This window comes from Marinifilum breve (genome assembly GCF_003202155.1).
GTDB lineage: Bacteria > Bacteroidota > Bacteroidia > Bacteroidales > Marinifilaceae > Marinifilum > Marinifilum breve.
In genome coordinates this window covers 288,110-403,452 of the sequence record NZ_QFLI01000003.1, presented here as the reverse complement: position 1 = coordinate 403,452, position 115,343 = coordinate 288,110, and the positions used below count along the sequence as shown (strand labels likewise).

Annotated in this window: 89 protein-coding genes, 5 tRNA genes, 2 other RNA genes and 2 pseudogenes; 61 read left to right on the top strand and 37 right to left on the bottom strand. The window is 34.7% G+C overall.

Features of this window, described 5'->3' with window-relative positions; translation table 11 throughout:
• Positions 1-19 precede the first annotated feature (19 nt).
• The 17 genes from DF185_RS09380 to DF185_RS09295 all read left to right on the top strand — a co-directional run bounded on the left by DF185_RS09380 (position 20) and on the right by DF185_RS09295 (position 17,818).
• Positions 20-892 (top strand): hypothetical protein, encoded by an 873-nt coding sequence (locus DF185_RS09380; RefSeq protein WP_133250008.1) that lies wholly within the window; start codon positions 20-22, stop codon positions 890-892.
• 62 nt (positions 893-954) lie between these two features.
• Positions 955-1,827, top strand: coding sequence for a hypothetical protein (locus DF185_RS09375; protein ID WP_110360477.1), 873 nt, complete (start codon positions 955-957; stop codon positions 1,825-1,827).
• 206 nt (positions 1,828-2,033) lie between these two features.
• Positions 2,034-2,906: a hypothetical protein gene (locus DF185_RS09370; RefSeq protein ID WP_110360476.1), complete on the top strand. Its 873-nt coding sequence runs from the start codon at positions 2,034-2,036 to the stop codon at positions 2,904-2,906.
• 79 nt (positions 2,907-2,985) lie between these two features.
• Positions 2,986-4,281: a tail fiber domain-containing protein gene (locus DF185_RS09365; RefSeq protein ID WP_110360475.1), complete on the top strand. Its 1,296-nt coding sequence runs from the start codon at positions 2,986-2,988 to the stop codon at positions 4,279-4,281.
• A 75-nt stretch (positions 4,282-4,356) separates the two neighbouring features.
• On the top strand, positions 4,357-5,787 hold the full coding sequence (locus tag DF185_RS09360; protein WP_110360474.1) for a thioredoxin family protein: 1,431 nt from the start codon (positions 4,357-4,359) through the stop codon (positions 5,785-5,787).
• Positions 5,788-5,878: 91 nt separating this feature from the next.
• Positions 5,879-6,538 (top strand): hypothetical protein, encoded by a 660-nt coding sequence (locus DF185_RS09355; RefSeq protein WP_110360473.1) that lies wholly within the window; start codon positions 5,879-5,881, stop codon positions 6,536-6,538.
• Between the two features lie 988 nt (positions 6,539-7,526).
• A complete protein-coding gene (locus DF185_RS09345; RefSeq protein ID WP_133250007.1) occupies positions 7,527-9,026 on the top strand; it encodes a hypothetical protein in 1,500 nt (499 codons plus the stop codon).
• An 11-nt stretch (positions 9,027-9,037) separates the two neighbouring features.
• The gene (locus tag DF185_RS09340) at positions 9,038-9,658 is read left to right on the top strand and encodes a DUF5710 domain-containing protein (protein ID WP_110360470.1); all 621 of its coding nucleotides are present in this window, start codon (positions 9,038-9,040) and stop codon (positions 9,656-9,658) included.
• A gap of 352 nt (positions 9,659-10,010) precedes the next feature.
• Positions 10,011-10,649, top strand: a complete 639-nt coding sequence (locus tag DF185_RS09335) for a hypothetical protein (protein ID WP_133250006.1) — start codon at positions 10,011-10,013, stop codon at positions 10,647-10,649.
• Between the two features lie 21 nt (positions 10,650-10,670).
• On the top strand, positions 10,671-11,039 hold the full coding sequence (locus DF185_RS09330) for a hypothetical protein (RefSeq protein ID WP_110360468.1): 369 nt from the start codon (positions 10,671-10,673) through the stop codon (positions 11,037-11,039).
• Positions 11,040-11,127: 88 nt separating this feature from the next.
• A complete protein-coding gene (locus DF185_RS09325; protein WP_133250005.1) occupies positions 11,128-11,568 on the top strand; it encodes a hypothetical protein in 441 nt (146 codons plus the stop codon).
• Between the two features lie 321 nt (positions 11,569-11,889).
• Positions 11,890-12,432, top strand: a complete 543-nt coding sequence (locus tag DF185_RS09320) for a hypothetical protein (RefSeq protein WP_110360466.1) — start codon at positions 11,890-11,892, stop codon at positions 12,430-12,432.
• 57 nt (positions 12,433-12,489) lie between these two features.
• Positions 12,490-13,278 (top strand): COG1361 family protein, encoded by a 789-nt coding sequence (locus DF185_RS09315; RefSeq protein ID WP_110360465.1) that lies wholly within the window; start codon positions 12,490-12,492, stop codon positions 13,276-13,278.
• Positions 13,279-15,957 carry a COG1470 family protein gene (locus DF185_RS09310; protein WP_110360464.1) on the top strand — a complete coding sequence of 893 codons (2,679 nt, stop codon included), beginning with the start codon at positions 13,279-13,281 and terminating at the stop codon, positions 15,955-15,957.
• Entirely contained in the window at positions 15,954-16,487 is a 534-nt protein-coding gene (locus tag DF185_RS09305) for a hypothetical protein (protein WP_110360463.1), read from the top strand. The genes DF185_RS09310 and DF185_RS09305 overlap by 4 nt, the downstream gene beginning before the upstream one ends.
• 2 nt (positions 16,488-16,489) lie before the next feature.
• Complete coding sequence (locus tag DF185_RS09300) at positions 16,490-16,978, top strand: hypothetical protein (protein WP_110360462.1); 489 nt, start codon at positions 16,490-16,492, stop codon at positions 16,976-16,978.
• A gap of 495 nt (positions 16,979-17,473) precedes the next feature.
• A complete protein-coding gene (locus tag DF185_RS09295; RefSeq protein ID WP_110360461.1) occupies positions 17,474-17,818 on the top strand; it encodes a bactofilin family protein in 345 nt (114 codons plus the stop codon).
• Here the strand turns inward: DF185_RS09295 and DF185_RS23575 are convergent.
• Positions 17,808-18,305, bottom strand: a complete 498-nt coding sequence (locus DF185_RS23575; RefSeq protein ID WP_165835990.1) for a methyltransferase domain-containing protein — start codon at positions 18,303-18,305, stop codon at positions 17,808-17,810. The two genes, DF185_RS09295 and DF185_RS23575, sit on opposite strands and share 11 nt — an antisense overlap.
• 1,153 nt (positions 18,306-19,458) lie before the next feature.
• On the opposite strand from DF185_RS23575, the gene DF185_RS09285 reads away from it, so the two are divergent.
• The 4 genes from DF185_RS09285 (at position 19,459) to DF185_RS09265 (ending at position 32,091) form a co-directional block, all read left to right on the top strand.
• Positions 19,459-20,112 carry a PQLLE family protein gene (locus DF185_RS09285; RefSeq protein WP_110360459.1) on the top strand — a complete coding sequence of 218 codons (654 nt, stop codon included), beginning with the start codon at positions 19,459-19,461 and terminating at the stop codon, positions 20,110-20,112.
• A 1,293-nt stretch (positions 20,113-21,405) separates the two neighbouring features.
• Positions 21,406-21,762: a transposase gene (locus DF185_RS24205; RefSeq protein ID WP_207784619.1), complete on the top strand. Its 357-nt coding sequence runs from the start codon at positions 21,406-21,408 to the stop codon at positions 21,760-21,762.
• 252 nt (positions 21,763-22,014) lie between these two features.
• A complete protein-coding gene (locus tag DF185_RS09270) occupies positions 22,015-31,611 on the top strand; it encodes a LamG-like jellyroll fold domain-containing protein (RefSeq protein ID WP_110360458.1) in 9,597 nt (3,198 codons plus the stop codon).
• 36 nt (positions 31,612-31,647) lie between these two features.
• Positions 31,648-32,091: a hypothetical protein gene (locus tag DF185_RS09265; RefSeq protein ID WP_110360457.1), complete on the top strand. Its 444-nt coding sequence runs from the start codon at positions 31,648-31,650 to the stop codon at positions 32,089-32,091.
• Between the two features lie 184 nt (positions 32,092-32,275).
• Here DF185_RS09265 and DF185_RS24515 read toward each other — a convergent pair whose 3' ends face one another.
• The 3 genes and pseudogenes from DF185_RS24515 to DF185_RS24200 form a co-directional block, all read right to left on the bottom strand.
• Entirely contained in the window at positions 32,276-32,422 is a 147-nt protein-coding gene (locus tag DF185_RS24515) for a transposase domain-containing protein (RefSeq protein ID WP_438830234.1), read from the bottom strand.
• A 33-nt stretch (positions 32,423-32,455) separates the two neighbouring features.
• Positions 32,456-32,737, bottom strand: a pseudogene (locus tag DF185_RS24510) (IS66 family transposase); the annotation flags it as partial.
• Positions 32,738-33,242: 505 nt separating this feature from the next.
• Positions 33,243-33,497: pseudogene (locus tag DF185_RS24200) on the bottom strand (integrase core domain-containing protein); the annotation flags it as partial.
• A gap of 610 nt (positions 33,498-34,107) precedes the next feature.
• Here DF185_RS24200 and DF185_RS09245 point away from each other — a divergent pair.
• The 12 genes from DF185_RS09245 (at position 34,108) to DF185_RS09190 (ending at position 48,924) form a co-directional block, all read left to right on the top strand.
• On the top strand, positions 34,108-34,401 hold the full coding sequence (locus DF185_RS09245) for a helix-turn-helix domain-containing protein (protein WP_110360453.1): 294 nt from the start codon (positions 34,108-34,110) through the stop codon (positions 34,399-34,401).
• A gap of 22 nt (positions 34,402-34,423) precedes the next feature.
• Complete coding sequence (locus DF185_RS09240; RefSeq protein ID WP_110360452.1) at positions 34,424-34,756, top strand: plasmid mobilization protein; 333 nt, start codon at positions 34,424-34,426, stop codon at positions 34,754-34,756.
• Positions 34,757-34,821: 65 nt separating this feature from the next.
• Positions 34,822-37,248 carry a DUF3987 domain-containing protein gene (locus DF185_RS09235; protein ID WP_110360451.1) on the top strand — a complete coding sequence of 809 codons (2,427 nt, stop codon included), beginning with the start codon at positions 34,822-34,824 and terminating at the stop codon, positions 37,246-37,248.
• Between the two features lie 188 nt (positions 37,249-37,436).
• Complete coding sequence (locus DF185_RS09230) at positions 37,437-38,186, top strand: ParA family protein (RefSeq protein WP_110360450.1); 750 nt, start codon at positions 37,437-37,439, stop codon at positions 38,184-38,186.
• Between the two features lie 39 nt (positions 38,187-38,225).
• On the top strand, positions 38,226-38,480 hold the full coding sequence (locus tag DF185_RS09225; protein WP_110360449.1) for a hypothetical protein: 255 nt from the start codon (positions 38,226-38,228) through the stop codon (positions 38,478-38,480).
• 449 nt (positions 38,481-38,929) lie between these two features.
• Positions 38,930-40,450 carry a relaxase/mobilization nuclease domain-containing protein gene (locus DF185_RS09220; RefSeq protein ID WP_110360448.1) on the top strand — a complete coding sequence of 507 codons (1,521 nt, stop codon included), beginning with the start codon at positions 38,930-38,932 and terminating at the stop codon, positions 40,448-40,450.
• Between the two features lie 31 nt (positions 40,451-40,481).
• A complete protein-coding gene (locus DF185_RS09215; protein WP_110360447.1) occupies positions 40,482-40,790 on the top strand; it encodes a hypothetical protein in 309 nt (102 codons plus the stop codon).
• An 88-nt stretch (positions 40,791-40,878) separates the two neighbouring features.
• A complete protein-coding gene (locus tag DF185_RS09210; RefSeq protein WP_110360446.1) occupies positions 40,879-41,298 on the top strand; it encodes a DUF6557 family protein in 420 nt (139 codons plus the stop codon).
• A gap of 593 nt (positions 41,299-41,891) precedes the next feature.
• The gene (locus DF185_RS09205) at positions 41,892-43,439 is read left to right on the top strand and encodes a type I restriction-modification system subunit M (protein WP_110360445.1); all 1,548 of its coding nucleotides are present in this window, start codon (positions 41,892-41,894) and stop codon (positions 43,437-43,439) included.
• Positions 43,436-44,644 (top strand): restriction endonuclease subunit S, encoded by a 1,209-nt coding sequence (locus DF185_RS09200; RefSeq protein WP_207784611.1) that lies wholly within the window; start codon positions 43,436-43,438, stop codon positions 44,642-44,644. The genes DF185_RS09205 and DF185_RS09200 overlap by 4 nt, the downstream gene beginning before the upstream one ends.
• A gap of 1 nt (position 44,645) precedes the next feature.
• Complete coding sequence (locus DF185_RS09195) at positions 44,646-45,797, top strand: AAA family ATPase (protein ID WP_110360444.1); 1,152 nt, start codon at positions 44,646-44,648, stop codon at positions 45,795-45,797.
• Between the two features lie 16 nt (positions 45,798-45,813).
• Complete coding sequence (locus DF185_RS09190) at positions 45,814-48,924, top strand: type I restriction endonuclease subunit R (protein ID WP_110360443.1); 3,111 nt, start codon at positions 45,814-45,816, stop codon at positions 48,922-48,924.
• Positions 48,925-49,047: 123 nt separating this feature from the next.
• Here DF185_RS09190 and DF185_RS09185 read toward each other — a convergent pair whose 3' ends face one another.
• Positions 49,048-49,353: a hypothetical protein gene (locus DF185_RS09185; protein WP_110360442.1), complete on the bottom strand. Its 306-nt coding sequence runs from the start codon at positions 49,351-49,353 to the stop codon at positions 49,048-49,050.
• A gap of 424 nt (positions 49,354-49,777) precedes the next feature.
• Between DF185_RS09185 and DF185_RS09180 the strand changes: the two genes are divergently transcribed.
• Together DF185_RS09180 and DF185_RS09175 are read left to right on the top strand one after the other, a co-directional pair.
• A complete protein-coding gene (locus tag DF185_RS09180) occupies positions 49,778-50,647 on the top strand; it encodes a hypothetical protein (protein ID WP_110360441.1) in 870 nt (289 codons plus the stop codon).
• Between the two features lie 22 nt (positions 50,648-50,669).
• Positions 50,670-51,410, top strand: coding sequence for a hypothetical protein (locus DF185_RS09175; RefSeq protein ID WP_110360440.1), 741 nt, complete (start codon positions 50,670-50,672; stop codon positions 51,408-51,410).
• Positions 51,411-51,892: 482 nt separating this feature from the next.
• On the opposite strand, the gene DF185_RS09170 is transcribed toward DF185_RS09175, so the two are convergent.
• The 3 genes from DF185_RS09170 to ssrA all read right to left on the bottom strand — a co-directional run bounded on the left by DF185_RS09170 (position 51,893) and on the right by ssrA (position 54,725).
• Positions 51,893-52,924, bottom strand: coding sequence for a hypothetical protein (locus tag DF185_RS09170; protein ID WP_110360439.1), 1,032 nt, complete (start codon positions 52,922-52,924; stop codon positions 51,893-51,895).
• A gap of 8 nt (positions 52,925-52,932) precedes the next feature.
• Positions 52,933-54,153 (bottom strand): site-specific integrase, encoded by a 1,221-nt coding sequence (locus DF185_RS09165; RefSeq protein WP_110360438.1) that lies wholly within the window; start codon positions 54,151-54,153, stop codon positions 52,933-52,935.
• A gap of 168 nt (positions 54,154-54,321) precedes the next feature.
• Positions 54,322-54,725: a transfer-messenger RNA gene (ssrA, locus tag DF185_RS09160) on the bottom strand.
• Positions 54,726-54,982: 257 nt separating this feature from the next.
• On the opposite strand from ssrA, the gene DF185_RS09155 reads away from it, so the two are divergent.
• Positions 54,983-56,215 carry an NAD(P)-dependent oxidoreductase gene (locus DF185_RS09155; RefSeq protein WP_110360437.1) on the top strand — a complete coding sequence of 411 codons (1,233 nt, stop codon included), beginning with the start codon at positions 54,983-54,985 and terminating at the stop codon, positions 56,213-56,215.
• Positions 56,216-56,256: 41 nt separating this feature from the next.
• On the opposite strand, the gene rpe is transcribed toward DF185_RS09155, so the two are convergent.
• Entirely contained in the window at positions 56,257-56,907 is a 651-nt protein-coding gene (rpe, locus tag DF185_RS09150; RefSeq protein ID WP_110360436.1) for a ribulose-phosphate 3-epimerase, read from the bottom strand.
• 116 nt (positions 56,908-57,023) lie between these two features.
• The gene (locus DF185_RS09145) at positions 57,024-57,890 is read right to left on the bottom strand and encodes a sigma-70 family RNA polymerase sigma factor (protein ID WP_110360607.1); all 867 of its coding nucleotides are present in this window, start codon (positions 57,888-57,890) and stop codon (positions 57,024-57,026) included.
• Positions 57,891-58,196: 306 nt separating this feature from the next.
• Between DF185_RS09145 and rho the strand changes: the two genes are divergently transcribed.
• The 7 genes from rho to DF185_RS09105 all read left to right on the top strand — a co-directional run bounded on the left by rho (position 58,197) and on the right by DF185_RS09105 (position 71,864).
• Complete coding sequence (gene rho, locus DF185_RS09140; protein WP_110360435.1) at positions 58,197-59,942, top strand: transcription termination factor Rho; 1,746 nt, start codon at positions 58,197-58,199, stop codon at positions 59,940-59,942.
• Positions 59,943-60,158: 216 nt separating this feature from the next.
• Positions 60,159-61,346: an ATP-binding protein gene (locus tag DF185_RS09135; protein ID WP_110360434.1), complete on the top strand. Its 1,188-nt coding sequence runs from the start codon at positions 60,159-60,161 to the stop codon at positions 61,344-61,346.
• Positions 61,347-61,406: 60 nt separating this feature from the next.
• On the top strand, positions 61,407-64,961 hold the full coding sequence (gene nifJ, locus DF185_RS09130; protein WP_110360433.1) for a pyruvate:ferredoxin (flavodoxin) oxidoreductase: 3,555 nt from the start codon (positions 61,407-61,409) through the stop codon (positions 64,959-64,961).
• Between the two features lie 431 nt (positions 64,962-65,392).
• Positions 65,393-66,406 carry a dihydroorotate dehydrogenase-like protein gene (locus tag DF185_RS09125; RefSeq protein ID WP_110360432.1) on the top strand — a complete coding sequence of 338 codons (1,014 nt, stop codon included), beginning with the start codon at positions 65,393-65,395 and terminating at the stop codon, positions 66,404-66,406.
• Between the two features lie 334 nt (positions 66,407-66,740).
• On the top strand, positions 66,741-69,455 hold the full coding sequence (gene ppdK, locus DF185_RS09120) for a pyruvate, phosphate dikinase (protein ID WP_110360431.1): 2,715 nt from the start codon (positions 66,741-66,743) through the stop codon (positions 69,453-69,455).
• A 1,025-nt stretch (positions 69,456-70,480) separates the two neighbouring features.
• Positions 70,481-71,029: a PepSY-associated TM helix domain-containing protein gene (locus tag DF185_RS09110; protein WP_110360429.1), complete on the top strand. Its 549-nt coding sequence runs from the start codon at positions 70,481-70,483 to the stop codon at positions 71,027-71,029.
• Positions 71,030-71,555: 526 nt separating this feature from the next.
• Positions 71,556-71,864, top strand: a complete 309-nt coding sequence (locus tag DF185_RS09105) for a hypothetical protein (RefSeq protein ID WP_110360428.1) — start codon at positions 71,556-71,558, stop codon at positions 71,862-71,864.
• A gap of 230 nt (positions 71,865-72,094) precedes the next feature.
• Here the strand turns inward: DF185_RS09105 and DF185_RS09100 are convergent, their stop codons facing one another.
• Positions 72,095-73,363 carry an LVIVD repeat-containing protein gene (locus tag DF185_RS09100; protein ID WP_110360427.1) on the bottom strand — a complete coding sequence of 423 codons (1,269 nt, stop codon included), beginning with the start codon at positions 73,361-73,363 and terminating at the stop codon, positions 72,095-72,097.
• A gap of 156 nt (positions 73,364-73,519) precedes the next feature.
• On the opposite strand from DF185_RS09100, the gene DF185_RS09095 reads away from it, so the two are divergent.
• The 9 genes from DF185_RS09095 (at position 73,520) to DF185_RS09055 (ending at position 83,879) form a co-directional block, all read left to right on the top strand.
• On the top strand, positions 73,520-74,290 hold the full coding sequence (locus DF185_RS09095; RefSeq protein ID WP_110360426.1) for a hypothetical protein: 771 nt from the start codon (positions 73,520-73,522) through the stop codon (positions 74,288-74,290).
• Positions 74,291-74,383: 93 nt separating this feature from the next.
• A complete protein-coding gene (locus DF185_RS09090) occupies positions 74,384-74,677 on the top strand; it encodes a hypothetical protein (protein ID WP_110360425.1) in 294 nt (97 codons plus the stop codon).
• A 258-nt stretch (positions 74,678-74,935) separates the two neighbouring features.
• The gene (gene ruvX / locus DF185_RS09085) at positions 74,936-75,358 is read left to right on the top strand and encodes a Holliday junction resolvase RuvX (RefSeq protein ID WP_110360424.1); all 423 of its coding nucleotides are present in this window, start codon (positions 74,936-74,938) and stop codon (positions 75,356-75,358) included.
• A 30-nt stretch (positions 75,359-75,388) separates the two neighbouring features.
• Positions 75,389-75,943: a peptide deformylase gene (def, locus tag DF185_RS09080; RefSeq protein ID WP_110360423.1), complete on the top strand. Its 555-nt coding sequence runs from the start codon at positions 75,389-75,391 to the stop codon at positions 75,941-75,943.
• A 175-nt stretch (positions 75,944-76,118) separates the two neighbouring features.
• The gene (locus DF185_RS09075) at positions 76,119-77,138 is read left to right on the top strand and encodes a DUF6588 family protein (protein WP_110360422.1); all 1,020 of its coding nucleotides are present in this window, start codon (positions 76,119-76,121) and stop codon (positions 77,136-77,138) included.
• 118 nt (positions 77,139-77,256) lie between these two features.
• A complete protein-coding gene (locus DF185_RS09070) occupies positions 77,257-79,329 on the top strand; it encodes a ComEC/Rec2 family competence protein (protein WP_110360421.1) in 2,073 nt (690 codons plus the stop codon).
• Positions 79,330-79,506: 177 nt separating this feature from the next.
• Positions 79,507-80,847: a Trk system potassium transporter TrkA gene (gene trkA / locus DF185_RS09065; RefSeq protein ID WP_110360420.1), complete on the top strand. Its 1,341-nt coding sequence runs from the start codon at positions 79,507-79,509 to the stop codon at positions 80,845-80,847.
• A gap of 137 nt (positions 80,848-80,984) precedes the next feature.
• On the top strand, positions 80,985-82,370 hold the full coding sequence (locus DF185_RS09060) for a TrkH family potassium uptake protein (RefSeq protein ID WP_207784610.1): 1,386 nt from the start codon (positions 80,985-80,987) through the stop codon (positions 82,368-82,370).
• 60 nt (positions 82,371-82,430) lie between these two features.
• Entirely contained in the window at positions 82,431-83,879 is a 1,449-nt protein-coding gene (locus DF185_RS09055; RefSeq protein ID WP_110360418.1) for a TrkH family potassium uptake protein, read from the top strand.
• Here the strand turns inward: DF185_RS09055 and DF185_RS09050 are convergent.
• Genes DF185_RS09050 through DF185_RS09010 form a run of 9 tightly spaced genes read right to left on the bottom strand, consistent with a single transcriptional unit; the run spans position 83,836 to position 91,063 of the window.
• On the bottom strand, positions 83,836-84,330 hold the full coding sequence (locus DF185_RS09050; protein ID WP_110360417.1) for an SRPBCC family protein: 495 nt from the start codon (positions 84,328-84,330) through the stop codon (positions 83,836-83,838). The genes DF185_RS09055 and DF185_RS09050 overlap by 44 nt on opposite strands.
• 3 nt (positions 84,331-84,333) lie before the next feature.
• Complete coding sequence (locus DF185_RS09045) at positions 84,334-84,504, bottom strand: Lacal_2735 family protein (RefSeq protein WP_110360416.1); 171 nt, start codon at positions 84,502-84,504, stop codon at positions 84,334-84,336.
• Between the two features lie 11 nt (positions 84,505-84,515).
• Positions 84,516-85,214 (bottom strand): SDR family NAD(P)-dependent oxidoreductase, encoded by a 699-nt coding sequence (locus DF185_RS09040; protein ID WP_110360415.1) that lies wholly within the window; start codon positions 85,212-85,214, stop codon positions 84,516-84,518.
• A gap of 1 nt (position 85,215) precedes the next feature.
• The gene (locus tag DF185_RS09035; protein ID WP_110360414.1) at positions 85,216-86,454 is read right to left on the bottom strand and encodes an SAM-dependent methyltransferase; all 1,239 of its coding nucleotides are present in this window, start codon (positions 86,452-86,454) and stop codon (positions 85,216-85,218) included.
• Entirely contained in the window at positions 86,414-87,289 is an 876-nt protein-coding gene (locus DF185_RS09030; RefSeq protein WP_110360413.1) for a DUF1365 domain-containing protein, read from the bottom strand. The genes DF185_RS09035 and DF185_RS09030 overlap by 41 nt, the downstream gene beginning before the upstream one ends.
• Positions 87,286-88,563 carry an NAD(P)/FAD-dependent oxidoreductase gene (locus tag DF185_RS09025; RefSeq protein WP_110360412.1) on the bottom strand — a complete coding sequence of 426 codons (1,278 nt, stop codon included), beginning with the start codon at positions 88,561-88,563 and terminating at the stop codon, positions 87,286-87,288. The genes DF185_RS09030 and DF185_RS09025 overlap by 4 nt, the downstream gene beginning before the upstream one ends.
• Before the next feature lie 12 nt (positions 88,564-88,575).
• The gene (locus tag DF185_RS09020) at positions 88,576-89,289 is read right to left on the bottom strand and encodes a hypothetical protein (RefSeq protein WP_110360411.1); all 714 of its coding nucleotides are present in this window, start codon (positions 89,287-89,289) and stop codon (positions 88,576-88,578) included.
• An 11-nt stretch (positions 89,290-89,300) separates the two neighbouring features.
• Positions 89,301-90,320 carry an SAM-dependent methyltransferase gene (locus DF185_RS09015; protein WP_110360410.1) on the bottom strand — a complete coding sequence of 340 codons (1,020 nt, stop codon included), beginning with the start codon at positions 90,318-90,320 and terminating at the stop codon, positions 89,301-89,303.
• 5 nt (positions 90,321-90,325) lie between these two features.
• Positions 90,326-91,063 carry an acyl-CoA desaturase gene (locus DF185_RS09010; protein WP_110360409.1) on the bottom strand — a complete coding sequence of 246 codons (738 nt, stop codon included), beginning with the start codon at positions 91,061-91,063 and terminating at the stop codon, positions 90,326-90,328.
• Between the two features lie 364 nt (positions 91,064-91,427).
• Between DF185_RS09010 and DF185_RS09005 the strand changes: the two genes are divergently transcribed.
• Positions 91,428-91,703 (top strand): hypothetical protein, encoded by a 276-nt coding sequence (locus tag DF185_RS09005; protein WP_110360408.1) that lies wholly within the window; start codon positions 91,428-91,430, stop codon positions 91,701-91,703.
• A gap of 66 nt (positions 91,704-91,769) precedes the next feature.
• Here the strand turns inward: DF185_RS09005 and DF185_RS09000 are convergent, their stop codons facing one another.
• From DF185_RS09000 to ffs, 8 genes are all read right to left on the bottom strand, one after another.
• Positions 91,770-92,381, bottom strand: coding sequence for an L-threonylcarbamoyladenylate synthase (locus DF185_RS09000; RefSeq protein ID WP_110360407.1), 612 nt, complete (start codon positions 92,379-92,381; stop codon positions 91,770-91,772).
• A 165-nt stretch (positions 92,382-92,546) separates the two neighbouring features.
• Positions 92,547-93,203: a fructose-6-phosphate aldolase gene (gene fsa, locus DF185_RS08995; protein WP_110360406.1), complete on the bottom strand. Its 657-nt coding sequence runs from the start codon at positions 93,201-93,203 to the stop codon at positions 92,547-92,549.
• Between the two features lie 162 nt (positions 93,204-93,365).
• A tRNA-Thr gene (locus tag DF185_RS08990) sits at positions 93,366-93,439 on the bottom strand.
• A gap of 67 nt (positions 93,440-93,506) precedes the next feature.
• Positions 93,507-93,580 (bottom strand) — tRNA-Thr (locus DF185_RS08985).
• Positions 93,581-93,590: 10 nt separating this feature from the next.
• Positions 93,591-93,662: transfer RNA gene (locus tag DF185_RS08980), tRNA-Thr, on the bottom strand.
• A gap of 35 nt (positions 93,663-93,697) precedes the next feature.
• A tRNA-Thr gene (locus tag DF185_RS08975) sits at positions 93,698-93,774 on the bottom strand.
• A gap of 63 nt (positions 93,775-93,837) precedes the next feature.
• Positions 93,838-93,914: transfer RNA gene (locus tag DF185_RS08970), tRNA-Thr, on the bottom strand.
• 27 nt (positions 93,915-93,941) lie between these two features.
• Positions 93,942-94,040, bottom strand: an RNA gene (gene ffs / locus DF185_RS08965) — signal recognition particle sRNA small type.
• A gap of 252 nt (positions 94,041-94,292) precedes the next feature.
• On the opposite strand from ffs, the gene DF185_RS08960 reads away from it, so the two are divergent.
• The 4 genes from DF185_RS08960 (at position 94,293) to DF185_RS08945 (ending at position 97,673) form a co-directional block, all read left to right on the top strand.
• Entirely contained in the window at positions 94,293-94,850 is a 558-nt protein-coding gene (locus tag DF185_RS08960) for a DUF4199 domain-containing protein (protein ID WP_110360405.1), read from the top strand.
• 9 nt (positions 94,851-94,859) lie between these two features.
• Positions 94,860-95,807 (top strand): glycosyltransferase family 2 protein, encoded by a 948-nt coding sequence (locus tag DF185_RS08955; protein WP_110360404.1) that lies wholly within the window; start codon positions 94,860-94,862, stop codon positions 95,805-95,807.
• An 80-nt stretch (positions 95,808-95,887) separates the two neighbouring features.
• Positions 95,888-96,664 (top strand): class I SAM-dependent methyltransferase, encoded by a 777-nt coding sequence (locus tag DF185_RS08950; RefSeq protein ID WP_243421763.1) that lies wholly within the window; start codon positions 95,888-95,890, stop codon positions 96,662-96,664.
• 1 nt (position 96,665) lies between these two features.
• Positions 96,666-97,673, top strand: coding sequence for a glycosyltransferase family 2 protein (locus DF185_RS08945; RefSeq protein WP_207784609.1), 1,008 nt, complete (start codon positions 96,666-96,668; stop codon positions 97,671-97,673).
• Positions 97,674-98,001: 328 nt separating this feature from the next.
• Here the strand turns inward: DF185_RS08945 and miaA are convergent, their stop codons facing one another.
• From miaA to DF185_RS24065, 7 genes are all read right to left on the bottom strand, one after another.
• Positions 98,002-98,901, bottom strand: coding sequence for a tRNA (adenosine(37)-N6)-dimethylallyltransferase MiaA (gene miaA, locus DF185_RS08940; protein ID WP_110360403.1), 900 nt, complete (start codon positions 98,899-98,901; stop codon positions 98,002-98,004).
• 116 nt (positions 98,902-99,017) lie between these two features.
• Positions 99,018-99,593: an IS1096 element passenger TnpR family protein gene (locus DF185_RS08935; protein ID WP_110360402.1), complete on the bottom strand. Its 576-nt coding sequence runs from the start codon at positions 99,591-99,593 to the stop codon at positions 99,018-99,020.
• A gap of 13 nt (positions 99,594-99,606) precedes the next feature.
• Complete coding sequence (locus DF185_RS08930) at positions 99,607-100,671, bottom strand: acyl-CoA reductase (RefSeq protein WP_110360401.1); 1,065 nt, start codon at positions 100,669-100,671, stop codon at positions 99,607-99,609.
• Between the two features lie 284 nt (positions 100,672-100,955).
• Positions 100,956-101,258 carry a DUF2752 domain-containing protein gene (locus DF185_RS24195; RefSeq protein WP_110360400.1) on the bottom strand — a complete coding sequence of 101 codons (303 nt, stop codon included), beginning with the start codon at positions 101,256-101,258 and terminating at the stop codon, positions 100,956-100,958.
• A 130-nt stretch (positions 101,259-101,388) separates the two neighbouring features.
• The gene (locus tag DF185_RS08920) at positions 101,389-103,941 is read right to left on the bottom strand and encodes a bifunctional aconitate hydratase 2/2-methylisocitrate dehydratase (protein ID WP_110360399.1); all 2,553 of its coding nucleotides are present in this window, start codon (positions 103,939-103,941) and stop codon (positions 101,389-101,391) included.
• Positions 103,942-104,128: 187 nt separating this feature from the next.
• Complete coding sequence (gene gap, locus DF185_RS08915) at positions 104,129-105,136, bottom strand: type I glyceraldehyde-3-phosphate dehydrogenase (RefSeq protein WP_110360398.1); 1,008 nt, start codon at positions 105,134-105,136, stop codon at positions 104,129-104,131.
• Between the two features lie 221 nt (positions 105,137-105,357).
• Positions 105,358-105,486 carry a hypothetical protein gene (locus DF185_RS24065; RefSeq protein WP_262509979.1) on the bottom strand — a complete coding sequence of 43 codons (129 nt, stop codon included), beginning with the start codon at positions 105,484-105,486 and terminating at the stop codon, positions 105,358-105,360.
• A gap of 159 nt (positions 105,487-105,645) precedes the next feature.
• On the opposite strand from DF185_RS24065, the gene DF185_RS08910 reads away from it, so the two are divergent.
• Positions 105,646-107,379, top strand: a complete 1,734-nt coding sequence (locus tag DF185_RS08910) for a BamA/TamA family outer membrane protein (RefSeq protein ID WP_110360397.1) — start codon at positions 105,646-105,648, stop codon at positions 107,377-107,379.
• A gap of 263 nt (positions 107,380-107,642) precedes the next feature.
• Here the strand turns inward: DF185_RS08910 and DF185_RS08905 are convergent, their stop codons facing one another.
• Positions 107,643-108,203, bottom strand: coding sequence for a hypothetical protein (locus DF185_RS08905; protein ID WP_110360396.1), 561 nt, complete (start codon positions 108,201-108,203; stop codon positions 107,643-107,645).
• A gap of 309 nt (positions 108,204-108,512) precedes the next feature.
• On the opposite strand from DF185_RS08905, the gene DF185_RS08900 reads away from it, so the two are divergent.
• On the top strand, positions 108,513-111,404 hold the full coding sequence (locus tag DF185_RS08900; protein WP_165835987.1) for a PAS domain S-box protein: 2,892 nt from the start codon (positions 108,513-108,515) through the stop codon (positions 111,402-111,404).
• A 125-nt stretch (positions 111,405-111,529) separates the two neighbouring features.
• Positions 111,530-112,180: an NAD(P)H-binding protein gene (locus DF185_RS08895; protein WP_110360394.1), complete on the top strand. Its 651-nt coding sequence runs from the start codon at positions 111,530-111,532 to the stop codon at positions 112,178-112,180.
• Here the strand turns inward: DF185_RS08895 and DF185_RS08890 are convergent.
• Positions 112,177-112,935, bottom strand: a complete 759-nt coding sequence (locus DF185_RS08890) for an SDR family NAD(P)-dependent oxidoreductase (RefSeq protein ID WP_110360393.1) — start codon at positions 112,933-112,935, stop codon at positions 112,177-112,179. The genes DF185_RS08895 and DF185_RS08890 overlap by 4 nt on opposite strands.
• A gap of 155 nt (positions 112,936-113,090) precedes the next feature.
• On the opposite strand from DF185_RS08890, the gene DF185_RS08885 reads away from it, so the two are divergent.
• A complete protein-coding gene (locus DF185_RS08885) occupies positions 113,091-115,247 on the top strand; it encodes an AIR synthase related protein (protein WP_110360392.1) in 2,157 nt (718 codons plus the stop codon).
• Positions 115,248-115,343: the final 96 nt, after the last annotated feature.

The following is a 115,343-nucleotide window of genomic DNA, read 5'->3' as shown; positions in this document are numbered from 1 at the left end:
CGCATAAATATAATAAAAAATGAAAAAAACTCTATTTCTACTAGTCGGATGTTTTATGCTTTCAATGGCTGTTAACGCACAGCAGAAAGTAACAAAGAAAATTGAGATGTTAAAATGGATCAACGAAGCCGTTGTGGATGCCAACAATGTGGGTGGTGGTGTTCATCTTTATGCTACCTGGACCGAATTAGAAACTGCAGCCAAGAACAATAAAAAGTTCGGTGGTGGTATGATTGTTTCTGTGGCTGGTGATTTGTACAAATTAGCAGGTGCTGAAAATGCTGAAATTGCAGAAGCTGATTTAAAGAAAAAAGACCAGTGGTCTTATATTGGCCCAATGAAAAAGGTAGCAGATACTGGTGCACGTTTGGCTTTAATTAATGCTGATGGTGCTAGTGATTTACCGTTGTTAAGCCCGGGTACTGTTGTTAAGGTAGCGGATGCTGACGGTTCAGGTAACCCTGCAACTTATGTATTCAACGGAACTGCTAACGGGAAATATGCTGTTGGAGATACTGATAATGAAAAGAAAGAAGTGTACTGGACCAACATTACTGCAACTGGTGTTGAAGGTTATTTTTACCAAAAAGGTGACTTGGCAGCGGCAGCTACAGCTGTAGCCGATTTGGATAAAGGTACCGACAAGCTTGAGGTATTACCGGCTAAAACTACTATAGATATAACCAAAGGTAAATTTGTAGCTGTAGCTTTTCCTAAAGCATGGAGAGCGCCTCAGTTCATGATCGATATTGATGGTACTGAATATGTTTTAACTGACTGTTGGACAGTGACAGAAGTTGTTGTGACAGGTGTGAAATACCAGGTGTGGTCATCTGATGTGGCAATTGGAGATGCTGCAGATACCGAAACTTATAAAATTGTGGTAAGATAAGACAATCAAATTTGATTAGGAGTTTCTTAACAGTTAATAAATAAATTGATAAAAATAAGGATATGAAAAAGATAGTATTGTTAGCAATGGGCTTTATGATGACTTTGTCGGTAGTAAATGCTCAAAATAAAGTGACCAAACGCATCGATATGGCCGACTGGGTAAACCAAGCCGTTGTGGATGCCAACAATGTGGGTGGTGGTGTTCATCTTTATGCTACCTGGACTGCCTTAGAAACAGCTGCCAAGAACAATAAAAAGTTCGGTGGTGGTATGGTAGTTTCTGTGGCTGGTGATTTGTACAAATTGGGTGGCGCTGAAAATGCTGAAATTACAGAAACTGATTTAAAGAAAAAAGACCAGTGGTCTTATATTGGCCCAATGAAAAAGGTAGCAGATACTGGTGCACGTTTGGCTTTAATTAATGCTGATGGTGCTAGTGATTTACCATTGTTAAGCCCGGGTACTGTTGTTAAGGTAGAGGATGCTGATGGTTCGGGTAACCCTGCAACTTATGTATTCAACGGAACTGCTAACGGGAAATATGCTGTTGGAGATACTGATAACGAAAAGAAAGAAGTGTACTGGACCAACATTACTGCATCTGGTGTTGAAGGTTATTTTTACCAAAAAGGGGAATTGGCAGCAGCAGCAACAGCTGTAACCGATTTGGATAAAGGTACCGACAAGCTTGTAGTTTTGCCGGCGTCAACTGAAATTACTGTAACCAATGGTAAATTTGTTGCCATAGCTTTTCCTAAAGCATGGAGAGCCCCTAACTTCACCCTTGATGTTGATGGAACTAAATACGTGTTTAACGATTGCTGGACAGTAACTGAGGTAGTTGAAGCTGGTGTAAAATACCAGGTATGGTCGTCTGATATCGAAATTGGAGCTACTGGCGATGGTAAAGTTTACAAAATCATTGTAAAATAATAAATAGTCCTCTTTAAAAAAAACTGGCTCTTCATCCGTAGTCTGAAGGGCCGGCTTTTTAAAGATTCTTGATTGGGGTGCTTTTGAATTCTGGCTAAACCAATAGGATGTCTAAAATGGTGATTTTTTCCATGCTAGTTTGTAATAATTTTTTTCTGAATCAGAATTAAAATCAAGCATCACTAAATACTTAATAATAGAAGCAAATGAAAAAAACTTTTTTACTACTGATAAGTTTTGTGGCGGTTTTTGGGGCAGTGAATGCTCAGAATAAAATCACTAAGAAATTGGAAATGTCAGACTGGGTAAACGAAGCCGTTGTTGATGCCAACGATGTGGCTGGAGGTGTACATACCTATGCTAACTGGACTGATTTGAATGCCGAGAATAAATACAAGAAGTTTAGAGGGGGCATGATTATTTCTGTAGCGGGCGATTTATATAAATTGGCAGGAACAGCAACCAATGTAACTGCTGCAAACAAAGATGCTATTGCAGGCGGGCAATGGACCTATATTGGCCCGATGAAAACAGTGGCTTCTACAGCAGCTCGATTGGCCCTTGTACCTGGCAGTGGTGATACCGACACCCCAATGTTAGCGGCAGGTACCGTGGTAAGAGTTGAAACGGCTGATGGAGCAACAAACTATGTGTTCAACGGTACAAGTACTGGGAAGTATGATGCCGGCGATACCACTGATGAACTGAAAGAAGTCTATTGGAGCAACTTAAGCTCGCCTGAGGTGGAAGGTTATATTTATACGAGCGGTGCTTTGGCAGCAAAAGCAAGCAGTATAAGCGATTTAACCAAAGGGGAGAAAAATACAAAAATTCCAGCAACTGAAATCACGCTTACCGATGAAAAATTTGTTGCTGTAGCTTTCCCAAAAGCTTGGGGTACACCTAGTATTAAGATTGCAATAGGTACAAAAATGTACAATCTGGATGATTGTTGGACAGTATCTCATGAAACACATGAGGGGGTCGAATACGTGATTTGGGCATCCGACGTAAAAATTAAAAAAGAAGTTGCAAGTGACGAGTATAAAATTTTAGTAAATAAAGTTTTGGTATTCTAAATCAGTTTTTTGATAAAATAAATTAAACCAAAGAGTTTTTTTTAGTTCCATCTAACCTTAACTAGAAAATTACAAACAGATGAAAAATATAGTTTTACTACTGATGATTTTGTTTGCAGCTCATATAAGTACGCAGGCGCAAACAAAAGTTACAAAAACCATAAGTCCGATTAACTCGGATTTGCCTGTGGTTTTCCAAAAAAATATCAAGGGAGGTGTGCACCAAATCGACGACCTTAAAATTAATGCTGCCGATGCTTCAGGCGAAGATATTGCTGCCGATTTAAAAGAAATGGGCATGTTGGTGTGGGATAATGCTTCCGCTGCGCACTACCAGTGGAATGGAGCATGGTTAAAAGTAAATGTAATTTACGATTGGACCGATGCTGTTACGGCCAAAACAGGACAAATATTCTTAAAAGAGGGAATGCTTTTTAAGGCATTGGCCGATGTGCTAATTGATGCAAATGGCCTGGACGATAACGATACCGATCCGGCTAAAGATGATACAAACTGGAAATCTGTTGGTGATGGCATGGGCGACCACGTTGCTACAAAAACAATTACTGCAAAAGATGCAGACATTCCTGTTCTTGATATGAAGGATGTAAAGGGAGGATACCACGTAGTTGCCGACGATGCCGAATTAACTGCATTAACTGGTAATCATAGAAAAATTGGAATGATTATTTGGCATGAGGCTAATGGAAACCATTTTCAATATGCTGCAAATGGCTGGAACAGAGTGTTTGTGTTGAACTTAAGAAATAATGGTACCGTAGCACATATGCATGATTTGTTTCTCGATTACGAAAACTCTAAAATTTACCGTTGTATTACATCACACACCATTACCCAGGCGCAGATAGATTCGGGAGTGTTCGACGAAGTAAATTGGGAAATCGTGGGCGATGGTTTCGGCAAACACATTGCTGAAAAGAATATTACAATGGGCGATAAAGGAATCTCCAACGACGGACCTACCGATAAATTGGTGACCGATGCCGAAGCCGAAGGTTTGTTTTTCGATACCGATGGAAATGCAACCTTTAAACAAAATGTAACCATTCGTGGCGATCTGGCAATCCCTTCCGATGGACGCCTAAAAAATCATGTAGAAACAATTCATGGTGCATTAAACAAAATTCAGCAATTGCGCGGTGTTACCTTCCAATACAATAACCAGAAAAAATATGCCAACGGAACGCAGTATGGCTTAATTGCTCAGGAGTTACAAAAACAATTCCCAACAATGGTGAAAATGGGACCCGATGGGTACTACAAGGTAAACTACCTGCAATTAACTGCGGTCTTGTTACAAGCAATTAACGAACAGCAGCAAATGATTAATCGCCTGGTGGAAGAAAGCAAGTAAATGTGGTGTTTGCTATTACAGCATGAATGTAAAATCAGAAATAAAATATAAAACCTGTACATAAATTATAAAAGAATGAGAGCTAATTTTATAAAAATATTGTACCTAATCATGTTGACATTGCCACTGGGAGGCTTTGCACAACAACAGGTAAAAGTGAAACTGAAAGGGGTGTACGATTCCAGAATTACACTAAGCCCCCAAAACGGGATGGATTTTTCTCGTCCCATAAAGGAATACGAAGGAGTGAAAAAAGGACAGCAAGTCCTGTTTACAGTTCCCGATTCTCTTTTGCCGGGTGAGTTCAACCTCGAATTTCGTTCCAGGCTAACATCCAAAGATAATCCTTATCCCTCGCGATTAAGCTTGTTTTTAAACAAAAAAGACTCCATAAGAGTACTTGCAAATCCCCTGTTCTTACAAGGCGATAGCTTATTAATTGAAAATGGCCGCGAAAATAATTTGTGGGACAATTTTATGCAAGAAGCACAGGAAAAAAAACAGCAAATAGGCCTTTTGCAACAATTGCTCGAATATTACAGCGAAAAAAATAGCCCGGTATGGAAAACTTGCCATAAAACCTATAACAAAAAAGTGGCAGAATACAACCAATGGGTCGATCAGCTGGCCGAAGAAAATAAAGATTTATTTGTGGCCGGACTCTTAAAATTTCAGAGCTTACCAAAGCTCGATTATAAAAAATCGAAAGAAAAACAATTGGAAGAATTAAAAGCCGATTATTTTAATGATTTCGATTTTTCCGATACACTGCAATTGCGTAGCAAACAGGTAAAAAACTTTTTGGCAGGCTATGTAAACCTACATGGCGGGCAAGCAAAAACAATGCAACAGGCCGATAGCATTATGGCACAGGTTGCACAAAAAGCGCTTACAATGGCTGCAAAAGGCAACCCGCAGGTATACGGTTTTTTTGCCGATTACTTTTTTACAGGTTTTGAAACCTATGGTTTTACCAAGGGCATTGAGGTGGTAAACTACCACAGCGACCAGGATAATTGTTTTACCAATAAAAAGAAAGAAATATTGCGACGCGTGGCTGGCATGAAAAACATGAAAGTAGGCATAACAGCACCACCCGCACAAATATATACCATTAACCAAACCGAAGAGGAATACCTAAAATGGGATGCTAACGACAGCGAGTACCAATTGCTGGTATTTTACGACCATGAGTGTTCGCACTGCGAAATGCTAATGGATGAACTAAAAAGCTGGATTGCCAAGCCCGAAAACAACGAGTGGGTAAACATTGTGAGCATTGGGCTCGATAAAACTCACCAGCAATGGTTAAATGCTGCAAAAATGGCCAAACTGCCCTGGACAGATACCTATGCCCGCGGCGGCATAAACTCACAGGTGGCCGAAAACTATTACATACTTAGCAGCCCTACACTAGTTGTGGTAAACAAAAACGGAAAAATTAGTGCCCTGCCTAAAAATATGAAGGAATTGAACCAATTCCTGAACAAGGTAAAGGGAATATAATATACAGTTATCAGTTATCAGTTATCAGTTATCAGTTGTCAGGAACTGACAACCGATAACAAAAATATAAGCGAATTAAAAATACAGAACCATGAAAAAAATACTTTTTCTTTTTGCCATGCTGGCAATTGTTGCTACTACAAAAGCTCAGGAGTGCGACCCTGTTTGTCCGAAATCTATAACTGTGCAACATGTTAAGGGGGACATATCTGCAGAAACAGTGAAGATAACTTATGAAACTGCAGAATACCAGGGACAATGTTTTTTGACTAAAAATTTAGGAGCGAAAAATTCTCCAACAAGCTTGGGAAATTATGGACCAGATGTAGATGGTTGGTATTTTAGATGGCACGAGTTACAAGGATATGTAGTAGGTGATGCTAAATGGGCAGACGTGAACAATCGTTATACCGACGCTGTTACAGACGCTACCGACCCGTGTACTCAACTTCTAGGGGCGCCATGGGCAATGATCCCTTTTAGTGTGTGGGAGTCTTTTAGGATGCAAAACATAACCTCGTCAGTACTGCAAACAAAAATAAAGGTAAACGGTGCGTCAGGACTGCTAGACCCGTTAGGCAATGTTATAAACCGCTCACAAGGTTATTATCTCACTCGCGACATATATAGTTTATCATCACCCTCATACCAAGGCGACTGTTATTTAGTGTTTAGTAGCGGAAGTGCCGTGGCTCCTAATTATTATGGTCAAAATTATGGCTTATCTGTTCGATGTAGTAGAAGTTTGTAAATTAGGAATACTGTGTCACCAAGCGTTTATTTAAACGAGGCTAAAGCTTAGGCACCAATGGGGAAATAAAATCAAGAATTTTTATTGTAAATTATTGTTTTGTAGGTATTTATTTGCTTGGTGAAAGCAGGTGACAAAAGGAAGGTAAAGCTTGGTTTGTTTGGTGGTGTTTGCAAGGCTGAGAAAAACCAAGCTGCAAAGCAATAGCCTTTTAGGGCTTGGATTAAAATAAATGAAAATCAAAACAATGGTAAAAACATTTAAAAACGATGCTTTTTTGCCTCCCAATTAAGAAATAAAAAGTTTTAGGGATCATTGCTTTTGTGAAATGTCAGGCAGGGCTGCTCTGGCTTTGGGTAGAAACTCAGAGTAGCACAGAGGCTGTCCAAAAAGTAAGTTTAATTCATGTAGTGTCATGTTGAACAAAGTGAAACATCTGATAATTAAATAAACAGATTCTTCTCCTGAACCTTCGGGATCAGAATGACAATGATTTTGTACAGCCTCCCTGGCATTTCTTATTTTCAGGAATAGGTAAAAAAAAGAGAAACGAAACAAAAAAAGCAGAGGGGCTTTGTGGCCATCGCAAGCACTAATGACTAATATGAAAATCATGAAAAAAATACTATATTCTATTTTAGCCTTGGGCATATTGGTCCTGCTCTTAGCCGGACAGGCCAAGGCGCAGAAAGATTATTTTAGGGTGAAAAAAGTGGGCGATTTTAACCTGACCCACCTGCCGGTTATCGATGGTTTATCCAGCATAGAAACGCCACTGCCCGGCATGATGATTTACGAAAAAAACATGAAAGCCGTACTCTACCGTACCGATGGGGGCTGGGTAGACATGTGCAGCACCGAGGCCAGTCTAAGTGTCGAAAATGAGTTCAAGGTAATTCAAGGCATTCCCTGCTTTTTTGTGCGTTCAACGCCATCGGCCTCTCCCGGGCAGGGCGAATTTTATATCGATATTGAAGACAAAAAAATAATGTACTACACCGGTACCTCTTGGGTTTCATTAGACGAACTCCCGGCCTATATTACGGCAAATGGTTCTTTTGCAGTAAACAAATCTTCCGAAGTAAAAGCCTACGGAACCTGTCGTATAACTTTAACGGATACAGAAATAACAGATGCCGCATTAGAAGAAGGTGCCGTGTACATTAACCGATCAACCGGTATTGCCTATGTGTTCGATGGAACAAACTGGAACGAAATTTCCTGCAATTTAACTTGTCGTCCGCTTGCCAATGCTGCCATAAGTGGCGACAATTACCTGGAAAAAAACTCGGCCGATAATGGAAAAATGTTTGCAGAATTCGCTTATTGGGATGGTGAAACCACAGCTGTAAATCCCGAAAATTCGGGATTGGGTTCGGTCGATGTCAATTGGTATCTGTCCAAAACTGCCGACCATGCCGATAAGCTGCTCAAAAAAAATACTTCGGTAGAAGCCACTGCTGGCAATGCTACTATCGAGGAGGCACACAGCTATACAATTACCGACCAAATGTTGGTAGATGGCTACCTTTATGTAGGCGTGGGCATTGTACCCTATGCCACCGAGGCTGCCAGCTTGGGCGAGGAAAGCATTGCCTGGCTGCCCATTGAAAACTGTGCGCCCATTTTAGGGCCTGTAGCCGTGCAAGGCGATGTTACCGGTGCCGATGATTCTGTTATCCAGGCCGAATATGCTTACTACGACAAGGAGAACAACGAGGAAGGTACTCACCAATACCAATGGGAAAGTGCCAGCGATGCCTCGGGAATGGGTGCCAGCGATGCAGGTTCCGCCCAAACTTATACGGTGCGCGACGAGGATTGGGGAAAGTATTACCGATGCACCATTACGCCCAAGGCAAAATATGGTAAAATAATTGGCGATCCTAAAACTACGGCCTGGCGTAGGGTAGAAAACTGCGGCCCCTTTACCCATGTAAACATCAGTGGCGATTTTAATAGCGGGCTGTTGGTTGGCGAATATGCCATGCGAGACAAGGAAGACAATCCTTACGCTTTACAAAATATAAAATGGTATCGAAACAGCAGCGAAAGCACTTCGGGTGCCACGGTAATTAGCAGCGGTACAAGCAACTTTACCTATACTCTGCAAAATTCCGATGTCGACCAATACATAGGTTATTCTGTTACTGGTGTAGCTACCAAGGGAAAACTACAGGGCGACGAGTATGTGGTGTGGAAACTGATGAGCAACTGTGCTCCGCATATCGGAAATGCAAGAATTCAGCGCGATGGCAATACACTTCGAGGCGAGTGGTCGGCTTACGATGCCGAGAACAATACCATTGACGAACCTGAATACTCTTGGTTAAGAAATGGAACGGTGGTGTCGAGTGCACAAAGCTATACCCTTACGGCTGCCGATGTGGGTACCAGCATAACTTTGAAAATCACGCCGAAAGCAACGGTAGGAAAATTGCAGGGTGATGTATTCACAACTGCTGCTATCAACATTAGTTCACTTTAATTTAGCCTGAAATGAGCATACAAATCGAGATTTCTGGCAACAATAAGGAAGAGGCCATAAGAAGAGGGGCCTGTTGGGATACCGAAAACAAATTGTGGTACATCCCCGACAATAAGCGTTTGCATCTGTTTGAACAATGGCTGCCCTTTAATGCGCTTATTGTAAAATCGCCCCTCTTTTTTGTGGTGAAGCAAATGACATGCCCGCACTGTAAGCAGGAAACACCATATATCATTATGGGGGCAAAAAATATAATGTTGCCATTAAAAAGTGGGGAATACACACAATGGGTCGAAACAAAAAAAGGATGTTTGTTTTCAAATGTGGAATATATACCTCATGCAGTGCAAAATTTGGTGAATCTGAATTTTCCCTTTTTCAAGTCGATGAATTCAAACGAGCTTAAGGGAGAATTCATGATAAATGAGTGTATTCATTGCAATACCCCTTTAATTAACTATTACGATTTCTTTAATACCAAAGAAATTATCAATTTTTTGTTAAACGAAAAAAACTTTACAAAATCGAATTACCAGTTAAATTATTTGTATGATATTCCCTTGGTGGGCTTATATACTTTTAATCAACTAAACGAATTGGAAATGAATGTGGAAGATCTGATTATTTATTAAGCTTTATGGCAAATGAAAGTACATGATAATATTCTTTTTAAAGAATGCTGAGAGCAATTAATTTTCAACTACAATTATAACACTACTACTACTATGTTTTAGTTAACACTTTCGTCAGGCTTTACTTGCTCTCAAATCTTGGCGAAATCAGAGAAAGGAGGATGACCTCCTCCTTTCTTCATTTTTACGAAAACCAAATAATTAAAAATACAAGAATGTTTAACACAAAGTACTCACAATCAAAATCAGATTCAGGAACTGTTAAGCATCAATTGCCTCCAACTTTATGGAGGATAAGAAAAAAAAACTTAGCGTTTAAAGAAATAGCGCCTTAGCATTAAAAAAATTACAGGTGAATCGGAAAATCAGTAAAATAGTACTAATGGTGTTTTTTGCACTTTACACAAGTTCTTTGTGTGCACAAATGCTATCTGTAAATTCCGAAAAACCTCAAATCAATATGTTTTATGCTTTGCCTTTAAAAAATAATTCGTCGGTGGTTCAATTAAAAGTATTTGCTACCGACAATAAGGGAGTAATGGGCTTCTTGTTAAAAGATGAAAACACAACTACAAATATAACTGAGAAGGGATGGAGCAAGAATCGACCAGTATCCTATCAACTTAAGGAGTATGGCATTTATAATTTGTATTTATGGGTAAAAGATACCGATGGCAATATAACGGGCCCGGCAAGCTGTAAGGTAAATTATGACCCAAAGGATAGCATAAAACCGGTAATTGAAAAATTTGAATGTCGCTGGTCTGCAAATAACGAAATTACTTTCGATATCAAATGTAAGGATAATATAGGGGTAGATAAATATTTGATTAAATACAATTGTTCAGATGGAAATACCTGGACCAGCCAAAAACCATCTAAGATGTACCTAAAAAACAAACAGGAGTACACATTTTATTTATGGGTGAAAGACATTGCTGGTAATTTAAGTACAGTGTGCAAGTGCAAGTGCAAGTGCACCAACAAATAATAAAAATTTAAAGAAGAATAAATGAATGTTGTTGTAACCATCGAAAAAGCAGAAAACGGATTTATAGCTTATTGCGATATGGATGTAATGTTGATTGATGAGGATAAAAACTTAGAGAGAGTAAAATTAAAACTCGAAAGACAGATCTACAAGTACATAAGCAAGGATAATGTGAAAATTGATATCGAATACCGCTATAATGCCAAGAAACTGCTAAACGATGTAAGACCATTTATTTCCAGTGTAAAACTTTCAGAATATTCCGGACTTACACCGGTATCTATGTGCTATTACAAGAGTGGGACAAGAAATATTACTGAGAAAAATTTTTTGAGATTGATAGAAGGGGTCCGCACAATAGCAAAAGAGTTATATCTATTATCAAACTGATGATCTTTTGGCATTCAATAGGAGCGGAAATGAAAATTTGAAACGGATGGTATTTGTTTAATAGTGAGTCTAATTAAAAATGCTTTAGATGATGATGTATTACAATAGTTTTCTGAAAGATAATGATTGTGAAAATTCGAGAAGTAGTATTGATGTTATATTTCGAATCAGAAAAACAGTACAAACTCGTGGACATAATAAAATGTCAGAATCGGAGCGTTATGAATTAAAATTAAACAACATAACCCAAGTTTTGTTGCACGAGAAATCATCAATGTTTAGCTACTTGAAAAAAATTAACTACCCATATGCTTACGAATGCCAGGAAGTGTATATGGATTATATTTTGAGAGTGTCTTATCTAAATTTTTCTTTTACCAACGGATTAGATTTTAAAAAGATTGATCATTTTCAAAACTGCCTGGATAAATGGTTGGAGGAACAAGAAGGAAAAATTCTCAAATACATAAAGGACAAAGACAAGAAAAAATCGAGCTTAAAATGGTTCGATAACATATTAGTAAAATAGTGCTGTATGATTTAATAAAGGGTAATTCTAAAGAAGTGCCTAAAGTACTTCGAATACTTAGAGTACTTAAAGTATTAGTACGATAATATTTTTGTTTTAATCAGGTTATTAAATAAAATGTTAAATGAGTGATTGCGATATTTATAACATAAGTTTTAATTTTAAGTACTTTAGGCACATTAAGTACTATTTAGTAACTCACCCACTAAAAATCATATAGAACCAGTAAAGTGAATCTTCTTTTAACATGAATATATTTTAAAGAACAACATAGAGTTGTATTAATCATTTGTTTAATTATTAATTTAAAAAGTAAATTTTATGAAAAGAAAAATTGTAACTCTAGCAATGATGGTGTTTGCCAGTTATTTTGGTTTTGCACAAGACAGTGGTACAGCAAGTCACACTTTATCGGTAACGGTGCCCGAAGTAGCCATTCTTGATTTGGAATCACCGGGAACTACAGCCATTGCTTTATCTTTTACAGCCCCTACCGAAGCGGGTATGGGAGTCGAAGGATCATCAAACTCCGATTTGTGGTTGAACTACTCTTCTATCAAGTCAACAGTGAATCCAACAAGAACTGTAAACGTACAGATGAGTAAAATTATTCCTGGTGCCGATATTAAGGTAGCTGCTGCTGCTCATGCTGGTACTGGCGAAGGTGCCGTGGGTACTCCTGCTGGCGAGTTAACCTTAACAACTTCGGCTCAAACTCTTGTTAATGGTATTGGTAGCTGTTATACTGGCGACGGTGTTAGCAACGGCCATAACCTTACTTATAGTCTTGTTGTGGGATCGGATTATTCTGCTCTTGAAAAAACAAACGAGCCTGTAACAATTACTTACACAATTTCCAACTAAATTAATGCTCAATCATCTGCACCAAGGTGCAGATGATTGTTTCAAAATCAAAACTCTATGCTTAGAAGTATATTTATTTTTATTCTACTATTAGTATTTTGTAATGGCCTGTTTGCAAACATTAGTGTTGTAAATGGGCTTTCTCATACTCATAAGGTCAATGGGGGTGAAACATTGCGTGGAACAATTGAACTAATCAATCAGGGAACAAAAACAGAGAATTTAAAGATTTACTTGAATGATTATCGCTACAACGAAATGGGAGAATCTTTCTTTGAAGTGGGCGGTAACAAGCGTACCAATCTATCCTGGATTGAATTGGGAACAGAAGAAATTAGCTTGGAAGCAGGTAAGTCATTTGTGTTGCCATATGAAGTAAGGGTTCCCAAAAATCTTGAGTTTAATGGAAGTTATTGGAGTGTTGTAATGATTGAACCAGTCGATTTGCTTGAGGATCCTATGGATTTGGAAATGGCCGTTGGGGTGAAATCAAAAATTCGTTACGCAGTACAAATTATTTGTAACAAAGGGGATGATGCGCAGGCAAAGATTGATTTTAAAAATGCAGAACTTCATAAAGGAGAAAGACGATTACTATTTGTCGACTTGTTGAATACAGGTGAATTGTATCATAAAATCCAGGTATTGGTAGAGTTTTACAATCCTGAAACAGGAGAGCAAACTGCCATTGTTGGATCGGTAATGCAAAGCTTACATCCCGATAATTGCAAAAGATTTGCTGTTGACGTTTCCAGTGTTCCCAAGGGCGATTATCAGGCTGTTTTACTGGCAAAGTGTGAGGATGGAAATATTTTTGGTATGCATGCTGATATTGGCGTAAAATAAATGATTCGCAAATTTGGATACATACAGTTTGTTCAAATTTTCGTACTGTTGTTCACAATTACTACGGCAGCAAATGCACAGGTAATATCGATTAATAATCTTACGGATAGTTTGTTTTGTATGCCTAATGATGCAATTTCCTTGCGATTGATTATTGAAAATAACTCCGATAATGAAATTGATTTGCAATCGGAAATTAAACTGCCCGAAGGATGGAAACTTAATTTAGGGGCAAATAACCTAAAACTGGCTGCTAATCGAAAAAGATTGGTTTTGTTCAATGTTTTTATCCCCGAAGGATGTGAAAAAGGCAGTTACGCGATTGCTGTTGTTTTTAAAAATTCTGAATTAAACATACACAATGAGGCCAACCTTAATATACAGGTTCAGGAAAGTATAAAATTAAATGTTGAGTATAATCAGCAGAATGATTATTGTTTGGCCGGAGATACGGTAGTGGGTGAGTTTTTTGTACACAATCGTAGTAATTGTGCAATGAATTTGGTCTTAAAACCTAACAATTGCATTTACACAGGAGACACCAATGTTAGTATTGGAATGGATTCGATAATGCAGGTAAAAGTTCTTGTTGCTACTTATAAAGATATAATAGAATTTAAAGAAAGAGGTTTTAGTTTGCTAATTAGTCGTAAAAATACAGAAGAACACAATTGGTATGCTTATGGTAAAATAAAGGTTTTGCCAACTGGCAATGCGAAACCCGATAAATTCAATAGAATTCCTATTGATTTTAAGTTGAATTCAATGGCCTATAAGAAATTGGGAAAATGGCAAAATGGAAGCATGGTAGAACTCTCTTCATCCAAACCTATTGTGATAAAGCCTGGTGCTTATATCGATTTTAAATTTGTTGGACCAAACAGATACGGAAAACCTGTTTTGGGCGGAGTAGACAGGTATTGGGCACGATTTGTTGACAGTACAAAAACCTTTGTGCTGGGCGATCAAACATTTACCGCCACCGAGCTTACCGAACAATCTCGTGGGGGAAGAGGTGCAAAGGTAAAGCTTAAAAAAGGAGCATTTCAGTTTTCAGCTTTCGCAAATAAACCAAGATTCATTCAAGGCCTCGAATCGGAATTTGCATTTTCTTCATCAACAAAGCTTAACGAAACTACAGAAATAGGACTTACCTACCTTAGAAAAAATGAAGAATTAAGAAAATCGAACCTATACTCTCTTACGGCAAAACGATCGATAGGTGGTTTTTTTAATCTAGATTCAGAAGTATCCTATGGTAAGAATAATATAAAAGATGGTTCCGCATTTAAAATGATTGGGGATGTAATGCTTAAGAATCTCAGTGGTGGATCTAAGTTCATTTATGCTTCAAAGGGCTACCCCGGTTATTACTCGAACTCTGTGTTTATGGCGGGAAATCTATCCTACAACATTACCGAAACTTCTTCAATAGGTGTCAATTATCGCCGCGATGATGCCAATTCGCTTAAGGATACCCTAAGTGCCATAATTCCCAAAAGTAAGAGCTTGAGTATACGGTATGGCTTTGGAATTGGAGAGCATTTCAGAATTGCATTGGAAGGAGCTAGTAGTGCTATGACAGACCGGACAAACCCGGTACGTTTCGATTATACTCAAAGAACTGGAGGAATTAGTATGATTGCTGCTTACGAAAAGTTTTCATGCGGAATTTCAGGGGCTTTGGGGAAATATGAAAACAAATTAACTTTTGTTGAAGATAAGTTATTTAATATCGAACACAATTTATCCTATAAGTTTGCCAAAATGAATGTGGGCTACTCCTTATCTTACGAAGAAAGTAACAAAACCATTGAACTTGATTCGAAAAAACTGCTGATTGGGCTTCATCTTTCAGCAAAAATCGGAGAAAAATCGAATTTGAACTTCGATTTTCGAAATACCTATAAAAAGGAAGAATATTATAAAAACAGGAGTTTGCTCGATTTTTCCTTCCAAACAAAAGTGCATAAAAACGGTACTTTGGAATGCTATGCCAATTATTCCCTCGAAAAAAATAGCCTGGGCGAAAAAGATTTGGCAGTCGGATTAAGATACAAGCAAAGAATAAACATACCAATTAGTAAAAAGAAAGATTTGTGTAATCTGTCGGGTTGTGTTAATAATTTTGGTGCCGATAATGTGGAAGGAATTCTTGTTTTTCTAAATGGACAGGTTGCAATAACCGATAAAAAGGGAAATTTTAACTTTCAAAATTTAAAGTCGGGCAACTACGATCTTTATATCGATAAAAGTGCTATGTCTATCGATGATATGGTAATTGATGAACTGCCCATTAAGATGAATGTAATTCCCGGAGACAATAAAGTTGCCCTTGGAGTTACCAAATCGTCTCAATTGCAATTAAAGTTCGATTATAAAAAGAGTTTCGACATGCAAAACCAAAGCTTTCAGGGAAAACAGTATGCTTTTTTGCTATTAAGCAAAGGAAAAATACAAATAAGTAAAAGAGTAGCTTTAGATAAGGATTTTACAGTGGCTAAACTCTTGCCCGGAGAATGGAATGTAAAGCTTTTTGTGAAGAAGAGTTCCCCGATTCAGATTTTATTTAAGGAGAAGCGAATTAATATAAAATCGGGTGAAACCCATGTCGAAAAAATTACATATAGAAATAAACGCAGAATGATCAAGTTTAATCAGGAAAGAATAAGCTTATGAGAATTTACAAGTGCATATGGGTATTGTTGATTGCTTTTTGGGCTAGTAATGCTGTAACGGCACAATGTGTCGATGACAGTTATGTGCGCCTGAAACTTAAAAATATCTCATTGGTTGATATTGAACCCAAAGGAGATGTAGAGATTATTATTAAGCCTCCGCTTAAAGCAGGAATGGATTTTCAACAATACGCAAGTTCATCAAAGTGGTTAAACTACTCTTCGAGTGTAAGAAGATATGAGAACAAAAATATATCCGTTTCCATGGGAGGAAGCCTGCCTAAGGGCGTTTTGTTAAAATTAAAGATAGCTGCTTCGATAAGCGGAGAAGGACAGTTGGGCATGAGTGCCGGAGAAGTGTATTTGGGCAATAGAAATGTGCAAATTATTACCGGCATTGGTGGGGCTTATACGGGGGCAGGAGTTGGAAAAGGTCATAAATTGGATTATGAACTGGAGTTTGAAGATTATGGGGTTCTATCTCAAATGCAATCCAAGGCTATTTTAATAACTTATACAATAACCAATTAAACATGAGAGTAAGAATATTAATAATATTACTGTGTGGTTTTTCATGTTCTGTTTATGCCCAGAAAATAGAAGTAAAAGGAAAGTGGAAAATCAATGTCTCAGCTAAAGATATCCTTAATGCCGGTAACGATTACAATACCTGTTACGAAAGTTCTGAAGGTGAAGTGGAGTTTCGTGTAAAGAACAATTGGAACCATGAGTATAACGGATATTCATGGATTGTATATATCAATAAACAGGATGAAATCTGGCATCCCAATCTTAAGCTTTCAGTAAGAAGAACCAGCGATGGCTCGTCGGCTTATGCTTGTTATTCATACATATACGGTGGTGGATATTATCGAAATGTTAGCGATAGACACAGTTTCTTTTGTGCAGGATACAGAGGGCGCGATAATGTAGAACTGCAATACAAATTAGAGGGAGTTTCATTACTACTCCCGGTTAGAAATTATAAAACATACGTAACATATACCATCGTAGAATACTAAATGATTTAATAAGCTGAATTCGATTAAAAATATCCATCATCCAAAGTTTATCTATATGCAACAAGCACATAAATTTAAGGTCCTGTATGATTTATAGTGGGGCATTCTTTAGAATTATTGTTTTGACCGTTATTTTTTTTCCAGTGACCCATGTGGCATACGCGTCAACTTAAGCCGTAAGGTTTATATTTTCAGGAAATTAGTTCACCCATTTGTCCTGACGGACATCTCCCCTGAAAAGGGAGAACGCAACCAATAAAGGTTCTGCTGTAAATTGAATTGTGAACTATCGTTGAATCTTAGCCTCTTTCCCTTACAGGGAAAGTGCCGACAGGCGAAAGGGTGAAATCGAAATGCAAAAACAACTTCGGTGATTATCAAACTTATATGTTTATTAAGTTGATGCTTATGCCCATGTGGGTGTTGTAAGTGTCTGAATTTAACCGCTTTATTTTATCTGATTATAGAAGCTTTAAACTACTTAAGTAATAAAAAATGAATTTTAAATTGAAGAACGAAGATCTATATAGTTTCTGCCTGCTTGAGCAGAATACATTTGTTAAGGGGAATATCGAACTAGAGGTAAATATGAGAATTAATGGTAAGGTAAAAGGAAATGTAATTTCTCAAAAAAAAATCATTCTCGGAAAATATGCTCAGGTCGATGGCGATGTATCCTGTTCCGAATTAATTGTTGAAGGAAACATTTTGGGTAATATAAAAACGACAGATGATCTCATAATAAAGAACAGCGCTGTCGTTTCTGGTAAAATAACCTGTAAAACAATTAAGGTAGAAGAGGGAGCAAAACTAAATGGTACGATACATTCTACCCAATAACTTTAAGTAATTTTTGTGCGATTTCATGCAATGTGCGTAAGCACATTGCTTTTTTTAAATCATTTTTAAAGAGAGACGTACTTATTTTCTGCATAAAAACATATTTAAAATCACATCTTTGTGCAACCAGTTGATAGCCATACTTCCTCATTAGGTTCGATAAGCTTTGCTTTGTAAAAAGGTAATGTCCACTGAATCCCGATTTTTGTGGATTACAAATGATCTTTAACAAATTCCTGGCTATTGTCTCTATATAAATAACACTTTCAGGATAAAGATTGGATGCTATAATTTTGAAAAACTCCCTGTAGTTATTTATGAGTTCGAAACTTTTATGAAAAATAATAACATCAATTTTACGCGATACTTGTAAATCCTTAAAGAATTCTTCTATCGACTTTAGCTTCGTATATTCATCCTTTTCTATTAGGTGTGAAGGGTTAAAAACAATTACTTCACAATCCATTTCATTAAAATAATTTGCCATATTTTCAATATTAATCCCCACCATAACAATTAATGGAGCTCCGGGGGGCAAAAACTTTTTGCCATACAAAAATTTATAAATTTTGTGAGCCTCTTTGTTCAATTTTTTATTTCTTTTTAGTATGGAAATCGTTTTTTTTCTTGTCGATATTTGTTCTTTTTGATTGTTGTAATAAATAATGCCACAAGTTTGACATATTAATAGATGCGAGTTGGTTTTACTAATTTTTGGTCTGATTTCGCATATCGGACACGAGTCTTTAAATTGGTTGATTTTCATTTTTCTTCACTGTAGTATTTATAACAGTCTTTACTATGGGTATGAAGAAGAGTGGAATTATGTTTTTGTGTAAATGATAAAAATTATAAAATGGTTTTGTTTTGCTCTGATTATTAAGGTAGGTAAAAGGCTAGGTTCAAAGTAGAGCATGTCTCATATTACAAGGTGAATTGACTACTGTGTTGAAAAACCTGATTAATAAATTTTAAATTCTGAGGAAAACGGAAATTTACAGGAAAAACATTTTTTTTTAACAGGCATTTTAGCTGTGAAGGCCTGTAAATACTGACTATTTGGCCAATTGAATTCTCGTTTTTTGGAGTGGAATTCTAAATTTTAGCAATGTTTTGCTGATTAAAAAGAAGTAGGCCTGTGTTTGAAAAATAATTATTGATTAAAATACTGTTTTGTTGCCCTTGTTAAGGGGCGTACAAATCAGTAATAATACACGGTTTAACAGCCTTCCAAACTAGTCCGTTTTTTTTAGTAAAAATAATGTTGGAACATTTCACTTGCCGAAAAATGAGTGGGAGAGGATGATTCAAGTCAATACTCATAGCAAACCAATTAGCTATCCCCGATTCATATTCAGGGATCAGTGAGTACAGGATTTACAATCCGAAAAAACAACTCCCACTATCCCTCGCTATCCCCGATTTGTAATCAGGAATCGTGAGTACGGGATTTGCAATCCGAAAAAATTAGAAACACATATTGGTTCAAGTGTAGTATCCGTATGAATATTTATAAGGTAGGAATACTTTATGGGTACACTGTACTTTAATGGATAGATAATTGAACAATCAAAATAATTTTGGTTTATAAAGCAAAACGCTTTAAATTAGTTAATGTTAATTAAACTAAAATCAATACAATGTACACTACTTTTAATGAAAACATGGAAAAGCATCGCATCCTACTTTGGAATGCTTCCGATGATGCCGGTATTCAACCTCGTTTGTCCATTTACGGCTACACAGCTGAAAAATTACATGAAGGACAAAGCCTTTGGGAACAAACCAATAACTATGGACAATTGCAAAACAAGGAAAAGGATGAACAAAAAGCAGCTACCAATAATTTTAATGAAAAATGGCAGCAGTCCATTTCCGAAATCAAAAGATTTAAAAAATTAGCTCGTTTGGTATTCGATACGGATCCCAATGCCTGGAATATGCTTAAGCTTGACACATTAAATATTTCTAAATTTGCCGATTGGTATGCCGATACCGATTTGGTATATACCAATATTTTGGAACACGAAGAGTGGATTACCGCAATGCAAGGTTTGGGCTATACCAATGAGAGCATAACTACCATGCAAACCAAGTTGCGTAACTTGAAGAATCTGCAGCAAACCAAGCAACAAGAAATTGGAGATGCACAACAGGCTACCGACCTAAAATGGAACTCCTACAATCAATTAAAAGATTTTTGTTACAAATTGCGCGAAGTGGCAAAAATAGAGTTCGAAAACGATCCTCAATTGCTCGAAAAATTAGGCATCTTGGTTCGTTCCAATGCATAATAAATATAAAGCACTAAAATTATATGTCGATTCTTAAAAGAGTCGGCATTTTTTGGGGAATAAATTAAGGAATAATCCACTTTTTGCAATTCCGAATATGTAGCCGCTACCTCGCTGTCAATGTCATTAAGTTAGTAGATTTTGCCTCACGCACACCCTTTTATTATTCCTATTAGTCATGAGACGCTTCGCTTTGTACCCTAAAGGGAACAGCGCAAAGGATAAAGCCCCTTTAGAGCCTGTTCCGAGAATCGGAAGGTTTGGGGTAATTTTGGCAATGTTTATTAAAAGGATGTACCCTTAACTTAATGACATTGACCTCGCTGTCCCTGATTTGTAATCAGGGATCAAGGAGTACAGGATTTGCAATCCGAAAAGGCAATGCCATACAATTTTTCGGCTCTGTATGATTTATAGTGGGTAGTTTATAAAATTAGCTAGCTTATAAGTTAAAAAATTATTTCTACTTTGTTCGAACTGCATTAGTGGGCACTGGAAGGACAAGCTTCTTATCCGCAGAAAACATATAGAGAGACGGGGAAGCTTCGTCCCGAAATAGAATTTGTAAGCATTTGGGAGCCAAATGCAACAAAATTCATAATCGGGAGAGAAGATCACCCCGCCGAACTTAATGTTTTCAAGTAGAAGGAGTTTGTGCTTACACGCCCTAGATTTTTTGCTTACTTTTTCATCGATTGAAAAAGTAAGAGCCATGCGGCTTGAGCAAAATATAGTTAAACTAAAGAATTATTGTTTTCAAATAATAATCGATATAGTTACCCACTATATTTCATATAGAACCTTTTTTTCTTGTTAATCCAACTCCTCTTGTGATAAAGAAACTCTTTTGGTTTCTTCTGGCTTTACTATAAAATTAACAAATGGATACTTGTCAAGCCATTCCTTTTTGATAGCCAGAAATATTACTTTTTTAAAGTTTTTGATGTGATCTAGGGTAGTCTCGTATCTTTTGTAAGTAGAAGGAGAGTAGTCAATTCCTACTCGCTCTTTTAAAAGTGTATTGTGCTGTTCAAATGCTTTTACAAGAGAGCTGGTGTTTGTCTGGTATTTTAATAAGGTATCCTTAATTATTTTAGCACTTACGGTTTTGTCATCTTCAATAAGTTTTTGATAAATCCTGTTCGCTTAAGTAAAATTCTTTCCCTGACCAAAATCATAAGCTTGTTATTGTGAAAAACGTAATGAATTCTAAAATATCAACAATAACTAAGGTTTTTTTGTTTCTAAAATGAACTACCTGAAAATAGACACCAACAGGTACTAGTAGATGAAATTATTGAGTTTACTGGAGCGCAGGCAAAACGCAAGTACCCTAAAAGACTTAGAAGAGTTGCTATATGGGATGATAAGAAGCAGGTGATTGAACTTATCACTAACCAAATGTCTTGGACAGCAAACACTATTAGCGAGCTATACAAGAGTAGGTGGCAAATTGAGATATTCTTCAGAGAAATAAAACAGCTATTACACATTAAATCATTTATCGGAACAAGTGAAAATGGTGTAATGATTCAAATTTGGACTGCATTAATAACCATACTTGTCCTAAAATACTTGAAAGCTCTTTCTAAATTTGGGAGGAGGTTATCAAACTTTGTTGCCTTTATTCGTTTAAATCTTTTTTTTTAAATAGACCTTCAAAAATGGTTGGATAAACCATTTGATGAACCGTCTAAGAATACAAATGAAGCAATACAAAGGGTTTTGTTTTGAAATATGAGGTTCTGCGCTCTGTAAAACGCATGAATACGGAACTCTATTTATATGATTTTATTATTTAGGACGCTATTGATCAAATATAATATTAATTTTGCAAACGTTATGAATTAATATTATTATGATAGGACATCAAAAAACAAATATTCTATAAATTTTAAGCAAATGAAAAAACATCTACTATTACTTGCTTTCTTATTAAGTACAATAAGTTCCTATGCCATGGATTTTGGAGGTCCTTATTGGGAGATAAAAAACAATACTGTTTTTATACACTTTACAAGTTATTGTACAGATGGAAACGATGATTGGCTGAAAAATGTGAAAATATCGATATTAAATCCTCATACAAATGAATATGTTGAAGTGTTTAGATCTCATTTAGTTCATAATAATTATACCAATTTTGAGAATGGAGAAGATTTAAAACGAAACAGTACCATATTAGAATCCTCAAACTTTCATAGTAATCTTCGTGTATTTACAGATGATGAAATGAAAAATTATGGCAATGGTTATTCCATTCCGTATGATAGAAATTATAGAGGCGATGGAGATCAGGATGGGGCTATAGGCATCACTCTAAAATCTGAATTTCCCGGTAAAATGATATTTAAAATTGAAGGAGAGTGGGAATGGGAACATGGCCCTACTTATATTAATGAAACACATGTTGTAAATTTACCAGAAACTTTTGTTCCCGATGTAAAAAAACATGGGTATTCTCTAGCAGAATATGATTATGAAAATAACAGGATAAAAGTAAAGTTACGTACCGCACAAAAATATGGGAGTGATGAGTCGGCAGGCAGGCTTTCAGAATTTATGCTTCAATGTCATCTTAATGACTGGACTGATCTGTTTTGGATAAAATCACAAGGAAACAGTGTTGTACTGGATAAAAAATGTGCTGATTTTTTTGGAGATGTAGTTATTGGTGAACCATATTGGGAAGGAATTTATAAATATTCCGATATTTACTGGAATTTTGCTGATTCTAAAAAATATGATGCTTCTGACAGGTTTGACTTTTTTAAAAAAAGTCATTGGTTCGATTTGTGGGTTAAATGGAATTTTTATAACATTCAACCAGAAGTAGGAGGTTGGGATACTTCAAGTCATGAGTTTAACATTCAGCTATTTGAGCAGGATAATGCTGAATACAATGAAACTTTTAACATTGAATATGATAATTGTAGTGGTTCTGCCAGCATTGTGAGTAAACAAATCGATGTCAACAAGAATTTTATTAAATCAGTTGCCTTGCAGGTTAGTTCTGATAATGGCTCAACCTGGAGAGATGTAGGAAATCATTTGTCAAGTGGGGAGTCTGTCGATGTAGGCAGTCATCATATATTGGAGTATCATTTTATTGATGATATTTCTAATTTTCAGCACAAAGATGAATATTTATACCGAACCAAAACGATACGAAGCTCGCCTTTTGTAGGAGCAGATGATATAACAACCTACAGCAAGGAATTTGGTAAAATAACGATTGAAAAAAAACCTACTGAACCTGCCGATTTTCAACTGCATAATGGCACAAATGAAGATGGAAAAAATGGTGCTAAAATTACCTGGTTAAACTGTCCTGGGGTTGAAAATTACATGATACAACGAAAAGATGTTGCAACTGGAGATGTTGTTGATTTGACTCCGGATGATCGGGGACAATTTTTCGATGCTTCAATTAAAACATGTAAGGTATATGAATATAGAGTTAAAGCTACCAATAGTACTCAATCAGTATTTACCGATTGGAAAAGTGTGGTGCTTGACGACGATATTAATGATGTAATGCAGAGTCTGGAAGCATCGAAAGGTTATTTTAACAATAGCATTAATTTGGAGTGGAAAGGAAAAGATCTGGGTAAATGTGATAACTTTAGAATATTCCGTAAAGAGTATGATACAAATCAGGATGTAGAATTAATAAAAGTTACCAATAACACCAATACAAATGCTTTTGTTGATGAAACCGCTGAAGCAGGAACTTTGTATGAATATCAGGTAAAAGCCATTGGACATTGTGAACATGCAAATGGAGAAACAGTTATCACCGAAAGTAATATGCTGAAAGCTATAGGCTTTCGCAAACCCTGTGGCACCATACACGGTAACGTTTCGTTTAAAGGAGGAAATGCAGTCGAAAATGTAAAGGTAGCTATCAATCGAAATGGGAATACACAACCTTTGGGGAGTAGCTTGCGAAGTAATGGTTCTTCTACAGGAGTGGTGACAGATGATCCTATTGATGTTACAGATGAATTTACTATCGAATTCTTTTTTAATCTTAATGACGTAAAGCAAGAAGCAGTTTTAGTAAGTGCTGAAGATGCATTTAGATTATCTTTTGTGCACGATCCTAATTTATTCGATAGATGTTTAGAGCTTTATATTGGAAGCAAATTATTCCGTACAGAACCTCTCGATAATTCAGTATTTAAATTTGGAGAGTTTAACCATCTTGCATTGGTAAGATCAAAAGATCCACTTCATCCCATTAAAATTTATTTAAATGGGGAACCATTAGAGTTTACTGAATACAATACGATTATTGACATACGAGAAGCTAAACCAATTTCGTTTATCAAAAATACCATCGGATGTATTGATGAAATAAGATGTTGGAATCTAGCACGAAGTAAAGAGCAAATTAAGAACAACTACTGGCGTTTTCTTTCCGGTGATGAAAAAGGATTGATTTTATACTGGAGACTGGACGAAGGACTTGGAGAGTTTGCTTTTGATATGTCAAAGAAAGGAGCTCGATATAATAAAAATCATGGTCGTTTTACCAAAGGTGATATTAACTTTAGCAACCTGATTCCTCCAATATCTAAATTATCTCTGTGTGGTTTAACCGATAAAAATGGAAATTATTCAGTTACTGGAATTATATTTAAGGGAACGGGACAAACTTTTAATATAGTGCCCATGAAAGGCATTCATAAGTTTGAGCCATCGGTTCGTTCAGAGTTTATCAGTGAAAATTCGTTAGTGCATAATAAAATCGATTTTGAGGATGTTTCTTCCTTTAAGGTAAGTGGTTTTGTCAAGTACGAAAATACCGATTTTCCTGTTGAAGGTGTCTATTTAAAAGTGGATGGTAACAATGTTGTAGATTCGGATAAAAAACCGATTACAACAGACAGACAAGGAGAATTTCAAATTGATGTACCCATTGGAAATCACTTTATAACTGTAGAGAAACAGGGACATGTATTTGCATCCATGCACTACCCTCCTCGTCAGCATGAATCAACTCCTGATTATCACTATTTTAAAGAACCTCTTAGTGGTTTGCAATTTATTGATACCACAAGAGTAAAACTGGCCGGACGTATTGTTGGAGGAACTCGTGAAGGAGATAAAAAAATTGGATTTGGTAAATCAATAAATAACATTGGAGTTGTTACAGCTACTTTAACAACAGAAAAAAGCTTCGATTTAGATACAGAAGAATTGGCATCAAGTCCGTTCACAACTTTTTCTACCAATCCCAAAACAGGAGAATATGAAGTATGGTTGTTGCCAGAAAACTATATCATAACAAAACTCTCAGAAACAAAGAGTAAGCTTAAGTTACGTCCTGTCGATTATGGAAATATTTGCAACCTGGAAACAATACGAAAAAACGAAGAAGTTGATTCTGTTTTTACCGATAAAGATGGTGTTAAAACTCTTGAAACTGTAAATAAATATCAATACTGTCTAAAAAAGAATATTATTTACCGATCAAAGCCTCAGGTTTCGGTTGTTTCTGTAGATGTCGACGATCCAAAAAAAACAGATCCTATACTGTCTGAAAAATCATTAACCTATAAAACAGAGAATAACGAAGAAGTAGAAATTGATTTGTTTGACAAGGATAACAATGATGTTTTTGGACATCCTGTTTTTATTTCGGGTAACCTATATTGTTACCAGGTATCAGCATTCGAACCTTATGAAAACAAAGATGATGATTCACCTATTTCAGAGCTTGATAAAGTACCTGTAACAGATGGAACTATAAAAGTAAATACTGACTTTGCAAAATCACAAGAAGGTTCACCTGAATTTAAACTGGATAGTCTTGGACATGCAGTATTCTCGTTTCTGGCAAGTGGTCCCAATCTGACAACAGATCGTGAGAGTCCAGAGCGGAGTTATACAAAATACATGGATATGAAACTCCAGACCCAAAGTGGACTATTTGCCAATTGGCCTTCCAACGAAGAACCATACAGAGCATATTTTATAGGAGTTAAACCAACTGGAAATGACTTTGTCACCAAAGGGCCCGACAAAGTGGATTTCATATTACGAGACCCTCCCGGATCCAATAGTTTTGCTTCTATTAAAAAAGGATTTTCTGTAACAAAAACAGAAACATTTAGTCTTGGAGAATCCGTTTTAGGAAGCTTAAAAGTGACTAATAATCTAGGAGCAAAAACAACTATTGGATCTGGTGTTGGAGTAATGACCTTTAGTGAAATAGAAGTAACAGATGAACTTCATAGAAACGTTGCAATGAAAACCTTCTTAAAGTCATCTAATACTAAAATAAACACTACTACATATACTGATTCCTATAAGACTAGTAATTCCAATCATTACGTAGGAAGCGATGCAGATGTCTTTTTAGGCACTTCTTCGAATATAGTTTATGGAACATCAAAAGAAATAAAGGCAGTTAAAGAATCGTCTCTGGCTTCAGGTGCTATTGTTGTAGGAAAACACAATGGACATGCCCTTATTTTAGACGAAGGGATACGTATTTCTCCTGAGTTCAACACCATGTTTGTTTACACTCAAAACCACATTAAATACAATCTGATACCTGATTTGAAAAAATTACGCAATAATTTATTTCAAACACAAAGTAATAAGTATCAATTGGTACTTAAAGATTCTAAAGATCCAAAATATGGAACCAATAACGACGACTCTGTTTGGGGAGAACGTGCTATTGATAAAGATGGACAGGTAAGTACCGATCCCAAAGCTCCCTCATATATTTTTAAACCAATTAGCAAAGAAGAATTTAAAGCAACCCCTGATGCATGGACTCAAGACTCTGTTCGTTTTTATAATAACCAGATTAAACAATGGAAAGCTATTTTGGCTCAAAACGAAAGAGAAAAACTGGAATCGAAGCCCAATGCCAAACATAGCAATATCTCCTTTGATGCCGGAACTGTTTATGAAAACTCTATGACAACAAGTCGAACTAAAAAAAGTACGTTCAATTTTGAATTTACAATGTCACTAGAATTATCAACAGTATTAGGGCTGGAAATTAATGAGGTTGGTTACAAAACAGACCTATCACTAACCACAACTTCAACTGTAGGAAAAACTAAAGAAAACAGTGAAACAAAAAATAAAACAGTAAGTTACACACTGGCCGACAACAACACAACCGACTATTATACAGTAGATGTAAACGACTGTCAAAAGGGTCACGGTCCCATATTTAAAGTTCGGGGTGGGCAAACTTCCTGTCCTTACCAGGGAAAAGAAGCGACAGAATATTATGCACCTGGAACAGAATTAAATGTAGCTACCCTGCAGGTGGAAAAGCCAAAAATTACAGTCGACCATGCTGTTCAATCTAATATTCCAGCCAACCAGCCTGCCATTTACAATGTAACCTTAAGCAATGAATCAGAATCGGGACATGATTTATACTACAAAGTGAATGTCGCAGGAGGATCGAATCCTTTGGGAGCAACCGTTTTTCTGGGAGGAATGAGAATCAATTCGGGAGCTACATTCCTTATTCCGGCAGGTACCAGTATTCACAAAGTAATGGAATTGCATAAAAGTGAGAGCGATACTTATGAAGATATTAAAATAGTAATGCATTCGATATGTCAATACAATCCTATGGATCATATCGAAGATATTTGTGATTCTATAGTCGTATCGGCTCATTTCACAGCAGAGTGTAGTCCTATAGAAATGACTGCTCCAAATGATAAATGGGTACAAAATAAAGAAAGCGGTGAAATACTAAATGTAACACTTGAAGGATTTAACTACAACCTGCCCACTTTAGAAAAAATAGATTTTCAATATAGGGCTACGTCCTCATCTCAATGGATTACAACACATTCATGGTTTAAGAATGAAACAAATTCTGATTATAATTCAGAGGATCCGTCGATGGAAATTCTGGAAGACAAGGGAAAAATTATTTTTCCCTGGAACATGAAGAATATTGCAGATGGTGAATATATTATTAGGGCTCGTGCATTGTGTACCGATGGTTCTGAATCACATTCGGCCGAATTGAGTGGAATCAAGGATATGAAACCTCCAAAAGTTTTTGGCACCCCTCATCCAAACGATGGAATTCTTTCCTTTGGTGAAGATATCGGAATTCGATTTGATGAAACTATTGATGCCGGCAAAATTACTAAGATGTCAAATATTGAAATATCGGTAGTACCAAACAATATTGCTATCGATCACTCTACATCTTTACAATTTGATGGCGAAAAAACCTACGCCCGAACAAATCCGGGTTTGCAGCTTGCCGAAAAAAGTTTTACGGTAGAATTTTGGGCATCCTTACCTAAGAATGCAGAAGGTGATATTTTATCTTATATGGTCTCCGAAAAAGAAGGATTTAAATTGTCGGCAAGTGAAAACAAGCTTTCATTATTATACAATGGAAACATTCAAACAGTAACTAGAATAACAGAGGCAACAGATAATGAATGGCATCATTATGCCATCGCTTTCAATAGCAACAAGCATAAAATCTCTCTATACGAAGATGATGAAATACTGATCGACAATTGGGAAGTAATAAATGATATTATTCATAATACTGATTTAATTTTAGGAAAAGCAGGTAAAAATCAAAACACTAATTCCTTTAAAGGAAAATTACACGATTTAAGAATTTGGAATAAAGAATTACAATTTTCTACTATTTATGCACAAAAGGATAAAACATTAAGTGGTAGTGAAATAGATTTAATTGGATATTACCCTATTGATGAAGCTTTTGGTGATTTACTAACTGACAAGGCATCAGCTCGCCATGCTACTACAAATGCATCCTGGTTAGTAGAACCTGCAGGTAATTCGTTTTATTTTGATGGTTCAACAGCATTGACTGCCAACATCAGTTCAATTCCTATCAGCAACGAAACCGATATGACTCTGGAGTGCTGGTTTAGGGCTAAAGAGAATGCGCATAGTTCAACCCTTCTGTCAAATGGTAATCCTGATAAAGATTTAGAGTATCTTAATAAAATCATATGTGTAAATATAACCGAAAATGGATTTATAGAAGTTAAATCTAACGGTTTACATATGATGTCACGTTCTAAAGTAACCGATGACAGTTGGCATCATTTTTCACTAGCAGTTCATCGTACCGGAAGTGCCATGTTATTTATTGACGGTCATTTACAAGAAAAAGTAAAAGGTATTTCTTTTGGATGTTTGTATGGATCTGAATTGGCAATTGGAGGTTTGAATCCTTTTGATGGACTTACTGATCCAACAAATCGTTATACCGGACATATTGACGAACTTAAGATTTGGAATATGGCTCGTTCGCAAGAACTCATGAAAATATACCGTAATACCCGCATAAAAGGTACAAGTGCTGGTATTAAAGCATATTTTCCATTCGAAACTTATGCAAGTGTAATGAATGTTTTGGAGTCTGAACCAAGTTTAAAAGATGCTTCAGTTGATCCTTATTCAAAAGAAAACAAAAGTTATTGCGGAAACTTAACCCTTATTGGGAATGAAAACTTTTCAGATTTAACACCTAACATTAAACGGGAAAAATCTCATGTAAGCCTAAAGTATGATTATGTGCTAAATGATGATGAATTTATTATCACACCTGAACCGACTGAGCCTGCAATAATTGAACGAACCGTAATGGAAATATCGGTTAAAGGCTTATGGGATATGCATGGCAACCGACAAGAAAGTCCAAAAACATGGACAGCATATGTTTTACAAAGTCCTTTGGAGTGGGAATTTGAAGAATTAGATCTTAAAGCTAAGGTAAATTCCGAAAAAGTTTTTACAGCTACAATCGTAAATTTAAGTGGTAATCATCAGGATTTTAGTTTAAATATGCCTGCTTGGTTATCAGCATCAAAAACTTCCGGAACCATTGCTCCCAATTCTAATTTAGCAATTGAATTTAAAATACACGAAGGCTTAAATGTTGGTACATACGACGAACATATCTATTTAAGTTCAAATTTTCATTACGATGAGAAATTACATTTAAAACTTAATGTAATAGGTAATGTTCCCGATTGGACTGTTGACCCTCATAACTTTAAAAAGAACATGAGTTTTGTATCAAAAATCAGAATCAATGATATTGTCTCAACTGATGTAAATGATATTATTGGTGTTTTTGTTGGAGAAGAGTGCAGAGGAGTTGCGAATGTTGAATATATAAAAGATTTCGATGAATATTTTGCACTATTTACTGTTTATGCAGACAAAGATGGAGAAAAACTTATTTTTAGAGTTTATGATGCTAGCAGTGGGGAGATTTATACGACAACAAAACCAAGCTTTAATTTTTCTAACCAATCCATAAATGGTTCGTTTTCTCAACCTGTCTATTTTGAATGTGGGAAATTGAAGTTCTCCGATATTCAACTGAATAAAGGATGGACGTGGGTGTCGTTTAATATTCAATCCGAATATGACAATGTTAATACATTTATGCATAGTATAAATGCTACACAAGGCGATTATATTGTTGATGAAGAAACAATGACCATGACTGACTATCATGCATCAGCAGGATGGGTAGGTACTTTAGAGATGCCGAAACCAGCCAAATTATATAAGTTCTTTATAAATAATGGAGGAAACTTACATATTGATGGAGTACAAGTCTCAATAAACATTCATGAAATAGAAGTAACTAATGGTTGGAACAGAATTGGATATCTGCCTAATGTTAATATGACAGTAAATGAAGCTCTGTCTGATTATCAGGCATCAGAAAATGATGTATTGGTGAGCCAGACTGCTTTTGCCATGTATGATGGATTCGACTGGCAAGGTACATTAACTTTTATGGAACCTGGGAGAGGTTATCTGTTAAAAAGAAATGGAGAAGAAACGATAACATTTAAGTATCCGGCTTCCAGTATGCTTACTTCCAATACAACTAAGTCAGCCCAGTTAAATAAAGTAGTTCAAAATAACATTTTTAAAGATTATCAAGGAGTTACTTCTGTGTTGGCAGTATTAAAAGATACCGAAAAAGCAGATACTATTTTTGCTTTGATAGATGATGAAGTAAGAGCTAAGGCTAAATTAAATCAAGATTATCAGTATATTTCCGTTTTTGGAAATCCATCTGACAATGGTAAAAAGATAGAGTTTAAAATAAAAAATAACATGGGAGTTTATGAGTTATTCTCAGAATGCACTTATAACAACGATATTGCATTAGGAACATATTCAGCGCCTGTTGTTTTAAGAGGAAAACAGTTAAAAGCAGATTTTTCCGAAGACAAAGTCTGGGTTTGTCCAAATCCAGTTAAAGAAAGGGCAAGTATACACTTTAAGCTTTCTCATCCTAATGCAATAAGTTATTCGATGTATGATATTACCGGTAATTTAATAATGGTTTCTCCTGAAATTACAGGAGTGGAAGGAATTAATAAATTAGAATGCAAAATGAACAATTTAACAAGAGGAATCTATTTAGTCAAAGCGAAAATTGGAAATATGACATTCATTTTAAAAGTACTAAAAATCTAATATTACTTTTCCAGAAATCAATAATGAAAAATAGATATGAAAAAATATACAACAATATTAACTAATATATTAACACTTCTTTTGTGTGTATCATGCGGAAGTGATGACGCCGAATTTGTTCGCTTGGAAGAAATCCCCCAATGGAATGTAAACTCCGCAAAATATCAAAGTTCTATGCAGGTGGTTTGTACAGTAAATAGTGAAAGTTTAAAAATTGGAGATGAAGAAAACGATATGATTGGAGCATTTATTAATGGTGAATGCAGAGGAATTGTAATCAAACCTGTTTCAACAGAAGACAATTTACAATCATTATTTTATCTTGTTATCATGGGAAATCAAGACGATGAAGATGAAAAAGTCGAATTAAAGCTCTTTGATTTTTCTCAAATGCGCTTAGAATTATCGGATACAAACTTAGTTTTTAAAGAAAGTAAAAAAGTAGGTTCTGTTTCTGATCCTTTAAAACTGAATGTATAATTCTAATATTTTATCCCACTAGCGTCCCATTAAAATTGGGACGTTATTAATATTAAAACAAACGTAAGCCTACGGTCTACCCCATATTGCAAGTTCTGACAAATTGCATTTACAACAATGAAATTTGTCAGGATTTATAATTTTACAGAGTTTTCTAAAAAAGATTGGAATTCGTTGTAATATTCTAAACTTTTGCAGATTTTTTCCAATTATGTGACAGCAGATCTGCAAGATCCTTGGAATAATCGCCATTATAAGCAGAGATACGGGTTAATACAGCAGTTAGCCATTCGCGTGAGTTTACGCCACAGGCTTTGCAGCATCCCAGCAATGAATAGATGATGGCAGCATTCTCTGCTGCATCATGATTTCCACAAAAAAGGTAGTTCTTTCTTCCTACAGCCATTGGCCTGATGGCGTTTTCTGCAAGATTGTTGTCTGGCAGGTAACGTCAGTCAAGTTGATAGCGTGACAGTCTACGAAAAAGGGAGTAGGTATAAGAAAGTGCCCTACCCATCCTTCTTTTGGACAATACCTTTGGATAATAGTTGACAATCCACTTTTCAAAAGCACGAAGGATTGGAAGAGCAAGCCTTTTCCTTAGTTCAGCCCTTTGTGAATGACCTCGCTGTCCCTGATTTGTAATCAGGGATCAAGGAGTACAGGATTTGCAATCCGAAAAGGCAATGCCATACAATTTTATATTTGCTTGGTGAGCTGAACTCCCAAATTACCAATCTGAATTCATAAATGAGTATTCTGAAATGCTAAGTCAGCAGCTTGTAATTCAATATGAGTAATCTGAAATGATTAATCAAGAGGATGAAATCACAAAATAACATTCGCAAATGGCAAAATATAATTCTGAAATGATACTTTAATTAGAAGAAGTGACACAATGGCATTTAGAAATTATTTCTCACCATCCTGAAATGACACAGTAGCAGGTTAAATAGACTCGAGAAGAGCTTACCTCCTAATTTTCTGAAAAATTTGATTGTACTTCTGATGTATTCAATATATGCAGGAACGAAGAACCATGCATCCAATTTTTTATCCATTACATCGTCTGTTGCAGGGCATTTACCAGCTCTTTATAGTTTTTGTTAGGCAATTAACTTTGCTTTAAAGATGGAATCCATTACCTTCTTTTAGGAAGCTACCTTCCGGTTTATACTTCTTCTTCTCTTCATGGTTTCGTTTTTGATAATTGATCTTTGCTGCAACCGTACCCAATCTCTGTCATAGTAGACATCAGAGAGAGCAAGCTTGTTTAGGGATTCATGATACCTTTCATGATTGTAATAATCCACAAATTCTTTAATCCTGTCTCTCAGCTCATCGGGATAATAGTAGTTGTCCAACTTTACGATGTTTTTCATCGTTCGGTGATAGCACTCGACCTTTCCCTGCTCTTGCTAGCTTCAAGGAAATTTTAGCTTCATTTTTAGTATAGATTAGCATTGATGCCTTCCTGCCGACAAAGCTTTGCGATACTTGATTTACCCCTCAGGCCGTAGATGATGATGCAGATTTTTTCTTCAGCGGAATACTTCTTGCGTGAGTGCCGCCTTATTTCTTTTTCATTTTCCAGACAATTATTGGTGATGAAAAGTTAAGAAATTCATCTCTTAACTTTTATACCGATCTGTCCAAATTAGGCTGAAAACTTATAATTTACTAGACTTTCTCTCTTCTCAGATTTCATCAAATTATTGCTTTTTCTAACTAATTGTATCAAAAATGACGTTTTATAGTCAATTACTGTTTTTAATGTCTATCATTTAAGGTTAAAAATTTATCATTTACCTATCCTTTTCATGAATTTATAACTATATGAAAATCATTTTGAAATTTTTTAGAAGATATTAGTGGGTTGATAATCAGTGTATGGTTGTTGTGTTGTCATTTTCATTTTGAAGTTTTCATTTCTCCCTCTTTTAGAATATCCACATATTGCAAGGAGTGTTCTTGTAGTGTGAATTAAGATAAAATTATCATTTTAAATTTAAGAATATGGCTAAGATGTTTATTCCAACAAAAGAGGATTGGAGCGCATTTGAAAAACGCATTTTAAAAAAAATCGAAGAGAAAATTGAGCAAACAGGAAAGAGTGATGTACGAATTTATACTAGTAAAGATCTTGAGAAATTGCTAAAGATTAGTCCTAATACAATAAAGAGGTTCAGAGAAGAGGGCTTATCCTTTATTCGTATTTCCGGCGGAGAGTATAGATACGAGGCAAAAGATCTTTTGATTTTTTTAAATAAACATAAATATAATCATTTAGCAGGTTTACTTGATGATTAATAGAAAAGTTTAATTGCAGTTTATGGCTCGTCCAAGAAAAATATATGAAGATTTACGCCTTTATCAGGTTAGTGTAAGACTTACCAAAAAAGAGAATGAGATAGCGCGAGAACAGGCAGAACTGGCAAGTCAGTCGGTTGCCAATTGGCTCAGAAATTCTGCTTTTAGTAAAAAACAGTATGAAGTTACAACGACTCCTATGCATAAAGCCTACTACAGACAACTTACAGGAGTAGCAAATAACATCAACCAAATAACTAAGAAGCTAAATCAGAATAAATACTCAAAAATTTCAGCAGAGATTCAGGAGGTGAGAGAGCTTCTTTTAAAAATCTATAATCTATTCCAAAAGTAAAATTCAGAAACAAAAAAAAGGTGGGATGCAGCCCACCTAGTATTTAATATTTAATTCATTTTATAATGAAAAATAGTAATTCGTATTCTTCACATAGCGAAGATAATGAAAATCTTATTGATGTAGAAATATGCCATCAGAAGGAATCAAAAACCATTAGTTTTTTTAAAAGACCAATTCAAAACATTAAGTCAAATCAATTTATAAGTATTCGAGATGTTTATAAGCTAATTAAAAAGCCAAATTACGAGGAAATAACTAGCATGCTTCGAAAAATTAAAGATCCTGCAGAAGCACGAAATTTTAAAGCTTCACAATTTGATTATGTGTGTTTTTCCGGTGTTTTTGAGAAAAGATCAAGTGAATCCATAATTGAATATTCTGGATTGTTAGTTATTGATCTTGACCATTTAAATGATGTTAAGGCAATAAAAGATCTACTATGTCAAGATGCAAATATTGAAACGGTTCTATTATTTACTTCTCCTTCCGGGGATGGTTTGAAATGGGTAGTAAGAATTGATTTGGAAAAAGCTACTCATAATGAATACTTTATTGGGATTCGAAATTACTTGAAGTCCACTTATGGTATTGAAATTGATGGAAGTGGGAAAGATATAGCGAGAGCTTGTTTTCTGCCACATGATGACGATGTGTTTTTTAATTCAGATGAGACCACTCTGAAGAATTTCGATCCAGGTAAATGGCAAGATCAATTTAAGGGTAAAATTATTGAATATGATTTTTATAGCACCAATAATGATGTTGAAAAGTTAATTGATACATTGGAATCATCTTCAATGGATATTACACAAGGTTATGACAATTGGCGAACAATAGCATTTGCACTAATTGATCGTTTTGGTGAAGGAGGTAGAAAATATTTTCATCGAATTAGTCGGCTTCATAGTGAATATATAGCAGAGGATTGCGACTTAAATTTTGATAAATTCTTACATTCTAAAGGCACAGGGATCTCAATAAAATCATTGTTTTGGCTGGCAAAAAATCATGGTGTTACTATTAGTAATAGTTCTTTAAATGTTTCAAAAAAGGATAAAAGATCTTCTTTTAATGAATTAGTACCGAAATCATTTCCTATAGATGTTTTTCCTAAAACTATAGCAGAATTTGTAAGAAAATCAGCAGAGTCAATTAATTGTCCTGAGGAATTTATTGCAGTTCCTATGTTGTCGTGTTTTGCAATGGCTATGTCTAATAAACGTGTTGTGGAGTTAAAAAAAGATTGGCGAGAGTTTGCAATTTTTTATGCAGCAATTGTTTCCAGACCAGGAACTAAAAAATCTCCTGCTTTAAATAAGGGTACACTTCCATTAAGGAAACTTCAGGATGAATTTTCAGCTCAGTACCTAAAGGATAAGGAGAAATATGAGAAGGAAAATGAAGAGTTTGAAAAGGAATTTCAGAATTGGAAATCGTTAGCTAAATCGGAACGGCTAAATGTTGAACTACCAATAAAACCAAAAGAGCCAAGCTTAAAGCAATTAATGACCTCAGATGCTACAATGGAAGCAATCACTGAGATGATGATTAATAATCACTCAGGAGTGTTGTGTTATATGGATGAATTGGCAGGATGGATAAAAGGAATGAATCAGTATAAATCTGGAGGAGGAAATGAGCTTGAAATGTGGTTGAAACTGTGGAGTGCTATATTTCAAATCATAAATCGAAAGGGTAAAGAACCTGTTTTTGCAAAGAATCCTTTTGTTAATGTATTGGGAGGGATTCAGCCTGAGGTATTAGACATCTTTACAGGAAAAGATAATGGTTTGATTGATAGAATATTATTTTCTTTTCCTGATGAAATTGCTCCTATGATTACTGATATTGAAGTTCCTAAAGAGCTAGATGACAAATTAATAAGTGTTTTTAATAGATTATACAGTGCTCATTTTACAAGAGATGAGTATCCAAATGAACCTCAGGTTACAAAATTCACTCCAGAAGCTTATAGCGAATTTAAAGATTACGTGAACAACAAAATCTATAAAGAGATGATGTCATTTGAAATGCCGTACTACTTAAGAGGTGCATGGGCTAAATTTCCAGGGTATATTGCTCGATTTGCTTTAGTTATACAAGGAATGCATTTTGGTGAGGAGCGTAAAGCTTTAGAACAAATCGACTTGGATAGCTTAAATAAAGCAATTGAATTAACTGAGTATTTTATGGAGAATGCCAAAAAGGTTTATGCTAGATTAAATTCCAGCAAAACGGATAGAAAGATTGAATTGGCAGAAAGATGGATTAATCGGAATGGAGGTAAAGCAAGTTTGAGGGATATATACAATAATAAAGTAGCTGGATGTAAAAATATGAAGCAGGCTAAATCTTTGTTTGAAGAAATGGTTAGTCGTGAACTTGGGGTTATGAATGAACACTGTCCTAAAGGAGCAAGAGCAACTATTATTTTCGTATTAGATGATAAGGTCAGCAATCCCAGGGAAAAGAACTATAACTTCTATTAAATCAATTTGTTGCGAGGGTTGTTTTTGCTCAGCAAACCAGTCAGCAATCGTGTAATAAAAATGAGAGAAAACTAGTGATTGCTGACTGGTTTGCTGAGTGTGTGATTTAACTGTAACTATCTAATAATAAAAAACAAGTAGGCATTTCGTTGAGTTTGCTGACTAACTATTCAATTAAAAAGAAAAAAATGACAAAAATATTATCAATTATTAATCAAAAAGGAGGGGTTGGAAAAACAACTACCTCTTGTTCTTTGGCAGCTGCTTTAAGTTTAAATGATTTTAAAGTACTGGCTGTAGATCTTGATCCACAATGCAACTTATCTCAATCTTTGGGTGTGAGAAGTCATGATGAGAATATTTATAAACTAATTAAGGGAGATTGTGATTTTAATCCAGTTTCTATTAATGAGAATCTTGATTTATTGCCGTCATCCTTGGATTTAAGTGCATTTGAGGTTGAGATGTCTAACGAGCCAGGAAGAGAATACCTATTAAAGGAAATTTTGCAGAAAATAGGTTTGAAATACGATTATATTTTAATTGATTGTTCTCCTTCCTTGGGTTTAATTTCCATCAATGCACTTGTTGCTTCTAATTCATTTCTGGTTCCTGTTCTACCACATCATTTAAGTATACAGGGTTTGAGTAAATTAATTGAAGTAACAGAGAAAATTAAGTTGAGATTAAATGAAAAACTTGAACTGGAGGGAATTCTTTTAACTCAATTTAACCAAAGAAAAGTTCTACATAAAGATACAGAGAAAGTAATAAGAAATCATTTTGGAGACAAGCTATATACAACAAAGATCCGTGAGAATATTTCATTAGCAGAAGCACCCAGTTTGGGAGTAGATATTTTCTGTTATCAACTAACCAGTAATGGAGCAATTGATTACCTAAACCTTTGTAATGAAATTTTGGAGAAGGAAAATTAGGTCCAGTAATACAATTCAAATTTCAGTTAATATTAAAGTATGGTAAAGAAAAAAGATTTTACGGGTGGAATTGATGGATTACTTCGACCTAGTGCAAAAAAAACAGTTAAAGAAAAAACTGATAAAGAGAAGTCGGTGAAAGCTACATATTACTATAATCAGGATCAACTGCAGAAAATAAAGGCAATAGCTTTTTATGATAGAAAACCAATTGGAAAGGTCATTAGTGAGGCTCTGGATTCCTATATTGAATCTTATCCTGACCTGAAAAAAGCAATAAAAATCCTAAAATAATTCTGGAGTCTGAGCCAAGATTTACTTTTTCAATGTTGTGTATATACTGTTGTTATGCTGCGTGTATACTGTTATAATACTGTGTCTATGCTGTGTTAATGCTGCTTTTTACATTTCATTTCTAGATTTTGGTGTTAAATATTGTATTACAAGCTGTGCATTTGCTGTGTAGATGCTGTGTAAATACTGTATGAATTCTGTGCAAATGCTGTGTCTATGCTGTATGAATTCTGTGCAAATGCTGTGTCTATGCTGTGTTTATACTGTTACAATATTGTGTTAGTATATTAAAATAATATTCAATAGACAGTTTTGGAAGGTAGCAAGATGTGTTTTCCGTATCTCAAAACTCCGTTTTGAAATCTGGAACCATTCGCAAGTCTCATTAACTCTTGTTTTTTATCAAAAATAAATTGCTCGGTACACCTTGCAATTTTTAAAAATGGAATATGATAGGAAGAATAACCACAGGAAAAGATATTAAGGGATTGCTAGAGTATCTATTTAAAGATGACTCTGAAATACTTCAGAAGACAGTCTTAAGTGATGGAGTTGATAGAATTACTTGGGAGTTTAATATGTTATCACAATGTAATCCAAGAATAGAAAAACCGATCAAGCATTTTGTTCTCTCTTTTGCAAAGAGTGATGAAGAAAAACTAGATAATGAAAAACTAATAGAAATTGCAGATAAATATCTTGAAGATATGGGGTACATGAAGAATCAGTATGTAATGGTAAGGCATAATGATACGGAAAGACTGCATGTACATATTGCAGTAAATAGAATAGGCCTAGATGTCAAATGCGTTGCTGATAGTTTTGAAAAAGTAAGAAGTAGAAATATTTTAAGACAGTTGGAAAAACAATATGACCTGGAGCAAACTGCGGAAGTTGGAAAAGGAAAAGAAATGTTACTCTTATCATCAGAATCATTTTTTGAAAATGGTTCAAAAAATGAAAAATATATTTTAAACAATGAGCTTACCAAGCAAGGAAAATCAAACTTAGCCAAGACTGTTTTTCGAACATTAAAATCTGAAAAGTCTACGAATTTTGAGGACTTTAAAAATTCATTAATGAAGAAAAATATTGGCTTAGAATTTAAAAATAGTGGAAAAGTGATCTGCTTTGAGTTTAAAGGAATTAATGTTAATGGAGGAGAGCTTTATAAGAAGTTGAGCAAATACAATATTGAGCAAGAGTTTCGGGCTAATATTCTATCGGATCTTAGAAATTGCCTTAAGGAATCATTAAATCGAAATTACAAAGGGCGTGATGATTTTTTTGAAGCAATTGAAAAAATGGGAATATTGATTCGAATGAATAAATCAAAGAATGGCTATTCATTTTTGTATAAAGGAGAATCATTTAAAGCTAGTGTTGTTGATAGAAAAATTACACTGTCAAAGATTAATGATACCATAGAGATCTCCAATAAAGAAAATGCAAAGGACTATATTTTTGAGGTAATCAAGAAATTTGAAAAGAATCGGACTTTGATTGATTTTAATGAATTTATAAAAGACAATGGAATTGTCTTTTATAATGGCAATGATAAAGAATCAAAGTTCTTGTATAATGAAATAGAGGTAAAGGAGAGCGAATTAAGAGGTGTTAATATGTCGAAAATTCTTTCAACACATAAACTTAAAGGTATAATTACAGAAGCAATTGAGTATTCAACCAGTTTAGATGATTTTATTGATTATTTAAATGAAAAATCTATTAAGGTTGAGATTGGGGATGAAAAGCTGCTTTATCAATTTGGAGGATTTGAGATTGATGCTGGAAAAGAAAGTTTAACTGATTTTATTGAATCAAGATTCGCACAGAATTTACCAGAAATTCAAAATGATAAAATCCAGAATAAATCTATACCAATAAATACTGGTAGTGTTGATTTAGGTGAAAAATCTGATGAAGAAGAGGAAGAAATAAAAAGAAGAAATAAGGGAATGGAGATTTGATACTCTCATAATAAGAAGTTAAATTTAGTTCATGGTAAGAAATTTAGTAAGTCAATACTATCCAGCAGATGATAATGAGAAGGAGCTGATGAAGCAGTCTCCAGCATGGAAGAAAATAGAAGATTATATAGCTGATGAATTTGAATTGGAGGCAATTCTATTTACTGATTCATATGAACTGGAACAAATGAAAATAAGAGCGTTTGCTACATATCAATATGAAATTACAAGATCTGTAACAAGTGGAGAACAAGGTGTTCAAGGGATGGAATATGCTTGGGCAGAAATGAAAGGTATTTGTAATTCTTTTTTTTATGGTATTCTTAAAAACAAAAATTAGTGTCCTTTCTTAGATAAATTTAGCAGTGAAGATTTTAATGGGGTTTCTGTGTGTTTAAAAAAGATGTGAAATTTAAATCATTCGTAGAATGAATCTAAAAGATTTAATAGTAAAATATAAATGGGGTGAAGTTCGAACAGCTTTGTGCAATTTGTACACAGATTCAAATCGTAATATAGAAGGTTATAAGCTAGTTTTTGAGAAACTTAAGATCATAGAACATCAAGAAAGTGAGTATGAGATTGTCGTACAGAATATGGATGATAATGGACAAAAATATGTTCATGTTAATGCTCGAAGTTTGTCTGAAAAAGAATCAGATAGTTCTCCTATGACTTATAGTTTGATGTTAACACCTTGGAATGAATGGGCAGGTATGGCTGTTAATTCTGAAAGTCTTGAAAATTTTTCGGAAGTTGATGTTATTGCTCATTGTATATGGGAAATGACTTTTAGTGGTTTTGATGAAGAGGAGATTAGGAAAATGGATGAAGGGTTGAACAGGTAAAGTGTGGTGTTATTTAGAATCTTTTGTATGTATTATAGATTTAACAGCCTTGTGATAATAAAAGAGTCAGACTTAGAGTTTGACTCTTTTTATTTGGTATAAATTGGAAGTTTTGTAAAGCTGGTATGTATGGTATATATTGTAAAACTGGTATGTATGGCTAGTATGATTTTTATGGTTGCACCATAAATTATACTGTCTTGTTAGAATGAAATTGTAGCTTTTTAAGAAGATTAAGTGGTAAGTGAAAATCAATTTTGGGAGATGATTGATATGAGAAATTTATAACATTGGTGTTTTTCTAACTGCTTATAATGAGGTGTTTATATGAGGTGTGATAGTGGGGGGTGGTATTGTGAAATAATATCTATATAGACTTGAATAATTTGCTTTTTATCAAATCGCATAAATTATTATTTAATTTTACATGTTAGTTTAGCCTTATCTATACTTCATTAAATTATGGTTTTTTTATTCCTATATTTGACATGTCATACAATATTTGTGCATATATCCTTTTGGATATATGCACAATTATGATACGAGAATTAGTGAAATTCTAATAATTAGGAATAACGATTTAAAAAGATATAATGACAAGTACGATACAAAGAGCCGAACTACAAGCTCAAATATGGAAGATAGCGAATGATGTTCGCGGCTCTGTTGATGGATGGGATTTCAAACAATTTGTTTTAGGAACTCTCTTCTATCGCTTTATAAGTGAAAATTTCATCAACTATATTGAAGCAGGAGATGATAGCATCAATTATGCTTCTTTATCAGATGATATTATTACTCCTGAAATAAAAGAGGACGCCGTAAAGACTAAGGGGTACTTTATCTACCCTAGTCAGCTTTTTGTTAATATAGCAAAGAATGCAAATGATAATAAAAATCTGAACACGGATTTAGCAGCTATTTTCTCTGCTATTGAGAGTTCAGCCAATGGTTATGCATCAGAGGATGATATTAAAGGATTATTTGCCGATTTCGATACTACAAGTAATCGTTTAGGAAATACAGTGGAGGAAAAAAACAACCGTTTGGCTGCTGTAATCAAAGGAGTAGAAGATTTAAAGCAAGGTAAGTTCGAAGATAATGAGATAGATCTTTTTGGTGATGCTTACGAGTTTTTGATTTCCAATTACGCTGCCAATGCAGGAAAATCGGGAGGAGAGTTTTTCACGCCTCAAAATGTATCTAAGTTGATTGCAAAACTGGCCATGCACAAACAAAAGGCGGTAAATAAAATTTATGACCCTGCTGCCGGTTCAGGTTCTCTTTTGCTACAGGCGAAGAAACACTTTGATGATCATATCATTCAAGATGGCTTTTTTGGTCAGGAGATCAATCATACCACCTATAACTTGGCACGTATGAATATGTTTTTGCACAACATCAACTACGATAAGTTTAATATTCAGCTTGGCAATACGTTAACAGATCCTCAATTATGGGATGACAAACCTTTTGATGCCATTGTTTCTAATCCGCCCTACTCGGTAAAATGGATTGGTAGCGATGATCCAACTCTTATTAATGATGATCGCTTTGCTCCTGCGGGCGTGTTAGCTCCTAAATCGAAGGCAGATTTTGCCTTTGTTCTTCATGCATTGAGTTATCTATCGGGTAAAGGTCGTGCAGCTATTGTTTGTTTTCCTGGTATATTCTATCGAGGTGGAGCAGAACAAAAGATTAGAAAGTACTTGGTAGATAATAATTTTGTAGAGACTGTTATCTCCTTAGCACCAAATTTATTCTTTGGTACTTCTATAGCGGTGAATATTCTTGTTCTTTCCAAAAGTAAAAAAGAAAACACCACCCAGTTTATTGATGCTAGTGGTGAAAATTTCTTTAAAAAAGAGATCAATAACAATGTTCTTACTGACGATCATATCGATGATATCATGGAGGTGTTCGATAGTAAGAAGGATATAGAATATGTTGCATCAAACGTAGACAATACTACAATAGCCGAAAATGACTACAATTTATCGGTAAGCTCCTATGTTGAAGCTAAAGATACTCGCGAAGTGATTGACATTGAAAAGTTGAATAAAGAGATTGCTGCTACTGTGAGTAAAATTGATGCGCTTCGTGTGGATATTGATGCTATTGTAAAGGAGATTGAGGTATGAGTTATATAGAGAAATTGTTAGAGGGGGTTGAGGTTGAGTGGAAAAGTTTAGGGGATGTTGTAGATATTAATACAGGACAAAAACCATCAAATATTGTTGAAGAACCAACGTGTTTTGACTATATCAATGCAGGAACAACTAGGTCGGGCTATTGCCATAGTTGTAACTGTGATGGAGACACTGTTACAACTCCTTCCAGAGGGCAAGGAGGTATAGGTTATGTAGGATATCAAACTAATTCCTTTTGGTTAGGACCTTTATGTTACAAGCTAAAATCAATAGATGAATCTAGATTGATTAACAAATACCTATTCTATTTTCTTCAATCTGAAAATCAATTAATTTTAGGCCTAAAAAAAGAGGGGGGAGTGCCAGCTGTCAATAAGTCAGACTTGTCTAAACTCCAAATTCCGATCCCTTGCCCAGAAGACCACAAAAAATCGTTAAAAATACAACAAGAAATAGTTCGTATTCTTGATACATTTACAGAGCTAACAGCAGAGCTAACAGCAGAGCTAACAGCAGAGCTAACAGCCCGTAAAAAGCAGTATAGTTATTATCGTGATCAGTTATTGACTTTCGAAGAAGGAGAAGTCGAGTGGAAAAAGCTAGACGAGGTTGGTGAGTTAGTTCGTGGTAATGGATTACCAAAATCAGACTTTACTGAAAAGGGAATTCCAGCTATACACTATGGTCAGATATATACTCACTACGGGACACATACACAAGAGACTATTTCTTTTGTCTCTCCCGAGACAGCTAAGAAATTAAAAAAAGTCAACACAGGCGATGTAATTGTAACTAACACAAGCGAAAACCTTGAGGATGTTGGAAAATCTGTTGTTTATCTTGGTAAAGAACCAGCCGTTACTGGTGGGCATGCTACTATTTTTAAGCCTAATTCCCATATTATAGGTAAGTTTTTTGCCTATTATACTCAGACGACTATGTTTGCAAAAAAGAAAAGGAAATATGCTAAAGGAGCTAAAGTGATTGATGTTTCAGCAAAGGATTTAGCAAAAATTATATTCCCTATTCCACCAATAGAAGAACAAAAACGCATCGTCTCCATTCTCGACAAATTCGACACCATAACCAGCTCCATTAGTGAAGGATTACCGAAAGAGATAGAGTTAAGAAAAAAGCAGTATGAATATTATAGAGATCTATTACTAACATTCCCTAAAAAAGAAATAGAGGCATAGTATGGGGCAGACATTAACAGAAATAGCACGAGAACTACAAGGTAGCGACAAAAAAGTACAATTAATCTACGCATTTAATGGAGTGGGTAAAACTCGATTATCACGTGAGTTTAAGGAATTAATTGCTCCCAAAGTAATTGAGGAAGGAGAATCAGAAGAGTTGAGGGTTAAAGTGTTATATTATAATGCTTTTACGGAAGATCTCTTCTTCTGGGATAACGATTTGGATTCGGACACTAATAGAAAACTTATTGTTCGACCAAATAATTTTACTAATTGGGTGCTTGTTGAGCAGGGACAGGAAAACAATATTATTAGTAATTTTCAACACTATACAAGTCCATCTTTAATACCAACCTTTAATTCTGACTATTCAGAGGTAGAATTTTCAATTAACCGTGGTAACGCTGCAAGTATAGAGAATGTTAAAATTTCAAAAGGTGAAGAAAGCAACTTTATTTGGAGTGTTTTCTTTAGCTTTTTAGAATTAATTGTTGAAAATTTAAATGAGGAGGAAGGTGAGCGACAAACTAATCAATTTGATGATTTAGAATATATTTTCATTGACGATCCTGTGAGTTCACTGGATGACACACATTTAATTGAATTGGCAGTTAATATAGCAGTATTGATAAAATCAAGTTATTTTGATTGGTCTACCAAGTCTGGATTGAAGTTTGTTATAACGACCCATAATCCATTATTCTATAATGTGCTATTCAACGAATTTAATAATCCTGATAGTAGTACTGGATTTAAGGTAAAACATTCCACAAAAAAGCGTTTAGAAAAATTAAATGACGGAACTTTTTCTCTTTTGGATCAACCTAATGATTCTCCTTTTTCTTATCACCTTTTACTTTTATCTGAAATTGAAAGAGCAATTGAAGAAGATGCCATTCAAAAGTATCACTATAACTTCCTTCGTAACATATTAGAAAAAACCTCAACATTTCTTGGTTATAATAAATGGAGAGACCTTTTACCTCAAGAATCCCGAGAGGCATATTATAACCGTATTATTAATCTTTCTAGTCATGGAAAATTTTCAGGAGAGGAAGCTTCTGTGATAGAAGATAATGATAAAAGAGTGTTGAGTTACCTAGTTCGTGAGTTAAAAAGAGAGTATGGCTTCAATTCATTAGTTAACTAAAGAATAAAGGAAGAATATGGAAGCATATAAAACCATAGCTGAAACAAAGAACTTCATTGTTCTGGATAAGTATACCAAGTTCTCGGAAGCACATGAGCCGCCTACTCAATATCAGACTGAAGCTGATCTTGAGCGAGAGCTTATCAATGATTTGAGCAATCAGGGCTATGATTACCTGCCAAAAATTACCAACCAGGAAACAATGCTTGCCAATGTAAAAGAACAGCTACAGACTCTCAACAATATGGAGTTTTCTGATGAAGAATGGTCTCGTTTTGTGGAAGAATATTTGGATAAACCGGGTGAGAATTTCATTGATAAAACAAGGAAGTTGCATGATGACTACATCTACGATTTTGTATTTGACGATGGGCATATTCAAAACATCTACCTGGTAGATAAGGAGAAGATTGCACGCAATAAGGTACAGGTCATATCTCAGTTTGAGCAAAAAGGCACACAGGCAAATCGTTATGATGTTACCATTTTGGTAAATGGTTTACCATTGGTTCAAGTAGAATTAAAAAAGCGAGGTGTTGCCATTCGTGAGGCTTTTAATCAGGTACACCGTTACAGTAAAGAGAGCTTTAATAGTAAGAACTCCCTTTTTAAATACTTGCAGGTTTTTGTAATCTCTAACGGTACCGATAGCAGATATTTTGCCAATACGGTAAAGAGGAACAAAAATAGTTTTGATTTTACAATGAATTGGGCAAAGTCTGATAACAGCCTGATTAAAGATTTGAAAGACTTTACTGTTACCTTTTTTCAAAAGCATACCCTTTTAAAGGTACTTCTTACTTATTCCGTTTTTGATGTGAGTGATACGCTTCTTATTATGAGACCCTATCAAATTGCAGCTACCGAACGAATTTTGTGGAAAATAAGAAGCTCTTACGAAGCAAAAAGTCATTCAAAACCTGAAGGTGGTGGTTATATTTGGCATACCACCGGATCGGGAAAGACCTTAACAAGTTTTAAAGCGGCACGACTAGCCACAGAGCTTGAGTTTGTTGATAAAGTCTTTTTTGTGGTAGACCGTAAGGATCTAGACTTTCAGACCATGAAAGAGTATCAGCGATTCTCTCCCAATAGTGTGAATGGATCGGAAAGTACATCGGGTTTGAAACGAAATATTGATAAGGATGATAATAAGATCATTGTTACCACGATTCAGAAACTAAATAATCTCATGAAAAGTGAGAATGGTCTTTCCATTTACGATAAGCAAGTGGTGTTTATTTTTGATGAAGCACACCGTTCTCAATTTGGTGAGGCACAAAAGAACCTGAAAAAAAAATTTAAGAAATACTATCAGTTTGGTTTTACTGGTACTCCAATATTTGCAGGTTATAATGCTCTGGGAGCTGAAGATACTGCTTCTGTTTTCGGGCATGAATTACATTCATATGTAATTACGGATGCGATTAGAGATGAGAAAGTATTGAAGTTTAAGGTTGATTACAATGATGTACGCCCTCATTTTAAAGCTATTGAAAAAGAACAGGACGAGAAGAAGTTGAGTGCAGCAGAAAATAAAAAAGCTTTGCTTCATCCTGCACGTATCAAAGAAATATCTGAATACATTTTACGAAACTTTAAGTTGAAAACTCATCGCCTGCAGGGGAGAGGAAAAGGCTTTAATGCAATGTTTGCGGTTAATTGTGTTGATGCTGCAAAATGCTACTATGAAGAAATACGTAAGTTACAAATCGGGAGTGATCAACCTTTGAAGATTGCAACCATCTTTTCCTTTGCTGCTAATGAAGAGCAAAGTGCAAAAGGTGAGATTCCTGACGAGAACTTTGAACCTTCTGCAATGGATGCAAGTGCGAAAGAGTTTCTGACTGCTGCAATCAATGATTATAATGGGATGTTTAAAACCAGTTTTGGAGTTGATAGTAAAGAGTTCCAAAACTACTATCGTGACCTTGCCAAAAGAGTAAAGAGTAAAGAGGTTGACCTTCTGATAGTGGTTGGAATGTTTCTTACTGGTTTTGATGCACCTACACTAAACACACTTTTTGTAGATAAGAACCTACGATATCATGGCTTAATGCAAGCATTTTCACGTACCAATCGTATTTATGATGCTACCAAAACCTTTGGTAATATTGTTACATTTAGAGATCTGGAAACAGCTACAGTTGATGCGATTACCCTTTTTGGTGATAGTAACACGAAAAATGTTGTCATTGAAAAGAGCTATAAGGAGTATTTGGAAGGCTTTGATGATATTGCAAGTGGAGAAGCTCGTCGTGGATATAATGATGTAGTAAAGGAGTTAAATGAGAAATTTCCTAATCCGGATGAGATTGTCAAAGAAAAAGATAAAAAAGAGTTTACTAAGCTTTTTGGTGAATATCTTCGTCTTGAAAATACTCTTCAAAACTATGATGAATTTACCAGCTTAAAAGCTATCCAAAATCTTGATATGGATAATCCCAAAGCTGTTGAAGAGTTCAAGGCTGCTCACTATGTAACTGATGAAGATATTGCTGCAATGCAAGATATTGAAGTGCCAGAAGAGCGGACTATTCAGGATTACCGATCGACCTATAATGATATTCGTGATTGGTTTCGTCGTGAAAAGAGAGGGAAAGATGCTGAAGAGTCAGACATTGACTGGGATGATGTTGTTTTTGAGGTAGATCTTCTAAAATCTCAAGAGATTGACCTTGACTATATTCTAGAGTTGATTTTTGAGCATAATAAGAAGACCAAAGACAGAGATGCCTTAGTTGAAGAAGTACGTCGCATGATTAGAGCCAGTATTGGAAACCGTGCGAAAGAGAGTTTGGTTGTCGATTTTATAAATAATACAGACCTTGATACATTTCAGGATAAAGTCAGCATTATTGATGCTTTCTATGGCTTTGCACAGAAAAAGCAACAGAGTGAAGTTTCTGAACTTATTGTCGTTGAAAACCTTAATGAAGAGGCTGCAAAACGATACATTGCAACTTCATTGCGACGAGAATATGCGAGTGAAAATGGTACTGAACTCAATGAACTTCTACCAAAAATGAGTCCATTGAATCCACAATACTTAACAAAGAAGCAGAGTGTTTTCCAAAAAATTGCCTCTTTTGTTGAGAAGTTTAAGGGTGTGGGAGGTCAGATTTAAATTATCAAAAAACAATTGAATTTTTATATACCATAAACATTAATGAGTATCATTTATTTACTTAATAAACTTGATACTCATATTTGTTAACAGATTATCTATAGAACTACGTTAATTTATAATTTAGGAATAGAAAGATTTCAATAGGGAATTAACTTCCTGAGGGCTTAATTTTGATGTATCATAAATTGCATACATCCATCCTTTAGCACCTGCTTCAAATCCAATGCAGTTTAAGCTTCCTCCATCATAACCATGATTCCTAAAAAGATTTTCAAAATCTATGGTGAATTTTGAGATTATTGTTTTTGAAGCTACAAGTTCTGTCTCTGTTAAAAAGCCTTCATCTTCCAGTTTGTTGACGTAAAGGTCAATTTGTTTTTCTAGTCGAGTAAAAATATCTTTTTTAGCATTAATTAAGTCAATCATCTTTTGCTTTTTAATGTTTCTTATGTGAAGATAATAAAAATAGTATTATCTTATTTTAAGAAGATAACTTATTCTATTATTGTTCTTATATATTTTAATAGTGAATAAAGAGGTTATTCTGATATAAATATCATTATGGAATAATAAATATTGAATGAATAATATTGTCAACTTGTGTTAAATAATTACCTTTGTAATTAGAAATTATATAAGAAAAATATTGCGTTACTGAAGTTTCTCTACAGATAAAACCGCCAATTTTAATGAGTAAGAGGAATGGACGAGTGAACGCACCAAGATATGGTGTGTTCCCTTGTTTTGTTGTACTTACTCAGGGTGCTTGGCGGTACCTTTCTGTGGTATAATTGAATAGGGGACATGCCTCTTTTTGTTTTAGGAGCTTTGGTTGCTAAAACAAAGAAAAATGAAAGCACTACTTAATTCTGGTCCAACACAAATAAACCTGATTGATTTATCTGTTAAAGAACAATTTTACCTTGCTTCATTTTTAAAATCAGCTCCCTTTCTAAAATCAAATGACTCAAATGGTGTAAAACTGAGCCCTACTAAATATTCGGATAATTATATATTCAAATATCTTCTTGATAAATCAATCATTTCAGTATTTACAGAAAATAATGTAAATATTGATTCTCTTGATCTTTTTCGTCATGTTAAAAATGATCAGATTACGATTGATATAAATGTATTCTCTACAGATTTAGCAGATAATCAATTATTATCAAATCTTCAAGATCCTGTAATTTCAAAATGCAATCAATTAGAACTTGAAGAGTTAACCAAAGAAGTTCTTGTCTTGGAATGCATTGAATTTATTATAGTAAAATTGAAATACATTGATATTCCATTTAATTACTCTTATGAAATTTTTGAACAGATAAAAGATATTCTTCAATACTTTTCTGCTAGTCAGTTTTGCTACGTGTATTGGGAACAGCTAAAATCATTGAACTACGAAAGGTCGGCTGGTAAAATTAATTCTAATCAATTAATTGAGAATAATATCTCAACTACAATTAGCTTCTTGAAGAAAGCCAAGAAAGAAAACTGGAGAGTATCTGGTTATTATAGAGACAAGAACTACACACCTTCTGTTTTTTCAAATCTAATCCTTATTTATCAATACACATGGGGGCTTAAAAATTTTTATAAAAGACCAAATTCATCTAGCAACCTACAATTACATGTTGAATTAAATCCTGATTGTAGCTTAGATCCAAATAAACAGTTTATAAGGAGTAATGGTGATATAACGAATTCATTAATACTATAATAAATCAATTAATTTAAATTACATGAACAAATTATTATTTATCAGTTTCCTTTTGGGAATCTTATTAATTTTTTCAAGTTGCAGCAAAACGGAAAAAGACTTTGTTGGTAAATATCAAACATTTATTTCAGAGAAGTTTTTTGTCAATAAAGACCTTGAAAGGTTAATGCTTGAAAGATCAGTTGCAAGGTATAGAAATAGAAAGAAAAAGCATGTAAGGGCAAAAAGTGAATTTTATTCAAAACTAGATCCTATAGAACTTGAACTGTTTATAGATGCTTCTGAAAATATCTTAAAAGGAATTTTAAAACTTACTGATAACAAAGTTCAGGGAGGATTCATGTCCGACCAATCAGTTAAAACAACTAGAATAGAATTAGAAACGAATAATTATCGTGTAAATGGAGATACTCTGACATTTAATATCTTTCAAAATTTTGGCAAAACTTCTTCATCTTATGAAACTAAACTTATTTGTCAAGAAGATGGGAAAAATGAAATATGGTTTTTAAAAAGTTTCATTAATCAACTTACCAAATTAGAAAAATCGACACCATGCCTTAAAGGAGAAACAAAAGACTTTCTAATTTTTAATACAATAACTTCCAGTGCAAAGCATGACATTTTAATTACTTACTATTCAAACGAAATAGATTCATTACAAAAACTAATTGATTCAAAAAAATATAAATTAGCTGATCAGGAAGCTCTTGAAAATGGTATCAAAAAAATGAAAGGTTTTATAACGGAAGGTGCAGAATAGACACTATTTGAAGCTGTTCTATAAGGTGCATGAGAAAGTTGAAATTTTTTAATGGGATTTTAACTTTTGAATAGATCATTATAAATGAACTTAGAAAGGAGAAGTTATGTATAATTTGGATGAATTACTTGAAGGAATAAATGACTCTAATTTGCAAGAAGAAATTTCATGTGGAGATCCTATTGGTAATGAGGAATGGTAATATCTTATAGAGATTGATTAATTGCCAATACTAATTCTAAAGAAATTTATATTATAAGATCAGGAAGTTTTTGAAAATTGTATTGAAAAAATGAAAGGTTTTATGAGCAAAGGCGCAGAATAAGCCCAGGAGTAAAGTAAATACAGTTTACTTGTTTCAAATTATTTCGGTTCTTGGTGATAGTTTTACCATATATACCATCGTTACCATAGTTTATTGCATTTATGGTAATGATGGTATTTTTTTATTTCTATAAAAATAGCACAATTTATGCTATTCTTTAAAAGTGTGATTTAATTACATGTTTTAAAGATATTTGCTCATTTTTGTCTAATTGAATTGGAGTTTCTTTATTCGAAATAATTGTGTGACAAAATATTTTAAGAATAACTTTAAGTTCTTCATCTTTTGTTTTGAATTCAAAACGTGAGTTTTTTAATTGATAAAATAGTCTTTCTGTGTTTTGATTTACTTCAGGTTCAACTTCACTTCTTACGTTATTAATTTTAGAAGAATTTATTTTTAATTGCTCAATAAAGAAATCATATAGCTTCCAAACAGCATAGTTCGTCTTTGTCAGTACAAAAGGATTTTTGAAGGAATCTGTAACAAAATTAGATCCATTTTTTTTTGAGAAAATGTTGGAAAAAATTGACTTAATAGTAGAAGTTGGGATCTTATTATTCATAAGATTGTTTTTTACAAATAAAAAGAATAGAACTCCTGTCATGTTTGCCTCTGCAACAATAGGGGCTTGAAGACTGGAATTTTGTTTTGGGACTTTTTTGGAGAGTAGATTTAGTTCTGAGCATAAATGATTCCTATATTTAGTTAGTCTACTTCTTATGTCATTTTCAAAGAAGCTGTGTAATCTTACCAATGGTATTGATAATATTGAACTAATTGTACAGGCTAAATGCGTTATATTTCTTGCATATAAATTATCCATCCAGGTGAAGTAAAAGAATAAAGCTGTGAAAATAAGAAAAGTTGTAAACCATAAAATTGATCTTTTTCTTAGTTTAATTAGTTTCTCAACTCTTTCCATTCTTCTATCAACAAAATTGATTCTATATTCAATGATTTCTGTTTTTGTAAATGAATCGCACAATTTACTATTGTAGCTGATGATTAAATCTCCGGTTGATATTAGTGAAGTTACACTTCGGGTGTAAAAGAATATATAATCATACAGGGCGATTATATATTGTTTTGGAGAAAAGGCGATTTTCACTCTCATTATTAAATTTCCTGTTGATATTAGTGAAGATGTGATTTTTCCATGTGTTTTTAGAGTTTTTGCTGAAGTCATAGTATATTTTATTTATTGAGTTTATTTAAAAGACTATCCATTTCTTTCGATACTTTCTCTTCAACCACTTTGGCGTAGATTTGTGTGGTACGAATTGACTTGTGTCCTAAAATTGATGCAACTGTTTCTATTGATACGCCATTACTTAATGCAATTGTAGTTGCAAATGTGTGCCGTGCAACGTGAGTTGTTAGGTTTTTATTGATTTCACACAAGTCCGCAATTTCCTTTAGATATGCATTGTATTTTACATTTGATGGTATGGGAAATAGTTTGTTGTTTCTAATGGAATCCGGATGGTTTTTATACTTCTCAATAATTACAAATGCTTTTGGTAAGATTGGAATATTAGCTTGTGTTTTTGTTTTAGTACGTTCTGTAATTATCCATTTCTTTCCATCAAAATGTGATTGAATATGATCAGGGGACAATTTTTCAATTTCACTATAAGGGTATCCGGTATAGCAAGAGAACACGAAAAAATCTTTTATTTGTTCTAGGCGTTTAACTTTGAACTCTTTTTTTTCTAATCGATCCAGTTCTTCTTGTGATAAGTAAACCCTTTTGGTTTCTTCTAGCTTTACTGAAAAATTAACAAATGGATCCTTATCAAGCCATTCCTTTTTAATAGCCAAGAATATTACTTTTTTAAAGTTTTTGATATACTTTATGGATGAATTGTGATTGCATTTTCGTACCGTTTTGAAGTAATGTGCTAAATCTTCAATGAATTGGTAGTTCAATTCATTGAGAAGAATGTCATTTTGATCGTATTTGAATTTGATAAAGTTTTTGATGTGATCTAGGGTAGTCTCGTATCTTTTGTAAGTAGAAGGAGAGTAGTCAATTCCTACTCGCTCTTTTAAAAGTGTATTGTGCTGTTCAAATGCTTTTACAAGAGAGCTGGTGTTTGTCTGTTTTTTTAATAATGTATCCTTAATTATTTTAGCACTTACGGTTTTGTCATTTTCAATAAGTTTTTGATAAATCCTGTTCGCTTTACTTTTATAGTTTGTTAGAAATTGGTTTAGTGCTCGAACATCTTCTTTTGTACCTTTTACTATTCCTGCTTGATTATTCCATTTTTCAGGTTGAACAAATTGTTTGGTGGATATTTCAGCTCTTTTTCCATTCACTGTTACTCTCATGAAAATTGGAGCTTCACCTTTTTTATTTAATTTATCTTTCCGGATGTGGAGTAAGATACCTAGGCTAAACATTTTAGTCATATTCAATAATTGAGTATTTTTCGGATACCTAATTTTGTAAAAATCAAAATTGGTATCTTATAGGTGTCTACTTTTTTGATTTAATTTGATTGAATTTGAATATGAAGATAAAAAAAATCCGCTAAAACTGCACGTTTTGAGCGGATTTGATTTGATTTGACTATTATCTCGTGGAGCTGCAGGGAATCGAACCCTGGTCCAAACATGCGACCAATAGGCTTTCTACATGCTTAGTGATTTATTGATTTTCGACTAAGGGTAGGGAAAGCACACCCGAGACCTTAGCTTATCTTCTAAATTTCGCGAACTACCCGAAGCTTGAAGTTTGCTAACCCTGAATTGTCAGCATCCCATATACTTACCGGAACAAGGTGGAACCATAAGCGGGATGTCTCGTCGCAGCATCCTTGTGCCGCAATTAAGCTTCAATCTACTATGATTCGATTAAGCAGCAAGAGCGTAATTATTTTCGCCAATTAAAAAGTGTGAGATCCGATATTTACGAGCTGGAATCACAACGCTCGACATGCTTACATATCAATTCTACATGCTGTCAAAACCACGTCAGCCCCTAGAATCCATGCAAAATTAGTAAAAATACAATAGCTACTATAGATATTACACCAGAAAAGCTACTGATGTTTCAATTTTTAATACATAATGAATGTATTCTTCTCAAAATCAGCAAATGATATAAGTGTTAAAATTTTAAAGAAAGTTCTTGTATTTGTTAAATGTTTATTAAATTTAAATAAGGATAGTATATTTCTATTGATATAATCTATCGCTTATCAAGAATTCTTTTATATCACACCTAAAAGTTTAGCTTATGAAGAATCGTATTCGAGTAGGAGTATTGCGTGAAACTAAAAATCCACCAGATAAAAGAGTGGCCATTCCACCTTTAACCGGTTTAAAAATATTAGATAAATACCCCGATGTGAGTATTTTCATTCAACCTAGTGATATTAGGTGTTTTTCCGATGCTGAATATAGGGAACAAGGGTATTTTTTAACTGAAGATCTCCGCGAGTGCGATATATTAATAGGTGTAAAGGAGGTTAATATTCCAACATTAATACCAAATAAAACATACTTGTTTTTCTCTCATACAGCTAAAGAACAAGCTCACAATCGCGAGTTGCTTCGCCAGGTTATAAAAAGAAACATTACACTGATAGATTATGAATACCTAACTAATATTTTGGGACAGAGACTTGTTGCATTTGGTCATTGGGCTGGAGTTGTTGGAGCATACAAAGCTCTACGAGCAAGAGGAATGAGGACCGATTTCTTCGATTTACCTCCAGCAAGAACATGTTTGGATATGAATGAAATGTACAAGCACTTAAAAAAGATCACTCTTAAGCCAATAAAAATTCTAATAACAGGTGGAGGAAGGGTTGCAATGGGAGCTATGCAAACCATTCGGGTTTTAAATTTAAAGGAAGTTAATCCAGAAGAGTTTCTAACTACAGAATATGATGAGCCTGTAGTATGCAGAATAGACCCCGATAAATATGTTGAAAGAATTGATGGTTCAGATTTTGATTTGAAGCATTTTTACGATCATCCTGAGATGTACCGATCAACATTTAAGAAGTTTTCAAAAGTTACCGATTTATATATTGCTTGTCATTATTGGGATCCGAAAGCACCACGGTTCTTAACTCCTGAGGATTATAAAGAGGATGATTTTAGAATTTCGGTAATAGCAGATGTTAGTTGTGATATTGATGGACCATTGCCGTCGACTTTGCGACCTTCTACCATTGCTTCTTCTTTTTATGGATATGATAGATTTAGTGAAGAAGAGGCCATCCCGTTTGTTGATAAGCGCAATGTAACGGTTATGGCTGTTGATAATTTACCAGGTGAATTGCCACGTGATTCATCTATTGATTTTGGTGAAGCTTTGGCCGATAATGTTTACGAAGCTTTGTTTAGTGATGACACGGAAGGAATATTAGAACGAGCTACCATAGCTAAAGATGGAAAACTTACAAAGCATTTTGCTTATTTGCAGGATTACCTGGAAGGTAAAGATGCCGTAACTGTATAAAAGCAAAAAGACCAAATGGAATTTCATTTGGTCTTTTTATATTATAAATTTTTCAAATTTGATATGGTATGTGTTGGATCATCAGCTCCAAAAACAAAACTACCTGCAACCAGTGCATTAGCTCCTGCTTCAAGCAATTTCTTTCCAGTCTCCAAATTAACACCACCGTCAACTTCAATTATTGTATTGGCATTTTTCTCAGCAATCATGCTCTTTAACTGCTTTACTTTTTTATAAGTGTTTTCAATAAAGCTTTGTCCTCCAAATCCAGGGTTTACACTCATTAGTAACACCAAATCAATATCTTGAATAATATCTTCAAGAACAGAAACAGGAGTGTGTGGGTTCAAAGAAACACCAGCTTTCATGCCATGTTGCTTGATGTTTTGTACGGTACGGTGCAGGTGAGTACATGCTTCGTAGTGTACAGTTAGATAATCAGCACCAGCTTTTTGAAAAGCCTCAACATATCTATCTGGATCAATAATCATTAAATGAACATCCAATGGCTTTTCAGCAATTTTATTGATTTGTTGTACTACAGGTAGTCCGTATGAGATATTTGGAACAAAAACACCATCCATAATATCCAGGTGAAACCAATCGGCTTCGCTTTTATTAACCATCTCAATGTCAGCTTTAAGGTTTGTAAAATCTGCTGATAATAACGATGGTGAAATAATTGTTTGCATCTGATTGTTTAATATTAGTATTTCAATTTGGCGCAAAGATATAATTAAAAAAGGATAAGAAAGAAATGCTGAAATTTTTCCCTTATCCTTTATACATCATCCAATAATGTAAGTATTTATTCTCCTAAATAAGTTTTTAAGATTTTACTTCTAAAAGTTGACTTCATTCGTTTAATGGCTTTTTCTTTAATCTGGCGAACTCTTTCTCGAGTTAAACCAAATTCCTTTCCAATTTCTTCAAGCGAGTACGGTGGTTTTCCATTTAGACCAAAATACAAACGAATGATAGCGGCTTCTCGTTTTGATAGTGTAGATAAAGATCGCTCGATTTCTTTTCTTAGCGAATCTCTAATTAAAGCCTTATCAGGACTAATTTCATCATTGCTTAATAAGATGTCGTAAAGCGTATTTTCCTCTTCAGGATTGATTGGTGCATCCATAGATACATGACGACCTGATGCTTTTAATGCTTCTTTTACATCTTTTGGGCTCATTTCTAGAGTATTGGCAATTTCTTCAGCTGAAGGTTCACGCTGATACTCTTGCTCTAACTGAGAGAAAGTTTTGTTGATTTTGTTGATGGAACCAATTTTATTTAATGGCAAACGAACGATTCTTGCTTGTTCAGCCAAGGCTTGTAAAATTGATTGACGAATCCACCAAACTGCGTAGGAAATAAATTTAAATCCTCTTGTTTCATCAAACCTTTGGGCAGCCTTAATTAAGCCTAAATTTCCTTCATTAATTAAATCAGGTAAGCTAAGACCTTGGTTCTGATATTGCTTTGATACAGATACAACAAAACGCAGATTACACTTAATAAGCCGATCCAGAGCTTTTTTATCTCCCTTTTTTATCTTCCTGGCAAGTTGAACCTCTTCCTCTGCCGAAATTAGGTCGACCTTCCCAATTTCATGCAGATACTTGTCCAGGGAAGGAGTTTCTCTGTTTGTTACTTGTTTAGTAATTTTTAGCTGTCTCATAGTGGAATTTTGGTATAAAATGATGAAGCCTAACTCCGTCATTAATATTTAAATATAGCAAAATGATTTAAAAAATGAAATCGACGAGAACTTATTTAAGGTGTTAATTTGATCCTGAAAATCATCATAATTTCTATTTTAAGGATTATTATGCAATTATTTTTTGCGAATTATAAGTAATTGCGTAATATTGCATTTGAATTCCGATTGATTCTTCTCATTTAGAGGTCGAAAGATCAGGTTCCGTATTGTTCAAATACAATTCTATCTAAAAAACATTACCCAAAAAATATTAATAAATTATATATGTACGATATTCTTGAATTAAACAAGAAGCTTGTGCCTGAGTTGCGAGAAATCGCTAAAGAACTTAAAATCAAGAAGGTTGAATCTTTTAAAAAACAAGATTTAATTTATAAGATTCTTGATCAACAGGCGATTGTAGCTTCAGAAATGAAATCTTCTGAGAAAAAAACTCCTCGTAAGAGAGTTAAAAAATCAGAAGGAGAGGCAAAGACTGAGGAAGATCAGCCTAAAATTAAGCTACGCAGAAGAAGAAAAACAGAACAACCAGTTAAAGAGGTTGTAAAAGAAGCTGCATCTCAGATTCAACCAGAAGAAAAGAAAGCTGAAGAAGCTCCTGCAAAACCAAAACGTACCAGAAAGGTAGTTGAGAAAAAAGCTGAACCAGTAAAGGTTGAAGCTGAAAATAAAGAGGAAGTTAAAGCTCAGAAAGAAGAGACTCCTGTTGTTAAAGAAGAAAAGCCAAAAATAGAGAAGCAGGAAAGAGCCGAGAAACCTGAAAGAACGGAAAGACCAGAAAGACCAGAAAGGCAAGAAAGAACTGACAGAAACGAAAGACAGGATCGTCAGGATAAAAATCAGCACAGAAAAAGATTCGAAAAAAGAGAGAAAGAAAAACTTTTCGAATTTGATGGAATCATTAATAGTTCTGGAGTATTGGAAATAATGCCTGATGGATATGGTTTCCTACGTTCATCAGATTATAACTATTTAAATTCTCCTGATGATATCTACGTATCCCAATCGCAAATTAAGCTATTTGGTTTAAAAACTGGTGATACAGTTAATGGATCTATCCGTCCTCCTAAAGAAGGTGAAAAATATTTCCCATTAATCAAGGTTGAAAAGATTAATGGTCGTTTGCCAGAGGTAATTCGCGACCGTGTTCCTTTCGATCACTTGACTCCACTTTTCCCAGATGAAAAATTCAATCTAACCGGAGGTTCATCAAACTCATTATCTACACGTGTAGTTGATATGTTTGCGCCTATTGGTAAGGGACAAAGAGGTTTGATTGTTGCGCAGCCAAAAACAGGTAAAACTGTATTATTGAAAGAAGTTGCCAATGCAATTGCTGCCAATAACCCTGAAGCTTATATGATTATTCTTCTGATTGACGAACGTCCGGAAGAGGTAACTGATATGGCAAGAAGTGTAAATGCAGAAGTAATTTCATCTACTTTTGATGAGCCGGCAGAACGTCATGTAAGAGTTGCTAATATTGTGCTTGAAAAAGCAAAACGTATGGTTGAGTGTGGACACGATGTTGTAATCTTGCTTGATTCGATTACTCGTTTGGCTCGTGCTTACAATACAGTTTCTCCAGCATCAGGTAAAGTACTTTCTGGTGGTGTTGATGCAAATGCTCTTCACAAGCCAAAACGTTTCTTTGGTGCTGCTCGTAATATCGAGAATGGAGGATCACTTACTATTTTGGCAACTGCATTAACAGAAACTGGATCTAAAATGGATGAAGTAATTTTCGAAGAATTTAAAGGAACCGGTAATATGGAACTTCAGTTAGATCGTAAATTATCTAACAAGCGTATTTACCCTGCTGTTGACATTACCGCTTCGAGTACACGTCGCGAAGATCTTCTATTGGAAGAAAGCCAGTTGAATCGTATTTGGGTACTTCGTAACTTCTTAACCGATATGAATTCTGTAGAAGCTATGCAGTTTATCAGCGATAGAATGAGAAAAACTCGTTCGAATGAGGAGTTTTTGATTTCGATGAACGACAAATAATTCAAATACAATATGATATAGAAGAGGCCGTAATTTTACGGCCTCTTTTTTTTGTACTACTTTTTTATGGAATGATCAGTTATAGCAAGGGAAAACTGTTGTGCGACATGTTATTTTAAATAAGTATAAATAGCAAAAAATAGATGCTTTTGTAATCTCGAGATTACAAAATTAAGCTTTAATTCTATAAATTTGCCATGTAAATTTCGAAAAAGTATGAACACCTTACTACAGACACATAATAGTTTGTTGAAAAACAAAAAGAGTAATATTCGTCGCCAATTGGCTGATCAAATTGATTGGTCGCAACGATTAATTGCTATTAAAGGTGCCAGAGGTGTGGGTAAAACTACCTTCCTGTTAGACTATGTTCGAGAAAATTGCGCAAACGATAAATCATGTCTTTATATAAACATGAACAATCTGTTCTTTACTGAAAGAGGACTTGTATCGTTTGTTGATGAATTCTATAAAAAAGGTGGCAAGTTGCTATTGTTGGATCAGATTCATAAATATCCTGATTGGGCAAAAGATTTAAAAACTTGCTATGAGCAATGTGGTGACTTAAAAATTATATTTACGGCTTCTTCTATTTTACGAGTAAAAACAAACGAGGAACTTAAAGATATTGTGAATGTGTATTACCTTAATGGATTATCATTCCGAGAATTTTTAAATCACGAAACTGGAAACAAATTCAAGAGCTATTCTTTAGAAGATATTATCGAAAATCACGAGGAGATTGTCGATGAAATTCTTGAGAAAGTAAGACCTCTGGCTTATTTTAATGATTATTTGCGTTACGGATATTATCCATGTTATCAGGAAGAGAAAAGTTTCATTGATAATTTATTGAAAATTATCAACCTGATGTTGGAGTTTGATATTACGTATTTGAACCAAATAGAATTAAAATATCTGCCAAAGCTAAAGAAGCTACTTTATATCATTTCGAGCAATGTGCCATTTCAGCCAAATGTTAGCAAGTTGGCAAATGATGTGGAAACGTCAAGAGCTACGATTATGAATTACTTGCGATATTTGAAAAATGCACGATTAATTCGTTTGCTTAACTCGAAGGATAGCTATAAAGATTCATCTAAAAAGCCTAATAAGGTATATTTACACAATACCAATTTATTGTATGCCATATCTCCTGAAAATATTGATCAGGATAACTTACGTGAAACATTTTTTTACAATCAGGTAGCACCTACGAGACTTTTTACAAGCACGGATATGGGACACTTTTTAGTGAATGACAAATACAATTTTAAAATTACAGGCAATACAAATATGTCTGATTCTAACATTAGAACAGAAGATTTATTTGAAGCAGCCGACATGATCGAACGCGGTGAAGGAAATAAAATTCCTTTATGGTTGTTCGGTTTTTTATATTAGAGAATTAAATAACAGAAATAAATTAAACTACCATTAATTAAAATTAATTGGAGGAGTAAAATGGCAAGAGAAAAAAAATTCATTACCTGCGACGGTAATGCTGCTGCCGCTCACGTAGCATATATGTTTAGTGAGGTGTCTTGTATTTACCCAATCACACCTTCTTCGCCTATGGCTGAGAATGTTGATGAGTGGGCTGCACAAGGCCGCAAAAACATTTTTGGCGAAACTGTTCGTCTAGTTGAAATGCAATCAGAAGCTGGTGCTGCAGGTGCAGTTCACGGTTCTTTACAAGCTGGTGCATTAACAACTACTTATACTGCATCTCAGGGATTATTGTTGATGATTCCTAACATGTATAAGATCTCTGGTGAGTTATTACCATGTGTATTCCACGTAAGTGCACGTGCATTGGCTGCTCAGGCGCTTTCTATTTTTGGTGATCATTCAGATGTTTACTCTGCAAGACAAACAGGTTTTGCTATGTTAGCATCAGGTTCTGTACAGGAAGTTATGGACCTTTCTGCAGTTGCTCACCTTACTGCAATTAAGTCTCGCGTTCCTTTCATCAACTTCTTCGACGGATTCCGTACTTCACACGAAATTCAAAAAGTTGAAGCTGTTGACGCTGACGATATGAAAGAATTGGTAGATATGGAAGCTCTTCAAGAGTTCCGTAATCGTGCTTTGAATCCAGAATCTCCTGTAACTAGAGGTACTGCTCAAAACCCGGATATCTACTTCCAGTCTCGTGAGGCTGCAAACCCATTCTACGAAAAAGTACCTGAAATCGTAGAAGGCTATATGAACGAAATTACCAAGTTAACTGGTAGAGAATACAAGCCATTCGTATATTATGGTGCTGAAGATGCCGAAAACATCATCATCGCTATGGGATCTGTAACGGAAACTATCAAAGAGGTTATAGATTTTAAGATTGCAAATGGCGAAAAAGTTGGTATGGTTGGTGTACACCTATATCGTCCATTCTCAGCTAAGCATTTCTTAAGCGTTGTTCCTGAATCTGTGAAGAGAATTTGTGTTCTTGACAGAACTAAGGAGCCAGGTGCTAACGGAGATCCAATGTATCTTGATGTTAGAGAAGTATTCTACGGAAAAGAAAATGCTCCTATCGTAGTTGGTGGTCGTTACGGTTTAGGTTCTAAGGATGTTACTCCATCTCAAATTATTGCTGTTTACAAAAACTTGGCAATGAACGAACCTAAAAACCAATTCACTTTAGGTATTGTTGATGATGTTACATTCAGATCTCTTCCATTGGAAGCTGAGTTGAAAGTAAACTCTGAAAAATTATATGAAGCTAAATTTTATGGTTTAGGTTCTGATGGTACTGTAGGTGCTAACAAAAACTCTATCAAGATTATTGGTAGTGCAACTGATAAGTATTGTCAAGCTTATTTTGCTTACGATTCTAAAAAATCAGGTGGTTTTACTGCTTCTCACCTTCGTTTTGGTGATGATCCAATCCGTTCTACTTACCTTGTGACTACTCCTGACTTTGTAGCATGTCACGTTCCTGCATACGTATACTTGTACGATGTATTGAAAGGATTGAAAAAAGGTGGTTCATTCTTGTTGAACTCTATCTACGATGTAGAAGAGACTAAGAATCACTTACCTGATCACATGAAGAAGTACATTGCTGAAAATGATATCAAATTCTATATCATCAATGGTACTAAATTAGGTGAAGAGTTAGGTCTTGGTACAAGAACCAATACTATCATGCAGGCTGCATTCTTCAAAATTACTGGTGTAATTCCATTCGAATTGGCAGTAGAAGAAATGAAGAAAGCAATTGTGAAGTCTTATGGTAACAAAGGTGAAAAAGTTGTTAACATGAACTTCTCGGCTGTTGATGCTGGTGGTGAAAATGTAATTGAAGTTGAAGTTCCTGCTGAATGGAAAAACATAGAAGCTGAAGGATTCAAGACTGACTCAACTGGTCGTCCTGAGTTTGTAGCTAATGTTTGTGATCCTATGAACGCTCAAACTGGTGATGATCTTCCAGTTTCTGCATTCCAGGGTAGAGAAGATGGTACTTTCCCAGCTGGTACAACTAAATATGAAAAACGTGGTATCGCAGTAAGCGTTCCTGAATGGAAAGAAGAAACTTGTATTCAGTGTAACCAGTGTGCTTACGTTTGTCCTCACGCTGCTATTCGTCCATTCTTGTTAACAGAAGAAGAAGTTGCTGCTGCTCCTGCTGGAACTGCAGTTAAGCCAGCTACAGGAAAAGACCTTAAAGGATTAAGCTTCCGTATTCAGGTTGCTCCTCTAGATTGTACAGGTTGTGGTAACTGTGTTGACGTTTGTCCGGCTCCTAAAGCTAAGGCTCTTGAAATGAAGCACCTTGAAACTCAGGATGCTGAGAAAGAGAGATGGCACTACATGGATAAGAAAGTAGGTTACAAAGAGCTTCTTCCTAAAAACAACGTGAAAAACTCACAGTTCGCTCAGCCATTATTCGAGTTCTCTGGAGCTTGTGCTGGTTGTGGTGAAACTCCATACATCAAATTAATCACTCAATTGTACGGTGAGAGAATGATTGTGGCTAATGCTACAGGTTGTTCTTCTATCTATGGTGGTTCTGCTCCATCTACTCCATACTGTAAGAACGATAAGAGCGGTAAAGGTCCAGCTTGGGCTAACTCTCTATTCGAAGATAATGCTGAGTATGGTTACGGTATGGCAGAAGGTGTTAACAAAATGCGTGCTCGTATTGCTCAGCGCATGGAAGAGAACATGGATGCTGTTAACGATGCAACTAAGGCTGCATTTGCTGAGTGGTTAGAAGGAAAAGACAATGCTGATGCTTCAGAAGTTGCTTCTCCAAAAGTTGAAGCTGCTTTAGCTAACGAAACTCACGAAGTTGCTAAGGAAATCTTGAACTTGAAGCAATACTTAGTGAAGAAGTCTATCTGGATCTTCGGTGGTGACGGTTGGGCTTATGATATAGGTTTCGGTGGTTTAGATCACGTATTGGCTTCTGGTGAAGATGTAAATGTATTGGTAATGGATACTGAGATTTACTCTAACACTGGTGGACAGGCTTCTAAATCAACTCCAGTAGGTGCTGTAGCTAAATTTGCTGCTGCTGGTAAGCGTATCAGAAAGAAAGACCTTGGTATGATTGCAATGTCTTACGGATATGTTTATGTAGCTCAGGTAGCAATGGGTGCAAACCAAGCTCAGTACTACAAGGCATTGAAAGAAGCTGAAGCTTATCCAGGACCATCATTGATCATCGCTTATTCTCCATGTATTTCTCACGGATTGAAAGCATCTATGGGTAAATCACAAGCTGAGGAGAAAAAAGCTGTTGAAGCTGGATACTGGCACTTGTATCGTAACAACCCTATGTTAGAAGCAGAAGGTAAGAACCCATTTGTTCTTGATTCAAAAGAACCTAAGTGGGAAAACTTCCAGGATTTCTTATTAGGTGAGGTACGTTATACTTCTCTACAGAAGTCATTCCCAGAAGAAGCTAAGGAATTATTCGTAGCTGCAGAAGAGAATGCGAAGTGGAGATATAAAGCTTACAAGCGTCAAGCTTCATTAGATTATTCTGAAGAAGAAAAAGAACTTGCATAAGTTTTTGATCTAATTATATAGAAAGGGGCTCTGTTTAGAGCCCCTTTTTTTATTGAATTGTCGTGAAAGCGACAGTTTAATACATTTTGTCATTGTAACTTTTTGCTCATAGAGTATAAAAATGGTTTCTATATATTGAGATAATAGTGCCTATTAGATATTTCAGAACCAAAAGCATAAGATAATTGTTATGAAATTAGTGATCCTAAAGCATAGCTCCGGATCGGAAAGGCAGAGTGGTAAGTTGGTGGATCTTACTATTCTGCCTTTCTTAATTTAAAAAAAAATATAAGACTTGTAAGTCTTGTATTTAAAAGGGTTCATGTGATTTGTTGTGATTTTCAGATTGTTGAAATTGAAATTAGAGTTGAATTTATCAAGTTCATTTCTTAAATTTATTTATACCCAATAAATTTTTAATCCAAAATCATATGGCAAATTTAAACGTTGAATTCATGGGATTAAATTTAAAAAATCCCATTATAGTAGGGGCTTGTACCCTTTCAGCTACCGTTGAGGGAGCTAAAGATCTTGAAGAGGCAGGTGCTGCTGCCATTGTATATAAATCTCTATTCGAAGAGCAGATTATTATGGAACGTGCACAACTTTCCGATGAATTGGATGAATACGCACATCGCAATGCTGAGATGACCTCCCTGTTTCCAGCATTGGAACATGCTGGACCTAAAGCCCATCTGCTTAAGCTAAAAGAGGTCAGGGAGAATGTGAATATTCCTGTAATTGCAAGTCTGAATTGTTTGTACGATGTTACTTGGTTCGAGTATGCCAAAGAATTGGAAGATGTTGGAGTGGACGCCTTAGAGCTAAACTTTTACCAAATGCCAATTGATGGTGAAAAAACTGCAGAGCAAATGGAAGAGGAAAAAGTGAAAATTGTAGAGACTCTAAAAGAAAGACTTTCCATTCCATTTTCAATAAAGTTGAGCCCATACTATACCAACATCCTAAATTTTGTTCAAAGGTTAGATAAAGCTGGCGCTTCAGCTTTCATTTTATTCAATCGTCTGTTCCAACCAGAAATAGATGTTGAAACAGAAGCTCATGTTACAAATTTTAACTTAAGCAATCCAGGTGATTTTAAATTAGGCTTAAGATATGTTGGTCTTACGCATGGTAAAGTTAAGGGAGATTTATGTGGAGCCAACGGTATTTATGGATCTACAGATGTACTGCAAATGCTTTTAAGTGGAGCAAAAACAGTTCAAATGGTTAGCTCTTTGTATAAAAATACTCCAGCAGTTATTGAAAAGGTATTATATGAACTTGAAGAGTGGATGGATAAGAAAGGGTACAAGTCTGTTGATGAATTTAGAGGCAAATTATCTGATAAAGAATTAAAAGCCTCGGATGTATATTACAGAGCTCAATATCTTGATTTTCTTTTGCATCCTGAAGAAGTTATTAATAAAAATTTGATGAGATAAAATACTGATTATTTAAACATAAAAGTCTGCCAATAGGCAGGCTTTTTTTGTGAAATATAAGTGTGAAAAATAGATGTTTAATTTTTCGCAAACGTTTGAAAAAGAAAAGTGTACGTGCATAAAAAAAAACTACAGAAAAGCATCCGAAATGACGCAATTATATTTTTAAAATTAAAAAAAGAAAACTACTTTTGTGTGCGTATTTTCGCATGACAAAAATCATGCTTAATCCCTTTAAATTTATTGTTTTAAATAAATAGAAGCTAATAATATAATTGTTGTTAAGGATCCTGTTGTTTGGGACTTTAACGTTTAAAACTAAAAAGCGATAATTATGAGTACTAAGTACGTTTATACTTTTGGTGACGGTAAGGCCGAAGGTAAAGCAGATATGAAAAATCTGCTTGGAGGAAAAGGTGCTAACCTTGCAGAAATGAACCTAATCGGTGTTCCTGTGCCAGCAGGTTTCACTATCACTACTGAAGTTTGTACTGAATACAACAAGCAAGGAAAAGAAGCTGTTGTAGAAATGATTAAAGGTCAAGTTGAAGCTGCTGTTGCTGAAACTGAAAAAGCAATGAACGCTAAGTTTGACTCTAAAGGTGAAGCTTTCCCATTGTTGTTATCTGTTCGTTCAGGTGCTCGTGTATCTATGCCAGGTATGATGAACACTGTATTGAACTTGGGTATGAACGACGAAACTGTAAAAGTGATCGCTGAGAAATCAGGTAACGAGCACTTCGCTTACGATTCATATCGTCGTTTCATCCAGATGTATGGTGATGTAGTAATGGGCGTTGAAGCAGAAGCTGGTGAGCACTGTCCTTTCGAGCAAGTTCTTGATAAAGTTAAAGAAGCTAACGGTTATGCTGCTGATAACGAAATGTCAGTAGAAGACCTTAAAGGTGTTGTTGAAGAATTTAAAGCTGTAGTAAGAGCTAAAGCTGGAAAAGACTTCCCAACAAACCCATGGGATCAGCTTTGGGGTGCTGTTTGCGCTGTATTTGATTCATGGAACACTGAGCGTGCTATCCTTTACCGTCGTATGGAGCAAATTCCAGAGGAGTGGGGTACTGCAGTAAACGTTCAGGCTATGGTATATGGTAACATGGGTGAAACTTCTGCTACAGGTGTATGTTTCTCTCGTGATGCTGCAACAGGTGAAGACTTGTTCAACGGTGAGTACTTGATCAACGCACAGGGTGAAGACGTTGTTGCTGGTGTTCGTACTCCACAAGAAATTACTTTGATCGGTTCTCAAAGATGGGCTGAGCGTAACGGTACTTCTGAAGAAGATCGTAAAGCTAACTTCCCTTCATTGGAAGAAGCTATGCCAGAGATCTACAAAGAGCTTGACGAAGTTCAACAAAAACTTGAAGATCACTACAAAGATATGCAGGATATGGAGTTCACCATTCAGGATGGTAAACTTTGGATGTTGCAAACTCGTAACGGTAAGCGTACTGCTGCTGCTATGGTAAAGATTGCTGTTGATATGATGGAGCAAGGTTACTTCGATGCGAAGACTGCTTTATTACGTCAGGAGCCAAACAAATTAGATGAGTTGTTGCACCCAGTATTCGATACTGCTGCTCTTGCTGCTGCAAAAGAACTTTCTAAAGGTCTTCCTGCATCTCCAGGTGCTGCTACAGGTCAAATCGTATTCTCTGCTGAGGATGCTGAAGCTTGGGCTGAAGATGGAAAGAAAGTAATTTTGGTACGTCGTGAGACTTCTCCAGAAGACTTGAAAGGTATGAACGCTGCTGTTGGTATCTTAACTGAACGTGGTGGTATGACTTCTCACGCAGCTGTAGTTGCTCGTGGTATGGGTAAATGTTGTATCTCTTCTGCTGCTGGTCTTGTTGTTTCTGGTAAGAAAATGACTATCAACGGTGTTGAGTACAAAGAAGGTGATTTCATCTCATTGAACGGTTCTACTGGTGTTGTTTACGAAGGTGAAGTTGCTACTATCAACCCATCTTTAGATGGTGATTTCGGTAAGATCATGGATCTTGCAGAAGCTAACACTCGTATGTATGTTAGAACTAATGCTGATACTCCAGCTGATGCTCAAACAGCTCGTAACTTCGGTGCTAAAGGTATCGGTCTTACTCGTACTGAGCACATGTTCTTCGAAGGAGATCGTATCTGGAAGATGCGTGAGATGATTCTTGCTGAAGATGTTGAAGGTCGTAAAGAAGCATTAGCTAAATTATTACCTATCCAGCGTGAAGACTTCTACGGAATTCTTAAAGCTATGGACGGATTCGGAGTAACTATTCGTTTACTAGATCCACCATTGCACGAGTTTACTCCAAACGATGATGCTTCTCAGAAAGAAATGGCTGAGATTACTGGTATTGACGTAAAAGTGATTAAAGAAAAAGTTGAATCACTTCACGAATTTAACCCAATGTTAGGTCACAGAGGTTGTCGTCTAGGTAACACTTACCCAGAGATCACTGAAATGCAGGCTCGCGCTATTATCGAAGCTGCTTGTGACCTGAAGAAAGAAGGACTTGATCCAAAGCCAGAAATCATGGTTCCATTGATCGGTACTATCAAAGAGTTGAAGATGCAGGAAGAAATCATCCGCTCTACTGCTAAAGTAGTATTCGAAGAAAAAGGAGTTGAAGTTGATTACATGGTAGGTACTATGATCGAGATTCCTCGTGCTGCATTAACTGCTAACGAAATTGCAGAAGTAGCTGAATTCTTCTCATTCGGTACTAATGACCTTACTCAGATGGCATTCGGTTACTCACGTGACGATGCTGGTAAATTCTTACCAATCTACATCGAAAAAGGTATCTTGAAGCAAGATCCATTCCAGGCTCTTGATCAAACAGGTGTTGGTCAATTAGTTGAAATGGGTGCTAACAAAGGTCGTGCAACTCGTAATGATCTTAAATTAGGTATCTGTGGTGAGCACGGTGGTGAGCCATCATCAGTTGAGTTCTGTCACAGAACAGGTTTGGATTACGTTTCATGTTCTCCTTTCCGTGTGCCTATCGCACGTTTAGCTGCTGCTCAAGCAAACTTGAGATAATCTGATAGAAATATCGATTTATATATAAAAGGCTGCCTCTTAGAGGTGGCCTTTTTTAATGTATTACTTCGTCTGTAATGACTTTCGAACGGGAGCTGTCAATCCGACGCGATTCGAGTCACACAGTTGATTCGGAGAACCGAACAGTATCGGATTGACTTGATTCTTTTGTTTACTTTTCTCATCAAAGGAGAAAAGTAAAAGCCAAACGGCTTGAGAGATAAAATGAAATTTATGACTGACAGTAGGTATCTGTGGTGAGCGCAATCATTGTTGGGTGAGCCATCATCAGTTGAGTTCTGTCACAGAACAGGTTTGGATTACGTTTCATGTTCTCCATTCCGTGTGCCTATCGCACGTTTATACCGATATGTATTTTAATAATGAGTCGCTTCACTTCCTTTGCGATTCATTATTAAAATACATATCGGCATTGCCAGATTATTTTGCGAGAGGCAAGCTGCTGCTCAAGAAACTTGAAGAACTAACCAGATAGAAATATCGATTAAATAGTAAAGGCTGTCTTGAAAGAGGCAGCCTTTTATGTTTCACATCACCCCAATCCTCTCAATGAGCTCTTCTTTATACCACAAATCTGAAATCATTATTTTGAATAGATAATGATGAATTATCTATAACATTTGAAAGTTGAGTTTTTCCCTTTTAGGGAAAATGTCGACAGACAAAAGGGTGAAATAATAAGTAATATATGCTAAAAGCACCCCTCTGGCTGTCGCCATCTCCCCTAGAAGGGGGAGAATTTAGGAATAAACGATTGTATAAATTATTTTCCTTCAAATTATATTCTGGAAAATAAATGTGTATAAAGAGTAGCTTGAGGAGAGGGAGTTGTCTTCTGCAGAAATCTAGGCTGAAGTTCATTTATTGAATCCTTCTCCTTGAGGAGAAGGTCCCAAAGGGGGATGAGGTGATTATGAATTAAAAATCCCTAAAACATGTGAATAAGAATCACATACTTTTTTATTTCTTTGTGATCTGTAAAACTTAAAGAAAGATACTATAATATGAACTGGAACCTGAAACTTCGAAACTGGCACCGAGATTTCTCTTACTTCTATGCAGGACTATTAATGGCATTTTCAATTTCTGGAATCGCCTTAAATCATAGGCATTCATGGGATCCTCGCGACTATGTATATGATACAGTTGATGTGAAATTTAATTTTCCTAAAGATAAAGACTCAATTTCGGATGAGTTTTTTCAGCAAGCTTTAAAAAATCAAGGTATCGAATTAAATTTGAATGGTACTGCATGGCGTAGGGGAGGTTATAATTTGTATTTCGATAATGCATACGCCTATATTAATCCATTTACTGGAGAAGGTCAAATTGAGAGTTTCCGAACACGTCCATTATTGGGACAAATGGTAGATTTACACAAATCAGCAAGCGATGTTTGGGTTTGGTATTCCGATATTTTTGCAATTTGTGTACTGCTGATATGTATCACAGGCTTAGTGATTACAAAAGGAAGAAATGGCTTTAAAAAACGAGGTTGGAAACTGGCATTAATCGGTGTACTCATACCTTCTGTTTTATGGTTTTTCTTATAATCTAAGCTATAGAAAATAACAAAGGCTGTCCGTTAGGGCAGCCTTTGTGATATCATATTAGGGGGGGGCTTTCAGGTCGGGCTTTTCGTTTCAACTCCTCGTTTTAAGCTCTCTTTCTACGATTCTACACTAAATACATGTACTTGCAATACATAAACTTTATAAGTGTTTTTAGCTACACTGCGGGGGTTCCTCTTCAATCCCTAACCCAATCAATCCCACCCAATGAATCGATGCTAACACCATGGGAATGTATTCTATCACCATATAAATGCATTATACAACCGTAGTAATGTAATATATCACCATAAAATGTAATAAACTGCTGTATAATGGTAAAATAACATCAAATAAATATAATTAAAGACTATAATAGTGGAATAAAACACCATATAATCTAAATAAATTATTTTATAATGGTAAAAAGTAGCGTTTATAGGAAAATAAATACCGTAAAAGAGTAATTTGTAATCATAAAAATTCAAGAGTAATTCTTAAAAACAAATTATTATCGCTACATTTAAATATGACTTCGAATAAAAACATCCCAATCAACGAGCTGATATTATCCGAAATGAAAAATCAGGACTTAAGTATATCGGCAATGGCCAAAAAACTTGATCTAAGTTTAAATGCTACCTACAACACATTTCGAAAAACAAGTATACAAACCGATCGCTTGGCTCAAATAAGTGAAATACTTCAAGTGAATTTCTTTAAAATATTAGGGAGTCAAATTCCTGCAGAGAATCCTGTCGATCCCAAAATAGAGGAACTAAGAACAGAAAATGAAACCTTGAAAGAGGTAATTCGCCTTTTGGGAGGCAATAAATAATACGAATTATAAACTTTGCTTTATTTCTAAAATCCACAAGAATTTTTCTTTGTGTAGCACTTAAGTAAAATGCCTGCGGATATAAGCTGATAAATTATACCATATATAAAAAATAGAGAGCTATTTTCAGCTCTCGAATAGTTTAGGTATAATGCCGATATATAATTTGTTAGGTATTAGAAGTGAAACGTACTAATGGCTTATACAAATAAATAATTGGTATTAAAAGTTTACTCTTCCGATATTGGAATTACAATCGAACTAAGCAATTGAATGTTGTTAATGTCCGAATAATCGTATTGATATAAGCCTTCAGGAGCAACCACTACCAAAATGTTTCCCAGTGGAATTACATCGTATGGAGTTATATCGGTAAAGGTATTTAAATGATTTGTAGCAATGCTTAATGGATCTGATTTGTCATAGATTTTTAAGCCTGCCGTTCCATCGCAAACAAAAAGTAAATCGCCATCAATACCTAAACCATAAGGGTTTTCCATAGTATATGATATTTGTCGGTGTGGAGCGCTGATATCTGTAATATCAACAATGTCTAACTGACTGGAATTTTGTCCGCACCAATTTCCTGCACGCAGAGTAATGTATGCGTAATTGTCATCAACCACTACGGGATCGCAACTCATGAAATGAGAATATTGCGAGACATATTCAGGTACAAAGGGATTACTGATATCATAAATATACATCCCACGTTGGGCACCAAAGAAAAGATGGTTGTTGTGCGCAAATACTGTTTCAATTCCCCAACCAAGGTGTAAATTTCCATTTAGAATAGCTTTGTTCGAGTCTGAAATATCATAGATATTAATCGCATTGGAGGATTTTAAAGTATAAAGCGTGTTTTCATGAATCATGAAACGAGCCATAGAGCCAGTCTTACCAATATTGTTACCATTGGATTTTGAACCAGCTTCTGCATAAGAATTTGTCATGTAATCATACATTGGATAATACCTTGGTTCGTGATATTCTTTGCTAGTTCGTTTTACTTCCCAAGCAATCACAATTCCTTTTTCAGGATCGATTTCTCCATATCGGTACTTGTTGTTGGAAGGAGGTAGGCTATAATAGAAAACATCTGCAAAGCGTTTTACTTCAGATATATTGTTCATGTCGGAGATGTCAATTACAACCAAATCAGTATAAGAATCAGCATAAAGCATATCGTCTTTAATAGCTATATCGATATTACCTGGTATGGCGATAAATTGTTCTGCAACCGGCTGGGAAGGATCAGAATTGTTAAAAATATGGATTCCCTGGAATTTTTCATTTACAAAAATATAATCGCCATAAAAATAGATTTTACCAGTTTCCTTCATATCTCTTTCAGATTCCGATTTTACGGCACTTTTAAAATCTGAAATGCTCATGTAAATCGGATCATTAATTGTGTATTCATGCTTGATGTCATCATCACATGAAAAGAAGCATATGCCTATGAATAGTATCAATGAAGCTTTGATTAATGTTTTCATATCAATTGTATTTAGGAATTTGATTTTACATTTTTAATCTAACCTATAGATGCAGGTATGTTATATAGGTTGCGTGTAAGTTTCTGAAAATTAATTTTAAAAGAGACGCAACCAATCGATTGTTTAAACATCAAAAAAGAAACAAAATGAAGAATTATGAAGACTCCATCACTAATTTTGAAACCAATATTGCTATTCGTATTTAGTATCTTATTTGTGTTGAATGTGCATGCTCAAAAAAGAATCGATGTAGTTCAACTAAAAAATGGTAATGTGCTAAAAGGAACTATTGTAAGGCAAGTTCCAGGAAAGTTTATAGAGCTAAAAACTTTAGATAAGAACTTTTGGAAGTTTGATATGGAAGATATTGCCGAAATTCGATACGAGAAAAAGCGCTTGGCTAAATTCGAAACAGATAGTATAATTGTTAAAAAACAATCGGTATTTTTTGAAATGAAAGCTGGTGTTTTGGCAGGAAATAAAGGCAATAATAATGATGCTCCTTTTAGTTTGTTGTGTACGGCAAATTATCTTTTAAAGAATGGAGTTTCACTGGGAGGAGGTTTAGGATATGAAGCTTTTGATGAGGCTCATTTGCCAGTGTTTGGAGAAATTAAATATCATACCCAATTAAAAGGTTTAAATTCTTATCTGTTTTGTCTGTCGGGTTATTCGTTTGCTTTGGATGACAGAGGAGATGGTGATTATTATTACGGCCCAAATGATATCAAGTCAAAAGGCGGATGGATGATTAATCCGGGAATTGGATTGATGTTTGGAAATAAATCTAATATGCGTTATAGTTTTAGTCTGGGATATCGATATCAAAAAGCAAAACATGAATGGTTTGATGAATATCGTGACGATAGAGAGTATTTAAAAGAAAAATATCACCGTTTATCCATCCATTTGGGAATAATATTTTAAAAATTAAAAGCATATATAAATAGTTTAAGTTGTTATTCTTATTTTTCAAAATCAGGAGGTTTCCTGATTTTTTTGTTTAAAACAAGAACTAATATGGCAATTCAAATAGGACGTTTTTCATTTCGTGGATCATTTTCAAATTTGGATGAGATTAAAAATCGTCCTGGTCTATATATCATTCATAGGAATGAATCCGAAATTATTCCTGTTGTTATAGGGCAAACAGCATTATTAAATGCTAGCATTACTGAAGAAATTAGATCGCATAAATTGAGTTTGGGAAAAGATTCTTATGTTTCTATTTATAACACCTTTTGTGCTCTTCAGTTAGGTAGAGAAGAGATGATAAAGGAAATTCATGAAATTTTTCATTTGGAATCTAATTAACTTACCATTCTACAAGCTATTCAACACATCAAAATGATTAAAATGGGGTTAATCGCAATATGAATGATTATTTGCAATAAACTTTAAAAGTCATGATACCAATGGTTATTTAAACTGAAAGCTAATAGCTGGTGGCTGAAAGCCTGTGCTTTCATGACTCTAATTTTAATGTTTTGTACTAATTTAAATTGAGTTGCTTACATCGAAGTCACGTTATTTTATATCTTTGCAATTCAAAATTATTATAAATAATATCTGTTGGCACGAATTTTAGCAATTGATTACGGAAGAAAGAGAGTTGGTTTGGCAGTAACCGATCCTATGCAAATAATAGCAAATGGATTAGATACTGTTGCCGCCAAAGATTTATTGGACTATTTGGAAAAATACATGGCAAATGAAGAGGTAGAAATTTTCGTTGTTGGTTATCCAAAGCAGTTGAATAATGAGGATAGTGAATCGATGAAGTATTTGAAACCATTTTTAGGGAAGTTAAAGAAGAAATTTCCAGATATCCCTATAGAAATGGTAGATGAACGATTTACTTCAAAAATAGCTTTTCAAACAATGATTGATGGAGGTTTAAAAAAGAAACAACGTCAGGATAAAGCTATGATTGATAAGGTGAGTGCCACAATAATTTTACAATCTTACATGGAAACCAAACGAAACATGTTTTAGATTGTTTGTAGAGTAAATAAGATTATAAAAATGATATTACCGATTACGATTTATGGCCATCCTGTTTTAAGAAAGGTTGCCAAAGATATTGACAAGGATTATCCTGATTTGGAAAAATTCAAAGCAGATATGTGGCAAACCATGTATTTTGCAGATGGTGTAGGTCTTGCTGCTCCGCAAGTAGGACGTTCGATTAGAATGTTTGTGATTGATTGCTCATCTTTTGCTGAAGAGGAACCAGAATTGGAAGGTTTTAAAAAAATGTTCATCAATGCGAAAATAACAGAGCGTACTGGTGAAGAATGGGCCATGTCGGAAGGATGTTTGAGTATTCCTGGTTTGAATGAAGATGTGAAACGTCCGGAATCTATTAAGATTGAGTACTACGATGAAAATTGGGAGTTTCATGAAGAAGAGTATTCGGGCTATGCGGCCAGAGTAATTCAACATGAGTATGACCACCTGGAAGGAATCATGTTTACCGACCATTGTGCTCCAATTAAGAAGCGACTTTTGAGAGGAAAACTTGCTGGAATATCGAAAGGGAAGTTTAAAGCAAAATATAAATTTACACTACCAAGATAAATGAACACCCTACCAATCCGGTAGGGTTTTTTAATGCTTATTCGACTTAAATAATAGACTTATATCAGTTCTTATCAACTGACGAATTGTGACATTATTAATAATATTTAAACAATTTCTGTATTGTTCCGTATTAGCAGATATTGTTTAAGCCACTAAATTAAATCTATATACTATGAAAAAATTAATTCTACTACTTATTTTATTTGCACCATTTCTGGGTAAATCGCAGGATATCGAACAGTTTCTTTTAGCAGGAACCGAAGATGCTTCGAAGTTGACTGAAAAATATGTAAATCCAGTATCTAAAGGCTTTATGTATGGATTAAACAACGGTTGGTATTCAACAGCCAGAACTCACAAAAAGCTAGGATTTGACATTACTTTGGTTGCTAATTTAGCGCAGGTACCAAGTTCTGATGAAGTATTTCAATTTGTAGAAAGTGATTATTCAAACATTACTTTGGTAAGTGGATCTTCAGAAATTCAAACTCTTATGGGAGGAGAAAACAATACAACTCTTGCAGCTAGGATTGAAACCGATATGGGCGATTTTAAGTTGACAAATTTTACCATGCCAGATGGTATTGGTGATGATTTGCCAATGAATGCTGTTCCATCTGCTACATTACAAGTTGGTATTGGTATTCCAGGAATTAATTCTGATTTAAAAGTAAGATACTTACCTAAAGTAGGATCTTCAGATTTGGAAGTTGGAATGTTTGGTATTGGTCTTCAAAAAAGCTTATCTAAAATGTTGAAGATTGATAAGACTCCAGTTGATATTTCAGCTTTGATTGCATACACACAATTAACAGCAGAGTATGATATTCAAGAAGATTCTGGATTAAATGGTTCTGGACAAATGATGGAATTCAAAACCAATGCATATACATTTCAGGCCATTGCTTCAGTAAATTTAAAGTTGATCGAATTTTATGGTGCTGTTGGTTACAATACTGCAAAAATGGATGTAGATATCAAAGGTTCTTATGAATTAGAATATACTTTGGAAGGTACCAATGCCTCTGTAACGGAAACTGTTGTTGATCCAGTATCAGTTGATTTTGATGCAAGCGGTGTTCGTGCAACCCTTGGTACCAGATTAAATCTTGGTTTCTTTAAGATATTTGGTGATTATACCATTCAGGAATACAATACAATAACCGGAGGTATTGCATTTAGCTTTAGATAAAGAAGTTTAATGTGCGAAAGCACTCTGTATAATAGTTAGATAAGTCCTTGTTTTTTAGCAAGGACTTTTTTTTTAGAGTAGGATTTCTTAAATTCAATTGACCATAAAATGTGTTAACATGGATTTACGGGAACTACTACGACAATATCCTTTTCTTCGAGTTCTATTTTTTCTGATAGTTGGGATTTTTATAGCGGAACTATTTGAGACCTACAATAAGTTGACTCTTATTCTACTTTTATTAGGTATAGTTTTAATGATATTATTTGTGCTGATTCCCAAATTGAAGAAGTCATATAAAATGCGATCAATTTTTGGTTTGATAATGATAATCCTATATACAAGCTTAGGAGTTTTTAGAACTCAAGTTGTTCAGGAAAGCATGTTTTTGAGTGAAGTAGATTCATGTGAAGCATACCAGTTGAAATTAATTGAAAATCCCGTTGAAAAAGCTAATACATTTTCCTGTGTTGCAAGAATTACAGAATCTGTAAATAAGAATTACACTACTAAAGAGACTGCCAATATCATTTTATACTTTAAAAAGGATAGTATAATAAACCAATTGAATGTTGGGGATCTAATATTAGTCAACTCTAAGATCGAACGTGTTAAAAATGCTGGAAACCCTAACGAATTTGACTATGCTGGCTATTTAAAAACTCGTCATATTTTATATTCATCCTATGTAAATACTACAAATTGGATTAAGCTTCCAACTGATCACCAGATGAATATTCGTGCATTGGCTTGGAAATGGCGAGATCAGCTTTTGCAAATATATCGGGATAACGGAATAACAAATGAAAGTTTTGATATCCTGGCAGCTCTTACTTTGGGATATAAAACAAGTCTCGACCCTGAAGTAAGGAAAGCCTGGGCTGATGCAGGAGCCATGCATGTTTTAGCAGTATCCGGTTTGCACGTAGGAATCATTTATTTGATCATGAGTTACCTCCTGGGATTCTTGTTAAAAATAAAATATGGAAGATGGATTCGTAGTGTACTTCTCTTAATTATTCTCTGGCTGTATGCCTTATTAACAGGATTGTCACCCTCAGTAATGAGAGCTGCCTGCATGTTTAGTTTTATTGTGGTTGGTGAGGCAATGAGGCGTAAAGGAGGAGTTTTTAATTCTCTCGCTGCTTCTGCTTTTTTTCTATTACTTTATAATCCTTACTTGTTATTCACGGTAGGATTTCAATTCTCATATTTGGCGGTTGTAGGAATCGTATTTTTGCAACCCAAATTTGACAAGTTATTTTTTATTCGAAACCCTATTTTGAATAAATTATGGCAATTAACAACTGTTGCAATAGCAGCACAAATTGCTACCTTTCCTTTAACGATTTACTATTTTAATCAGTTTCCTTCTTATTTTCTATTGTCGGGTTACGTTGTAATCTTAATGGCAGGTATACTAATCTACCTATCCGCTCTGTTATTAATACTGTCTCAGGTTGAAATACTTTCAAACTTATTGAGTTGGATACTTCAACATTTAATTAAAATATTAAACCAAATTATTATTTGGATACAAGAATTGCCGGGAGCCGTTATTCATTCTGTTAGCTTTTCTTCCTTTCAAGTTGTGATATTATATGCTTTAATCATTAGTCTGATTTTTATTGTGATTTTAAAGAGAAAATTTGCTGTTTATAGTTTGATGATTTTGCTGATCTTTTTTCAAATACCAGAACTTCTAAAACAATTTCAACCTAAAAAGCAGGAATTGATCATTTTTAATGCTGGGAGAAATGCACTAATCGGATTTAGGAGTGGAAACCAAGTGAGTTATTTGTGCGATAGAGATATGGAAATGTCGAAGCAGAAGTTCTTGGCAAATAACTATCAAATTCAAAATCATCTTAATGAGTTCAAAACTGATACAATAAAGGAAGTAGACTTTAGAGAATTTTCTGGTAGTAAAATTCTAATCATTCAAAAGAGTAATGATTTCTCTTTGGAGTTATTAAATCGTCTTGATCCAGATATTATACTAATGAGAAAATCATCATTGAAAAAAGCGGAATTATTAACAAAAAATCCGATAAATTCTACTGTTGTGATTGATGGATCTGTATATAGAAATGATTTACAACGATTGCAAAGTGTTAATGTGCATAGTGTATGTAATTTATTTGTTATAAAGGATAGAGGAGCTTTTATTGTTGATTTGTCTTCGGATTAATTGTATTGGTGTACAAAAATATAGTATTCAATTAAGGCTTTTGATTTTAGATTCTGATTTGGTAATTTAGAGAGCTTGGCTTTTTAATTTTTTTTAACGATTTATTATCGAATTTGCTCGATATTGTGTTAATTTGCCTCGAATTTTTCCAAAAATATTAGTTAACGGAATAAAGATATGAAGATTGTTATTGCCGGTGCAGGAGCTGTTGGAACTCATTTGGCGAAGATGTTGAGTCATCAGGATCATGATATTATTTTATTGGATCAGGATGAAGAAAAATTGAAAGAAGTTGATTCCCATTTGGATTTATTAACCATTGTGGGCTCTAGTTCTTCACTGAAGGACTTGAAGGAAGCGAGTGTTAAGAAGGCTGATTTATTTATCGCGGTAACGCAATCAGAAACGACAAATATTACTTCTACAATTCTTGCCAAGAAATTAGGAGCAATAAAAACAATTGCACGTATCGATAATCAAGAGTATTTAATTCCTGAAAACAAAGAGTACCTCCAAAGCTTAGGGATTGATGAATTAATTTATCCAGAAAAGCTGGCTGCAAAAGAGGTGATAAGCTATTTGTCTCGCTCAGGTACTCGTCAGATGTATGAATTCTCAGGCGGAAAACTTCTATTATACGGAATCAAAATCAGTAGTAAGTCTATTTTAATGGATAAAACCATGGCCGAAGTGGCTGAAATGACTAGTGATGTTGATTTTCGTGCTGTAGCTATTAAGCGCGAGGATATGACTATTATTCCAAGAGGTCATAATCGATTTTCGAGAGGAGATTTGGTTTTTGTTGTGAGTAAGCCCGAAAGTATTGAAAAAGTAATGCTTTTGGCCGGAAAACAAAAGTACGAAGTGAAGAATGCCATGATTCTTGGTGGAAGTCGAATTGGACAAAAGACTGCTATGGAATTGGGCCGAAAAATGAATTTGAAACTTCTGGAAATTGATAAGGAAAAGAGCTTAAAATTAGCAGATAGTTTACAAGATACTTTGGTAATTAATGGCGATGGTCGTGATAAGGAGTTGTTGAAAGAAGAAGGGATTCATAAAATGGATGCTTTTGTTGCAGTGACAGGTAACTCGGAAACCAATATTTTGGCTTGTTTGCTAGCGAAAAAAATGGGTGTACGCAGAACGATTGCCGAAGTTGAAAATATCGATTACATAGATCTTGCCGACAATATTGGGGTAGGAACCATGATTAACAAAAAGCTTCTTGCAGCAAGTTATATTTACCGTTTTACTATGGATGCTGATGTTCAGCATTGTAAGTGGCTTACCGTTTCTGAAGCTGAGGTGATGGAGCTTACAGCAAAAAAGGGATCGAAAATAACCAAAGCTGCATTGAAAGATTTAGATTTTCCAGATGATGCCAATATTGGAGGAATCATACGCGATGATGATAGCATTATTGCAACTGGGGATACTCAAATCATGGCTGACGATAAAGTGGTTGTATTTACTTTACCTTCAGCCATCAAAAAAGTAGAGAAATTTTTTAAATAAGATATTAAAAGAGCTTTTACAAGCTCTTTTTTCGTTAATAACTCACCTTCTTCCAGAGGTGGGTTTTTCTTGGTGCTATGAATTTGAAGTACGTTTTTTATTTAATGTCAGTGTTAGCTCTAATTGAATCAATATTTATGATTCTTTGCGCACTGATATCGTTTTCCTATTGTGAAGGTGATTTGGGATGTTTCTTGAAGTCAGCTATAATTACAGTAGTAGTTGGAGGAATTCTTTTTCTGATCACGAAAAACCATAGACAAGAAATGCACAAGCGAGAAGCTTTTCTTGTAGTAAGTTTGGTTTGGGTATTTTTCTCGATATTTGGAGCATTACCATATTGGATTGGATCGTATGTTCCTTCGTATACCAATGCTTTTTTTGAAACGATATCTGGTTTTACAACTACAGGAGCATCAGTAATTACTGATATTGAATCCTTGCCTCACGGTATTTTATTTTGGAGGTCGCTTACACACCTTTTAGGAGGAATGGGGATTTTGGTTTTAACGGTTGCTGTTTTACCAATTTTTGGATTTGGTGGAATGGCAATGTTTAACGCTGAAGCTGCAGGAGTAACTGTAGATAAACTTCACCCAAGAATAAAAGAAACAGCTAAAAGATTGTGGGGAATTTACATGCTATTAATTGCATTGGAAATCATCTTCTTGATGTTGGGTGATATGGGATTTTTTGATGCAGTTTGTCATTCTTTTGGAACTTTAGCTTCTGGGGGCTTTTCTACTAAGAATGATAGTATTATGGGGTATTCGCCATACATTCAATATGTAATTACCCTTTTTATGTTTTTGGCAGGGGTAAATTTTACCCTTCACTATTTTGCGATTAAAGGAAACCTGAAAAAGGTTATTCAAAATCAAGAATTTAAATTTTATTTGGGATTAATTATTCTGATAACCGCAATCATTACTTTAACTCTAATACTTAAAAATCACGCTCCTTTTGAACATTCGTTTCGTGATGCACTCTTTCAAGTTGTATCAGTGATTACCAGTACAGGTTTCGTTAGTGCCGATTATACAGCTTGGCCTTCCTATCTGTGGATACTTATTTTTGGTTTAATGTTTACAGGAGCTTGTGTCGGTTCAACATCAGGAGGAGTTAAAATTCTTCGTCATTTGCTATTGTTTAAAAATAGCATTTTGGAGTTTAAAAGGATGATTCATCCTTCAGCAGTGATACCAGTGCGTTATAATAAAGAGGCAATAGGAAAAGATATCATATTTAAGATACAAGCTTTTGTAGTATTGTATTTTGCCATATTTTTTGCGAGTACCATTGTGTTGGCTTTTTTAGGATTGGACTTCATATCATCCATGGGAGCTGTTGCAACTACAATGGGAGGAATTGGTCCTGGCTTAGGAAAAGTTGGACCAGTTGACAACTTTGCAATGCTACCTAATGCAGCAAAATGGGTGCTTTCATTTTTAATGTTGCTAGGACGTTTAGAGTTATTTACCTTATTAATTATATTTGTACCGGCTTTTTGGAAGAATCAATAAGTAAATTTTTATAACAAGTAATAGTCATTTATCTTTGACTAAAATTTCAACCTAAATTCTGTGATTAAATTTAAAATTATATTAAATATACTGGGGAAACTTTTAGTTGGCGAAAGTTTCTTTCTTTTCATTTCATTATTGGTTTCATTAATCTATCAGGGAAATGACACTACTGCCTTTTTGAGAGCAGGATTAGTAACCTTTGCTGTAGGAACATTTAGTTATTTATTGTCAAAAGGAGTACAGAAAGATTTAGGTAAGAGAGAAGGGTATATCATTGTAAGTTTGGTTTGGGTTGTTTTTTCCATGTTTGGATGTTTACCCTATTTATTTAGTGGGGCAATACCTTCAGTAACGGATGCTTTTTTTGAAACGATGTCTGGTTTTACAACAACAGGCTCATCCATATTAAATAATATTGAGGAGTTGCCTCATGGTATTCTGTTTTGGAGGTCGTTAACTCAATGGATGGGAGGAATGGGAATTATCGTTATGTTCCTTGCCATTCTACCGACTCTAGGTATTGGAGGACGAGAACTATTTGTTGCGGAAGTGCCTGGACCTGCACCAGATAAACTTACTCCAAGAATTAAAGAAACAGCTAGAAACCTTTGGGGATTATACATGCTTTTTACTGCAATTGAAACCATTCTTTTGTATGCTGGCGGAATGAGCTTTTTTGATGCCATAAATCACTCATTAACAACAATGGCTACAGGAGGATATTCCACCAAGCAAGCGAGTGTAGGTTTTTATACATCTCCATATATCCAATATATTATTATATTTTTCATGTTCGTGGCGGGTACCAACTTTACCCTTTCATATGGAATGATTACCGGGCGTTTTACAAAGGTTTTTAAAGATGAAGAATTTAGGTTTTACACTTTGGTTGTATTGTTTTTTGCCTTTATAATTACCCTTGGTTTAATTGCAGCAGGAAATGTAACAGGTGAACAAGCATTCAGAGATGCACTATTTACAGTAGTTTCTATCATTACAACGACAGGTTATGCAACAGCGGATTATCTGCTTTGGTCACCATTTTTAGGAATGTTGATTTTTGTTTTGTTTTTTGTTGGTGGATCGGCCGGTTCAACCGGTGGTGGAGTTAAGGTAGTTCGAATTTTATTACTATTTAAAAATAGCTTTTACGAATTGAAAAGATTGGTTCATCCCAATGCTGTAATTCCTATTCGATACAATTCTAAAGTTGTTGATCAAAGAACTGTTACCAACATTTTGGCATTTTTTGTATTTTATATTCTAATTTTCATGTTATCAGCTGTTTTAATGTCTTTTTGGACACCAGACATTTATTCTGCATTTAGTGCTGTAGCTACAACATTAGGTAATGTTGGACCTGGATTTGGTGAAATTGGGCCAATGGAAAATTTTCATCATTTGCCTGATTTGGCAAAATGGTTCCTTGCATTCCTAATGATGTTAGGAAGACTAGAGTTATTTACAGTGTTGGTGCTATTTTCACCTTCATTTTGGAAGCATTAAATCGAAGCTCTAAAACTTTTCTTCGATATTCGAATATTTCATTCAGTTTCGATTTAATAAATAACCTATTTGCAATAGCTCCTAGAAAGCCAAATGGAGGTTGATAGGATATGATATCCTTCATGATCACTCCATTAGACAATGGTTCAATAATGTGTTGATGGTGCCATATAGAATAAGGACCAACACGTTGTTCATCTACAAAATAGGACTTGTCACGTACCTGTGTTATTTCAGTTACCCAAGTGGTTTTAATGCCTAAAACAGGACTTACTTTGTAACTAATGATCATACCTGGATACATTTTTTTATCCATCAAATCTGAAATGATATCGAAGCCCATGTATTTGGGAGTAATTTCTTTTAGATTGATTGGTGAAGAAATAAATTCCCAAACATCGTCGATGCTAGCATGTAATATTTGCTCTTTATAAAATTGGTAAAATGACATAATTTAAACGGTTTTAAGTGTTTCAATTTCTGTTAGTATTTGTTGAGCTTCAGCATATTTCTGATCACTTTTTGTTCTATTTGTTTTTGACAGTTGATGCCACTCTTTCATTAAATTTTGGTACTTCTTTTGTAGAACCTCAACTTTTGATTTTTTCTTAAATAATCGGAACATTGTATTATTTTTTAAAGTTTAACACTTGATAGACCACCATCTATATGAATGATTTGGCCAGTAATCCATGATGCTTTCTCAGATAAAAGAAATGCTGCCATTTCAGCTATATCACTTGCATCACCTATTTTCTGTAAAGGATGTCGTTGTGCATTAGACTCTTTTTTTTCTTCAGAGTTAAGAAGTCGTGCTGTTAAAGGTGTGTTGGTTAAGGAAGGGGCAATAACATTTACTCTTATATGAGGAGCCCATTCGGCAGCCAACGATTTGCACAACCCTTCCAAAGCACCTTTCGAACTGGCTACTTGCGCATGAAAATTGAACCCTTGTTGAACAACAATACTTGAAAAAAGCATAACAGATGCTTTTCCGGATATTTTTAAAGCAGGAAAAACCTCTTGAAGAATTCGTATTGCGCCTATTACTTGTAGTTGATAATCTGCAATAAAATCCTCTGCTTTGATGCGGTGAAAAGGACGCAAATTAATACTGCCTGGGCAATACACAAATCCATCTATTTGCTCTGGGAGAAAATCTAAACTCAAATTTTCATCCAATACATTAAGTTGTCGGAATTCAACATTAGGAATTTTTTCCTCTACCAAATTTTTGCAATAAGTGGCAAAAACTTGATGACCGGACTTTGACAAAATCCTTACTAGTTCTTTGCCAATTCCTGAAGATCCTCCTATGATCACAAAATTTCCCATATCAGTATTTTAGGTTATTTGGTCGAGAATAGAGTAATTGCATAACATTGATATTACGCATGTCAAATGCAGATTCGCAATAGGATAGGTAATAGTTCCATTTTCTTGTAAACTGTTGGTTAAATCCTAAGGAGTTTATGTCATTAATTTTTTGATTAAAGGATTCGCGCCATAATCGTAAGGTTTGAGCGTAATGTTTACCCATATCTTCTAAGTGAATTGGCGTTAGGTTTGAGCTTTGATTCATGGCTCTATTTAGTGCTGAAACCGACGGCAACAATGATCCTGGAAAGATGTGCTTTTGTATCCAATCAACACCGTTTTTCATTTCCTTAAAGCGAGAGTCAGGACAGGTAATAACCTGCAAGGCCAATAAACCATCTTTGGTTAATAGTTCATTAATTTTGGCGAAAAATGGTTTGTAGAATCTATGCCCAACCGCCTCTAGCATTTCTATAGATACAATTTTATCGTACTTCCCATTTATCAAACGATAATCTCTAAATAGAATTTTTACTCTATTTTCGATGCCTTCATTTTTTACTCTTTTCTTTGCGTAGTGATATTGTTCTTTTGAAATGGTAATAGCTGTAACTTCAGCATCATAATTTTTTGCCAAGTATGTGGCCATTCCACCCCAACCACAACCAATTTCAAGTATTTTATCTCCTTTCTTAATTTTAAGCTTTTCTGATAACATTTTATATTTTTCTTGTTGTGCATTGTAAAGTGAACTATCCTTATGCTTAAAATACGCAGAGGAGTAGGTCATGCTTTTGTCTAACCAAAGCGAATAGAAATCATTACTCAAATCGTAATGAGCAGAAATATTCTTTTTAGCCTTGCTAATTGTGTTGTCGCGAAGTTTATGAATGAAAGTATTGGTGAACTTCAAAAGGTTCATGGCCAAAGAGCGAACATTACTTCCTGAAGCCGAAGGTGTGTTTTCGATATTTAAAATTATCCATGAAATAACAGATGTGATATCAGAAGTTTCCCAAAGTTCATCTTCGTAGGCTTCTCCAAAACCGATATCTCCGTAAAGAAATAAACGATTGAAAAACTCACTTGAAATGATTTGAATATCAGCTTTTATTTCAGAATTTTTGTCGCCAAAATCTAAGGCATTCTTGTTTGGTAATGTAATATTAATGTAGCCTTTGTTCATTTTCGAAATCAAGTTTAAGAATATTCGTTCTTTAAAGCTGATTTTGTGCTGTAGTGTTAAAATCTTTTCCATATTCTCGGTTTTTATGTTTTCGTAAATGTTTATTCTCGTATTTCTTCAATCGATTTGTTTGTAAATCCAGATGTTCTTCCTTTTTGAAATAAGGTATTCCCAAAATCAATAATTTCAGTGCTTGAAAGTGAATTAAGAAAATTACTTGCAAGGTGATCAGAGGAAATAAAAGAACAAACTTGAGCACATTTCTATTGTTGAGTGCTTGTTTAGTTCCGCTTAAAGTGGCACTAAAGATTCTTTGTTTTCCTCTGTAATTGTCTATTTTATTGAACAATTCATTCGAGGGAACTTGTAAATGAAAGTCAAAATCTACATCATGATCAATAAATGGTGAAACATAGAAATGTTTTTTTTGTCGGTTGGTAAAAATGTTTTTATTTAGATTCTTCTTATCAAGAAGAAATAGTTTCATTTCGCCAAAAGTGTTGTTAACCTCAGCAATGCAGGCGAAGACTTTGTTGTCTGAGTCGAAGCAATAAAAAAACGACACAGGATTAAACTGGTATCCCAGAGTACAAAGGTTGGTAAGCAAACAAATTCTTTTTGGAATGGTTTCAATATCATTCTGACTTAAGAATTCTTGTATCTGACTTCGAACAGATTGCACTTTGGATTCATTTAACTGAAGATGATCTTTATCTCTAAAATTGAAATAATTAAAGCGGTTGTGACTAATCAAGCATATTTTTTTTGTGATGATATTCAATTCATCCAAATCGATATAGAACAGAAAACTTTTGTAACTAAACTTTCGGTTCACCTTTTCCATTCTTGAATGATAAATTTCGCATGAATAAAGGGCTGAATTCAATATTTCATTCTGATTGATCATCCTGCTTTTAACTGAATATTTGTTTCCTGATTAAGAAGTTGTTTTGATAATTGTACTGCTGAAGCATATGCATCCTCATGAAAACCATATCCGAAATAACTTCCGCAAAAGTAGATTTGGCCTTCTTGGTTAATTTCCTGTAATCTCTTTTGTGCCTTTAGGGATTCAATCGTAAATATTGGATGGAAGTAGGTTAAAACCTTATGGATTTTATTTTCATCTAAATCGATTGGATTGATGGACACGAAATAGTTTTCTTTATCAGATACATTTTGTAAAGAATTCATATTGTAAATGGTTGTTGCTCTATTTTCTCCATTTTTCTGATCGATTAAATAGTTCCAACTTGACCACACCTTTTTGTTCTTTGGCATTACCGAAATGTCGGAATGAAGTGTAGCTATATTTTCCTGGTATTGAAATTTAGAAAGTAAATCTTGCTGCAATTGACTTGGCTGCGATAACATTTGTAATGCCTCGTTCGCATGAGCTGCTACAATTACTTTATCATAGAAATAATGTTCGTTTTTAGCAGTGATAATTTCAATCTTATCTCCAGTATTTTTTATTGTATCAATTTTAACACCAGTTTTAATTTTATCTCTGAAAGGAGCAATTAATCTTTGTTTATAAGATTCACTACCATTTTGAACCGTGTACCATTGGAAATGTGTGTCCAATCCTAACATGCCATGGTTAAGAAAGAAACGAACCAAACTTTCAGCAGGAAATTGTAAACTGGTATTTGGTGGAGTTGACCAAATTGCCGAACTCATGGGTAAAAGGTACTTCTCTAAAAAATCAGAATTATATGATTTTTGACTGATGTAATCAGCAATACTTTGATTTTTCAGAAATCCACAATTTAAATCCTGAACACTCTCTTTATTGAACCTATTAATTTGTAGTAGCATTTTAATAAAAGCCGGATTAAACAAGTTTTTTCTTTGTGCAAATAAACCATTAAACCCTGATCCACAGTATTCCAGATTGCTTAATTTATGCTGCACACTAAAGCTCATGCTTGTTTTTTCTATCGGAACATTTAGCTCAGTAAATAAATTAATAAGATTAGGATAGGTTTCTTTGTTGAACACCATAAAACCAGTGTCGATAGGAATATCAATTCCGTTTTCTTCAACAAATACAGTATTTGTATGCCCACCTACATATTTATTCTTCTCAAATAAACTGATGTCATAATGCTTCTGCAATAAATGAGCTACGCCCATGCCTGCAATTCCGGTTCCTATTATGGCTAATTTTTCTTTCATTTTGATTTTTGTTTATGGTCCAAGTTCAGGATATTGCAATAAAGCTTTGTAACTGCTTCCTTTGTTATTTCTAATGTTCGAAATCCCTTCGTACTTTAAAATCCTTCGAGTATTTAAATCATATGAAATGTATATGGGATTCATCAACATTCTAAGCAGAGCACTTTGTGTTTCCATTTTAAGAACAACGATTTTATTTTTTGTTTCCTTTTCTTTTACTCGATAAATTCGAAAACTGAAATAATCTTGGAATGCGACAGAAAGAAAGTTGAAGCTTAATCGCTCCTCTGATAAAATTCGATCCCAATTATTTTTGATGAAATAATTAAAACCGCCATCAACGATTGCTGGTTCAGGAACAAAAATGCTCTTTTCTTTCAATTTGCTTTTTGTGTTTTTTCTGTACCTGATTTCAAATTGATTATTGCCTTTGTATGTTACCTCTTCTATCAAACCACTTCTTTTATCCATTAATCGATAAGTAGGTTTTTGAAATGAATTTCGAAAATCTAACTCTCTCTTGGCAAACTCGTTATTTTGGTCGCAAACAAAGGAGGTTATGGTACGAATGTGTTTCCCCTCTTCAAACAACTCCTCATGAATTTCCTTGTATATAAATTCCAATGATTTGTTGTCTATCGCTATTCCCTCGTATGTTTTGTCTTCAATACCGGAACTAAAACCATAGAACAGGAATGCAACTAATATTAAAGCTATATTTTTCATGATAATTGGTTTTAGTTAGGATTTCGTTTGCTAAATAAGTAGTGGCTAATGCTCCATTCTTTTCCATCTTTGTAACCCCATAATTCAGCACAAGCCATGAAAAATATTCTCCAATAAACCCACCATTTTTTAGCATCTTGATATCCATAAGTGTTTTCAAAAATTGGTAGAATTTCATTTTTATTAGAATCCATTCTAGCCAACCAGGCTTCTGCAGTTTTTTGGTAATGTATGCCATTCATGTGCCATCGTTTTTCAATACTTAAGTGGTCCTGAAAGTGATCAAATAGTTTTTCGCTAGGCATAATGCCGCCAGTAAAAAAATATTTTGACATCCAATCACTAGAATCTTTAACCTCGAATTTGTAGGCTAGTTTGGTATGAGAAAAGATGTGAACAAATAATTTACCTGTGGGCTTTAAAAAATCATTTATTCTGTAAAGCAGTTTTTGATAATTGCGCATGTGTTCAAACATTTCAACTGATACTACTCTGTCGAAATGCAGATCCGTGTTAAAATCATTCATGTCAGCTGTTATGACGTGTAAGTTTTTGACACCTAGTCTATCTGCTTTTTCATTTATGTATTCTCTTTGCGAATTGGAGTTAGAAACAACCGTTATTTTAGAATTACTAAACTTTTGAGCCATAAATAAACTTAATGATCCCCAACCACATCCCAGCTCAAGAATATCTTGGCCATCTTTCAAGTCTGCTCTCTCAATTGTGAGTTCAAGCATTTTCTTTTCTGCTTCATGCAATTGTGTGAAAGATTGTTCCCAATACCCGCATGAATATTTAAGATATTTGTCTAATACTTTTTCGAAGAAAGTAGCTGGCAACTCGTAATGTTGTTCGTTTGCTGCCTTTGTTTCAATAGCAATTGGACTATTTTTTAATTCAGAAATTAGATCTTCAACATTATAGTTTTTTCTTTCCTCACGTAACCTTTGCTTAAGCAAACTTCGTATCTTAATTCTGATCAAACTATCTGGAATAATTCCTTTTTCTATAATATTAGTGTACCACATAATCTTTATTTTAAGGCGTTTTTATTGATGGTGATAATTTTTAAAGCATGCATCACTCTCATGATGGCAAAGGATGGATCGAACTCGAACCATCGCCTGGCAAAATTTGCTTTCCATGGTTGTGCATGATGGTTATTGTGAAGAGCTTCTCCTCCCAAAAGTATCTCGATAGGGAAGAGGTTGGTAGAGTTATTATCCTGACGAAAATTTTTATACCCAATTTTATGAGAGAACCAGTTGATAATTGCTCCATGTATGGGACTCATAAAGAAATGTATGGGTAGTATCAGAAAATAATATATACTTGGTGCAAAAACTATATAAACTAAAATGTAGATTGATGCCCACATGAGTCTGGATATCCAAGATTCAGAGAATTTTTCGAATTTTTGCCAACGTGGAATATTTAGACTTAATCCTTCTTCAATTTTAATATCTCTATTCTTAACAGATGCATAGTAGTCGTAAGTTTTCAACATGAAAGAGAAGATATTGTAGGAATTTTCTGGTGAATGTGGATCTTTCTCACTTTCTGCATGCATGTGATGAAGGCGATGCATATATGCATAAGCAAATGGATTTAGATATGAAGTGCCCTGCGAAATCCAGGTAGCAATAAAAAATACTTTCTCCCAGAATGGATTCATCTTAAACATGGCATGTGCTGCGTACCGATGTAAGAAAACAGTCTGAAAAAATAGACTTGCATACCAATGGATTAATATGAAAATTAGAATCAGCATGATTGAAGTTTTAAATGACCGGATTCACCTATTTTGAATGAATCCAAACTAATCTAAAAACATCTTAAGCCAGAAAAAGTTCAGAAATATAGTATAGTGTATTATGCTCTTTTTGGATATTGTAATTTTAAGGGACGAGAATTGCTTTTGTTTTTGAAAAAATAATGCAAAAAAAATAGAGAAAATTGTTTGTGATTGCTAGAAATTATAGGATGTTGGAAATCAATTAATATTTTTATTTAATCATTAAAAAGTAAATATTAATCATGAAAATATAACATTTTAAAATTTGCTTCGTAAATAATGTCATTATATTTACAAAATAGAATCATCTATACATTTTAAACAATCTTTAATTTAACTCATGGAGAATATAGAAAAGTATAATCATCTTATTGAAAAAGAAATTGAGAAGTATAAAAAAGAGTCAAATAAGGTATTGACTAAATTTGAAAAAAGTTTTGGTAAGGGAAAAATGGTGGTAACTCATCATTTTGAAAATGTTGCAACCGAATTGATACGTTTGGTTAAAACAGATTTCGAGAATGCTGGATATTATCCTGAATTTATTGGAAATAGACCGGGAGGCCATATCGTTTTGAGAGTAAGCTTACTAAAATCATCAGGAAAAGTAGCATAATTTCATAGATTTGTATAAAAAATGCCGGCAAGATTATTCTTGTCGGCATTTTTGTTTCTTATCAAATTAAAAAATAAGCTCTCCAATTCCGGGTCTTATAACTTCAAAATCTCCGTTTGTACAATCTATGATTGTTGATGCTGTATTGTTTCCGTAACCTCCATCAATTATCAAGTCCACATCTTTTTTATATTTTTCATCTATTAATTCAGGATCAGTAGTGTATTCAATCACTTCATCTGGATCATGAATTGATGTAGTCATGATGGGATTTCCTAACTCTTCCACAATTCTCAATGGGATGTAGTGATCGGGAACCCTAATTCCAACAGTCTTCTTTTTGCTTTTAAATAATTTAGGGACATTGTTACTCGCGGGAAGAATAAATGTAAACGCTCCTGGTAGGTTTTTCTTCATTATTTTAAAAGAAGAATTATCAACTTTCGCGTACTCCGATAAATTACTTAGGTTATTACAAATAAGAGAAAAATTTCCTTTCTCGGCAGTAGTTCCTTTTAATTTAGCTATTCGTTGTATTGCTTTGTTGTTAGTGATATCACATCCAATAGCATATACAGTATCTGTGGGATAAATAATTATTCCACCATCTTTAAGAACATCAATTATTTTCCGAAACTCCCTGTGATTGGGATTGTCGGGATACAATTTTAAAAGCATTTTGTAGTGGTTAAGGGTTATTTCGGGATTTAAAGATATAAGTTTCTATTTATTCACAATCCTATGCTAGCTTATTTATTTTCAGTCCAAAGCATATAATTTTAATATGTATAAAAGAAAAAAGGAGTGCTATTGCACTCCCTTGATTATTTCATTTGAATAAAATTAGCTGTTCAGCTTATTATAATCAGCTAAGAATTGTTCTAAACCTTTATCAGTTAAAGGGTGCTTTAACAGCCCTGTAATTGCATTTAACGGACATGTTGCTACATCAGCTCCAGCTTCAACACATTGTATAATATGCATTGTATGGCGAATTGAAGCTGCTAAAACTTGCGTTTCAAATCCATAGTAATTATTCATATCAGCAATTTGACGAATTAATTCAATACCATCGGTTGATATATCATCAAGTCTTCCTACAAATGGTGAAACATATGTAGCTCCAGCTTTTGCTGCTAGCAATGCTTGTCCTACTGAAAAAATTAAAGTACAGTTTGTGCGAATACCTTTTGAGCTTAGGTATTTTACTGCTTTAATTCCATCCTTTGTACAAGGAACTTTAACTACAATTTGAGGATGTAATGCTGCTAATTCTTCTCCTTCAGAAATCATTCCGTCAAAATCAGTTGCAATAACCTCTGCACTTACATCACCATCAACTATATCGCAAATATCAACATAGTGTTGTTTGATGTTTTTTTCTCCTTTGATTCCTTCTTTAGCCATAAGAGAAGGGTTGGTAGTTACGCCGTCAAGAACTCCTAAATCTTGTGCTTCTTTAATCTGATCAAGATTAGCTGTGTCAATAAAAAACTTCATTTTACGATTTTTAGTTTGTTTTTAAGTCGAAAACGAAAATACACTAAATTCTTATGAAGAACAAAGTGATATTAGGTTTTAAACTAATAATAAAAATATGATCCGAAATAAATTCGTATCAGTTAATTCGAAAATAAAGTTGGTGAGATTATTAAAAAAAAGAGCCGATGGAGGGACTCGAACCCACGACCTGCTGATTACAAATCAGCTGCTCTAGCCAGCTGAGCTACATCGGCAATTGCATAATGCAAAATATTTTGAAGAACGAAAGAAAGCTATTAAGCTCTCTTTTTGTTTTAATAGAGCCGATGGAGGGACTCGAACCCACGACCTGCTGATTACAAATCAGCTGCTCTAGCCAGCTGAGCTACATCGGCGAATTTATTGAGCCATTGACGAGATTTGAACTCGTGACCTCTTCCTTACCAAGGAAGCGCTCTACCCCTGAGCTACAACGGCAAAGTAACAATTAAAACTTAGAATTAACCAAGTATTGGAGCCGGTGGAGGGACTCGAACCCACGACCTGCTGATTACAAATCAGCTGCTCTAGCCAGCTGAGCTACATCGGCAATTGCTACTTGCAAAATATTTTAAAGAACGAAAGAAAGTCGTTAAACTTTCTTTTTGTTTGATGGAGCCGGTGGAGGGACTCGAACCCACGACCTGCTGATTACAAATCAGCTGCTCTAGCCAGCTGAGCTACATCGGCATTTTTAAACCTAAAAGGCATAAAAAAAGTGGGTAAGCAAAAACGTCGCACCGCTACAACCACCTACCCTTGCTGCCTTCCGACCCTGGGGGGATTCAGTAGGAGCTGGTCGCGTAGTGCTTACCCGACGACAAAAGTAGAAAAAAGTTGTTTCCCCGCAAATAAAATATGAAACTTCTTCCTACAATTTTTTCATCGAATGCAGCAAGGGTTTTATTTTCAGAGAAATAATTTTTCAAAAAAAAGTCAATAAATTTTCAATTTTCTGCTCTTGCTGTAAAAACGGCTGTTTCGTATTGTAATAATTAAGCTTTTTTAAGCGATACATTACAGTAAAAACGGATATCTTTGTGTTCGAAAAATCACAAAAGAATTAAAATGTACTACAAAACTTTATTTAAGCACTCATTTTTATTTGGGTCTTTAGTGGGAGCCGTATTAATATTGGCATCATTAACGTTTTACTGGAAAGGTGTTTCTATTAATTACAATCCGACGCTGTTGTTTATAAACAGAGGCCTGATTATTCTTGGAATATATTTTGGAGTAAGAAAATATCGTGATGAGGTACTATTTGGTGTTATTTCATATGGCCGTGCTTTTGTTGCGGGTACTTTAATGATTGCTGTAGCTTCATCTTTTTATGCACTGTATATATATATTCTTACAGGTTATTTTGATGGTGGAATATTACAAGAAGCTGTCGACTTTACCGAGAAGGGACTCGTTGAAATTGGTTATGAAGATGATCAGGTAGAATTGTTAATGTCAATTTACAGGAAAATTACTCCTGGTATTTTTGCATTCAGTCAGTGGTTAGGAAAAGTAATGGCTGGAGTTTTCTTTTCATTAATAGTGGCATTCTTCTTTAGACAAAAGAGAAATTTGTTTAATAACAGTCCTATTGATAAATTTAACGATTCAAAAAATCAATAAATACAAGGTATGGATATTTCAGTAGTAGTTCCTCTGTTTAACGAGGACGAATCGATTCCCGAATTGGTGGCATGGATTGATCGAGTAATGACTCAGAATAATTTCAGCCATGAGCTTATTATGGTCGATGATGGAAGTAATGATGCCTCGTGGGAGGTGATTGAGAATTTACAGAAGAAATATTCGGCAGTACGTGGAATCAAATTTCGTAGAAATTACGGAAAATCGGCAGCACTTTTTAGCGGATTTGAACTAGCGCAAGGTGATGTTGTGATTACTATGGATGCAGATTTGCAAGATTCTCCTGATGAAATTCCAGAATTGTATCGCATGATAAAGGAAGAGGATTTTGATTTGGTGTCGGGTTGGAAACAAAAAAGATACGATCCTATTTCAAAAACGATTCCTAGTAAGTTTTTTAATAGAACGGCTCGTGCCATGTCGGGTATTAAATTGCACGATTTTAATTGTGGATTAAAAGCCTACAAGAACAAAGTAATTAAGAGTATAGAGGTGTATGGAGAAATGCATAGATATATTCCAATTCTTGCCAAACAGGCCGGTTTTGTTAAGATTACAGAGAAGGTTGTACAGCATCAGGAAAGAAAATACGGGATTACCAAATTTGGTTTGAATCGTTTTATTAATGGATTTCTTGATCTATTATCTATCACATTCATTAGCAAGTTTGGTAAAAAGCCAATGCATTTTTTTGGTTTGTTGGGTACACTCATGTTTTTTGTTGGATTCTTCGCTTCAGCTTGGATTGGATTCCAAAAAATCTATAGTATAAGTCAGGGAATTAAAGCTCCGCTAGTAACAGATAGTCCTTATTTTTACATTGCGTTGGCTACCATGATTATTGGTACACAACTGTTTTTAACTGGCTTTGTTGCCGAATTAGTTAGCCGCAGTTCGTCGGAAAGAAATACATATCAAATCGAAAAAGAAATCTAAATGCAATTATAAGATATGAGTGTTGATTTGTGGATTGACACTCATAAAGCTTATTGGTTGATAATTATAGCATACAACTCATGATTAAAGGAGTTATAAGATTACTATTACAAATATTTCCTCGTCCGTTTTTAATTCGACTTAGTTTATTAATTAATAGAATTATTGCTGTTTTTTTAATTGGAAATAAGGTGGAATGTCCGGTTTGCGGAGGTAAGTTTAGGAAGTTTTTACCTTACGGATACACAAAAGAAACAGGAAGAGACAATTGTTTGTGTCCAAAATGCTTGTCATTGGAAAGGCACCGATTAATGTGGTTGTATCTTAAGGATGAAACAGATTTTTTTAGCAAGAACTTAAAGGTTTTGCACATTGCACCAGAGCAGTGTTTTTATAAAAGGTTTAAAACACTATCGAATCTAGATTATACAACCGGTGATTTGGAATCGCCTATTGCCGATGTTCATTTCGATGTACAAGAAATTCCATTTGATGAGAATACATTTGATGTAGTTATTTGCAATCATGTATTGGAACATGTAGATAGCGATGCAAAAGCCATGAGCGAATTGCATAGAATTTTAAAGCCAAACGGGTTTGCCATTCTTCAAGTGCCAATGGATACCCTGAATCCAAAAACCGAGGAGGATCCATCAGTAACTGATCCTAAAGAGAGGGAGAGGCTGTATCGTCAAAAGGACCATGTTCGTTTGTATGGCTTAGATTATACAAATCGATTGCAAAAAGCCGGATTTACAGTTAACGAAAGCCAATATTCAAAGAAATTTTCTTCTGATGTAGCTGAGAGGTATCGATTACCTATGGATGAAATTTTCTACTTCAATCAAAAATTATAGAATGCATTCTGATATTCAATTTTCAATTATAGTGCCGGTATACAATCGTCCGGATGAAATGAAAGAATTACTTGATAGTTTGGCCGCTCAAACTTATAAGGAATTTGAATTGGTTGTCGTTGAAGATGGTTCTTCCATTAAATCTGAAGAGCTTTGTAAGTCATATTCCAATCAGATTAATATCTCGTATTATTACAAAGAAAATCAGGGGCCTAGTATTGGTCGAAATTATGGCTTGGCCAAGGCAAAAGGGAACTATTATTTGTTTTTCGATTCTGATTGCATTCTGCCTGCTCATTATATGGAAACCATCCATAAAGAATTAAGTGAGAATTTTGTGGATTGCTATGGTGGACCTGATGGTGCTATGGATGATTTTTCTGATTTTCAGAAAGCAGTTTCCTATGCCATGACTTCTTTTTTTACTACTGGCGGAATTAGAGGAGGAAAAAAACAGGTTCATAAGTTTCACCCGCGTAGTTTTAACCTTGGTTTTTCGAAAGCTGTATATGAAAATACAGGTGGATTCCCGGTTACTACAATGCATCCAGGTGAAGATATGGTGTTTGCCATTGAGGTAATTAAACGAGGCTTCGAAACCCGATTGGTAAGCGATGCTTATGTGTTTCACAAACGAAGAATCTCTTTTAAGAAATTTTACAAGCAGGTTTTTGGCTTTGGAAAAACTCGCTATATCATATCAAAACATTACCCCGAAACCTTTAAAATATTCTTTTTATTTCCATCTCTTTTTGTTTTGGGGACAATTGGTTCATTGCTTCTAGGCGTAGGCGTGCATAGAGTTTTTGCCTTTCCGGCACTCTTGTATACTTTCCTTGTTTTTGCTGATGCATTGACTAAAACCAAATCGCTAAAGATTAGTGTTAAAGCGTTGGCTGCAAGCTATGTGCAGCTTTTTGCTTATGGCATTGGATTTATGGATGCCGTGTGGAAACACAAAGTGCTGGGCAAAGATGAATTTGGTGTGTTCGGGAAAGGGTTTTATTAGGATTTTTATTTTTCCATTTGGGTAGTCTATATACCTGTTAGGGTAATATATCTATGCGGATAGGTTCCGAATTGATGTTTTAAGGTTGAGTAACTCAATTTTTAGGTTCGGAATTCATGCAGTTCGGATATTTATAGATGTATTTGAATTAAGGATCTAAAATCTTTTATACACAACTAAACCTCTTCTATATGCAAGCTGAATGCATTTATAAAAAAAACAATTGCATTTATTTGTGACTTAAATACATATATAAACAAGCTCAAAATCTAATTTCACAAGCTAAACTGCTCAATAACAAAACTCTTCATTTTTATAGAAATCGACTTTAAACCAGTTGTTCTAAGTATGTAATAATTTCTTCTTCCTGCTCAGGGTGGAACCATCGGATTTCATCATCTCTTCTGAACCAAGATAATTGTCGTTTTGCATATCTTCTGGAGTTGCGTTTGATTAGCTCAATGGCTTTTTCTAGACTTATTTTTCCTTCGAAGTGTTCAAACAACTCTTTGTAACCAACCGTATTTAGTGAGTTGTAATGGCGGAATTCAAAAACCGACTTTGCCTCTTCAATTAATCCTTCTTCAATCATGATATCTACTCTTCGATTAATTCTATCGTAAAGTTCTTCACGATCCCGATTTAATCCAATTTTAACGATGTCAAAGTCCCTCTGTTTTTTCGAATTGGTTCTCAATTCAGAATAAGGTTTTCCTGACATTAAACAGATTTCAACCGCGTGGATTACTCTTTTGGCATTCTTTAAATCAACTTGATTATAAAAAACAGGATCGAGTTGTTTTAATTGCATTCTCATATACTCCAGACCTTCTTTCTCGTAAGTTTCGAAAACTTCTTTGCGTAAATCAGGATCAATTGTGGGAATATCATCAATACCATTGCATACAGCATCAATATACATCATGCTGCCTCCAACCAATAAAACCTGATCTTTTTCTTGAAAAAGATCTTCGAGCAAAGCCAATGTTTGTTTTTCGCACTCCCATGAGCTAAAATAATCGTGAATAGAATGGGTGTGAATAAAATGATGCTTTACAGCCGCTAGTTGTTCAGGTTCTGGAACTGCTGTGCCAATGCGCATTTCGCGATATACTTGTCTGCTATCAGATGAAGAGATTTCGGTGTTAAAATGCTTGGCAATATTGATACTTAAATCAGTTTTACCTACTCCGGTTGGGCCTAGAATAACAACTAAGGTCTTAGACATTAGAACAAGGTTAATTATGAATTATGCTACAATCAGGCTAAATGCATTTAAATATATTTAAAATGCATTTAGTCTAATGCTGGTATTACTAATTGTTCATTATTAATTGATAATTACTATAGTATGTCTTCGTAATCATCAAGATTTTCAAATTCAGGACCTTCATTGAAATTATCATCAAAATCAGCAAGATAATCGTCGGCTGTTTTTGGGGCTTCTTTTTTTGTGTCAGTATCCATGCTTCCTAAATCCAAACCAGCAAAATTTTCTGCATCCATCATTATTTGTTGTGGAGCTTCTCCTTTTGAAACAATGCACTTAGGGTAATCAGAGGTGGATTTTGAAATTCCTTTTTCAATTAATTCAACATTGAAATGTCTGTCAGAGAAAAAGTCGAATACGTAAATTAAGTCTGGATTTTCTTTCGACGAGAATTCACGAATCATAGCAACATCCATTGCTACTACATTCATATTATCATCCTCCTCTGTATTCATTTCAAATAATGCAATTTCCAAACCTCTTTGTCCATCTGCAGCTATTTGGTAAAACGATGCCATTTGAGAGCTGTCAAACCCAACAGATTCTTGAATTGCATTGTGCATATCCAACCATGTTTGTTCATGTCCAATCTCTATCTCTCTCTCAAAATCTTCAACCTCAGTAGATGTTATTTTAAATCTGTATATCATTGTGTATGTTCTCTTATAAGTTTGTTAAAAATTGCATTGTATCTACATTATCAGCGTAGTCCCATAATTGAGGCTCCTGAGCTTTTCCAAAAGGAATAGTATCATCTAAATTTGAAGCCACGATACATTGAATCAACTCAGAATCAAGCTTTAGTTTCTGTTCGATATCATGAAGTTCGGAATAATATTCAAAGTAAACAACACCTACAGGCGATGCAATTTCTGTATTCTCTTGGAGAAGCAAAAATCCATTGTCGTAGTGTTGAATTTTATTCATTAATAGTAGCGATCGCTGATAATCGTAGTTGTTAGCGTATTTGCTATGATCGATAATGTGTTTATAATCTTCCCAAAGTTTAAATAAATTGGTAATGTTATAATTCTTAGGGATATATAGTTTTGATACATTTCTGCATCCTAAACCAAAATAAAGGAAAATATCGTTACCTAATGCTTTGATTTCTTCTTCGGTTTCGTTGCCTGATATTACCGCGATAGAGTTTCGGTTTCTTCTAATAATATTAGGATACTTTGAAAAATAGGCATCAAAGTATCTGGCCGAATTGTTACTTCCGGTTGCTATAATTGCATCAAAACTGCTTTTACTATTTAATTGTCCTGATTGAAAATTGATAAGTTTTTTGAATTCTGAATTCAGGCTAATTAATAATTTCGCAACGAAATCAAGTAATTGATTGTCTTTGGTAGATAGTTTTCCAATGAAGGTGTGACCAGAAATTAATACTGAAAGCATATCATGAAATCCCACCATTGGAATATTACCTGCCATGATTACAGCGACACTTTTATGGGTGTTATTTTCAGATACATTGTATTTTTCAAGCCACAGGTTCAGGTTCTCTTCAGTTAAGAATTGACAGATACCCAATATGGAAGCTCGAACATGATTAGGAGTGAACCATAAGTTTTCGATTGAAACTCGGTTAAGTAATTCCTTAAATTCTTCAAAGTATTGAGTGTTTAACTCGTGCTTTGTGATTTGTATTTCTTCCTTTGAAAATTGCTTTAAGAACTTACCTAGTTCAACAAATGCACTAATTCTTTCCTGAATCTTCATATTGATATTTGTAGCTTATAAGACCTTTGTTGGTCTATTTTTGAATCGATGCAAATATAAGAATTGTATGGAATTATTTAATAAGGTAATTTCGATATAAAAACTTCTTATTTAATTACGGATAATTTTGTATTGTACTGATTTTAAAGATCAGGGAATTGACTACAATAGTTTTTAAAAAGTTAATTAGGTGGTTTGAAACCTAACAGCTGAAGGCTGATTGCCAATAGCTTGTTAAATATGAAACCTACATGAAATTATTTCAAAGATTTAAATGTTATTGCTTAAATCGAACTAAGATTAATAATGTAGTTGGAAAGTATTAGAATGATACTTAAAAAGAAAGAAGATTTTAACGAAATGGAAATAGGTTTCGAATTGATTCTAAGATTCATAAAAAAGAGGAGGATAGTTATAAGAATGGGAATTAGGGCAGGGTAGATTTGAATTGATTTCCAGATATTACCTTTTAATAATTCTATTAAAGCAGATTGAAAACCACAACCTGGACAACAAACTCCCCAGTATTTCTGAAATGAACAAGGGATTCGCAAGTGTTCGAGCCATTGAATGAATTGTTGCCACATATTATTCGAAAAGTTTATCTTTTAGGTTAGTGGATAATGAACTGGTATTGAACAGGCAATTTAGCTAAACTTCAAAGAAGAAAAAAGCCGATGCTTTTGCACCGGCTTTGTCAATTATATTGAGATTTTATTATTGATCTCTTCTTTGGTATAGAGCATCCTCCATATCCATTTCATCAAACTGCATGTACTTGTACACTTCAGCTTCATGCTCCTGGATTTTCTCTTTGTACATTTCCAAATACTCAGCTGGAGTAGGTAATTTACCCATTACTGAAACAACAGCACCAAGCTCTGCAGATCCTAAGTAAACCTGAGCTCCTGTACCCATACGGTTGTTAAAGTTACGAGTAGAAGTAGAGAATACAGTTGAATTATCTGGTACTCTTAACTGGTTACCCATACAAAGTGAACAACCCGGAGTTTCAACACGAACACCTAGCTGAGAGAAAGTTGAGAAAGTAGCTTCTTCTTTCAATACAGCAGCATCCATACGTGTTGGAGGAGCCATGTAAGTTCTTACCTTATCTGATGGAGTTGATCCTTTCCAAACTTTTTCACAAGCACGGAAGTGACCAATGTTAGTCATACATGAACCGATGAATACGTCTTGAATTTCAGTGTTAGCCACCTCAGAAAGTAATTTTACATCATCTGGATCGTTTGGACAACACAAGATTGGCTCAGTAATTTCAGCAAGATCGATTTCGATGGTAGCAGCATATTCTGCATTTTCATCTCTTTCAATCAATGTTGGATTTGCCAACCACTCGTTACAAGCATCGATACGGTTTTGGATAGTTTGAGCATCTTCGTAACCCATCTTGATCATTGATTCCATCAAGGCAACGTTAGATTTTACATACTCTACTACACGCTCTTCTGATAACTTAATACAACCTGCAGCAGCAGAACGCTCAGCAGTCGCATCGGTTAACTCAAATGCTTGCTCAACAGTAATGTCTTCAAGACCTTCCATCTCGATAATCTTACCATTGAAAATGTTGATTTTATTTTTCTTAGGAACGGTTAACTGCCCGTTTTGAATTGCGAAATATGGAATAGCATTTACCACATCACGTAAAGTGATACCTGGGTTTAACTTACCTTTAAATTTAACCAATACTGATTCAGGCATATCCAAAGGCATGAAACCTAATGCACCTGCAAAAGCAACCAAACCAGAACCTGCAGGGAATGAAATACCCAGTGGGAAACGAGTGTGAGAGTCACCACCTGTACCAACAGTATCAGGAACCAATAAACGGTTCAACCATGAGTGAATTACACCATCACCTTGCTTCAATGGTACACCTTTACGGTCAGCCATGAATTTAGGCATGCTTTTGTGCATTGCCACGTCAGTTGCTTTAGGATAAGCAGCAGTGTGACAGAATGATTGCATGAACATTGGAGCTTCAAACTTCAAACAAGCCAACTCTTTGATCTCATCACGTGTCATAGGACCAGTGGTATCCTGAGAACCTACAGTCGTCATTTTTGGAGCACATGATGTTCCTGGCAATACACCTTCAACACCACAAGCTTTTCCAACCATTTTCTGAGCCATAGTATAACCTTGGTTAGGCTTTGGCTCTGGATTGTTCGCAACTTTGAAAATATCAGTAGCTGGCATTCCTAGTAAAGTACGAGCTTTTTCAGTTAAAGCTTTACCAATAATCAAAGGAATACGACCACCAGCTCTGTACTCATCAGTTAAAGTATCAGGAGCTAGAGTATATGTAGAGATTACTTCACCATCGCGAGTAATTTCACCTTTTGCATTGTTGATGATGATTTCATCACCAGTATTTAAAACAGAAACATCAGTTGTAATTGGTAATCCACCTGAATCCTGTGTTGTGTTATAGAAAATTGGAGCAATAGCACCACCAATTACCACACCAGCAGTACGCTTGTTTGGTACGCATGGAATATCTTCACCAATGTGCCATAGCAATGAGTTTGCAGCTGATTTACGAGAAGATCCAGTACCTACAACATCACCAACAAAAGCAACTTTGTGACCTTCTTTTCTCCATCCAGCGATTGTATCGATACCATCTTCGAAACGACCAGCTCCCATAGCCAATGCGTGCAATGGAATATCAGGACGAGTAAATGCTTGTGATGCAGGAGAGAAATCATCAGTATTGATTTCACCTTCTACCTTGTAAACTTTTAATTTGATTTCTTCAGGTAACTCTTCACGAGAAGTAAACCATTCTGCATTTGCCCAAGATTCGATTACGCTTTTGGCAGCAGCATTGGTTTTAGATAGCTCAGCCACAGTTTCGAAAGCATCGTAAACAAGAATAATGCCTTTCAGAGCTTCAGCAGCATCCATAGCTAATTCTTCGTTTTGCAATGCTTCTACCAATACCTGAACATTGTAACCACCCATCATTGTTCCAAGAATTTCAATCGCTTTTTTCTTGTCGATTAATGGAGTTGATACTTCGTTTTTAAGAATCTGACCTAAGAATTCAGCTTTAACTTTAGTTGAATCATCAACACCAGGTGCAATTCTTTCAGTAAAAAGGTGAAGTAAAAAATCTTCTTTTCCTTGAATAGGATTTTGCAATAGGCCGCATAAATCTTGAGTTTGCTCAGCATTCAAGGGTAAGGCTGGAATTCCTTTGGCATTCCTTGCCTCTTCATGTTTTAGGTATTGTTCTAACATTTTCTTTTTGAAATTGTTGTTTAAGTGTAATTTCAGTTTTTACAATAGAGAATTATTTCTCTATTTACAGAGCAAACATATGGTTTTTCTGATTACGTTGTTCACAGAATTATGTGTTTTATATCATATATGTTCAAAAAAAAAGACCCCGAAAATCGGAGTCTTTTAATCTTATATTTTGTATGGATTATTTTACTGAATCCATGTATTCGATCAATTCGCATACTTTAGTAGAGTAACCCATTTCGTTATCATACCAAGATACAACTTTAACGAAAGTTGGAGATAACTGAATACCAGCACCTGCATCGAAGATAGAAGTTCTTGCATCACCAACGAAGTCGTTAGATACAACAGCATCTTCAGTATATCCTAATACACCAGCTAATTCACCTTCTGATGCTTCTTTCATTGCAGCACAGATAGCTTCGTAAGTAGTTTCGTTTTCTAAACGAACAGTTAAGTCAACAACAGATACGTCTGGAGTTGGAACACGGAATGACATACCAGTCAATTTACCGTTCAATGCAGGAATTACTTTACCAACAGCTTTTGCAGCACCAGTTGATGAAGGAATGATGTTTTGACCAGCACCACGTCCACCTCTCCAGTCTTTCATAGAAGGACCGTCAACAGTTTTTTGAGTAGCGGTAGTTGCGTGAACTGTAGTCATTAAACCTTCGATAATACCGAATTTGTCGTTCAATACTTTTGCTACAGGAGCTAAACAGTTAGTAGTACAAGAAGCATTAGAAACGAAAGTCATGTCGTTAGTGTATTCTTTGTTGTTAACACCCATAACGAACATTGGAGTATCATCTTTAGATGGAGCAGACATTACAACTTTCTTAGCACCACCGTCGATGTGACCTTGAGCAGTTTCTTTAGTCAAGAAAAGACCAGTAGATTCTACAACGTACTCAGCTTCTACAGCACCCCAGTTAATATCAGCTGGATTTCTTTCTGCAGTAACACGAACAACGTTACCGTTTACTACTAATTGACCATCTTTAACCTCAACTTCACCGTTGAATCTTCCGTGAGTTGAATCGTACTTCAACATGTAAGCCATGTAATCTACGTCGATAAGGTCGTTAATAGCAACTACTTCGATGTTTCCTTTTGCAACAGCCTGACGGAATACGAAACGTCCGATACGGCCAAATCCGTTGATACCAATTTTAATCTTTGACATTGTGTATAAATTTTAATTTATAAACCCTTTGTTTCTCAATGGCAAAAGTATGTAATTTCAAGATATTACGTATATAAAAAATGAAAAAAAATCAAGATATTTTTACCGAAGGATTCTTGTTTAATAAACACTAAATCAAAATGATAAAGTAGATTAAAACGATTGCAATTGTGCTTCATAAACAAAAAAAAATCTCATTTTTATGAGATTTTTTCTTAGGATTAAGCTTTTTTTAATGTATTGCTTGTATCTGCTTTGGTATATGCAGGGCATTTTTTGTCAACTGCACATGAACTAGCAAATAGTCCTAAAAGAAATATAACTGCTATGGCATAAAGTGTTTTTTTCATAGGTAATAAATTTATGATCGAGATTAAGTTTAAAAATTTTGGAAAAGATATAAAAAAAAGTTCTAATAGTGGTTAATTATAATCTTATGCTTGTAATTTCGTTGTGTTAAAAAATTGTATGCCAATAAGTCTATATATAATTTGGAGAGGTTTATAAATATGAAAAAGGTAATCCTTATTGGAACTTTTCTTCTAATGGGTTGTATTACAGTTGTGTCTCAGGACAAAATTCAATTGGATGTAGTTGTGGAGAATAATTCTTTACGTATTGCAAAGACCTTGTATCGAATTCAAGGGAAATATTCTGACATTGATGCAGCTATACGAAAATTAGATTATAAAATACAAAAGGCAAGACAAGCAGGATATCTGGAAGCGAATTTGGATTCATTGGTTTCGAAAAATGATAAGCTATTGGCCTTTATTCATATTGGCGAAAAGTACCTTGTAAATAATATCTCTCACAAGGGAATTAATCAAAAAGATTCCCTGAATTTTTCCTTTAGATTGGCCAATAAGAAAAGTATTCAGCTAAGTGAGATAGAAAAATATCAGCAAAATATTATTGAGGCATATAATAATAATGGATATCCATTTGCTAAAATTTATAATGATAGTTTAAGTATTCGTAACTCTAAATTGGATGGTACCTGGAATTTTGAAAAGGGAAAATTCGTGGTATGGGATAGTTTAAAACTAAAAGGTAAGCTTAAAGTGAGAAAAGAGTTTATGATCAAATATCTGGATGTTGTACCCAATTCTCCTTTTAGTGAAAATACACTCAATAAAGTATCTACAAGAATTAATAATTTGAATTTTTGTAGAGAAATTAAACCGGCTGAGCTTGAGTTTGTGAAGAATAAAGCAGTTCTGTATACCTATTTAGATAGGGAAGCTTCAAATCGGTTTGATGGAATTTTAGGTTTGCAATCTGATCAGGATGATGATGAAAGTTTGACAGTAACAGGAGAAATTAATCTGTTATTGAACAATGCATTTCGTATAGGGGAAGAAATTAAACTTAGCTGGAAGAAAATAGATACGAAGAGTCAAGAGTTAACACTTGGATTTATGCATCCATATTTAATCGGAAATATTGGTTTGGATTTTGATTTTACACTCTCCAAGCAGGATACAACTTACCTGTCAACCAATTTGAATTTGGGTTTCAAACTATTTCAAAAAGGCAATCGCCATGTGAAATTGTTTTACGATTATCATTCATCTTCTTTGATATCGACTTCACATTTAAGTGGAGTTACTGTATTACCCAATTATGCCGATGTAAAAACTCATATGGTAGGAGTGGGATTCAATTATTCAAACTTAGATTATCCATTTAATCCCAAAAGAGGTTGGCGATTCAATAGTTCCTTTGGATTAGGTACCCATAAAATTGAAAAAAATAGAAAGATTCCGGATAGTTTATATGATGGAATTGATTTGAGTAATTCGGTTCTAAATGTAGAATGGCAAGGCGAAGTCAACATACCACTGAGCAACAAAATCAGTTATAGGGTAAAAAATCAATCAGGTTTGTTAAATACTGATAATTTGTTTGTAAATGATTTGTTTAAAATAGGTGGACTTAATAGCCTACGAGGATTCGATGAAGCTTCCTTCAGAGTTTCAAAGTATTCCATTATAAGCAATGAATTGCGATTTATTCCGGAAAGAAATACTAGCTTTTATTTGTTTACAGACTTTGCTTACTATAAAAGTGAAATTTTGGATAGTAGTACAGAGGATTATCCAATTGGAGTGGGATTTGGTTTGAGTTTTGCCACAAAAGCAGGGATTTTTAGTCTGAACTACGCTTCAGGCAAACAAGAAAATCAGAGTTTTGATTTAAGGAGTGCTAAAGTTCACTTTGGTTTTATAAGCCGATTTTAAAACAAAAGACCGAAAAAAAGGTTTTCTCGGTCTTTGTAAACATCAAACTTCAAATTATTAGTCGCGATTCTTATCAGTACTTTGATTTTTTAATCGTTAGGTCAAAACTATCAATAATGTTTGAATTATGCATACGTTTGAAATAAGTTTTAAAACATAGTGCAAACGTTTTAAAAAAATATATATTTGCATTAAAATAAAGCTTGAACTGTATTGTTTTCTCTTGTATTGCAGTGAATTAATTATCTTCTGGCAATAATCAATTAAGCTTTTCCCCTTAATTTCACAAAAATTACATAAAATCCAATAATAGCAACAGCAGTAATTGCAGAAGCAATAAGAGTTGGTAATGTGTTGTTGATAAGACTATTGATTGCCAGAATGATTGAAATTGCAGTTGGAATACCTAGTAAAAGAGAATTTGCAAGTAAATGAAAGTTTGATTTGTTGGTTTTATCTACAATCTTTTCAATCACATCACTGTCAAGTTCGAAATTTTCTATTGCGTTTGAAAAGGCATTTAGTTCTTCATTGTAATAATTGTCTTCAATTTTAGTTCTGAAAAATCCAGATGTGGTGAATTTATAGGTGGCATAAATATTATAATCCATCCTTTCCTTTTTGATAATTTCAATATTCACCTTTGTTCTCCATTTTGTGGGATTTAGAGAAGTCATATTTCCCCAGATATTACCACGTTTAAAAGTCATACCATGGACATCAGCATCAGTCAATTCATATCCTCTTACTTCGTAAAATTTTATAATATCTGATACCAATAATTTTTTATTCCTTTTGATATTGAACCCTATAAGTTTTTGCATGGCTTTGTATGTGCTATAGTCAAATTTATTAAATTTTTGGTCTGAGCCCAAAAATGATTTGAAAACTCGTTTAGAGTAACTAATTATTAAGTTAATAATGAAGGTGGGATAAAATTTGTTAAAAAGTTGCTGAATGACTTGTTTTACATAGTGTTTATACTTTTGTTGTGTGTTTTTTTTTCTTAAAAAACACGAACAATTCTAACAAAATTCAGTATACACTACCTAAACCTTATCTATGAAAATTTTATGACTAAAGATTTATCTCAAGACCCCCAAAAATCTCTGTGCAAATTAGATGAAAAAGAAATGAACAAGAGCAATCTGGATCATTTTAGAGGTATTCAAAATCCGAATAGCCTATTAATGATGCTTAATGTCTTTTCGGAATTAAGTGGGTGCCCTTGTTTGTTGATGAATTTCGAAGACAAATATGTGAACAGTTGTAGCTGCAATGCTATGACACTTTTTAATGGAGGGTTAATAAAAAATGGAGAGAGTCTTTTTGGTCGAATATCAGAGATGAAAAGCGAGCGGGAAGATGCTTGTATCGAAATTGTTTATGGACCACATGCTCGTGGAGTTTTTGTGCCTGTAAAAATTAAAGGGGATCTTTATGGATACTTTGTTTATGGGCAATTTGTAGAGGAGAATGATCCCATAGCTGTTAAGATTGCCAACGGTGACAAGTTAACCAATGAAGAAGCGCTAGAGGCTAGTTTATTAAAGGTTCTTTCTAGAGAGGAGATAGAAGAAAATATTGAAAAATCCATACGTTTCGCAAAGGGTATCGTGTCTCAAATCGAAATGAGTTATGAATTGCAAAATGAAATAGAAAAGAACAAGCAAGCTGCGAATGAAATTCGAGTGCAAAAAACATTTTTTGAGAATCTTTTTGAAAATTCACCTGATGCTATTGCGATTCTTGATAATGAAGATAAGGTAATTAGAGTTAATAAAGAATTTGAAAAACTATTTGAATATACTCAAGAAGAGGTATTGTCAAATAAAATAAATGATTTGATTGTTCCTGAAAACTTTAAGGAAGAGGGTAAAAAGTACACAAAGCAAGCTTCATTGGGACAAGTGCTGGAATTCACAACTGTACGACAAACTAAGTATGGAAAACAAATTCATGTTCAAGTAACGGGAAAACCAATATTTCTTGATGAGGAGAAAGTAGCAGTTTATGCAATTTACCGTAATGTTACTGAGGAAGTTTGGCAACAGAAGCAAGAGCAGATTATTTATGGGATTACTGACCTTCTAAATTCTGCATTGAGTCAGGTTGAATTGGTACATCGTATAGGTGATTTATTACAGCCTGTGGTTGGGAATGGTCAAATGTTTTTGGATTTAATTTCACCAACCAATAGGTCCCTACGTTCTTTTAGTCAAAAGTCATCGAAGTATGATCAGATTAGTTTTTCAGAATCTCTTAGCTTCTCTGCGATTCGAAGAAAGAGAAAACTGAATTTAGATGAATATCAAATAAAAGAAATTGTAGATAAAAATAGCTTGTCGTTGTCTGAATTTCCTATGAGGTGGATTGGGTTTCCTCTTGTTGATAATGACCTTGTATTGGGTGTTTTTGGAGTATCATCACTTAATAGTTCTGCAAATTTAGATTCGGATACTTTAAAATTATTGGAACTTGTATCAGTACAGATTGCATTAGGAGTTAAGAGAAAAAAAAGAGAAATGGAGTTAAAAACACTGCATCGCTCTATGGAACAAAGTCCAGCTTCAATAGTTATTACCAATAGAGATGGAGATATCGAATATGTAAATCCTAAATTCTGTCAAATATCAGGATATAGTGTTGAAGAAGTTATTGGTAAAAACCCACGTATTTTAAAATCCGGATTTACCCCGCAAGATGTATATAAGCAAATGTGGGAGCATTTGAAAATAGGAGAAGAATGGAACTGTGAATTCTTAAATGTAAAAAAGAACAAAGAACTATATTGGGAACGAGCTAGTTTTTCTGCAATTAAAGATGAGTTTGGAAAAATAACTCATTATATGGCTACTAAAGAGGATATTACAGAAAGTAAAAGAATTGAGAAAGATTTATTAGAAGCGAAAAATAAGGCCGAAGAATCAGACCGAATGAAGTCGGCTTTTATGGCAAATGTTTCTCATGAGTTAAGAACACCATTAAATGCGGTAATCGGATTCTCGAATTTATGTAATGATTCAATGAATATTAATGAGATATTGGAATTTGTGCAATTAATAAATAAAAGTGGAAATCAGTTGCTTGAGGTTATTGAGGATATCTTAAATTTTACGATGATTGAATCCGGTAATATTAAAAAAGTGGAAGAAGAATTTTTGATGACTAATTTCTTGTGTGAGGTGAAGAAATTGGCTGCACAAAAGCAGATTTTGGAAAACAAAGAAAGGTTGACATTAAAATTTAATGCAGATAAAAGATATTCAAGAATTCTGGTTCGTAACGATTTTCAGAGGCTCATTCAGGTTGTAATGAATTTATTTAAAAATGGATTGAAGTTTACCAATCAGGGCGTTGTTGAGTTTGGTTATTTTGTTGATGGTGAGAAATTAAAAATATATGTGAAGGATACTGGAGTTGGGATAGAAAAAGATAAGAAGGACATAATATTTGACAAGTTTCGTCAGGTAGATGATTCAATCACCAGAACTTTTGGAGGCACAGGAATGGGCTTGGCAATATCAAAAAAGATAATGGATATGCTTGGGGGAAGGATTGAAGTTGAATCCGAACCCAATAAAGGCTCTACATTTACTCTAGTATTGGATTGTATAATTTCGAAAGAAAAAAGGAGTGAAGTAGAATTGGTAGATGCCAATCATATGCCAACTATATTGGTTGCTGAGGATGAACTTTCGAATTATAGATTGATAGAAACAATATTAAAAAGAAACAAATACAAGGTTATTTGGGCTGAAAATGGTGCTGAAGCCATACGTATTTGTAAAGAGAAAAGTAATATCGATTTGGTATTGATGGATATGAGAATGCCGGAAGTGGATGGTATGAAAGCAACTACTGAAATTAAAAAGATTAATCCAAATCTGACAATTATAGCTCAAACAGCTTATGCTATGAATGGTGATAAAGATAAAGCTCTCGAAATTGGCTGTGATGATTATCTTTCAAAACCAATAAAAAAGGAACTGTTACTAGAAAAGATAAAATCATTTATCAAGTAATTTACAAAGGTTAAGAATTATGAAAAAGGTTTATGTGTACACGAAAACCTTTTCGTGTTTTGTTTTTATTGTGAAAGCCGTAACTTGTCTTCAGAAGAGAACCAAACATCTGAAATTATTGTATTATGAAGGCAATTGTGAGTGGTGCTTCAGGATTTACTGGAGAAAAATTACTAAAACGTATTTTGGTTGATCAAGATTATACAAAAGTTTATGCTTTGGTCAGAAAGGAATTGTCTATGAATCACCCAAAGTTGGAGCAGGTTGTAATCGACTTTGAATCTTTTACTTCAAAACAAATTCCTTCTGAAATTGATGTTGCATTTTGTTGTATCGGAACAACAATTAAAAAGGCGCAAACAAAAGAAAATTTCAGATTGATCGATTACGAATACATCACAAAGTTTGCCAAAGTTTGTGAAGAAAAGGAGATTGGTAACTTTCATTTGATTAGTGCGATAGGAGCCAGTCCAGAATCCTATTTTTTCTATCAAAGAGTAAAAGGCGAGGCCGAATGTTTTATCAACTCTCTGGAATTTGAATCGGTAACTATTTATCGACCATCTGTAATTTATGGTGGAAGAAAAGAATTCCGGCTGTTCGAAAGCTTTGCCGCTTGGATCAGCCGAAATTTTAAGTTTTTATTTATTGGAAAAATGAATCGAATTCTTGCCGTTACGGGTGATCAATTAGCAAAGACCATCCATTTAAAATCAAAACAGTTTATTCCTGGTCGTTGGATCATCGAATCCGAAGAAATTTCCTGTACTTATTAGTTTCTTACAACATCTCTTGCCGAAGCTTGAGCTGTTGGCATAATAAGAATATCATTAATGTTTACGTGAGCAGGACGAGTTGCAATAAACTCCACGGTTTCTGCAATATCTTCTGCATATAATGGAGTAAAACCATTGTAAACCTGGTCAGCTTTATCTTTATTTCCTTTAAATCGAACAATAGAGAATTCTGTTTCAACCATACCTGGAGCAACTGATGAAACTTTGATATTATGAGGAAGCATATCAATTCTCATTCCTTTGGTTAATGCATCTGCAGCATGTTTAGTGGCGCAATAAACATTTCCTCCTGGGTATACTTCTTTTCCTGCAATAGAAGTAACATTTATGATATGGCCTTGTTTTCTTTCGATCATCAATGGGCTAACTGCTCTTGTAATATAAAGTAACCCTTTAATGTTGGTATCAATCATTCTTTCCCAATCATCAACAATGCCATCTTGAATTGCCGAAACCCCAACTGCTAATCCAGCATTGTTTACCAAAAGGTCAATCTTCTTCCATTCTTCAGGTAGGCTATTGATTTTTTCGAAAACCTCTTCTTGCTGTCTTACATCTAAAACCAATTTATAGATATTGCATTGGTGCTCTTTCAGAATTTCCTCTTTCAATCGAATTAAATTTTCTTCTCTTCTTCCTGAAATAATTAGGTCGTATCCCACTTTTGCCATTTTTTTAGCACAAGCTTCTCCAATGCCTGCTGTAGCACCTGTTATAAAAGCAATTTTAGTCATTTTGTATTTGTGATATTAATTTTGTTTTGTTGTCGTGATTGTAATTTACAATCAATCTTTTCTTGGAGTTGTAAAGGTAAAAACTAAGGCGATAATTCGTGTTCCTATCTTATTTTTTTTAAATTTAAAATATTCATCACCAATAAGCTTGCACCATGGAAAAACACGATGTATCAGTTCAGGTAGCCGAAGATCTTGGCATAGATAAAGAATCATACGATAAGATCGTAGAGAGTTTAGGTCGAAACCCTAATTTATTAGAACTACAGATTTATTCTGTTATGTGGTCAGAGAACTTATCTTACAAAAGTTCTGTTTCATGGATATCCTCATTGCCTAACAAAGGTGAAAATATTGTTTCAGGAGCAAGAGAATCGAGTGCAGGGGTTGTTGACTTAGGAAATGGAGAATATTGTGTATTCAAAATGGGAACACACAATCATCCTTCTGGGATTGATCCATATCAGGGAGCTGCTACATGTGTGGGTGATGTGTGTAGAGACATTGTGTCCCTTGGTGCCAAGCCGCAAATTATTCTTAATTCATTACGATTTGGCGATTCTACTCTTGATCGAACAAAATGGTTGATGGGTGAAATCATTAAAGGAATAAATGATTATTCAAATGTTCTCTACATTGAAGACATTGGAAGCGAAATTTTCTATAATTCATCATATGATACAAACCCCATTGTAAATGTAATGGTGGCCGGACTTGTTTCAAAAGATAAACTCCTTTTTAATAGAAAACTAGAAGCTGGTCAAGTGTTGTTCATAGTTGGAAATCCAACAGGTTCGGAAGGTGTATTTGGACAAAATGAGAGTTTTACGATTCCCAAAGGAAATCCAGATCTAGGAAATTCGTTAACCGAAGTCATTCTAAAACTTAATGAACAAGATGCTCTGGTAAGAGTGGAAAATATGGATATGGCAGGTATCATTAATTCATGTTCGGTTGTAAGTGCACATGCCAATACTGGAATCGATATTGATTTAAATAAAATACCTCTAAGTCAGAATGGAATTAATGTTGAGGAAGTGCTGTTGTCCAGAACACAAGAGCGATTCATGTTGGTAGCAGATAAGAAAAATGCGGATTTAATTCAAAAAGCATTTGAAGAGCACAAATTGGTTTGCGAGGAAATAGGAGCATTAACCAATAATAAGGCCATAAGATTTTTTGAGAGCTCTAAAATTGTGGCCGAAGTAATTGCAAAGGATTTGGTAATGGGATATGGAGCTCCACAAACAGACCGAAAGTTTCACGATTTGGTTCAGGCGGATGCAATAGATTATCTTGAAACCATTCCTGAACCTGATAATTACTGGAAAGTAATTAATAAAATGGTGAATAATCCTAATCTTGTAATCAAGGAGCATCTTCAAAGAAATATAGAAGATAGAGATAATTCACCATCTGATGCTCAAATCACATTTTTTGGAGATGATAAGAAAGGCGTATGCTTTACCGTATCGGGCAATTCCGTTTATTCATATAATAATGCATACATAGGAGCACAAATTAATATTGCACGTGCTGCCAGGCGAATCGTATGCTCGGGAGGAAAACCTTTAGCAATAAATGATTGCCTGAATTTTGGAAGTCCGCTTGAAGAGAAGGTGTATTCTCAATTTGTGGCCACAATAAAAGGAATTGCAAAAGCAAGTTCTTATTTTGAAACTCCTGTGGCAGGTGGAAATGTAAGTTTTTACAACGAAAGTTCTGTTTTAGGAAAACGAAAAGCCATAAATCCTACACCTGTTATCGCCATGATGGGAGCTCTTCCAAATAAGGAGAATCATATGTCTTACATTTTTAGAAACAAAGGCGAAATGATTTTCTTAATCGGTAAATCCAGAAATGACATATCGGGTTCAGAGTATTTGTGTTCTTATCACCAAAAATGTCAGGTAGGAATTCCGTATTTCAATATCGAGGATGAAAAAGTAATTAATGAAACGGTAGCCAAATTAATAGAAGCGAGGCTGATTTGTTCTGCTCACAGTGTCGAACGCGGAGGATTGTTTTTTAATCTAATTGAATCCTCGATGCCGCTTGGTCTAGGCTTTGATATTACTTCGCCTGCCGAGGTTCGTATGGATGCTTTCTTATTCGGCGAAGCTCAGGGCAGAGTTGTAGTTTCAGTATCAATGGAAAATGAAAACGAATTTGTTGACATGATGATGGAAAGTGGCTTGCCATTTTCTACTTTAGGACATATCACAAAAGGAGAATTAAGAATTGATGACCTTTCGTACGGTTATATCGATGAATACAAGAAAATTTACATGAAAAATAATATTATCGGCTAGGTAATTGTTGAAAATATTAAGATTACAGATAACAAAGAATCAGATAATGGTTCTTTGTTTTTCATTCACTATATTTGTGCGATCGTAGATTATTAA

Excerpts from the sequence above, each read along its gene's own strand:
- DF185_RS09235 (WP_110360451.1), top strand. The coding sequence starts at position 34,822 with ATGAAAAATAGTAATTCGTATTCTTCACATAGCGAAGATAATGAAAAT.
- DF185_RS09205 (WP_110360445.1), top strand. The coding sequence starts at position 41,892 with ATGACAAGTACGATACAAAGAGCCGAACTACAAGCTCAAATATGGAAG.
- DF185_RS09070 (WP_110360421.1), top strand. The coding sequence starts at position 77,257 with ATGGATTTACGGGAACTACTACGACAATATCCTTTTCTTCGAGTTCTA.
- DF185_RS08935 (WP_110360402.1), bottom strand. The coding sequence starts at position 99,593 with ATGATATACAGATTTAAAATAACATCTACTGAGGTTGAAGATTTTGAG.
- DF185_RS09185 (WP_110360442.1), bottom strand. The coding sequence starts at position 49,353 with ATGATTGACTTAATTAATGCTAAAAAAGATATTTTTACTCGACTAGAA.
- DF185_RS09040 (WP_110360415.1), bottom strand. The coding sequence starts at position 85,214 with ATGGGAAATTTTGTGATCATAGGAGGATCTTCAGGAATTGGCAAAGAA.
- DF185_RS09265 (WP_110360457.1), top strand. The coding sequence starts at position 31,648 with ATGAAAAAATATACAACAATATTAACTAATATATTAACACTTCTTTTG.
- DF185_RS09000 (WP_110360407.1), bottom strand. The coding sequence starts at position 92,381 with ATGCTTTTAAAATTGTATCCCGACAATCCCAATCACAGGGAGTTTCGG.
- ppdK (WP_110360431.1), top strand. The coding sequence starts at position 66,741 with ATGAGTACTAAGTACGTTTATACTTTTGGTGACGGTAAGGCCGAAGGT.
- DF185_RS09200 (WP_207784611.1), top strand. The coding sequence starts at position 43,436 with ATGAGTTATATAGAGAAATTGTTAGAGGGGGTTGAGGTTGAGTGGAAA.
- DF185_RS08910 (WP_110360397.1), top strand. The coding sequence starts at position 105,646 with ATGAAAAAGGTAATCCTTATTGGAACTTTTCTTCTAATGGGTTGTATT.
- DF185_RS09345 (WP_133250007.1), top strand. The coding sequence starts at position 7,527 with ATGTACTACACCGGTACCTCTTGGGTTTCATTAGACGAACTCCCGGCC.
- DF185_RS09135 (WP_110360434.1), top strand. The coding sequence starts at position 60,159 with ATGAACACCTTACTACAGACACATAATAGTTTGTTGAAAAACAAAAAG.
- DF185_RS09005 (WP_110360408.1), top strand. The coding sequence starts at position 91,428 with ATGGAGAATATAGAAAAGTATAATCATCTTATTGAAAAAGAAATTGAG.
- DF185_RS09340 (WP_110360470.1), top strand. The coding sequence starts at position 9,038 with ATGAGCATACAAATCGAGATTTCTGGCAACAATAAGGAAGAGGCCATA.
- rpe (WP_110360436.1), bottom strand. The coding sequence starts at position 56,907 with ATGCAAACAATTATTTCACCATCGTTATTATCAGCAGATTTTACAAAC.
- DF185_RS09285 (WP_110360459.1), top strand. The coding sequence starts at position 19,459 with ATGTACACTACTTTTAATGAAAACATGGAAAAGCATCGCATCCTACTT.
- DF185_RS09220 (WP_110360448.1), top strand. The coding sequence starts at position 38,930 with ATGATAGGAAGAATAACCACAGGAAAAGATATTAAGGGATTGCTAGAG.
- DF185_RS09215 (WP_110360447.1), top strand. The coding sequence starts at position 40,482 with ATGGTAAGAAATTTAGTAAGTCAATACTATCCAGCAGATGATAATGAG.
- DF185_RS09015 (WP_110360410.1), bottom strand. The coding sequence starts at position 90,320 with ATGTGGTACACTAATATTATAGAAAAAGGAATTATTCCAGATAGTTTG.
- DF185_RS09245 (WP_110360453.1), top strand. The coding sequence starts at position 34,108 with ATGGCTAAGATGTTTATTCCAACAAAAGAGGATTGGAGCGCATTTGAA.
- DF185_RS24065 (WP_262509979.1), bottom strand. The coding sequence starts at position 105,486 with ATGAAAAAAACACTTTATGCCATAGCAGTTATATTTCTTTTAGGACTA.
- DF185_RS08945 (WP_207784609.1), top strand. The coding sequence starts at position 96,666 with ATGCATTCTGATATTCAATTTTCAATTATAGTGCCGGTATACAATCGT.
- DF185_RS09230 (WP_110360450.1), top strand. The coding sequence starts at position 37,437 with ATGACAAAAATATTATCAATTATTAATCAAAAAGGAGGGGTTGGAAAA.
- DF185_RS08930 (WP_110360401.1), bottom strand. The coding sequence starts at position 100,671 with ATGAAGATTCAGGAAAGAATTAGTGCATTTGTTGAACTAGGTAAGTTC.
- DF185_RS09190 (WP_110360443.1), top strand. The coding sequence starts at position 45,814 with ATGGAAGCATATAAAACCATAGCTGAAACAAAGAACTTCATTGTTCTG.
- DF185_RS09075 (WP_110360422.1), top strand. The coding sequence starts at position 76,119 with ATGAAAAAATTAATTCTACTACTTATTTTATTTGCACCATTTCTGGGT.
- DF185_RS08955 (WP_110360404.1), top strand. The coding sequence starts at position 94,860 with ATGGATATTTCAGTAGTAGTTCCTCTGTTTAACGAGGACGAATCGATT.
- fsa (WP_110360406.1), bottom strand. The coding sequence starts at position 93,203 with ATGAAGTTTTTTATTGACACAGCTAATCTTGATCAGATTAAAGAAGCA.
- DF185_RS09365 (WP_110360475.1), top strand. The coding sequence starts at position 2,986 with ATGAAAAATATAGTTTTACTACTGATGATTTTGTTTGCAGCTCATATA.
- DF185_RS08950 (WP_243421763.1), top strand. The coding sequence starts at position 95,888 with ATGATTAAAGGAGTTATAAGATTACTATTACAAATATTTCCTCGTCCG.
- DF185_RS09035 (WP_110360414.1), bottom strand. The coding sequence starts at position 86,454 with ATGGAAAAGATTTTAACACTACAGCACAAAATCAGCTTTAAAGAACGA.
- DF185_RS09310 (WP_110360464.1), top strand. The coding sequence starts at position 13,279 with ATGATTCGCAAATTTGGATACATACAGTTTGTTCAAATTTTCGTACTG.
- DF185_RS09360 (WP_110360474.1), top strand. The coding sequence starts at position 4,357 with ATGAGAGCTAATTTTATAAAAATATTGTACCTAATCATGTTGACATTG.
- DF185_RS08890 (WP_110360393.1), bottom strand. The coding sequence starts at position 112,935 with ATGACTAAAATTGCTTTTATAACAGGTGCTACAGCAGGCATTGGAGAA.
- DF185_RS09175 (WP_110360440.1), top strand. The coding sequence starts at position 50,670 with ATGAACAAATTATTATTTATCAGTTTCCTTTTGGGAATCTTATTAATT.
- DF185_RS09315 (WP_110360465.1), top strand. The coding sequence starts at position 12,490 with ATGCTTAGAAGTATATTTATTTTTATTCTACTATTAGTATTTTGTAAT.
- DF185_RS09195 (WP_110360444.1), top strand. The coding sequence starts at position 44,646 with ATGGGGCAGACATTAACAGAAATAGCACGAGAACTACAAGGTAGCGAC.
- DF185_RS09105 (WP_110360428.1), top strand. The coding sequence starts at position 71,556 with ATGACTTCGAATAAAAACATCCCAATCAACGAGCTGATATTATCCGAA.
- DF185_RS09210 (WP_110360446.1), top strand. The coding sequence starts at position 40,879 with ATGAATCTAAAAGATTTAATAGTAAAATATAAATGGGGTGAAGTTCGA.
- nifJ (WP_110360433.1), top strand. The coding sequence starts at position 61,407 with ATGGCAAGAGAAAAAAAATTCATTACCTGCGACGGTAATGCTGCTGCC.
- rho (WP_110360435.1), top strand. The coding sequence starts at position 58,197 with ATGTACGATATTCTTGAATTAAACAAGAAGCTTGTGCCTGAGTTGCGA.
- DF185_RS09225 (WP_110360449.1), top strand. The coding sequence starts at position 38,226 with ATGGTAAAGAAAAAAGATTTTACGGGTGGAATTGATGGATTACTTCGA.
- DF185_RS09380 (WP_133250008.1), top strand. The coding sequence starts at position 20 with ATGAAAAAAACTCTATTTCTACTAGTCGGATGTTTTATGCTTTCAATG.
- DF185_RS09355 (WP_110360473.1), top strand. The coding sequence starts at position 5,879 with ATGAAAAAAATACTTTTTCTTTTTGCCATGCTGGCAATTGTTGCTACT.
- DF185_RS08905 (WP_110360396.1), bottom strand. The coding sequence starts at position 108,203 with ATGCAAAAACTTATAGGGTTCAATATCAAAAGGAATAAAAAATTATTG.
- DF185_RS09045 (WP_110360416.1), bottom strand. The coding sequence starts at position 84,504 with ATGTTCCGATTATTTAAGAAAAAATCAAAAGTTGAGGTTCTACAAAAG.
- DF185_RS09110 (WP_110360429.1), top strand. The coding sequence starts at position 70,481 with ATGAACTGGAACCTGAAACTTCGAAACTGGCACCGAGATTTCTCTTAC.
- DF185_RS08920 (WP_110360399.1), bottom strand. The coding sequence starts at position 103,941 with ATGTTAGAACAATACCTAAAACATGAAGAGGCAAGGAATGCCAAAGGA.
- DF185_RS09240 (WP_110360452.1), top strand. The coding sequence starts at position 34,424 with ATGGCTCGTCCAAGAAAAATATATGAAGATTTACGCCTTTATCAGGTT.
- DF185_RS08960 (WP_110360405.1), top strand. The coding sequence starts at position 94,293 with ATGTACTACAAAACTTTATTTAAGCACTCATTTTTATTTGGGTCTTTA.
- trkA (WP_110360420.1), top strand. The coding sequence starts at position 79,507 with ATGAAGATTGTTATTGCCGGTGCAGGAGCTGTTGGAACTCATTTGGCG.
- DF185_RS09375 (WP_110360477.1), top strand. The coding sequence starts at position 955 with ATGAAAAAGATAGTATTGTTAGCAATGGGCTTTATGATGACTTTGTCG.
- DF185_RS09155 (WP_110360437.1), top strand. The coding sequence starts at position 54,983 with ATGAAGAATCGTATTCGAGTAGGAGTATTGCGTGAAACTAAAAATCCA.
- DF185_RS24195 (WP_110360400.1), bottom strand. The coding sequence starts at position 101,258 with ATGTGGCAACAATTCATTCAATGGCTCGAACACTTGCGAATCCCTTGT.
- DF185_RS09030 (WP_110360413.1), bottom strand. The coding sequence starts at position 87,289 with ATGATCAATCAGAATGAAATATTGAATTCAGCCCTTTATTCATGCGAA.
- DF185_RS09325 (WP_133250005.1), top strand. The coding sequence starts at position 11,128 with ATGATGATGTATTACAATAGTTTTCTGAAAGATAATGATTGTGAAAAT.
- DF185_RS09050 (WP_110360417.1), bottom strand. The coding sequence starts at position 84,330 with ATGTCATTTTACCAATTTTATAAAGAGCAAATATTACATGCTAGCATC.
- DF185_RS09025 (WP_110360412.1), bottom strand. The coding sequence starts at position 88,563 with ATGAAAGAAAAATTAGCCATAATAGGAACCGGAATTGCAGGCATGGGC.
- DF185_RS09060 (WP_207784610.1), top strand. The coding sequence starts at position 80,985 with ATGATTCTTTGCGCACTGATATCGTTTTCCTATTGTGAAGGTGATTTG.
- DF185_RS09180 (WP_110360441.1), top strand. The coding sequence starts at position 49,778 with ATGAAAGCACTACTTAATTCTGGTCCAACACAAATAAACCTGATTGAT.
- DF185_RS09370 (WP_110360476.1), top strand. The coding sequence starts at position 2,034 with ATGAAAAAAACTTTTTTACTACTGATAAGTTTTGTGGCGGTTTTTGGG.
- miaA (WP_110360403.1), bottom strand. The coding sequence starts at position 98,901 with ATGTCTAAGACCTTAGTTGTTATTCTAGGCCCAACCGGAGTAGGTAAA.
- DF185_RS09330 (WP_110360468.1), top strand. The coding sequence starts at position 10,671 with ATGAATGTTGTTGTAACCATCGAAAAAGCAGAAAACGGATTTATAGCT.
- DF185_RS08900 (WP_165835987.1), top strand. The coding sequence starts at position 108,513 with ATGAACAAGAGCAATCTGGATCATTTTAGAGGTATTCAAAATCCGAAT.
- gap (WP_110360398.1), bottom strand. The coding sequence starts at position 105,136 with ATGTCAAAGATTAAAATTGGTATCAACGGATTTGGCCGTATCGGACGT.
- DF185_RS09125 (WP_110360432.1), top strand. The coding sequence starts at position 65,393 with ATGGCAAATTTAAACGTTGAATTCATGGGATTAAATTTAAAAAATCCC.
- DF185_RS09300 (WP_110360462.1), top strand. The coding sequence starts at position 16,490 with ATGAGAGTAAGAATATTAATAATATTACTGTGTGGTTTTTCATGTTCT.
- DF185_RS08885 (WP_110360392.1), top strand. The coding sequence starts at position 113,091 with ATGGAAAAACACGATGTATCAGTTCAGGTAGCCGAAGATCTTGGCATA.
- DF185_RS09020 (WP_110360411.1), bottom strand. The coding sequence starts at position 89,289 with ATGAAAAATATAGCTTTAATATTAGTTGCATTCCTGTTCTATGGTTTT.
- DF185_RS09295 (WP_110360461.1), top strand. The coding sequence starts at position 17,474 with ATGAATTTTAAATTGAAGAACGAAGATCTATATAGTTTCTGCCTGCTT.
- DF185_RS08895 (WP_110360394.1), top strand. The coding sequence starts at position 111,530 with ATGAAGGCAATTGTGAGTGGTGCTTCAGGATTTACTGGAGAAAAATTA.
- def (WP_110360423.1), top strand. The coding sequence starts at position 75,389 with ATGATATTACCGATTACGATTTATGGCCATCCTGTTTTAAGAAAGGTT.
- DF185_RS09095 (WP_110360426.1), top strand. The coding sequence starts at position 73,520 with ATGAAGACTCCATCACTAATTTTGAAACCAATATTGCTATTCGTATTT.
- DF185_RS09100 (WP_110360427.1), bottom strand. The coding sequence starts at position 73,363 with ATGAAAACATTAATCAAAGCTTCATTGATACTATTCATAGGCATATGC.
- DF185_RS09320 (WP_110360466.1), top strand. The coding sequence starts at position 11,890 with ATGAAAAGAAAAATTGTAACTCTAGCAATGATGGTGTTTGCCAGTTAT.
- DF185_RS09145 (WP_110360607.1), bottom strand. The coding sequence starts at position 57,890 with ATGAGACAGCTAAAAATTACTAAACAAGTAACAAACAGAGAAACTCCT.
- DF185_RS09010 (WP_110360409.1), bottom strand. The coding sequence starts at position 91,063 with ATGCTGATTCTAATTTTCATATTAATCCATTGGTATGCAAGTCTATTT.
- DF185_RS09090 (WP_110360425.1), top strand. The coding sequence starts at position 74,384 with ATGGCAATTCAAATAGGACGTTTTTCATTTCGTGGATCATTTTCAAAT.
- DF185_RS23575 (WP_165835990.1), bottom strand. The coding sequence starts at position 18,305 with ATGGCAAATTATTTTAATGAAATGGATTGTGAAGTAATTGTTTTTAAC.
- DF185_RS09165 (WP_110360438.1), bottom strand. The coding sequence starts at position 54,153 with ATGACTAAAATGTTTAGCCTAGGTATCTTACTCCACATCCGGAAAGAT.
- DF185_RS09305 (WP_110360463.1), top strand. The coding sequence starts at position 15,954 with ATGAGAATTTACAAGTGCATATGGGTATTGTTGATTGCTTTTTGGGCT.
- DF185_RS09270 (WP_110360458.1), top strand. The coding sequence starts at position 22,015 with ATGAAAAAACATCTACTATTACTTGCTTTCTTATTAAGTACAATAAGT.
- DF185_RS09170 (WP_110360439.1), bottom strand. The coding sequence starts at position 52,924 with ATGACTTCAGCAAAAACTCTAAAAACACATGGAAAAATCACATCTTCA.